A 112444-nucleotide genomic window follows, 5' to 3' on the forward strand; every position below is an offset into this window, starting at 1 on the left:
GTTCTCAGTTGCCGGTCTTGCGGTCGCTACTCATGGAACGGTTGGCTGGGGAGTGGTGGGCACGGTGGCCGGAATGGAGATCACCGGCACCAACCTCTTTTTCTGCGGATTGGTCGGCCTCGTCGTGACGGCGCTGATTGTCGTCATCACCGAATATTATACCGGCACCAACAAGCGCCCGGTCAATTCCATCGCGCAGGCATCGGTCACCGGTCACGGTACCAACGTCATTCAGGGCCTTGCGGTCTCGCTGGAATCGACGGCGCTGCCGGCTCTCGTCATCGTTGGCGGCATCATCGGAACCTATCAGTTGGCCGGCCTGTTCGGCACGGGCATCGCGGTCACCGCCATGCTTGGTCTCGCGGGCATGATCGTGGCGCTCGACGCCTTCGGCCCGGTGACTGATAATGCCGGTGGTATCGCTGAAATGGCCGGTCTCGATCCTGACGTGCGCAAGGCGACGGATGCGCTGGATGCCGTCGGCAACACCACCAAGGCCGTCACCAAGGGTTACGCCATCGGTTCGGCCGGTCTCGGCGCGCTGGTGCTGTTTGCGGCCTATTCCAACGACCTGTCCTATTTCGCCGCCAATGGCGATACTTATCCCTACTTCAAGGATATAGGCGAGATTTCCTTCAGCCTCGCCAACCCTTATGTGGTTGCCGGCCTGCTGTTCGGCGGCCTCATCCCCTATCTCTTCGGCGGCATCGCCATGACGGCGGTGGGCAAGGCGGCAAGCTCGATTGTCGAGGAAGTGCGCCGCCAGTTCCGCGAAAAACCGGGCATCATGGCTGGGACGGAAAAGCCTGATTATGGCAGGGCCGTGGACCTGCTGACACGCGCGGCGATCAAGGAAATGGTCATCCCGTCGCTCCTGCCGGTTCTGGCGCCGCTCGTCGTTTATTTCGGCGTGCTGCTGATTTCGGGCTCCAAGGCGTCGGCCTTCGCGGCACTTGGCGCATCGCTGCTCGGCGTCATCATCAACGGCCTCTTCGTGGCGATTTCCATGACCTCAGGTGGCGGTGCATGGGACAACGCCAAAAAGAGCTTCGAAGACGGCTTCATCGACAAGGACGGCGTGCGCCACGTCAAGGGTTCGGACGCCCACAAGGCGTCGGTGACGGGTGATACGGTCGGCGATCCCTACAAGGATACCGCCGGTCCCGCCGTCAACCCGGCGATCAAGATCACCAATATCGTGGCGCTATTGCTGCTTGCTGTTCTTGCCCACTGAGGGCTGAGGTTCCGACGAATGAAAAAGGCCCGGGGAGTGATCCCCGGGCCTTTGATTTTTCCGTTCCTGCTGAGGTCAGGGGGTGTTGTTGCCCTGACCGAGAATGCTCTTGGCGATGTTGGCGCCGGAGGTGCCGCCGGAGAGCAGCTGCTGCAGGAAGGTGAGGTCCTTGCCGCCGGTCGGCGTGGTGCGCGAAATCGTGTCGAAGACCTTGCCGTCCTGCAGCGTGTAGTTGGCCTTGCGCTCGATGACGCCGTCCTTGTTGAAATAGATCGCAAGAATGTTCTGTTCGACCAGCGCCGGCTTCATGAAGGCCGCGCGGCGCACGCGCTTCTGCGAGATGTAATAGAAAACCTCGTTGCCGAAGGTCGCCGTCGTGGAGGGCGTGCCCATGGTCAGCAGAACCTGCTCACGGCTGGAACCCTCAGGGATCAGCTGGAGCGACTGCTCGTCCATGACATAGCCGTTATGGAACACATCGGTTGTGCTGCTGCAGGCGGAAAGCAGGCCGGATGCGAGCACGATTGCGATGGCGGTCTTGCTCAGAATTTTGCCGTGACTTGCGGATTTCTGCTTGCTCAACTGCTTTTCCCCGACTGCGATCATGAATGGCACCTTCCGGCATTGCGTGGTGCACAGTGTCTGTGCACATGATTGTGTCAATCCGGGGACGGAAAATCCCGATCACCCCCCAAATTCAATGCTTTCCCGGCCTTTTGGAACTCCTCCGGTTCTCTTCGACTGTTTCAGCCCAAAGACGAACGTGACCGTGACAGCATTGCAATTCGTGGATGCTTCGGTAAACCAGCTTTGACAATCATGCAACAAGTGCGATGGGCGGTAAGCGAATTCACCCGTCCGGTTCGGAAAAAAAAGATGATATTCGGGCTGTTCAAGAAGAAAAACAACAATCGCGCCATAGTTGACCGGCAATATGCGACCTTGACGGCTGCCGCCCGCACGCCCGGATTTTATCTTGACCTCGGTGTGCCCGACACGGTCATGGGCCGTTTCGAGATGCTCTCGGCGATCATGATTCTCTATTTCCGCCGCACCAAATCATCAGGTGTCAGCGGGCAGGAAATCGCCCAGGAGATCGTCGACGCCTTTTTTCAAGATATCGATCATTCCATCCGTGAGCTGGGAATCGGTGACCAGGGCGTGCCGAAACGCATGAAGAAATTCGCCGGTATGTTTTATGGGCGGCTCGAATCCTACGCGGCGGCGCTGGATGCTTCCGACCGCCCCGCTCTTGCCGCAGCGCTCCGGCGCAATATATATCCGCAGGTAGACGACAAGGCCCCTGATATGGAGGGGTTGGCGGGCTGGATGATGGAAGCATCCGCAGCCCTTGCCGCCCAGTCCGAAGAGACAATAGCAACCGGAAGCCTGACGCTGCCCTTGCCTTTACGATGAGGTTCACGATGAACGCGCGACACGCAGCAAATGACGACCTGCCTTTTTCCTATCCCGTAAAGGTAGGCCATATTTCCGCCAATCCCGTCAGGATTGGTCTCGAAGCCAGTGCCGAGGAACTGAAGGCGCTGGCGAAATTCTGGGATGTGGTTTCCGTCGAATATCTGAAGGCGGAGCTGCAGGTTTCCCGCTGGAAGAAGGATGGCGTGAAGATCAAGGGTGAGGTGCATGCGGCTGTGACCCAATCCTGCATCGTCACGCTGGAGCCGGTCTCGAGCAAGATCGACGAGACGGTGGAGCAGATTTTCGTCCCGGAAGGATCGAAACTGGCGCGGATGGTGACCAATGAGGAAGGCGAGATCGTGCTTGATCCTGATGGCCCCGATATTCCCGATCAGTTCACCGGCGACAGCATCGATGTCGGCGCCGTGGTTGCCGAATTTGCCGCGCTTGCGATTGATCCTTATCCGCGCAAAGCGGATGCGGAATTTGCCGAAGCGGCTGAAAAAGAGCCCGAAGAAGAAAAGCGCCCATCGCCCTTTGCCGTGCTGAAAGATTGGAAAAAAGACTGAATGGCCCAGCCGGGCTGAAATAATTTTATTGTAACAAGAGCCGGAAAAGGTATTTTCGCGCAAAATCCGCTTGATTGGCGGCAAGTAAGGATAAGGGACGAGTGATCAGAATTGCAATTGACGTCATGGGTGGCGATTTCGGCCCAGATGTTGCCATACCCGGTGCCGCCAAGGCGCTTGAACGGCACAACGATGTAACTTTTCTGCTCTACGGGCAGAAGAGCAAATGCGACCCCATTCTGGCACAATATCCCGCACTTCGGGAAAAGTCGGTCTTTCACGATTGTGAAGTCTCGGTCAGCATGGACGAGAAACCGAGCCAGGCGCTGCGCCGTGGCCGCTATGTTTCCAGCATGTGGCGCGCCATCGAGGCGGTAAAGCTCGGCGAGGCGGATGTCGCCGTTTCCGCCGGCAATACCGGCGCGCTGATGGCCATGGCCAAATTCTGTTTGCGCACCATGGCGCGGGTGGAACGACCGGCGATTGCCGGCATCTGGCCGACGCTGAAGGGCGAAAGCATCGTGCTCGACATCGGTGCGACGATCGGAGCCGATTCCCAGCAGCTTCTGGATTTTGCCCTGATGGGCGGCGCCATGGCGCGCGCGCTTTTCGATATCGACCGCCCTACCGTCGGCCTGCTCAATGTCGGTGTCGAGGAAGTCAAGGGCCAGGAAGAGGTACGTGAGGCCGGACGGCTTATCCGTGAGGCCGATCTCGGCACCATCGACTATCGCGGTTTCGTCGAAGGCGATGATATCGGCAAGGGTACGGTGGATGTGGTGGTGACGGAAGGTTTCACTGGCAACATTGCGCTCAAAGCCGCAGAAGGCACGGCGCGCCAGATCACCACGCTTCTGCGTGAGGCGATCTCGCGCAGCTTCTTCGCCAAGATCGGTTATGTCCTGGCGAAAAGCGCCTTTGATGTGCTTCGGGAAAAAATGGACCCGCGCAAGGTCAATGGCGGCGTGTTTCTGGGCCTGAACGGCATTGTCATCAAGAGCCACGGGGGTACGGACGCCGTTGGTTTTGCGTCGGCTGTCGATGTCGGTTACGACATGGTTCACAACGGCCTGACGGCCAAGATTGAAAATGATCTGAAGATTTACCACGCAAGACGGCTTCCGCCCCCGGCGCCCGAAGCTCTCGTGGCTGACGAGGAATAAGGGAATGATCCGCTCTATAGTTCGTGGTTTCGGGGCAGCGCTTCCGAAGCGTGTCATGACCAACAGCGAAATCGAAGGTGTCGTCGAGACATCAGACGAATGGATCGTGCAGCGCACGGGCATCAAGCAGCGCTATATCGCCGGCGAAGGTGAAACCACCGCGTCCCTCGGCGAAGCTGCTGCGCGTGCCGCGCTCGACAATGCCGGCCTGACACCTGATGATATCGACCTCATCATTCTGGCCACCTCGACCCCTGATAACACTTTTCCGGCAACGGCGGTGAACATCCAGAACCGTCTTGGCATGACCCACGGCTTCGCCTTCGACATGCAGGCCGTCTGTTCCGGCTTCGTTTATGCCGTATCGACCGCCGACCTCTATATTCGCGGCGGCATGGCCAAGCGCGTCCTGGTGATCGGTTCCGAAACCTTCTCGCGCATTCTCGACTGGAAGGACCGCACCACCTGCGTTCTCTTCGGCGATGGCGCCGGCGCGCTGATTCTTGAAGCCGGCGAAGGCGAGGGTACCTCCGCCGATCGCGGCGTTCTGACCGCGCAGCTGCGTTCCGACGGTTCGCACAAGGAAAAGCTCTATGTCGATGGCGGACCTTCCACGACAGGTACCGTTGGTCATCTGCGCATGGAAGGCCGGGAAGTGTTCAAGCACGCCGTCGGCATGATCACCGACGTGATCGAACAGGCCTTTGAGGCGACGGGCACGACGTCTGATGACCTCGACTGGCTGGTTCCGCACCAGGCCAACAAGCGCATCATCGACGGATCGGCGAAGAAGCTTAACATCGACCCGGAAAAGGTCGTCATCACCGTCGATCAGCACGGTAATACCTCGGCCGCCTCCATTCCGCTGGCGCTTGCCGTTGCGGCCGGCGACGGACGCATCAAGAAGGGCGATCTTGTCATGCTGGAGGCCATGGGCGGCGGCTTCACCTGGGGTGCGGTGCTGCTGCGCTGGTAAGGGCGTGATTTGCGCGTTTGCCGGGGCGCCGGGGCGAAATCGGTTGTGATTTTCGCGCTCACGCCCCGGTCAGAAGCGCCCGGGCGACCCGAGCCTGTGTCAAAACCGTATCAGTCAGTCTAAGCCCTTGCACTGATTGCCGAAAGCCTCAAATGAATCTGGAACAATCCCTTGACCGGTCGCCACAAGGGAAATAATCTCGGCGGCTCCTAGAGAAAAATTCAGACACGGTTTGTGGGGAAAAATGGCCGGGAAGACAGTGACACGCGCAGATCTTGCAGAATCTGTGTTTCGTAAAGTCGGGCTGTCCCGCACCGAATCCGCCGAACTGGTCGAAACGATCATCGACGAGATTTGCAACGCGATCACCCGCGGCGAGGTCGTCAAGCTTTCGTCCTTCGCAACTTTCCAGATCAGGGAAAAGAACGAGCGCATCGGCCGCAACCCGAAAACGGGTGAGGAAGTTCCGATTTCGCCGCGCCGCGTCATGACCTTCAAGGCCTCCAATGTGCTGAAGCAGCGCATTTTGAAGGCCCATACGGCCCGCAAGGCCAAGCAGAAGGGCCAGAAGGCGGGGGCATAATCCCTCACTCAAGGTCGTAGCGACACGCCTTTTTTGCCATATCGCAAGCCCTTTTCCCCATTCTTCTTGTGAACATACTTGAATTTCAACGTGCAAGCCGTTGAAATCCGGTCGACTCACATCATAATCAATTTTAGTGATTTGTATCTCGCCGCAACGGCGTCGGCGCGGGGTCGTAACCGACTTAGCGTGGTGTTTGACCGGCGGGTGAAAAGCGTTCTCGTTCAGTGTCCGGCCGGATGCATGGTGCTCCGGTTCGGATGGGAGTGGAAATTTGGATAAAAGCCCCGACGCGTTTCGGACGATCAGTGAAGTGGCGGATGAGCTGAACCTGCCGCAGCATGTGCTGCGTTTCTGGGAAACGCGTTTTCCGCAGATCAAGCCGATGAAACGGGGCGGGGGCCGCCGTTATTACCGCCCTGACGATATCGATCTCCTGAAGGGCATCCGTCATCTTCTTTATGACCATGGCTACACCATCAAGGGCGTGCAGAAGCTCCTGAAAGCCAATGGTAACCGCTTCGTGGCGGCAATCGCCTCCGGTGATCTCGCGACCATGGAAGCCATCATGGCGGCGAGCGGGGAAAAGGAAGTCGCCGAGCCGCGTGTCATCGATACCGATGGGGACGAGGTTGTCGGCCGTCCGAAGGCCAAGCCGAGCGGCCGGTTTTTCGGCTTCGGCGGCGGCAACAGCGATGCCGAAATATCGGTCGGCAAGTCAAGCATCGGCAAGGACGATCAGGCGCTTTTGCAGGAAGCCCTGTTCGATCTCCTCGAGTGCAAACGCCTGCTCGATCAGGTTCGCTGACGATTTATCCACAGGTCTTTTAAGCGTTTCCCATCCGGGAATTCGAGAAAACAAAGAGTTAGAGCGTTTTCCCGTTTCTCTGAAAAACGAAAACGATCGCGAATGCCAACTTTTCGGAAACTCCTTTCGCCGATAATGCGGCTCCGTTGAAAGGAGTCCGATCGTGAGCAACCGAAAACCGACAGCACGACGCCGCACGGCGAAGAAATCGAGCGGCGGCAGCGTTTGGCCATGGGTGTTGATGCTGGGCGTCGTTGCCGGCGGCATTCAGGCTTACGAACATCGAGACAGCCTTCTGCCGCAGCGCCATGTTGCGAAGGCGACATCCTCAGCCGCGAATTCCCCGAAAGTCGCGACAACCGCCAAGCGCGATGCGGTCACGACCGAGAAAGTCGCATCCATCCGCCCCGCATCGCCGGCTCTGCCCGGCAATGGACCGGTGCCGCCGCGCCCGATCGCCATGCCATCCGTCTCGCAGCCGAGCCAGGTTGCAGCTATCCTGCCGGAAACGCGTCCTTCGGTCGAAAAAATCTCGCTCGGTGAAAAAAGCGGCGCCTTTGCCTTCTGCGGCCGTTCGGGCCTCAATAATTGCGTGGCCGATGGCAACACCTTCTGGATGAAGGGCGTGAAGACGCAGCTCGCCGGCATCGAGGTTCCGCAGATCGACCGGGCGCGCTGCATGGAAGAGCGCCAGCGCGGTTTCGTTGCAAAGGTCAGGCTTCGCGACATGCTGAATGCCGGCGCCTTCGATGTGACCTCTTCCGGGACTGCGGGCGGGCAAGCCACGGAACGCAAACGGCTTTCGCGTTCGGGCGTCTCCTTCGCCGATCAACTCGTGCGAGAAGGGCTCGCCCATCCGGTATCGGCAAAAAATCAGTCCTGGTGTGGCTAAGGCCCAATTGACCGAAACGGTCCGGCCTGTGTAGATGAGGCTCAGTCGCGTTTGGGATCGAGGCCTCGTGCCGGACACCCGAAGGATGACGACTTTTTGCAGCGACTTGACCGCAATGGTGCAAGGCGCGGCAATGCGGACGTGGCGAAATCGGTAGACGCAGCAGACTTAAAAGCTTGCGAGGTCACTATCGTTAAGTGATCCGTCACAGCGGAAAGTGAGCAATCCCAATGGGTTGGTCTGCGCTAAAAGATCGCTTCAAGGTACTATGTGACGAACTTTTCGGAATTGACCGGAGCGTCTCGTCACAGCTCCAATCCCACCAAACAATAGAGCAACAGCTTGCCCAGCTCCCAGTCCTGAGGCGGTCCCTGAAGTGGACTCCTGAGGGGCTTCCGTGCGTCACTGAGATACGCCATGACCCAGAGAGCGGGCTCTTCCTGAAGACAACAAGGATCATTGAGGATGGCTGAGTTAGCCCGACTACGCATCTCCAAGGTGGCCCTCAAAGACGGCTACTATATACCCGGAGCCACGGCTCGGAGCCACGTACAGGAGGGTGCTGGCACAGACGTTGCCTACTTTAAGCGAACCGGAGAAACCGAATGGGCCCGGATAACGATCCTTGAGTTCGTCCGTCTCATCCGCTGACTATACCACATTACACACAATAAGGTGATCTCATGAACATGCTCATCACGTCCGGCCCGCATCTCTACGACCGCTGGGAAGATCAGGTGGCTCTCGAAGAGGAGATGTTATCTCTTGGCAAGGACCGCATGAAGTCCAAGATCGAGAAGGCCAGAATGGCCCACGACATGACCTCGCTTCGACCGTACCGGAGCCTGATCCACGAGTGGGTCTTGCCGGTCTCGAAGTTCCTCTCCGAATGGTGCGAGGCCCAGACAAAGAAGAGGGGAGTGAGACCTATCGCTTTGCCCCTGCTTCAGGACATGGACCACGATGCGGTTGCCGTATGCGCCCTCAAGACGATCCTCCGAATGATGGGCGTCAAGCGAAGAGGCGTTATGGCCGTGGCCTATGAGATCGGTACATGGGTAGAACACGAGGCCCGTGCAGCCGCATGGATTGAGGCCGACGAGGGAAACTTCCGGGGCCTTGAGCATAACCAGAAGGCAGGGGGCTCCAACTCCACCCACATCCGCCGAGCCCGCATCTCGATCTTCAACAAGCACGTCTCTGAGAAAATCGAGTGGGAAAACTGGACGGACGAAGAGCGCCGCCGAGTCGGCCTCCAGATGGTGGACATTGTGATCCAAGCCACCCGCCGCTTCTCAATCATGCCCGACCCCGAGTGGACACCTCCGCCGAACGCTAAGGTGAAGCCCAAGAGTCGCCCCCTGATCCTTGAGGGTGACACTGAACTGATGAACTGGCTTGCCTCCGCCACGGATGACGAGTTGCTTCACTCCCCGGTGTTCATGCCTACCGTGATCCCGCCAAAGCCTTGGACTGGGCCACGCGACGGAGGATACTGGACGCCTTTCGTCAAGACACCATTCCTCATCCGCTTTAAGGCCAACCACGAGAGCCAGCGCCAGCGGGCCATCGACGACTACGAAGCTTTGGACATGCCCGATGTCTATAGCGCCTTGAACCGCGTTCAGGGTACGCCGTGGAAGATCAACAAGCGTGTCTTCGAGGTCGCCATGAAGATGTGGGAGATGGACATCGCACTGGCCGGTCTGCCCAGAAAGGAGCAACTCACTGTCCCGGAAAGGCCTATCGACGCGGACACCGATGATGAGGTCAGAAAGAAATGGGCCTCCGATGCATCCGCCGTTCGGAAGATCAACGCTACCCGTATCAGCCACTACATCTCCTATGATCGATGCCTGAAGCTGGCCGCAAGGTTTGCCGACGAGCCCTGCTTCTACTTTCCCCACATGCTCGACTTCCGGGGACGCATGTATCCGATCCCTAATGAATTGAGCCCACAGGGAGAGGACCTCCACAGGGGCCTGTTGACCTTCGCGAGAGGCAAGGAGGTACGTCCTGAGGATGCCGGATGGCTGGCCGTGCAGGTCGCTAACTGCTTCGGTGTGGACAAGGTGTCTATCGATGATCGCATCGCTTGGGTGGAAGCCCGAGAGTCCGAATGGAGGGACATGGCCGATGACCCGATGACCCATAGAGAATGGGCCGCAGTGGACATCCGGTCAGGAGAGCCGAAGTATGATAGCTGGCAAGCATTGGCCGCTGTCTTCGAATGGGTGGACTACCTCAAGGCGCGGTCTGCCGGTCTCCCATTCTTCTCCTCCCTGCCAATCCGCGTGGACGGAACCTGCAATGGTATCCAGCACCTGTCCGCAATGGTCCGGGACGAGGAGGGTGGTCGCGCCGTCAACATCATCCCATCCGACACTCCGAAAGACATCTATCAGGACGTGGCGGACCTCTTAACGGAGATACTCCGGGAGCACGAAGAGGACCCGAAGGATGATGCTTTGCGGGCCCGCTGGGAGGAAATCTTAGGAGGCAAGGCGAACCGATCCCTCACCAAGCGTCCCGTCATGATCCTGCCCTACGGCGGGACCCAACATGCCTACTTCAAGTACACCCTCGAATGGGTGGACGAAAACGTAACCAAGGAGAGCTTCGGAGACGACAAGGATAAGTACGCCATGGTGGGCTACATGGTCCGCAAACTCTGGAAGGCCGTTAAAGAAAGGATCAAGAAGCCAAGAGAGGTAATGGAGTGGCTTCAGCAATGTGCAGACAAGGCCTCAACTACAGGACTGCCGCTGTACTGGAAGACCCCCGCAGGTTTTGTCGTGCGCCAGTTTTATGGGGAACGGGATCGAATCAGAGTTAAAACCAACATCGACGGTCAAGATCATTGGATAGTCGCATGGGAAGTGACGCCAACGATGGACAGAAAGGCACAGGCGACCGGCATTGCTCCCAACTTTGTGCACTCCATGGACGCCTCGGCCCTCATGGATTGCGTCAACCTGGCATTCGACAACGGCATCGATAGCATCACCACGATCCACGACAGCTACGGCTCCGTGGCATCCGATATGTGGACCCTCTACGGCTGTGTCCGAGAGGCTTTCATCCTGACGCACAACGAGCCCGTGCTGGAAAACTTCAGGGCGGCTTGTCAGGAAGTCGTCCCGGAGATTACCGAATGGCCGAAACTCCCGAAGTTTGGAACGCTCGATATCGAAGCGGCCCGTCATAGCGATTACTTCTTCGCATAACTCTACCACATTACACATTAATAGGTGCCCTATTGATTAAACATGAGGTTCGATCTTGAAGCCGTTCACTTCAGAGCTTTCCACTCGGCTCGACCGAGACAAACTGATGATGATGTCCAGAGACCGCGCTGCGGAGCTGGGCCACATTATCCTTGAGCCACTCACCAACAGCCCCGCCGCCGAGAACCTTGCCGCTGTGGCAATCGCCTTTGCGGTGCTCTCCAATCGATACAGCATGGGACCCGAGGAGCTTTATCACTACGGGATGAAGATACTGACGGAACCCACCCCCCACCATCGCAAGGGGAATGCTCTCCTCGACAGTCTGCAAGACTGGGCCGGGATGAGGGTCCGCAACGAGGCAATCATTTAACCTCTCCAAAATCTACCACATTACACGATATCCCTGAAAGGATACCCAATGGCACGATACTTTGTGAGCCCATTTGGTGCTCTCGTTCACCCGTGGCTCACCAAGGCCGACACCAAGTTCAATTCGGATGGTCTGTTCCATTCTGAGCTACACGCTGAAGGGGAGGCAGCCGAGGCCCTCAAGCAGCGCATCACTGAGGCCGCTCAGGCAGCATTCGATGAAGAGACGGCGAAGATGAAGCCCGCCGAGGCCAAGAAGTGGAGCCTCTACGTTCCCTTCGAAGACCTCGAAGATGAGGACACGGGTGAGCCCACGGGAACCACCAAGTTCGACTTCAAGCAGAACGCCAAGATCAAGGACCGTGAGACCGGCGAACTCAAGCCCGTGAGCATCGAGATCAGGGACTCCAAGGACAAGCCGGTGACTGGCGTGGTCATCTACTCCGGCTCCATCGGTCGCATCATGTACTCGATCCGCAAGATCGTGATGACATCAAGCAAGCAGATCGGTGTTCGTCTGGATTTCTCTAAGGTCCAGATCAAGGAGCTGAAGACCGGCGGCGGTGGCTTCGGGGCTATCGATGATGGCTATGTCAGCGAGGGCGCATCTGGTCCTAACGAGCCGGAAGAGGACGATGGGGGCGAATACTGATGGATGATCTTATCACCACCATTCTCGGCGCATCTCTCGCGATTATCGCCGGGTGCTTCGCGATCTTGGCAGTAACCGCCACAGCAGCCTTCATGGGGTCGCTTCTATGATCCGTGCCTTGATTGATCGTCTTCTCCTCGCAATCGGCGCGATCTTCCTGCTCCTCAACCTCCTGTGCGGTCTCTTTGCGGCGGGACTCTTGGCTGACAACCTGACGGCGGCCCCGGATGATCCCGGCATGGGCTTCCTCCTGTGGTTCATCGTGGGTGTCTCCACGATCTATGCCTTCGTGGTGAGGGAGTACGACTGATGAAGATCGGTGCCTACTTCGTGCTGGGGGTCTTCCTCATCATCGGCCTCACAGGTCCTGCAATCCTCCTCTACGAGGGGGTCTTCTAAGATGGGCGTCTCCCGCAACAATGGGCGGGGGATGAAACGGAGGGCCTACCCGGATCGCTCCAAGTTAAACCTCGACGCTGGGCTTCGGCTCGGCTTCAGGTCAGGCCTTGAGGAAATCAACGCGAAACACCTCAAGGCCCTTGGCTATCCGGTGGACTTCGAGAGCATCAAGATACCCTACACGGTTCCGCTCACGAGGCACCACTACACGCCAGACTTCCCGCTCCCAAACGGTATCCTCGTGGAGACCAAAGGGAAGCTAGAGCCCCGAGATCGGGCCAAGCATGTCTACGTGAAGAACCAACATCCCGAGTTGGACATCCGGTTCGTCTTCCAGCGTCCCTACGACAAAATCTACAAGGGCTCCCCCACCACCTACGCAGCATGGGCCGACAAGAACGGCTTCAAGTGGGCCACTCGGCTCATCCCTGAGGCGTGGCTTAAAGAGGCGGGGCCTCAACGGAAACCCAAAGAGGTCCTGAATGAGCGACAGCTCCCTCATCAAGTACAAGCCGAGGGCTGAGACCAAGCGGATCATCATCCACGACTCTCATACCGAGCCCCAGATCGAGCACGTTGAAGACATCTCACGGTGGCACATCGATGCCCGTGAAGGGGCCCTCCGTATGGGCCTCCTCTCCATCGGCTACCACTACATTATCGAGAGAGGCGGGGAGACCGTAGCTGGTCGTCCTGAAGAACTCATCGGGAGCCACACCCCCGGACACAACATGGACTCCATCGGGGTCTGCCTCGTCGGTGGCCGGGAGCATGGTGTCGATGGTGGAGTGGACAACTTCACTCGGGAACAGCGCAAGGCACTCCTGAGGCTCATCCAGCAGCTCTACACCAAGTACGGGCCGCTGAAGATCAAGGGCCACTCCGAAGTCCAGCGATACCGAAACCGAAACCTCCCGCCGTGCCCAGCGCTCGATATGGACCTCCTCCGGGAGGACGTGGCGCTCTATGAACAGGGGATCATCCTATGAGAAGCGTCTACATCGCTGATAGCGTCCAGATCGATACCGGCGCGAAGGTCTTCAAGTTGTCCGCAGCGGCAACCACCAACGCCACCACGATCAACAAGGGCAAGACGAAGCTCAAGGGCGGCTCCATCAAGAACACGTCAGCCGGGATCAAATACGTCAAGCTTTACGACAAGGGCGCTTCAGTCCCGGCGGCATCTGATGTTCCAATCGTCAAGCTCGCCCTCTCCGCCGGAGAAACCGTTAACGTTAAGGACATCTTCGGGAACGAAGGGATCACCTTCCAAAACGGCCTCGGGATCATGCTCACGGGTGCCCCAGCGGACAACGATGTGACGGCGGTGGCAGCTAATGACCTCCACCTGAACCTGACGTACCTCGCTTAGCGCTCCAACCTAGGTGCCACCATGACCAACCAGAATGCCAAGGCCTCGGGGCTGAACCCTCAGGCAACCATCGTGCTCGACTATCTGAAGTCTGGCCGGGACCTCACTGGTCTCATCGCAATGGTCACCCTCGGGGTGGTCTCCCTCACGTCCCGCATCTCCGAACTTCGCAAGGCCGGTTTCGACATCCAGTCGGCCATCAGCAAGGACCACAACGGGAAACGCTATCGCAAATACTGGATGCCGAAGGAGCAGCCCAATGAATGACCTCGAAGATGCCGTAAACATGCTGATCGGGCTGAAGGCCCCAGAACTCGGTGACACGCTGCTGGAAATCGCCAGCCAGAACAACGTGAAGATCGCCCTCACGTTCGAAGTGGTTCCGGGCGGAGAGGTCACCGACATCACCTTTACAGCCAAGAGGCTGGACGCCGAGGAGGTCTCCGAGTGAGCCAACAGTACCGCATCAGGGCTGAGGATGATCCCTTGGAACGATACTTCGCCAACGGAGCGGACTTCGTGGTGGAACGCAAGACTGGCTGGTTCTCGTGGGAAACCGTTCACCACGTCAAGGACCCCGCCGAGTTCCGGGAGGTTATCGAAAAGGACATGAAGAGGCTGCGCAAAGAGGGCGAAGAGCAAGCCATGCGGGACAACTTCAAGCCCGTACATGCTGCCGCCTATTGGCTCCGTGATCGCTTCGGCGCGGTCGAGCTTCGCATCCAGATCGACACCAAGGGGTGACATCATGACACAACTCCCAGAACTTCGAGACCTTGCTGGCGTTGCCTTCGAGGTGAATACCCGCGTGGCATGGTACATCGGCGGTCGTTATGGCAGCGGTATGGTGCTCGGCTATGTGTCCCGGATGGAGATCGTGGACGGCGAGACCTCCCGTTATGACTACAATGAGCGCAAGTACGTCATGGAACCCGTGAAGTACCTTGAAGTGGACCTCAAGCCTCTCGTGAAGGGCCGCAAACTGAGGACCATGAAGCTCATCATCAAGGATGGCGTTGTGGCCGAGGAGTATGGTGGTCGTGATGTCATCGTGATCGCCAATCAGGATTTTCAGGAGCAGGCATGACGAACCGCTACGCCTATCGCTTGAAGGGTGCCGGAAACGTCACTCTCGACTATGCCGCCAAGGCACCCGCCACGAGCGCCCTCTACACCCACATCCGCTATGGGCGAGGACAGCGGGAGAACCTCTCCGACAAGGACGTGAAGCGGGTCGCCAAGGAGGAGTATGAGCTTGTCACCTATGTCCTCGTGGAGGAGAGCCACCTACAGTCCCTCCAGCGTGACAGCAACTGGCTGAGCATTCTGGAAGAGGCTGGGATCGATAACTCCGAGGCCTATTCCTATGCCTACGATGTCAAGCGTGAAGCCATCGCTGAAGGTCGTTTCACGGAGGAGGACTTTGACTAGCAAGGAGAACCCTACCCATTACGACAAGCTGGGTAGGATCATCAACGTGGGGGCCACTGTGCTTGCTGCGGTGGACTTTGACACCCTCTCACGGCTCAAGGTCATCTCCCTGCACCCTGTGATGATCCGTGTAGGAAAGGGCGGGAAGCTCGTTCACCCAGATAGCGTGGTTGTCCTGACGAATGATCTTTAGGGCCCTCGGCTACCTCGCCACCTTCCTGTCCTTCTCCTTCATCATCTTTGTGGTACTCACATAGGAGCGTCCAATGTCTCTCGATGCAATCGTGGTACTTAGCGTCTACCTGACTATCCTCCACCTGCTTGCCATTAAGGGCTTCGTCCACTGGCTCCGAAGCGATCATCTGTAAGTCATGTCTGATGGTTCCGATGAAGTCCTGAGCCGTGGTCCATGCCCGGACTGCCATTCCTCCAATAACCTAGTGACCTACCGGGATGGACATCAGCACTGCTACAGCCCCGGATGTGGTCCAAAGAGAAGAAGCACAATGCAAGCAGACGAGGTAACCCCTGAGGCGAAACCTCGGGGAAACCAAGTGCCCTTCACCACGGCACACATGCCGCAAGGCTTGAAGCTCCGCCGCCTGAAGTTGGACACCCTGTCAAAGCACGGGTACTTCGTCCACAAGGACAACGGCAAGTCCCTTCACATCGCCAACTATTACGACCAACAGGGCCGATTGGCTTACCAGAAGTACCGTGACGCGGAGAAAAACTTCTGGTTCGTCCCCATGCAGGACAATCCTCCTCGCATCTGGGAGTGTCAGCTTTTCGGCCAGCAAGTCTGGGGCGACAAGTACGACAAGAAGGTGGTCGTGATTGAGGGCGAGATCGATGAGATGACCGTCGCTCAGGCTACCGGCATGAAGATGGCCGTGGTGTCCATCCCCGCAGGTGTCGGCTCGGCAATCAAGTCCGTGAAGGCGAACTATCGCTGGCTGGACCGCTTCGAAGAAGTCATCTTCTGGATGGACAACGACGAGCCCGGACAGTCGGTCATCGATGAGCTTTGCTCACTGTTCCCCGGCAAGGCCAAGACCATCAAGGTTGAGGGCTTCAAGGATGCCTCCGAGATGGCTCAGGCTGATCGGGAAGGGGACATCTACGGGGCCGTATGGTCAGCCACGCTGTACTCCCCAGAGGGCATCGTCAATGCCGCTCTCTGTGCCGACGACATGGACGAACCTGAAGGCGAGATGATCGCTGAGTACCCTTGGCCCGTAGTTCAGGAGAACACCAAGGGCATCCGAGAGGGTGAGGTTTGCTACCATGTGGCCGGTACAGGTATCGGCAAGACCTCACAGATTGTTGAGGTGCAGGACCTCCTCCTTCGCAACGGCGTGAAGTTCGGCGTCATGCGCTTTGAGGACACGAGACGCAAGGCCCAGTTGGACCTCATGTCACTTCGAGCTGGCCGAAGGCTCCATCTTGATCCTCTCCCTAAGGACGAGATGCGGACCCTTCACACGGCGGTCTTCGGGAGTGGCCAAGTTGAGCTGTTCGACCCCGAGAAGGCCAAGTGGGACTTCGAGTCCATCCAAGGCTACCTCCGCTACATGGTGATGGCTCTTGGGTGCAAGGTTGTCTTCATCGACCCCCTCTCATTCATCGTCGCGGGAACAAACGAAAGGGACGAGCGTAAGGCCCTCGATAAGGTGGCCTATGAGTTCGCCCAGTTCGTCAAACACACCAAAGCGAACCTTCAAATTGCCCACCACCTGACACGTCCTGAAGGCAAGGCCCACGAGGAAGGCGCAGAGATCAGCGTCAACCAGATACGTGGCTCGGGCGGCATTGCGAACTTCTCCATGCTCATCTTTGGGTATGAGAGAAACCAGCAAGGCGAACGTCCAGACCTAACCCGGATCAGGGTCCTCAAGTGCCGCTGGACGGGCTGGACCGGGATTGCCGACACCCTCAGGTGGGACCCACAGCTTGGCCGACAGATCGTCACCGATGAGACCTACCCGGACAGCAAGGGGGAGGCATCAGGGGGCGGCTTCGGAATGATCGAAAAGGAATACTAAATGGACAAGTTTGAGCGGCTCTCTGGTGAGGTCGCTAAGCTTCGCAAGGAGCTGAATACTCAGGGTGTCCGCCTCACGCTGGCTCAGATGTGGATCGACCTCTACACCTTCGGCTATGATGCTCTGTTGCACTATGGGGTGAACTTCCGGGACCTTCCTGAATACAAGGAGTCGATCCCGGATGATGCTATGCATCTGCCTGTCTCTGAGGCCCGGAACACTATCGCTGGCTGGATGGGACGCCTCAAGAGCGCCATCAATGCAGCCGTCAGGCGAAAGGGTTTCAGACTGGTCTAGCTGGTGGTGGGGGCGGAGCAGCTGCCCTCTCAAGGGCAGTCCTGACCTCTGAAAAGCCCTCAATGACCGTGTAGCCAAATAACCCGCCACCTGAGTTCTGTGCAGAAAGAAGAATGGTTGTTCCCTCGTCGTCAGGACCGGGAATGAAGCTGAGTACTTGGAGTGGGTTGATGCAGACAAGCTTACTTGGCGTACCCGCCTGACTGAAAAGTGCGTACCTCATTATCGATCCTTGGTTGCGTTTAGTCTTCCTTACATCTCAGCACGTCAGGAAAGAACTTCAAGGTCTCCATGAAGAAAATCGTCATTGAGCGGCACCTCATCCTCAAGGAAATCTGGACGGTCCCAGATGTCTACGAAATGGGAGAGGACCCCTCGCTAATCCACGGGCACAGGAACTCAACTCGCCAACTCGATTTGTCTCCTGTGACGTACCGCCCCATGATCCCCGGCGAAGGCCCTGAGCCTGCCCAAGGAGGCAAGGCGCAAGAGGACGCTGAGCGTGGCTACTGGTCCCGCCTCATGCACGCTTGGAAGCAATCCCTCAAAGGATAACAAATGGATTTCAACTGGCACTGGCCCGATGGGTCGGTCGTCCAGAGAGGTCCCCGATTAGCATACGACATTGAGACGAACGGGCTCCTGCCTGATGTCTCCACCATTCACAGCCTCGTGGTCATTGACGTTGACTCCGGGACCATGATGTCGTGCGCCAAGGGGCCGTCTGGCACACCTGAAGGCTACCATTCGATTGAGGATGGTCTCGCCTATCTGAAGACCGCCTCCATGGCCGTGGGACATAACGTCTATTCCTACGATAGTCCGGTCATCAAGCATCTGATCCCAAGCTGGGAGCCACCCTTCCAGCGGGACACCCTCATCCTCGCCAAGATGATTTGGCCGGTGGACCGTCTCAAGGAACTGGACTTCCCGAGATGGCGTAAAGGCAAGCTCCCCGGAAACCTGATCGGTGCCCATAAGCTCGAAGCTTGGGGTTACCGTCTGGGCCAGATGAAGGGTGAATACTCCGCGACGGTCAAAGAGCTGTCCAAGGAGTACACCCAGCACGGCGACCTCTCCAAGGTCCCTGAGGAGTACCGCGTGCTTGCCTCGGTGGATGCCAAGGGAAGGCCGATCCTCGATCCGTGGCTTGCGTGGAACAAACCCATGCAGGTCTACTGTGAGCAGGACGTGCGGGTGACCGTGGAGCTGTTCAAGCTCATCGAGTCCCACCTCAACGGAACCGCAAAGCCCGCCCATGGGATCGCTTGGTCCCCTCGGTGCGTAGAGCTGGAACATCGCGTCTGGCTCCACTGTGACAAGCAGGCCGAGAGGGGCTTTGGGTACGACCTTGAGCAGGCCATCAAGCTTACCTCCAAGCTACGCAATCGGCAGAGGGAACTTGAAGAGGAACTCAAGGCGGCTTTCGGATCGTGGTGGCAACCATCAGCCACGGTCACTCCGAAGATCGCAAGGAATGTCCAACGCAAGGACCTCCCGAACATCACGGCCCGCCGAGTGTCCCCGAAGACAGGGAAGGTGCTGGCCCCCTATGTGGGTCCACCTCTGGAACGCTACTCCCCGGATGCACCCTACACGCCGGTTGAGCGTACCGAGTTCAATCCGAAATCCCGCAAGCATCTCGGAGATCGACTTCAGGCCGTCTTCGGGTGGCAACCCGTAGAGTTCGGCGGCAAGGATGACAGCCAAGCGAAGGTAGACGAAACGACAATCAAGCAGATTGAGGACTCGATCCTCCCTCCCTCTGTCCGTGAGATGATCTTGGAGTACCTCGTTATTTCCAAGACCCTCGGACAGTTGGCCGATGGACGGAAGAGCTGGAACGACCTGTGCGGAGACGATGGAGCCATTCATGGCCGAGTCGATCCGCTGGGGACAGTCTCGCATCGTGGAGCCCACAAAGACCCCAACCTCGGACAGGTTCCCTCCGTGTCCGTGAAGGAGACCAAGGACGATACCGGAAAGGTAGTCGCCTCCGAGGTCATCTGGGGTTGGAAAGGTGGCTTTGGTGCAGAATGCCGTTCGCTCTTCCGTCCCAAGACGATGCCCTGTCAGACCGGCACTGATGCCTCTGGCTTGGAGCTTCGTCTGCTAGGCCACTACCTGCATCCCTATGATGACGGCGCATTTGCTACCCGAGTGTCCACCCCCGGCCTCGATATCCACGCAGAGAACGCCAAGATCACGGGGCTGACCCGCGCCGACACCAAGACGACCACATATGCCTTCCTCTACGGGGCGGGCAACCTGAAGATTGGCATTGGTGTGGGTGTCCCTGAAGAAGAGGTGAGGCAGCTTGCCTCCGCATCTGAAGCCCAGTCCTACATCCGATGGATGCGGAAGGTCCAAGGGAAAGACTTCGTGATGCCTGATGATCGGACCTTGGCGTTTGTCGTCAGGGGAGGGCAGGTCTCACGGGCATTCCTCGAAGGGATTACCGGCCTGAAGGACCTCAAGAAGCAGGTCACCGAGGAGGGCAAGCAGTACGGCTTCATTCTCGCACTGGATGGCCGAAAGTTGGTCATTCGCAAACCCCACGCATCCCTCAATCAGCTCCTTCAGGGTGGCGGTGCCATCGTCTGTAAGGAGTGGATGATGGAGACCGATCGGATCCTTCGAGAGGAGCACAAACTGATCCCCGACAAGGACTATGGCCAGATGGCATGGGTCCACGACGAGCTTCAGATAGAGCATCAAGAAGGACTCAATGACATCATCGCGGAAAGCTCGGACAGAGCCATCAAGAACGTCGCCCGGATGCTCGACTTCCGGGGAGAACTCGCGACCGATTCCAAGCACGGAAGCAACTGGAAGGCCTGCCATTAGCGGTCGCTCAAGGACCGTCTCTGGGTCTGGCTTCGTCGGGGACATCCCGGACATCCTTTGGGAGGTAGTGGAGCGGGCTTGGTATCAGCCCTTCTACATCTCCTCCAACTTCGCCCGTCAGAACGCCGTGCCGGTAGCCTTCGCGGCCTCCCTCGGCTGGATCACCAACATAACTCTGGACGGCAAAGAGCTGTCCCCAATGTGGCACGTCACCTTCGAGGGGACCGCCGCGCTACGCTCCAAGGAGACCCTATCGAAATGTCCATCGTCACAGTCCTGACGTTCCTCGTTCTGGCATCGCTCATCACGTTCCTCATCCCGCAGTTCTTCGGCGTGGACACCCTCGCGGAAGTCGAGACGACCGTGCTTCGGCGCTTCGCTGTCACCATCGCCGTACCGGGAGCCGCCGTGTTCCTGATCGTCGCAACCATCTTTGACCTCATCATCGTCGCTCTCTCTACGCGGGACATTGCCGCCATCAAGTCGGAGGCCCTTGTCGAGACCCCGCTGGTCTTCCGGTCCTTCTTCGAGGATGTGGCTTACTCGTGGAAGGGTGCCTGATTGTCCAAGCTCACAGCCCTGATTGACGGGGATACCTTGGCATTCCGCATCGCCTCCGCCTGTCAGCATACTATCGAGTGGCCCACGGGCTACATCGAACCGTTTGCCCGAAGGTCAGAGGGTGAGGTGGCACTGGATGCCTACATTGCCCGCCTGAAGAGACGCCTGCAGTTTGATGATATGATCATCTTCCTGTCCTGCCCAACGGAGGACAATTGGCGCCTCAAGGTGGACCCCGAGTACAAGTCCAACCGGAAGAACTCGGTACGTCCTCTGCTCCTGACACCCCTCAAGGAATACCTGAGGGTCAAGTACGGAGCCAACCACCTGGCATTCCTTGAGGCTGACGATGCTATCGGCATCTATGCCACCTCGGAGACCCTTGTGGAGGGCGAGAAGCTTATCGTCGGCAGGGACAAGGACTTCTACACGATCCCCGGAAAGCACTACCAGCTCAACAATGACAATGCGGCTGGTGACCCCGTGATCGTGGAAGTCTCTCCGCTGGAGGCCATCAAGAACCACTACGTCCAGACCCTCGCCGGCGATGCCGTTGATGGCTACGCAGGGTGCCCCGGCATGGGGATGAAGAGGGCCCGAGAGGTTATCGAGAACCCCGACAGGCTCTACCCCAAGGAAGGCGTCATCACTCGCGGGAAGAACAAGGGCGAGAAGGTCATCAAGTGGCACTCCGCTGGGCCGTCCTCCATCTGGGAGGCCGTTGTATCGCGATATGAAAAGGAAGGTCTCGGTGAAGCCGAGGCACTCTTGACTGGGCGTCTCGCCAAAATCCTCCACGCATCTGACTACGACATGGAGACCAAGGAGATCACTCTTTGGGTCCCCGGAAAGGAATAACCTTGCATTACATTCTCTGGCTCCTCGCGGCTGTCCTAGCGGTCCTCAAAATCGTCGGCACCATCACCCTCTCGTGGTGGATCATCACTGGTATCGCCCTTGTGCCGGTCGTCATTGGTATCGTCGTGTTCCTCATCGCGTTCGGTGCCACGCTGTACCTCCGGTGATCGCTCATGGCGCTGGTAAAATCAGACGGTCACCCCTTGGTGGCATCCACCTCAAAGACATCCATCCTGCATGACATCGAGAACCTCATCGAGCGTGTCAGCAAGATTGCTCGGGGAGAGACCAAGTTCCTCGACGCCAACACCAAGCAGACATCGGCGGCACTCAAGAGGCTTCAGGAAGCCAAGGGCTTTCTAGACCTCGGACTGATCCCCACCAATGCGGAGTGACGATGAACCCCTCAGACGAATTTCTGGAGTCCCCCAAGGCGGGGCTCCTCAGAACCCTTGGCTTTCAGGACCGCAGCACAGGCATTGTGGTCGATGGCCGGAAAATTCCCCTCTCGTTGTTCCTCCACGTCAACAAGCTGACCGACTTCCAGCATACCATCATCAAACGGGTGCTGGACATTGAGGCCACTCAGGAGGACTACTCGGCGGCGATCCAACAGATACAGCATCAGGCGGATCAACTGACGAGGGCGAACTGGAAGCCGAACAAGGTGGATGGGGATGCCGTCAATCGTCCCGACCACTACGAACGGTTCGCCATCGAGCCCACGTTCTTTGCCCGTGAGAATGGCATTACGTGGAACTTGGGGAACTTCCTCAAGTACATGTGCCGGTTCCCCTTCAAGAACGGCGTGGAGGACCTTCGCAAGGCGGCCCGCTATCTGGCCATGGAGGTCCGCTTCCTTGATGGTCTTCAGGATTGGTCTCGATGACTGGGAGGCGGCAGGACGGCTTCCGACCAAAAGCCCCCGCAAAGTACACAACCCTGTCGGCCCTGCTTGACCACCTGAAGGGCGACTACAAGCCTAAGTGCATCCAGCCCGGAGAAGATCGGGACAAGGCCATGCACTATTCAGGCCAGTACGACCTCGCCCAGAAGATCATCCGCCTCTGCTCCCCGGAGGATTAGCTATGTGCCCCCGATCTAGTACCCCTCAGGCCGAGGTCAACCGGCCAAATCACTCAGTCGCCCAGATGGGCCAGAACTACCAATTCACCACCAGCGCTGTGGCTCCCGAAGACTCCGAAGATGAGGAGGCCAAGGCGGCAAAAGTCAAAGCCGTCCGGGCCCAGATGTAGGGTGAACTAGGAGACAAGCATGTGCCCCAAACCAAAAATCTCCAACACCACCCAGAAGGTGGAGATCGCCCCGACGCCTGCCGCTCCTCTCGGTGTGGCCGACGAGCCCGACCCGTTGGAAAACCGTAGGCGCGAAAGCATCAGGAACTACGGTTCGGATACCCCCAAATACCGCCGCAAGGATGATGAGGAGGCGACTACGCCTGCTATCCCGACAGTGACCATGTAGGAGCCCTATGAGAGAAACCTCGTTTGGGGAACCAGCCGAAGGCCTTTACAAGAGGCTCACGGCGAAACGTACAGGCGTGGTCTCCATAGGCCGACGATTGGCCGCACTGACAATCCCCTCAGTGTTCCCGCCTGAGAACTACGACACAAGCCACGATAGCTTGGAGATCGCCAACCAGTCGATCAACGCATATCTGGTCAACTCCCTATCCAACACCCTTATGTTAACGGCCCTGCCGCCGAACCTTCCGATGTGCAAGTACAGCCTCAATGAGGTGGCGCTTCAGGGGGACATTGAGCAGGACGGGGAGCTGTACTCGGAGACGAACTATGCCCTGAGCCGCCGGGAGGAGGTCCACAGGACACGCATCGAGAACACCTCGGCTCGGGATGTATATTCCTCGTGGATGCGCCTCTCCATTGTCACGGGGAATGGCCTTTGTATCTGGACCGATATCAACGCACCTGTGGTCTATAACCTCCACAACTGGGTTACGGTTCGGGACGCCAAAGGTACTCCTCTGGTTACGATCCTTGAGGACACCATCTCGTTGGCTGCCGCTGATGAGGATGTGGCTGACGCCGTTATCCAGCACAGGACTGACACCAACAGGTCCGTTGATGCCGAGAAGACGGAGTGGGAGGACACCGCCACCATCTACCATTGCCAGAAGATCGTTAAGAACGACAAAGGGGAGAACGAGTTTCTCTACTGGCAAGAGACAGAGGGAGGCTACGCCATTCCGGGGACCGAGTTCTACTCGCCCTTCGATGTTCCCCCGATGTATCCCTACGGTATGATCCTTGAAACGGGATCGGATTATGGGTTGGGCTATTGCTCAGACTATGAGGGCGACCTCAAGGCCGTTGAGGAACTCAGTGCGTCCTTCCAAGATGGTGCCGCCGCGCTTGCATGGTTCCTCTACTTCGTGGACCCCACGGGCCAGACCAACATCCGGGACGTGGAGAACGCTGACAATCTCGATGTCCTCCCCGGACGTGCTGACGATGTGAGCACACTCGGGTCCGAGAAGAGTTCCGAACTCAGCGTCGTGGACTCAGCCATTGAGAAGGTGGCCCGAAGACTGGGCATGGCGTTCGCCTCTGAGGCGTCCATCCAGCGTAACGGTGAGCGTGTCACTGCCGAAGAGTGGAAGCGCATGGCAATGGCTTTGGATAAGGCCATGGGCGGTCTTTACTCGAAGATGGCGCAAGGACCCCAGCGCTGGTTCATCCTACGGTTTATCCACCTCCACCACCAAGAGGAAAAGCGCCTCAAGAAACTCCCGGCGGACCTCGTTAAGGTCAACGTGGTGACAGGTCTCGAAGGCATCGGACAGTCCTCGGACTACGCCGCCCTCATTGATGTGGCAAAGGATGTCTCGGAGCTTCTCGGCCCAGAGGGTCTCCGTGCGGAGATCAACGGTTCTGACCTCATCAGGCGTCTCCTGACGTACCGATCCATCAAGGCCGATGGCTTGGTGAAGTCCGACGACCAGAAGGCCCAAGAGGCCAGCGACAACCAATCTCAACAGCAGCAGCAAGCCGTCCTCGAAAAGGCATCCGCTCCGGTCGCTTCGGGTGGGATGGAGATGCTCATGCAGATGATGCAGCAACAAGGAAATCAAGATGTCCCAAATTGAGTACGCCATTGCGGGCAACACCCAAACGAAAGTCTCCATGGGTGATGGCGAAACGGTTGTCGAAACGACCGACACCAACGGCTATGAACAGGAGGTCGAGAGTGGAGTTTCCCAGCGTCGTGAGTCCGCATCTGAGGATGCAGATCGAGGCGATATTGACACCCCTGATGCCGACGAAGATGTGGATGGAACTGGAACATCTGAGGATGACGGCGAGGGCAGTGATGACACGTCCGAACCACCCTCTGTCCCTGAGACCTTCGACGCCGAAGACCCGGAGAATGTAGCCGCCTTTGAGGCCGCCTATCTGACATCGGATGGCGAGCTGAACGAGGACATCATCTCGGAAGAGTTCTGGCGTAACAAGGATGCCGGAACGGAAGGTCTCAATGAGGCCACCTATGAGTTCCTCAAGACCAAGGGCATCAGCAAGGCCTTCGCCAAGAAGGTCGAAGCAGCTTTCGTCAACCAGCACGACGCCGAGCAGAAGTCCCTCGCAGCCCACGACTTGAAGGTGATGGATGCGGCAGACGGCCCGGACAACCTCAAGGCAATGCTCGAATGGGGCAAAGCCTCGGGTTATTCGGAAGCCCAGCGTGAGCGTTTCAACAAGATCATGCAGGGCACGGACCTCGACGCCAAGCTCGAAGCCATTGAACTCCTCAAGAGCCGCTTCGAGAAATCTGATGCAGCCAAGCCGACCACCCCGAAGCGTGACGCCACGAAGGGTAACGGTAAGCCGCGTCCCGGTGCTCAGCCCTTCAAGACCCGTGCAGAGTGGCGAGAAGCTCGTCGCAGGGCCGAAGGTGACATCGCGGCTCTCCGCCAGATCGATGCCCGAGCAAAGGCCAGCGGCTTCTAAGCATGGGGAGTCTCCTAACCATCCTCGGAACCATAGCGACACCCCTCAAGTACATCGTCGGGGAGGTGTCGAAATGGTCAGAACGTCGGGACCTCATCAAGGAAGCCGAACTGAAAGCCAAGTTGGCAAAGATCACGGCGGACTCCGAGTTAGCCGCCTACAAGGCCAAGGCTGACGTTGAGTGGGACCTCGCGTGGGCCGGTCAGGCTCAGTCCTCGTGGAAGGACGAGTACATCCTGATCCTCTGGACGCTTCCCATGCTGGCGTTCCTTCCGGCTCTCTTCTTCCCGGACATGCGGGAGGGCGTAGAGGCCACATTGCAATTCGTGCAGACCCTCGGAGGGCCTGACGTAATCTACTGGTACATGGGTGGTTGGGGAGTGATCTTCTCCGCCACGTTCGGCATGAAGAATGCCCTTCAGCTCATGGTGCCGGGGAACATCTCCAAGATCACCGAAGCCTTCTCCCAAGTCCCTGACGACATACCTAAAGAAGTCGTTCAAGCCGCAACCGAGAAGATCAGGCAAAAGCTGGCCGATGGGTCACTGAAACAGGGCCTCTTCTAGGCATCCCAACTTCCAGCCTTAACTCACCCCGTGGAGACACCTCTTCGGGGAACCCTCAGACTCAACCTAAGGAAAATACATGAGCGTATATACCGACGCACGTTCGAAGCCCGGCCAGAAACTCCTTTCGGGCACCGACGACCGCGAACTCTTCATGCGGAACTTCTCGGATGACGTGATGGAGGCCTACGAGCAGAGCTTCGACTTCGAAGGCCAGTCCCTCGTCCGCACCATCTCGGCGGGCAAGTCCGATGTGTTCCCGATCATTGGCCGTAAGCGCGATGCTGCCGACCACACCCCCGGCGAAATCATCCTCGGCGGCACAGTGGAGCACAACGAGCGCGAAATCAGCCTCGACAAGATCACGGTGGACTCGGTGTTCATCGCAGAGATCGATGAGCTGATGGCCCACTATTCGCTGTCCGCGCCATACTCGCGCCAGCTCGGCCAGTCCCTCTCGGCGGTTACCAATGCGCGTATCGCCCAGACGATGGTGAAGGCTTCGCGTCAGACCGTTCCGCCGTACACTGGCGGCCCCCTGCCGAGCTACTACTGGAACGCCACGGTTGAGACCGATCCGTCCAAGCTCGAAGATGCGGCCTATGCTGGCGTGGAGCACATTCGCACCAATGACATCGGCGGCGGCAATCCGATCTACTGGCTCCGCTGGAAGCAGTACCTCCTCCTGGCACGTTACAACGGCATCGACACTGAGGCCACTTCGGGCTCTGGCGACCGTTCCAAGGGCGAAGTCGGTCTGGTCGCTGGCATCAAGCCGAAGGGGACCAACTTCATCCCGAACTCCAACATCACGACCGGCCTTGCGAAATATCAGGGCGACTTCCGGGATACGGTGGGCGTGATCGCCAACCAGATGGCCGTTGGCACCCTCAAGCGGCGCGCCAAGAAGGTCGTCATGAAGGAACAGGATGATCGTCTGGGCACCCTTCTGATCGCCTCTCAGCTCGAAGGTCACGGCGAACTTCGCCCCGAGTGCTCCTTTGAGGTCGCCAAGGCGGCACGAGTCTAACGAAAACAAGGGGAGGGGCTTCGTCCCCTCTCTTCCTCCTTCCAAGGTGATCCATGGCTATATCCCTGACGAGGCCCAAGCGCCTTGACCGTCTGTCTTGCGTCAACACCATTCTCCGGGCCGCAGGAGAGGACGAGGTGTCCAATCTTGGAGATGGTGCCACAGAGAGCGCCTTGAAGGCCGCCTCCACATTGGCATCTTACAGTACCGCCGTTCAGTCCGAGGGCTGGACGTTCTGCACCGAGGACTCCCTGAGGCTAACTCCCAACAGCTCAGGTGAGGTGTACCTCCCAGAGAACCTCCTGACGCTGGAACCCACAGACTACAGCACATTCGAGAAGCTTCAGGATCGCGGAGGCCGTCTCTATGACGCTTCAAGTTCCAGCTTCAGGTTTTCCGGGCCGGTCTACATCAAGGCCATCCTCGCTCTCCCGTTCGATGAACTACCACAGCCCGCAGCTTGGTACATCACGATCCTAGCGACGCTTGCATACATCAACGGGGAGACTCCCGGAGATGCCTCTTTGCGTCCCAAGAACATGGAGGCTGAGCAAGCGAAGATCGCCTTGGAGCGCTACGACAGTCGGCTCCGCAAAGGGAGCCTGAAGGACAAGAACCCACATTTCCGAAGGGTCCGCAGGAGTAGATAGTGCCGCAGACTACCACCTACGTTATGCCGAGCCTCATCGGCGGTATCACTGAGCAGTCCCCGCAATCTTCCACGCCATCCGCCGCCAAGGAACTCCTCAACTGCCTCAACTATGTGAAAAGTGGGGTGGACGCTCGGGGAGGGAGTAAGACCCTCAAGTGCCATAGCGTCACCCTTAATGATCCCTTCGAGCACGAGATCAGGCGCAGCGCCACAGAGCACTACAAGGTGTTCATCGAGAACGGGAACATCGAGGTCTTCAATCTCATTGATGGCACCCGCTGCACCAAGACTAACATTTCTTCGATTTCCCCGTACCTGCAACACACTGGTCCCGCACGAGCTGCCTTTGATGCCGTGACCGTGGAAGATACCACCTTCATCATCAACAAGCAGAAGACGGTCAGGATGCTCTCGGCAAGGAGCCCCCGTAGGCCGAACCAAGCGATCTTCTACTTCAAGGCCGGTGGTTACAGTATGACATACCGCGCCACGGTGAATTACAACGGGCAGGCCTACACGGTCTCCTACACGACCCCCGATAACTCGGCGTCATCCAACGGTCAGTACATCGCGACAACCGCTTTGGCTCAGTCCCTCGGGAACGCCATTCAATTGAATATTATCCCGAGCCTCCCCGGTGGCTCATACGTCCATGTGACTGGCAGCATGTTGGTCATCGGGTGCCCGGATGGCGTAAGCTTCACGGTGGACTCGGAGGACGGCGCTGGGGATACCCATCTGATATCGTTCAAGGAGTGGGCGAAGAAGTTCTCGGACCTCCCGGTTCGCTGCATCAACGGCTACGTGGTGGGCATCCGGGGATCAGCCGAAACCGACAAAGACGACTACTGGATGAAGTACGTTGGGAGTGGCGGAACCGGCGTCTGGGAGGAGGTGGTCAAGCCCGACACCCTCATCTCGCTCGATCCCTCTACGATGCCCCACCTTCTCATCAACAACGCCTTCAATGCTTTCGACTGTAAGCAGGCAGTCTGGGGTAACCGCATCAGCGGCGACGGCGACAAGACATCCAAAGCTCCCAACTTCGTGGACAGCAAGATCGTCTCAGCGCAGTTCATCTCAGGACGCCTCGGGCTGTTTACCGGCAGCTCCTACATGCTGTCTCGATCCCGCAACGCTTACGTGTTCTTTCCGGACACGGCGACCACTCGCCTCGACACTGACCCAGTGGGTTACGATGTCGCGACCGGCACGGTGACCAACGTTGTGGACAGCCTCGCGATTTCCGACAAGCTGTTCCTCTGGGGGGATTGCTCTCAGATCAAGATCGACTCTGGTGAGGACCCGATCCGAGAGGATACGGTGGATACCAAATCCAGCTCCAACTATGAGTATGACGGCAGGGTCTCTCCGCAGACGATGGGACTGAGTTCTGCCGTCTTCGGAACGGAACTTGGGGATAGCAACAGGCTCATGGAGGTAATCTACCAGCGGGGAAGCCCAGCAGGTCAGATACCTTTGACGGACCATTGCCCCGATCTTTTGGATGGTGACCTCCTCGGAATCTACACTGGGGGAACCGCATCCACCTTAGTCGTTCGCACCTCCACCTCTGGATCACTGATCTATATCTACCAGTGGGCAAACGAAGGGGATCAGCGTGTCGTCAGTTCGTGGAGCCGGTGGACCTTCCCGGCGGCAACTCGGGTAATCTCGGCGGCCATGCGGGGCTCCGACCTATACCTAATCCTAGAGATCGGCAGCAAGGTCAGCATCGAGCGGCTCCGCATGAGGCAGTCCTTTAAGGAGGGCATCCCGCTTCGTCTGGATCACATGGTGACTGAAGATGCTCCTAAGGTGTTCAATGCCGCAGAGGGCCGTTTGACTGTCACGCTTCCATACTCAGTCCCCGTGGATCGGCGTCACCTCTTCACCTGCCTTGAAACTGAAGAGAGCCTTGAGAAGACCTACCGAGGCCGACCGATACCGCACGAGTGGGTGGATGGTTCAACAGTCAGGCTGACCACGAACGATCCCAACCTGAAGTTCGTCATTGGAGCCAAGATCGAAAGCCGGAGGAGGTTCCAGCAGCTTTACATCCAGACGAGGGAGGGTCCGATCCTCCCTTCTCGACTGCTTTTGGGGTCCATGACTGTCTCCCATACCTCCACCTCCGAGTATCGCATTGAGGTCAGGGACCGGGACGAAACCCTCCTGAAGACCTACGAGTTCTCCGCTCGAAGGGTCTCCCGAAAAGATGTCATCAATAACAAGGTCCCCGTGTCCACTGGGGAGTTCAACGCGGCTATCGGCAGAGTCTCCCAAGAGGTCTGGGTGGACTTGGTGAATGACAGCCCGTTCCCATCCACATGGGCGGCGGCGAGTATTGACTATTCGATAGGCCGATAGATGCAGATCGTGGATTTGACACCCGAGCTGGTGCTCCTCGCTGCGGATGACATCAGGCCCGAAGACAGAAGGGAATGGCAAGCTGGGTGTGGTCAGGATGTCGAGGACAGACTCCTTGAGGACACCAACTGGCAGTTCGCTAGGGCTGCTCTGGATGACGATGGACGGGTCTTGATGTTCTGGGGTGGGGATGGCGGCTGGGTATGGCTCGTCGCTACCACCCATGGACAGGCTCAATGGCGATCCTTGGTGAGACTACAGGATGGCCTTCTCGGGGAGCTGCGGGATCAATTCCCCGGTCAGGACCTCAAGTGTTGGGCAGACGACAGGAACCTCCTGCACCACGTCTGGCTCCGAAGGCTGGGCTTCGAACCATCTGAGAGTAAGCACATAGGACCCTACCAGCTTCCTTTCACCCTCTACACCCTGAAAGGATAACGAATGTGCGTTCAAGCAGCACTAGCGGCTGTGGCAATCGCCCAGTCCGCCGTGAGCTTTATGGCCGCTAACGATGAATACGCTGCCCGAGCCGAACAGTGGCAACAAAACCGTAGAAACTCTCTTGCGGCAGGCCGGGATGAACAGAAGCAGCTTACCATCCGCATGGTGCAGGAACAGGATGCATTCGCCCAGAAGCGCCACCTGAACACCATTGAGCAGGCCGAGGCGTCAGCTTCAGCGGAGGCGTCTGGCGCAGCGGCTGGCGTATCGGGACTGTCCCTTGACAACATCCTCGCCGGGATTGGCAGGGAGGCAGGCCAGAAACAGGTAGCCGACAAGACAAACTACGAGAACACGGCCCTACAGCTCTCCGAAGAACTCCGCTCGACAAACACGAAGATCGAGAACCGCATCAACTCCGTGCAGAAGCCCACGAAGCCATCCGCGATGGGTTATGTGCTTCAGGGAATTGGTGGCGGTCTCAAAGCATTTCAGGATTGACGATGGCAAGAGAACCAGTGCGGCGCATACAGGGCGTCAGTCTCATCCAGCCAGTCGCGCAGCCTACAGATACCTATGTTCGCCCAGCCGAACCTTCCCCGTCACCTCTTAGGGACATTGCAGAAGGTCTCTCCTCGCTGGATAGCGGAATGGGTGCCTTTCTGGCGAAGCGGAAGCAGAAGCAGGATGATGCAGATAAGGTCCGGGCCGAAGCAGCGTTCAACTCGAACAACGCTCTAGGATGGGCAGAGGCCGTCAAGCAGGGCAAGGTCCCCGCCAATGCCTCTCCGGTCTTCATGAAGGCCTACAAGGCGGCTCAGGGCAATCTCGCAGGCATCCAGCTCCGAGAGAAATTCAACGGGGCGTACCTGAACTGGGATGGCCGTAACAGCAATGATCCTCAGGCCTTCCAGACCTTTCTCGGGGACTTCATCAAGTCCAACGTCCAGACGGACGACCCCGACATGTTGGCCCCGCTCAATGAGCACGTTCGGCAGCTCTGGGCAGATGGACACCAGATGTTCACCTCCGAGTCTGCCAAGTCGGTCTACAATGGGAACCTCAATACCCGTGCGGCAATCTCCGGGCGATCCATTGACGCTGCCAACGATGAGGGCTTGGGGAGCGGTAAAGGGACTGACTACGAGCGTCTTTGGGGTGACCTTATAACTCAGCGCGAGGAGGCCCTTAGTGCAGGTACTCGACGGGAGGACTATGACAAGACCCTCGTGAGCACCATCGCCGCCAAGGCTCTGGAACATGGTGATCCCGCCATGCTCGACCTTCTGGACAAGATGCTTCCGGGCGATACGGTCAAGATGTCCGACTACCCGGACTACAGGGATGTCAAACACGACACCATCTCCAAGATCGACACCCTGAACCGCCAAAGGATGGTGGATGAGGACGCTCGGCAGAAGAAGGTGGACACCCAGAGGGAGAGGGCCATTCAGGATGGCATCGCCAGACTCCTCGCTGACAATCCCAATGCCGAAATCCCGGACGACATCATGAAGGAATGGGCCCGCTATGACGGTGAGGCCCGGACCAAGCTTATCAAGATGAAGAAGACCCTGAGCGAGGGGAGGACCTTTGAAGACCCCGAGCAGGTGGCCAAGCTTCTCATGGAAATCCGAGAGGGTGCCGACAAGAATGTCATCTACAAGGCATTCCAAGACGGGATCATAAAGGACCCCTCGACCCTGAAGGATATGCTTGATCGATCCGATAGGTTCATTAAGGCGCGTCAGGAGGGGACCGGCATCCTCACAGGTCAGACGTCCAAGCGATACCTTGGGATGATCAAGGAGCGCACCTCTGAGAAGGGCACGACGATACTCCCAGACTTTCTCGGAGGCTCCGGCGCTGGCCTGACGAACGAGGGACTCGAAGCAACACAGGACTTCGAGAACATGGCGATGGAGTGGGACGAGAAAAACCCAACGGCCACCCTCATGGAACGCGAAAAGGCTCTCAACGAAATCGGGGAGACCATTCTTTCCCGGATCAACGACAAGGCCGCCACGGATGACTCCCAGAAATACGTTGGATCGAAGGACATCCAGCGACAAGAGGCCGAACAAATCATGCGGCCAGATGGGGCATCTACTCCCGTACCTGTGGACCCAAATCGACCAACCGGTGGGACCGTGACGGAGCAGCTCTACAAGGGGGAGCAGCCACCGATGCTCGATAGGCTTCCCTCCGATTATCAGAAATATATCGAAGACAACACACCTGAGGGTATGACCCCCGAGGAGTTCAATATGGAAATTTGGAAGAAGGCTAAGGAGATCGTCAATGGGGCGACGGGGGGTGAGCCAGCTCCCGGAGTTGATCCCATGAAGACGGACTCCATCACCTTCGACAACGAGACCGCCAAGCAGACCGCAGACGCCATCGGCCAGATGATCGACAATGTGGTGGCCAACGGCGGATACTCCACGAACCTTTCCGACAGTCCCACTCTCCCCATCCTCAATCTCATCGGCTACACCGAGGGCACGGCTGAGCGGCGCGGTTACAACGAGACGCTGGGCTATGGAGCCTACACGGGCGGCGACAAGGAACTCACCAAGATGACCTTGGGCGAGATCAAGAAGCTGCAATCCCAGATGCTTGCCCATCCGAAGAACAAGTGGAACTCCTCTGCTCTGGGCCAGTACCAGCTCGTCGGGAAGACTCTTCGGAGTGTTCAGTCTGAGATGGGCCTCAGTGACGATGTTCTCTTCGATGAGAAGACACAGGACGCCATGGCTATGCATCTCCTCAAAAGGCGTGGCTACGATGACTGGATGGCGGGCAAGATCAGCGATGCCAAATTCATGAATAACCTTGCGAAGGAATGGGCCTCCCTCCCGACGACCGCAGGTAAGGGCTATTATGACGGACAGAATGCCCGCGTTGGTCCTGAAAGGGTCCTTGCGGCATTCGCCGCCATGAAGACACCCAAGGAGTCGCCGTTCGACGCGATCCTTACGCCACAGGCCACGAAGCCGAACCCTGCCGTCTACGCCAAAATCCCCGAGAAGGAAGTCGCGCAGTTCCTCGAATGGAACCCCGATCCCGTGGCTAACCATGAGCGCAACCTGAAGACCCTCAGGCCAAAGCTGGGCGATGTCGTCAAGAGAGCGCAGGAACTCTCTGGGGTCAAGTTTGTGATCGGCGCAGGTGCCCGTACCGAGGAGCTTCAGAAGAAGGCCGTCAAGTGGGGCTGGTCGAAGACGATGGACTCTGACCACCTCGATAAAGACGGCTCTGGTTCTCGTGCGGTAGACCTCTGGCCGGTTGATGACGATGGCGCTGTGGACTTTGACGACGCCAAGCAGATGGCAATTGTCTCCGCCATGAAGCAGGCCGCCAAGGAACTCGGTGTCACCCTCGACATCGGGGCTGAATGGAAGAAGTTCAAGGACAAGCCGCACTTCGCCATCAAGGCCTAAACCATACCACATTGCACACAGTAAGGAGTCCCTATGGACGAAGCTTTCATCAAGGCCGCGCAAGCGGTCTTGGCCGAGCGACAGAAGGCCAGCCAGCCCCAAGAGTTCCCGGAAGTGGACCCAAGTGCTCCCCTTGCTGAGCAACTGGGCTTCCAACTGGACCCCTCTACGGGCGAGTACGATACGCCGAACCGCGTGACCCCTGAGGCCATCGCGAAGAATGCGGCAGACAGTGCCCGACTGGATACCCCGGAGAACCAAGCCATTGCAGGCTCAGTCTTCACGGGGGCCGCCAAGTCGGTATTCGAGCTGAATGACTTCGTGCATGAGCTTCAAGGTGATCCTGTAAAGCCCGAGGACTGGTCTGGTTTTCGAAAGGACATTGAGGGTATCGATAAAGCCGCCCGAGAGACAACTCCTGTGGCTGGCGTTGTATCGGGTGCCTCCCAGTTCATCACGGGGATGATCGGGGCAGGGAGGCTCCTCGCACCCATCAAGGCCGTCCAGAAGCTGCGACAATCTGGCAAACTTGGTGCCACGGCCTACGAGATAGGACGCGGTGCTCTTACGGGAGGCATTGTCCTCGATCCGCACGAGGAACGCCTTTCGAACCTCATCCAAGAGTATCCAGCCCTCTCCAATCCCGTGAATGAGTACCTCGCGGCCGATCCAAACGATGGTTACATGGAGGGACGCCTAAAGAATGCTCTTGAGGGTGTCGGGATGGACCTGGCACTCACTGGTCTCTTCGCGGGTGTTCTCAAGGCCTATCGTTATGCCAAGCAGGGGGATCAGGAGGCAGCCCGTGCTGCCCTCGAAGAGGTAAACACCCCAGAGACCGTCTCCCTGATTACCGAGGCTGAAACCCCGAAGCCCCGCGTAAGGGTTAAGGCAGGCAGCGAACGGGTGGATGTGGACGGTAACCCCTTGGCCGCGCCTCCGCCAGAGGCACTTCCGGCATCTGAAGGCAAGCCGAGGGTCCGCATACAGGCCGGTTCCGAGAGGGTTGATCTACCTCCTCAGGCTGCCGACGAGATGCCAATCGCTCTTGGTGAGAAGCCACAGGCTTTGGCCGATGAGTCGGTAACGGTCCCGGTGAAGTCCGAGGCCTCCGACCTTCCCAAGGCCGACGCCGTGAAGCCAATTGAGACCCCCGAGGTTTCAGAAGTGGACATGGCGCAAGTCCTTCGCGGTACAGACTTCGACCTCTCCGCCATCGAGCAAGCGGGATCATACAATGAGGCTCTCCTTCAGGGACATAAGTTCTCTGACGGTGGGAGCATCCCGTGGCAGAAGCTCAGCACCCCGGAAGACGTGAAGGTTCTCATCGATAATGCCGTGACGGTCTTCAAGCCGGAGCTGGATGCGATGAAGGGCGGCGATGTCCTGAAGGATGCCTCCGTGGATCGATCCATCCGGGCGGTCGCCAAGTTCTACAATGAGGACCCAGCGGCAATCTTTGGTGACCTTGCCAAGGCGGGTGAGTCCGCCAAGGGCCTCGTGCGCTCCATGGAGACTGGCTATCTGGTCACCAATAAGATGTTCCTCGATGCATTCGATGTCGTCAGGAAGATCAGGGCGGGTAACCTTGTGGACTTCGACGGTGACAAGGTGCTGGCCGTGGCCGAGGCGAAGAAACGCCTTGAACTCGCCATGCAGGCTTTTGGCCATACCCAGAGTATCCGCGCCAATGTCGGCAGGACCATGCGGAGAATGCGTAGCGAGTTCCAGATTAGCCCAGACCTTTTGGGAAAACTCAAGGGTATGGATGACGAGAAGTTCGTTGACCTCCTTTACAGGACGGAAGGTGACCCAGCGAAAATCCGTGACATGGCAAAGCCGGGTTTCTGGAAGATCGTCACTGATGAGCTGCTGTCCCAGACCCGCAATGGTCTCCTCTGGCTCTACCCCACGCACCTCGTCAACCTGACCACCAACGTCTACATGCTGGGTGCACGCCCCCTTGAAAAGCAGATCGGCAGTTTCCTTGTGAAGGGTGGCTCCGCGATCCGAAAGCAGGCGTCGAAGGAGTATTACTATACCCTGTCCTCCCTGACCGATGGTCTCAAGGCAGCGGTGGATGCATTCGATAAGGGGGATAGCCTCTTAGCTCCCCATGCGACGGAGTGGCTCGAAGCAACCGACCATACCGTCCATCGCCCCCTCAATATGCGGGACGCGAAGGACTTCTCGGATGTCTTCCATAACATCTGGGAAGCGAACCTCTGGCGTCTGGGCACGGGCCTGCCAACACGAACCCTCGGAGCACAGGATGAGTTCTTCAAGACCATCCGCTATCGCTCAATGGTTCAAGCAAGGGCCATGGTGCAAGCCGATGAGCTGGGCCTGAAGGGCAGGGACCTGAAGGACTTCCTAGAGCAACGCCTGAAGGCGGCATACGATGCTGAGGGCAAGGCCATTGACCCTGTGGCGCTTCGCGAGGCCCAGACGGTGACGTTCTCTCAGGAGCTTCTTCCGGGGACCTATGGAGCAACCCTCAGAAATGCCCGAAACAACCATCCGACGCTGGGCTTCATCCTGCCGTTCGTAAAGACACCCATCAACGTTCTCCGCTACGCCACCAAGTACACTCCGGGGCTCAATATCGCCCAGAAGGAATACCGGCAGATGGTGAGCGGGGCACTGGGGCCGGAAGCACAGGCACAGGCCTACGGGCAGATGGCCCTCGGCTCGATGTTCTTGGGGACAGCGACCCTTCTTGCAATGAACGGCAGGATCACAGGAGGCGGCCCATCCGAGCCCAAGCTCAAGCAGGAACTCATTGCGCAGGGCTGGAAGCCATACTCCTTCAAGAAGCAGAACGAGGACGGCAGTACGACCTACATCCCGTTCGGCAAGTTTGACCCCACGGGTTTCGTTATGGGCATTGCTGCCGACTTGGCAGAAATCTATCAGGTTGAGCAGGACGAACGGAACTACGCCGAGGCCATCAACGCCTCCGCTATCGCCATTGCCAAGAACCTCTCCGAGAAGTCCTTCCTTCTGAACCTCAATCAGGCAATCGACGCTCTGTCCGATCCTGATGAGGACCGGATGGGCAAATTCCTCGGAGGGATGGCGGCCAATGCCGTTCCTGCATCTTCAGCTCTGCGTGGATACGTCAATCAGGACCCATACCTCCGAGAGGCTCGGGGCTTTGTGGACAACATCAAGAAGAACCTTCCGGGCTTCTCCGAGACGCTTCCCCCCAAGCGGGATGTCTTCGGGGAGCCGGTGTGGCGAACCCTCGGGCTGACCTCGACCGGGGGCGCGGACATCGTGACCGACGAGCATAACAGGATCATCCTTGAGACTGGCTTTGGGCTTCAACGTCCCGCGTCCAACAAGATGGGTGTGGACCTTCGAGACGTGACGCTCGGCAACGGGCGGAATGCTTACGATGTCTATCAGGAGTACTCCGCTGAGCCGCCTTCGGGCCCCAAGCTCAAGGAGGCGCTGAAGACCCTCATCGAGCACCCCGACTATGCGCTCCTCGCGGACGGCGATGCTGCTACAGATGGGACCAAGCTCTCGGCGATATCAGATGTGGTCAGCAAGTACCGAACGGCGGCCTACAAGCGGATGCTTCAGGAGTTCCCTGAGCTTCGCAAGCAGGTGCTCCAGCGCAAGGTAGAGGCCGCAGGTGCCTACCTCGACAACAAGGCCGAACGGGAAGGCTCCGGGATGACTGGACAGGAACTCCTAGAGCGCCTCGGCTTCTAACTTCAGGTGAAAGATGAACTATAGCTTTGTGGAAACCGGGAGCATGTCTTCCGGTGACACCCAGCCTGTGTCCTTCGCGTTCCGCAAGAGGGATGAGGTCTTCGTGATGGTGGATGGCGTTGACGTGCCGTCCAATCTCTACGAGTGGGTGAATGACGGTCTCATCCGGGCCCTTAGTGGGTTTCCGGCGGGGGCCGTTACGAGGATAGAGAGGCGGACCCCGGTGGGTGGATACGAGTCCTCTCAGTCTGGCTCGTCGGTCTATGACTGGCAGGGGGCTAATGCGAACTTCCGTCAGTCCCTCTTCGTGATCCAAGAGTATGCCGACAAGGAAGCTCGGCGTAATGAGCAGATCGAGGAAGTCACCCAGTATGTGGAGGACATGGAGGAGGCTGTGCAGGCCGCTGCCCAATCCGCAGCAAATGCCAATCTAGCCGCATCAAGTGCCGCAGCGAATGCCGCAGAGGCCGTTTCTGATGTCCTTCATCAGGCCCAAGCAGCGGCAGAAGCAGCAGAGGAGGCGGCGGCGCGGGCGGACCAGTTCGATCCCCTAAATTTCTACACGAAGGCTCAGGCAGATGGCACGTTCCTTACCTCTTTGAGTGCCCAGTCTGACTTTTACACCAAGTCCCAGATCATAAGCGGCTACTACACTAAGACCGCTATCGATACTGCTCTTAGCCAGAGAGATACGGCCATTGGTGGCAGGGTCTCCAAGTCTGGCGACACCCTCACAGGTGAACTCACCATCAACAAGACATATCCAGCCCTCCGAATGCTTTACCCCGGCATTCGAGACGTGAGCTTACAGGTCCGCGAAGACGGCGGGTTTCACGTATGGGACAATTCAGCATCTAACAGACGCTTTACAGTCGGAAACGACGGCGCTGTCTGGACATCTCAGTTTGGTGACCTGAACAGTCGAATTGAAGCCCGAGCCGCAGCCCACGCGGACTCCCGTGCTTGGGCGGTTGCCAATGACCGCGTGGCGAACCTCAATTCCCGGTGGGTGTCCCGTGGTGAATTCACCATGCGTTACAATTTGTGGCAGGAAGCCCCGGCAGGGAGCGCGGTGACCGGCTTTTGGGTCGAGAGCAACAACTGGATGAAGCACTTCTGCTACCGCTACTTCCAACTATTTGACCCAGTGCGCGGCTGGATCACGGCGCATAACGCCTGAGGTAAATTTATGGAAATCGTTAACTTCGGACACTTCAAGCTCACCAGTACTACCGGCATCCAGTTCTTTACAAACGAGGATGGTCAAGACTGGTACGACCTGCGGCGCGGCCTCACGACATGGGATGAGCAGGGGAACTTTCTGACGGCCATTTACGGCGCGTGGGCAATGGTCGATCCGGTATCCCTCAGAGTTACCAACGTCGAGCAGGACCCTTCGCGCATGGTGCCAAATGACAAGATCGTCTTGGGCATCGACGCGGACCACGAGGCTATCTCGGAAGGGATGATCTACCAGAACGGTGCGCTTCAGGCCGCACCAGTCGAACCAATCCCAGAGCCCGTTACAGTTGTTTACTCTGTGGACCTTTGGGAACGCATGACTGACGAGCAAGCAGAGCAGGTACGCGATGCAATGGCTTTGCAGCCGTTCCGCACTCAGAAAATCTTTGAGGCCGCTGGCTCCTACAGAAGCGACCACAGCCTTTGGCCTCTCCTGAAGCAGATTGCCACTGAGCTGTTTGGTGCCGAAACCGCCAGCGCAATCCTCGCCCCATCCACATAGTAGGAATACCCATTTGGAAAACGAAGACGACTACTACAACAGCGGCAATCTTGAGGACTCCCCGGAGTACCGACCGGGGGTGGGTGACAACTCGGGGGACGATGATCTTGAAGGCCTCGGCCTGAAGGACCTTCTCTCGGAGATGCAGTTGGAACTCTTCAAGGACCTCCTGAGGAACATCCGTGCGGGCACAGCAACACCTCAGGAGAAGGCCACCGCGGCGAAGATCCTCAAGGACAACGGACTGATCTTCTTCGATAGTCCTGGCAATGATCCCTCCAGTGGTGGACCGAAGCCAGCCTCGCAGCCGGCACCTCTGCCAACCTTCGAGAAGCCTGAATATGAACGATGAGATCAGGCGCTCCCTGAGGTCCATTCAGCGGCGGCACCAAATCTCCATCAAGCGTCTTGATGACATCGAAAGACGACTGGAAGAGGCCAAGACGGAAGCATCCGTGGAAGTCTCCGAGGACCACGGGATTGTCTCGTGGTTCCGCATCCACGTCCTCCGCATAGCAAAGCGGGGAGGGTCCGATGACGCCGCCGCCTGATGACGATGCAGGCCTCAAGATGCAGCTTTATGCCGGTCTTGAGGTCGTCAAATCGCAGCAATCCGAAATCAACCGACGCCTCGGGAAGATCGAAAAGGTCATCGAGGAGAAGCTTGTCGATCCCGCCCGCGTAACCGAGCTGGAAACTTGGCGAGACGATGCCAGCAGTGCCCGCAGAGGGTGGGTCCAATGGGGCCTACAGATCGTAGGCTCAGCGCTTCTCATCACCCTTATGAGCTTCGTCGGTTCAACTCTTGGAGTAGACCTGAAATGGTAGAGGACGAGGAGACCGAGGTGGTCTTTACGGCTGTACTCTCAGCCACGACCATCCCGCTGTACAATGTGACCACGCTTGAGGATGCCTTGCTGCATTCCCGAGCGCTTTTCGGGAAGACCCTTATCCGAGTTGAGCAAAAGACTACAACGATCAGAAAAGCAAAGAACCCGACCCGATGAATACTGGCCTCCTCTTCAGATGGGGGAGCTTCTGGGTAGGTGCCCACTGGTCCCCCTTCAATAAGCGCCTCTGTGTGAACTTCCTACCGTGCGTGACATGGTGGATCACCCTTCCGGGAGGCAACACGCCATAGCCGACAGCATTGACCTTGTAGCCCGCAAGGTGGTCATGCTGTCTCTACTCTACTACTCCCTTGATGCGTCCCTCGTGCCCGACACTGAGTTCGATCTCATGTGTAAGCGGCTCTACGATGAGTGGGACGACCTTTCCCCAATCCGTCAATGGCAGCTCGAACCGAGAGAGGACATCCGCGCCTCTGGGTTTCACGTCAAGGTGACAACGGCAGCCTCCTATGGGGCACTCGCTTGGGCCGATAAGGTCCTGAAGAACAACCTCCACATGGTCACGAAGAAAGAATGGCAGCGGCACCCTGAGCATGGCCGGTGGTTGCCTTGTGATGCCTTCTCGCCTGTGGAACCTCCCAAACGAAAGAGGAAGAATGTCCGACCTAAAGCTGGTCGATCCTCTGGTGACTCCCAAGGAGGAACCACTAGAGGCTAGTACCTCGCTGTCCACCCCTAAGGTCCACTGGCGCTTTCAGACCTTCGATGATCCCGTAAAGGATGACTTCCGCGTCTTCCTGACGTTGCTCTGGCGGAAGCTGGGGCTACCTGATCCGACACCCCTTCAGCTCGACATCGCATATGACCTTCAGCACCACGGCTGGTCTGATGTCATCGACCGGCGGATCGTTATGGCGTTCCGTGGGGCTGCTAAGAGCTGGATCACTGCCGCCTACGTCCTCTGGAACATCCTCCGCAATCCCCAGATGAAGATCGGCGTTGTGTCGGGCTCGGGAAAGCGCTCCGTGGCCTTCGTGCAGTTCTGCTTGACGCTGATCTTCGAGTGGGACCTCCTGAAGCACCTCGCTCCGGGACCCAAACAGCGACAGAGCACCACTGCCTTTGATGTAGGGCCGTCTCTCCCTGACCAAACTCCCTCAATCTGGTCCGCTGGTATCACCTCCCAGATCGTCGGCTACCGTGCTGACATCATCGTTGGGGATGACGTGGAGACCAACACCAACTCCATGACGCCAGACATGCGGGAAACCCTGTCCGAGAGGGTGAAGGAGTTTGACTCGATCATTAAGCCCGGAGGCCAGATCATCTTTCTGGGTACTCCGCAGACCGAGGCGTCCATCTACAATGTGCTTCAGCGCCGTGGATATACCATCCGCATCTGGCCCGTGAGGTTCCCGACTGGCAAGCAGATGAGGAACTATGGCGACAAGTTGGCCCCATGGGTACGCTGGAAGATCGACAAGCAGCCGTCTCTCATCGGGTCCTCTGTGGAGCCCTCGCGCTTCTCTGACGAAGACCTGTTGGGCCGCGAATTGTCGCACGGCAAGGCAACCTTTGCGCTTCAGTTCATGCTCGATACCAGCCTTTCGGATGTCGATAAGTATCCGCTGCGCCTCCGAGATTTCATCACCATGAGTCTGGATCGCCGGATCGGCCCTGATACGGTCGCATGGGGCAACGGAGAGCATCTCGCGCTGAAATCGGTCCACAGCATCGCTCTGGATGGAGATCGCGCCTACGGGCCTTCCAGCGTCTCGGAGGCGTTCTCAAAGTGGCAGGCCGTGTACGCCTATATCGACCCATCGGGTAAGGGCGCTGACGAAACTACGCTGACGATTGGCTCCGCGCTGCACTCCACCGCGTTTGTCCTCAAGCAGGCTGGCTGGCAGGATGGCTTCGGGGAAGAGACCCTCAAGGGTATTGCAAAGCTCCTCGTCGCGTATCGCGTCCAGAAGTGTCTTATCGAAGAGGACTTTGGGCAGGGCATGTTCGCCCAGCTCCTCAGACCCATCGTGAAGGCTGAATGGGAGGCGATAAACAAGAAGCTCTCAAGGGAGGAGCAGGGGGCCACGGAGATCACATCCGAGAGGTCCTCGAAGGTGCAGAAAGAACTCCGCATCTTGGAGGTCTTGGAGCCGGTATTTCAGGCCCACCGCATCGTTATGGCTCAGGAGGTTCTCGAAGAGGACTATATGCAGGTCCAGAAGCGAGACGGCACCGACCTCCGCGACCGCTACTCCCTCATGTACCAGATCACGAGACTGACCCGAGAGAAGGGCTGCTTGACGCACGATGACCGCGTTGAGGGGCTCTCTGGGCTGATTGGGATGATGAAGGACATGCTGGGTCTTCACCCAGAGGAGCAGGCGGAGAAGGCAGAGGAGAACCGCATGGAGGAACTCCTGAAGAAGCTGGCCGAGGAAGAGGACGATATCCGGGGTGAGAAGCGCCTAAAGCACGTCATGAGGGGCAAGCTCCGCTCAGGACGGCAGAGGGCAAGGACCTAAGAAAGCGTCACAAATCTAGCTCTTCGCGTAAAAATCTTGCGTGGAGGGCTGGATTGACGACATAAACAATAGGTGCCCTATATGAACGAAGTTCTCTTCAGGGGTTCCTTTAGGTATATATCTCTAAGGATATCTCCTTGATTGGGAGACATCGCTCCCCTCTTCATCTTCTTAGAGTTTTCCCTTTGCATTAATGCTTAAAGTGACTGCCTACAGTACACCTAAGGGTAGGGGATGAAGAGGTGATAACCTCCCCCTTACTTAGGACCTTCCTCCAGTGCTCAACCTCTTCGACATCCTCTACTTGCAAGTCCTCTACGACCACCTCTCCACGCTGTACCGGATGATATTCCAAGGGTAGCTCACGCGAGGGGTTGAACCACGAGCCAAAGGGCAGGCTTTCCCCCCTGTACCCCACCACCCGATTGTGACGCCATGATGTGACCCCGGACGGCGTTGCATGATGCCTATCACATTGATTTTCCTAGCCTTATCACTAGATTAGGAAACAAGTGGATGGACACAATGCCCTCTTTAGGCCCTCATCCGATACTCATAGCGTAATTTCTTTATGCCCTCGCTCGTGGGATCGCATCAGTTGTTTTTTCCAGTCACTTTGAGCACAGCTATATGTGTCTCGCCGCAAGGCTGCCGCCGCGTCCATCGCTAGACCACTCTCCATGTCCATCACCATGCCGCCTCATCATGTCACCATGCGGGGAGAGACAGGCGCGGGGAGATACATCAGGGGTCTTTAGGTTTTCTCACAGGAAACCGGACAGGCGGACTCATGGGGAGATGCTTTAAGGGACTGTGAGAGAGGTGGCAAGAGGGACTATTTAGATAACAATATGAGATACTCATGGATAACTTTCCTCATTTCCTGACGTGAATATCCGCCTAATATCCAGACACAAAGTTAGAAATATCTGTTGTTTTTCAATATGATGTCATTTTGTTGATGATTTTTGTGACGACCCACTAGACAATTATTCCAAACACTACCATATTGTCACTCATCGAAGCGGCACACAGCCACTCGATACGGGACTTCCAAACCTCCCCAAGCATAAGAGGTTAAGGGCGGCAGGGTGCAGAGCCTTGGAGAAACCCACGCGGGCGGTCAAACAGTGGCCTTGAGATACAGCGGATGGGGTGCGCAAGACGATTAGTCGGGGCTTGAAGCTGGCCCCCTGATGATGACCTAAAGCAGGGTCGAAACTAATCACTCAAAGGACATGAGCGATGAGCAAGTATTTCAATCTGTCTACCCGCAAAGTCGGTGGCTTACGGTTCATTAAACTGGGCCGCCTGACCATCTCCCTGTCTGTTAGCCGCCGCGATTATCGCCCGCTTGCCTGACCCGTGGAGTGAGCTACAATGGAAGACATGAAGCCAAGCGAAGCGGACCAGATCACCAAGTCAATCGACAAGCTTACCGCACGTATCGACGTGATGGATGAGCGCTTCAAGGCCATGCCGGATAAGGCGGGTGTCTTTACGGCGACGTTCGCAGTCCATGCCCTTGTGTGGGCCTCAGTTATTGCGACGGTAGGCCTCACCATCAACATCCTGAACATTGTGGGTGCCTTCAAGTAAGGGGCAGGTGTGTCCATATGGATGTACCACAACTATACCACATTACACACAATTGACGTTGGAAAGGAGGACCGAAGGGTGCACTTTATGCAGCTCTTATTATTACCGTGGGGACGGGATTTAGGCATTTAGCAGGGCTTATCGTGGGGACCAAGGGGCGGCCCCCATTAGTAAACTCTGGGATAGAGCAAGAGGATTTACATCATGGCTGACCACAACGCGGTTGCCCACAACTGGGCCCATCAAACCGGACGTGCCCGCAAGGGTTTCAACATGTTCTATGAAGGGGACACCATCTATTCCTATGGCTATCACTTCCCGATTGCCCGGATGATGACGGCTCCTAATGGTGAGCGGGTGGTCTTGTTCACTCAGTCCAACTATTCGGTGTCCACCTCCAAGCATAAGACCATTGTGCAACGGGCACTGGGATATGGCCGCGAGGACATTCTCTATGTCCCCAAGCTGGACTCCTATAGCTTCGATGCGGCTGGCAACTGGGATCGTGTCTCTGCGTCTCTTGAAGAGCTGGCCCTGAAATGGAAACGGGCAAGAGGACTTCGAGCCTTCCATGCTGATGCAATGGCCGGGGCTATCGGGACGGCAAACCGCATTGCTACCCTGTGGCAACTCGACAAGCCGCGCTTGGAGATGCCCGAAGACATCGGCGCATGGGTTGCTGAGGCCGACGAGCGGCGCAAGGAAGAGCAGCGCCAGAAGGACCTCAAGGATCGCGAGACAATCCAGAAGTGGCTCAAGGGAGAACCAGTCCGCCCGCCACACACCCGCATTCCTTATGTCCGGGTCTTGGAAGACAAATTGCAGACCTCATGGGGCGTCACGATATCGCTCAAGAAGGCGTTGCGTCTTTACCGGCTGGCCGTGGCCTGTGCTCGATGCCGCCATGAGTTTGTCCCGGCGAAGGACCATAGGATAGACGGGTGGGCGATCAATAGGGTCTCGGCGGATGGGACCGTCCATGTCGGGTGCCATGTGATCCCGCTGAAGGTTCAACATGAAGCCGCCAGACTTGCGGGCATTCTCCGGGCATAACTGTACCACATTACACACAAAGGATATCCAAATGATCCCTCAGGAAATATTCGACAAGGTTTCGGTGCATCTCTTAACGCAAGGCAAGAGGGCGCTTGGGGACGACGGACAACGCTGTAAATATAGGGCTCCCGATGGCTCTAAGTGTACCGTTGGAATACTGATCCCAGATGACGCGTATGATCCGGTGATGGAGGGCCACCCGTCCTCGGCTCTGTGCATGGTTGCCGCCCTTCCACCGTTCTTCACCACCGAGGGAGACCTACTAAGCGACCTCCAGGTACTACACGATTGCGTCAAACCGGACATGTGGCCGGAATACCTGCACCGAATGGCGCGACACAAGGGACTATCCACCACAGCCATGGACGAGTACCTCAAGACCACCAAAAGTCCAGCCCCAGAGGTGGCCGCATGAGCGCCCTTCCGAATGACATCAAGTATGCCCCATCATTCCCTGTGACGATCCACATTGCCGGGGACTACGAGACTGCCCGCGAGGAGTGCCAAAGGTTCTGTGACATCCATGGTCTCTGTGTCACGGTTACGCCAACCGAGTACATATATACCGGCGGGTCTGAGGCAGGTGTCCGGGTGGGCCTCATCAACTACCCACGGTTCCCCAAAATGGGCACGGAGATTGCCTTGCAGGCCATAGAGTTGGCCTATGCCTTGAGGGCGGCGCTGGGGCAGCAGAGTTTCTCCGTCGAGACGCCAGAGAATACCACATGGTTCTCATGGCGGGAGAGGGACGTAGTGTGACCTTCATTGAAAGGCTGCCATAACGACAGTCCCAATGACATCCACGGGCACTCTCACGACTTGGCCTTCGCCAAAAACAAGATCGAGGACAGCGAGAAAAGTAAGAAAGCCAAATGGTCCAATCTTCAACTTAAACCCGCCGCCCGGCTGGAAGAAAATCTCCATAGGGCAACTCCAAGACACTATTGTGCCAACAGTTCTAAGCTGAAGTTATTAGACCTACCTCGGACCAAGTGCAGTACTGTGCCAAATGTCCTTCCTTGCTCGTTACTCAAGGAAGAGGGATCGAATACTTCTTCGTATGTGGTTGGACTACCGGCGTATGCTATCTAAGAAGCGGGATCAGTACATCCGCGTAACGCCGAGGCCCAGCCTTCCGGGGTAATTACCCCGTGGCCTACCACACCGAATAGTTACCAAAACCCTACAATCACGTCAACCCCGCCAAGGCCCCATCAGGTCACCCCTCCTAACCAACGGGAGGGGGCATCTGACGAGACCCAAGACAGCGGCTTGTCGAAACGCCATCATCACCAAAGGAGAGACCTCAATGGCACGGAAAGACGATCAGAACCAGAATACCGAATTGAACCTCGAAGAGACCACCACGGAGGACACCACAAGCGGGGCCGTCGATGATGGCTTCGAGTGGGAGCCGGAGCTGCCGAAGGGCGGCGGCGGCGGCCAGAAGAGCAAGTACGACTGGGGTGCTTTCCCGGAGCCGAAGGACGGCAAGTTCCCGACGAAGACCTACATGGGTCTCAAGGCACCCAAGCCGGTCTACAACAGCATCAAGAAGTACCAGACGAAGCTTGCCGAAGAGGGCAAGGAGTACCCGGAGTTTACCGTCCGTGCTATCAAGGAAGGCACAGGCAAGGAAGCCAAGACGGTGGGCGTAAAGGTCCAGCGTATCAAGTGACGAGGGGGCCATCCACCATGCGCAACATGCAACTTCTGGGGACCATGGGCCTCATCAGCTTTGCGCTGGGTCTCGTCTACATCACTGGGGTCGAACTATGGGGTTGGCTCTTCGGCTGACCCTATCCCCAGCATCCTCCGCAAATATCTACAATTGATTCCATTGGCTTAACTCATCATAGGACATAATTCCTAATCAACTGTTGATAGGACTAAATTCTTGTGAGATAAGAATGGAACAAAATGAGAACAAACACAAGATGGAAGAGCGTAATCAATCCCTTACTGTGGATACCAGTTACTATGTCTTACACCCGGAGAACCCAGAGTTGGCCATCGGGAAGATCACCAAGATCAACGCTCACAGGTGGCGTGCACGGACGTTCCGCAAGCCATGGGCGTGGAACCCGAAGACAAAGCGGAAGGGGCAAGGGCTCGGCCCTCCTTTCTCTGGGGTGGACGCTTCAAGACCCTCGAAAAGGAGCGCCGAGTTCTTCATCCGCAACTATTTCGCGCATAACCATCAGGCCGAGCCGAAGGCCGCTTGATGTGCTCATACGGTGTCGCCCAGTGGGGTGACCCTAAGGGGCGGGAGGGGGATTTCGTCCTTTGCCTCCTCCTGCCTTCACTCTTCAAGGGACAACTTCATGACCATCGAAAAGGAATACCAAATGACCAAGCACAATGACCGCATTCTGATCCACACCGAAGGACAGGAAGGCGGTTTCTTCATCAGCGCCATTACCGGCGAGATCATCCGCGACGACCACAGCGAGGAACTCCCGGAGTGGGCCGAAGAGGCTCTCGTCAATGCCAACCTTCAGGAGCGCCGCACATGGTACACCCAGCGTATCGGTGAGACTGCCTTCCTGAAACTCGGCACCCCGGATGCCATCGAATACAAGGACCTCGGATGGGTCGCTGTGGATCAGGAAGGTGACCTCGTGGAGATCGACGCCGACAACCAGTGGCGTTCCGAGAACCTCGCCAACCTCCTCAACATCGATACCGACGCCGATGCTTTCGACAAGGCCATCGAAGGGGCCACCCACGAAGCCCTCATCGCCGACGAGTACCGCAAGAACCCCACGGACGAGGAGACCCTTGCCGAGGTCGAAGGCAAGTCCTTTGAGGATGTCGAGCGGCAGGCCGTCAACGGCTAGTCATGTACTCTGGGGGATGGCTCTTGGCTGTCCCCCGGTTTCTCTTGGTACATCAGAGGATTAGATGAGACTATTAGGCTGGGACATTGCAATTGAACGCTGGGACAGGGAACGACCCTTATGGGAAGTCTCCTCTTGGCTCTTCGAAATCGAGCGGCACAGCGGATTGCGCTTCGATAACATTCTGGTATGGTGTGGAGCGTGGCATATTGCGATGTCGAAATCAAATGAATGAAATCAGCCGGTTAAAGGGACTCATCACCACATGGCGACAATAGGTGAGAATAAGAGGGTACGGGCACTTTTCGAAGTGAACCGGCTCCTGATGGATCAGCGTCCGGAGATGCCAATATCCATCGTGAATACCCTCTTGGGGTGCTTCCTGTGGAGACACAGCGAGGAGCAGCCCGGAACACCCATCACGATACTTGAGCTGTCCGAGAAGATAGGACTGCCCTACACCACTGTATCAAGACACCTCAGGTATCTGGGTGAAGAAGAGCGCACAGGAGTCCCCGGCCTCGGCCTCGTGGAGACCGAAGTGTACATCCTCAACAGACGACAGAAAACCGTGAAGCTGACCCACAAAGGCAGGGCCTTGATGGATCGCCTCAGATATATTCTCGGAGATCAGGATGACAATCAAACCGAGGGGGACGTCATGGCAAGTTGACGTAACCGACACCTCTGCTTTGGAGGGCTTCAGGCGTATCCGCAAGTCCTTTTCAACAGAGACCGAAGCGAGGGCGGCCCACGATCAAATCGTAGAGGCCCTCGAAGTATACGGAAAGTGGCCGGTTGGTCCTCATGACCGGCCCCGCATCAAGAAGAAGACATCCTCCTCCAAGACCGGCACCCTTAGGGAGCTCGCCCAGATCGGCCTAGACCAGCACTGGACTGGGATGGCCTACAAGCCGGTAGTCGAGAACATCATATGGAACATCGTGGGGTGGTTCGAAGACAAGGGTTGTCCGAACATTGACGACATCACCTCCGTAGAGCTGGACGAGTTCATTACGTTCTGCCGCAATGAGGGCTTCGGGGGCAGGGGCAATGAGCCTAGCACCATCAACGGACACCTCTCGATCCTTGGCGTTCTCAACTCGATAGGCATGAAGCGCATCCCTAAGCTCAGCTTTCGGAAGCTCCCTATCGAACGGTCCCAGATACGCAAGAAAGAGCAGTGGTGGCTCCGCCCGGATGACATGGAGAAGGTCATCAAGCATCTCCGGGCAACTGGCGATGACCTCTTTGCGGATATCGTGGAGATGATCTGCTATCAGGGCTTCCGTGTCATGGAGTGCCTCTCGCTTAGGGAGCGCCATTTCATCGGCCTCGCCACCTCCACACCTAAGGTCCAAGTCCCCGGAACCAAGACCAATAAGTCTGGCTACACGATCCCGGTGTTCGACCTCTCAATCGATCTTGTTCAGAAGTGCATCAAGCGCTCCAAGGAGAACGGCTGGGAGCGGCTATTCCCGATTAGCTGGAGACAGGCGAGGGACCGTTGGGCCTACGTCCGGGAGTACCTCGGGGTACAGGATGTACCCTCGGCCACAATGAAGTCCCTCAGGCGCACCTTTGCAGCCATTGCGGATAGCCGGGGGATGGGCACAAAGACACTCCAAGAAATCCTTCGGCACGAGAACATCTCCACGACCGAACTCTACCTGAACGTCATCGGAGCAGAAAGGACTGAACACGCACGAAAGTTCATGACTAGGCCTGAGGCCACGATCCCTCCACCACCTCAGACCCCGGCAGGGGACATGGACCAAGAACGTATCCAAAGAGCAATCCAGATATTCAAATCAACTGGGCCAACCCCTGAAGAGGTCGCCCGCTTCACCATGGAGCTACTGAAATGAGCAAGAACATCATGATCATGTCCGGTCCCACCAGTGCCGCCATTGCAGCCCTTCTCTTAGGCCGCGACAGGGTGGTCGATTTGATGCGTCCCGAGGACACCGAGGAGCTTCAAGTGGGTAATATGGTGGCCCGAGCCGGGATCGAACCGGCACTCCATAGGGAACCGGATTTTAAGTCCGGTGCGTCTACCAGTTTCGCCATCGGGCCAGAGGAGCGAAATGCAACCGGCGTGTATCATGGCCTCGCTCACCCGCGCAACTCCAAACATCCAGAAGAAGACGCCTTCGAGCTGCCGATGGATGAGATGGACCGAGCCGCCTTGCAGGCCATCGAGGAAATCTTCGCGCCTTCTCAGATCGAGACTATACCACATTACACACAATACGACATTTCAAGCCAGCTTTCCCAAGGGGAACTCGTGAGGGCCGCCACCATGATGAACATGGAACAGCGCCGCTTCAGCGACCGGCTGGTGTCCATTAAGGACAACCTCTGCCTTCCCGGCAGCTTGGATGTGGACTTCAAGTTCGACAGCCGGGGATACTTCTATGCCCAGATCGTGGACCTCAACGGGGTATGCAACGTGACCGGCGCAGCGATGCCGTGGGGTGGCCGCAAGTGGCTCCTCTCCATGCACAAGTCGGACAGCGAAATCGTCCAAACTGTGTTCAAGGCCCTGATGACGGCCATGGAGCACGAGGCCCGTGAGCAATACCTCTACAAGGGTGTGCCGGTTCTCGATCCGCACCTCGACATTGAGAAGCTCGTGGAACTCCGCAAGCAGGACGACGCGACCGCCCATCGGGGCTGACATCTAGACCGAGACTCCGTGGTCTGCTTTACTGGCGTCACAACCGGGAGCAGACCATGGGCGACACCACTACCAATCTTCTCGGGGGCGGCTATGTGCCCCTGATGCTTCTCAATACAGGCTGGATCGTATTCCTTGCGGTCGCCTTTATCCTTGGGGCCTACTGGATGGGCCGTCGAAATCGCCGCCTGTGACTAAGGTTGTGCCGATAGATAACAATGTGACATAGTTAAGCCACTGTAACGGCTACTCTATTTATCCAAAACGTCAGACTTAAAATCTGCCGACCATTGGTCTTGCGGGTTCAAGTCCCGCCGTCCGCACCACCTTCACCCACAGACAAAGTGCGCCCCTGCAGCGCAGATGCGGCAAGGATAGATTGCCAATTCGCGTTGATATTCAGGCGTTGGTTGCTTTTGTTCCTAGTGGTGCGCCCAAAAAATAATCCTGCTCAAGCAAGCGGCATATTTCTTCGAAAATCACCCAAAAGAACCTATTGACCTTGCCACGATGGGAAGCCCTATCTTTTTTTTAACACAAGAAAAGAGGGGTCGTACGCATGTCACAAATGGAGATCCGGGCGAGTCACCAGATTGCGATCGATGGCATGACATGCGCCTCCTGTGTCGGCCGCGTGGAAAAGGCGATTGCCAAGGTGCCGGGCGTTCTGAAGGCCTCGGTCAATCTCGCGACGGAACGCGCTGATATCTCCTTTTCCGGATCGCCCGACGTGCCGGCCGTGATCGCGGCGGTCCGGAATGCTGGGTATGGCGTCGAAGAAAAAACCATCGAACTCGATATCGAGGGTATGACCTGCGCCTCCTGCGTCGGTCGTGTTGAAAAGGCGCTGAAGGCTGTTTCCGGTGTTTCCGATGCGACCGTCAATCTGGCGACCGAGCGTGCCACCATTCGCGTTGCCGGCAATGCCGCCTCTGCAGCCATCTTGGCGGAGGCGATCAAGCGGGCGGGCTATACGGCGAAGGAAAACATCGCCGATAAGGCCGGTGATGTCGAGCAGGATAGACGCGCTACGGAACTGCGCGGCCTGAAAATCAGCCTTGCCGTGGCCGCTGCATTGACGTTGCCGGTCTTCGTGCTGGAGATGGGTTCGCATCTGGTGCCCGCCATCCATGAATTCGTGATGGAAACGGTTGGCATGCAGGAAAGCTGGTATCTGCAATTTGTGTTGACGACACTGGTCCTGTTCGGGCCCGGCCTGCGCTTCTTTAAAAAGGGCATACCCGCACTGCTAAGGCTGGCGCCGGACATGAATTCGCTCGTCGTACTGGGCACCGCCGCCGCCTGGGGATTTTCGGTGGTGGCAACCTTCCTGCCCGAAATCCTGCCGCGTGGCACGGCCAATGTCTATTATGAGGCGGCGGCGGTTATCGTCACGCTCATCCTTCTCGGCCGATTCCTCGAAGCGCGCGCCAAAGGCCGCACCAGCGAGGCGATAAAGCGGCTTGTCGGCCTGCAGGCGAAGTCCGCCCGCGTGCTGCGCGATGGCGAAACCGTTGATGTGCCGTTGCAGGATGTGCGCACCGGCGATGTGATCGTCGTTCGCCCCGGCGAGAAAGTGCCGGTCGATGGGCTGGTTCTCAGCGGTTCTTCTTATGTCGATGAATCGATGATCACTGGCGAGCCGGTCCCGGTCACCAAGGCGGCGGGTTCCGAGGTTGTCGGCGGCACGGTGAACCGCAATGGCTCCTTCACCTTCCGTGCAACCAAGGTGGGTGCCGATACGCTGATCGCCCAGATCATCCGCATGGTGGAGGAGGCGCAGGCCGACAAGCTGCCCATTCAGGCGCTGGTCGACAAGGTCACCAACTGGTTCGTGCCGGCTGTCATGCTGGCCGCACTCGCCACTTTCACCGTCTGGTTCATCTTTGGGCCTGATCCGGCCTTGACCTTCGCGCTCGTCAACGCGGTTGCGGTTCTCATCATCGCCTGTCCCTGCGCCATGGGCCTTGCCACGCCGACCTCGATCATGGTCGGCACCGGCCGCGCCGCCGAGATGGGCGTGCTGTTCCGCCGCGGCGATGCGCTTCAGACGCTGCGCGATGCCGACGTGATTGCCGTTGACAAGACCGGCACCCTGACGCTCGGCAAGCCGAAGCTGGTGCATTTCACCACGACGCAGGGCTTCGATGCGGATGAGGTGCTTCGCCTCGTCGCCTCGCTGGAGAACCATTCCGAACATCCGATTGCGGAGGCGATCGTCGAGGCGGCGAAACATGGCGGCCTGACGCTTGCCAATGCGGAAGGCTTCGAGGCGACCCCCGGTTTTGGTGTTGCAGCCATGGTTGACGGCCGCAGGGTCGAAGCGGGCGCAGACCGGTTCATGATCAAGCTCGGTTATGACGTCGCGATGTTTGCCGATGATGCCGAAAGGCTGGGCAGGGAAGGGCAGTCGCCGCTTTATGCCGCCGTCGATGGCAGGCTGGCCGCGATCATCGCCGTTGCCGATCCGATCAAGCAGACGACCCCGGAGGCGATTGCGGCGCTGCATGCGCTGGGCCTCAAGGTCACGATGATCACCGGTGACAATCGCCGCACTGCCGAAGCTATAGCCCGCCGTCTCGGTATTGATGAGGTGGTGGCGGAAGTGCTGCCCGACGGCAAGGTCGAGGCCGTCAAAAGGCTTGCTGCCGGCGGGCGACGTGTCGCCTTTGTCGGGGATGGGATCAATGATGCACCGGCGCTTGCTGCGGCCGATGTCGGGCTTGCCATCGGCACGGGTACGGATGTCGCGATTGAAAGTGCCGATGTGGTCTTGATGTCTGGCGATCTGCGCGGCGTTGCCAACGCCATCGCGCTCTCCAAGGCGACCATCCGCAATATCGGCCAGAATCTGTTCTGGGCCTTCGCTTACAACGCTGCACTCGTTCCGGTGGCGGCTGGAATATTGTATCCTGTCAACGGCGTTCTGCTGTCGCCTGTCCTTGCTGCCGGAGCCATGGCGCTTTCCAGCGTCTTCGTATTGACGAACGCGCTGCGCCTGAAAAGCTTCCGTGCACCGCTGGTGGACAGACCGGCGGGCATGCAGCTCGCAGCGGCCGAATAGGAGGCGGATGTGATGACGCCTGGCAACACAATCTATCTGCCGCAGATCGGGCGCAGCATCTTGGCGGCGCAGGGGGAGACCGTGCTTCAGGCCGCGCTGGCCGCTGGCGTCACCTATCCGCATGGCTGTCGCATGGGCCGCTGCGGGGCCTGCAAATCGCATCTCATTTCCGGCGAGATCGATCTTCTCAAGCACACGCCCTTCTCCTTGACCGAAGAGGAAAAGGCGGACGGTCTGACGCTCGCCTGCCGGGCCATGCCGTTAAGCGACATGACGATCAGCTGGCTCGATGGGGCGGATGAGATCGCCGATATTCCGACCGGCCGCTTTGAGGGCGTGGTGGCGGAAGTGGTGGATGCGACACATGATATCAAGCTCATCCGTATCCGGCTCAACGAGCGCGGGCAGTTTGCCTTCAAGCCCGGACAATATGTGCGCCTGCTTTATGCGGACTGTTCGCCGCGTGACTATTCCATCGCCAGTCGGGTGGATGAGGAATTGATCGAATTTCACATCCGGCACGTTCCCGGCGGCATGACGAGCGGCCGCATCTTTTCGCTCGCCAGGGCTGGTGACCCCGTGACGATCGTGGGGCCTTTCGGTTCTTCGTTCCTGCGGGAAAAACATTGTGGGCCCATCCTCGGCATTGCCGGCGGGTCGGGGCTTGCCCCCGTCAAGGCGGTTGTCGAGGCAGCACTTGCAACGGGCCGTGAACGCCCGGTTCATGTCTATTTCGGCGCGCGCGCTCAGCGTGATCTCTATATGCTCGACCGCTTCGGAGATCTTGCCGCGCGGCATGGCAATCTGAGCTTCGTTCCGGTTCTCTCGCATGAAGACCATGCCGATATCAGGTGCGGTTATGTCGGTGCGGCGGTGGCGGATGATTTCGACGATCTCGATGGCTGGAAAGCCTATATTGCCGGACCGCCGGCCATGATCGAGGCGACGGTGCCGCAGCTTCTGGCGCGCGGCATGCGCACCGCCGACATTCATGCAGACGTATTTTTCACCCCGGAAAGATAGGAGCAGGATCGATGAACATTGGCACAGCCGCCACCGCCTCCGGTGTTTCTGCAAAGATGATCAGGCATTACGAGATGATGGGCCTGATCAAATCGGCAAACCGCACGGATTCCGGATACCGGGTCTATACGGCCAATGATCTGGAAACGCTGCGCTTCATCCGCCGCGGACGCGATCTCGGTTTTTCCATCGAAAAGATCAGGCAGCTCATGACCCTGTGGCGCGATCCGGGTGGCGCCTCCTGCGATGTCAAACGCATCGTCATGGAACATGTCGTCGATCTGGAAGCGAAGATGCACACGCTTCGGGAGATGGCAGACACGCTTCGAAACCTTGCAACCTATTGCCCCGACAATGGTGAGCCGGAGTGCCCGATCATTCAGGATCTGGCCCATTCCGAAAATGTCGATTTTGCACCGGTGGCTGTCGTGCCCAAACGGTCCGGCATGCTGAAGGGTACGTCCGGGCCGGTGATGGATTTACATCGCCTGGCGAAATAAGCGGCTTTTCCCTTTGGGGGCGAGCGTCGATTGCAGTGGAAATGCCAATTGCTGTGAAGGAGACAGGGCCATGTGGATACAGATAATACAGCGCTTCCTTATTCTGTGCCTGATGCTGGCGATCGTTTCCGTCATCGCGTTTCTTCTGCCCTATATGGCGGGCGGTGATCCGGCCCGCACCATCCTGTTTTCACGCATGCGCGATACGGCGCTTGATCCACATGCAGTGGAGGCGCTCCGGGCCAGTCTCGGGCTCGACCGGCCGCTTTATGTGCAATATTTCGCATGGCTGTCGAATGCCTTGCGTGGCGACCTTGGGTTTTCCTTCACCAGCAGCCAGCCTGTCGCTGCCGAGCTTATGCGGTCGCTCTGGGTGTCGGTGACGCTGGCGCTGACGGCGCTGGCGTTCGCGATCGCCGTCGCCCTGCCGCTCGGCACATTGGCGGCGATGCGTCCGGGCGGGCGGCTGGACAATTTCGCGACGCTGATGATCCAGACATTCGTCGCAACGCCCGAATACTGGTTCGCGCCCATGTCGGCGCTGGTCTTTGCGCTCTATCTCGGCTGGTTGCCCTCGGCCGGATGGGATAGCTGGCGCTCGCTGGTGCTTCCTGCGCTGACCCTGACGCTGCGGCCGCTCGCCTATTTCACGCAGGTGACGCGCGCCGCCATGGCCGAGGTTTTGCGCGCGCCCTATATCACGGCGGCGCGCAGCCGCGGCCTTGGCATGCATGGCACGGTCATGCGCCACGGCATCCGCAACGGTTCGCTGCCGGTGGTCACCTTCTTTGCCCTCTGGCTTGCAGGGCTGCTTGGCGGATCGGTGGTCGTGGAAGTGATCTTCGCCATTCCCGGCATGGGCCGGCTTCTCTACGACGCCGTGGTCAATCGCGACATCCCGATGCTGCAGGGTGGTTTCATCTGCATCGTGGCCCTGTCCATCCTGGTCAATACCCTGGCCGACAGCTTCTATGTCCTGATCAATCCAGCAATGCGAGGTCACCATGACCACTAGCCTCTTTCCGAGCGCGCCAGCCGCTGCCATGCCGATGACCATGCCCAAGCGCCCCTCGAGCCTGTCCCGCTTCACGGATTTCATCCGCTGCCGGCACTGGACCTTCTATGCGGGAGCGGCGATTTTTCTCGTCATCATCCTGCTGCTGGTGATCGCGCCGTGGATTTCACCCTATGATCCGGCAAAGCAGAATCTGCGTCTGCGGTTGAATGCGCCAAGCGCCATCTACTGGCTGGGAACGGACCACCTGGGCCGCGATGTGCTCAGCCGGCTGCTGATCGGCGGCCGCTTCACGGTCACCATTGCCGCCATCACCGTCATTCTTTCTGTCGTGATCGGGACCTTCATCGGCATCATCAGCGGCCGCAGCCGCGGCATCCTCGACGAGGTGCTGATGCGCATCGTGGACCTGCTCATCGCCATACCTGACGTCGTGATCGCGATTTTCCTCGTGGCCATCTTCGGCCCGGGATACGGAACGCTGATCGCGTCGCTGACCATCGTCGGCTGGACACCTTTTGCGCGGCTGGCGCGGGGGCTGACGCTCTCGATCAATTCGCGTGAATATATCCGTGCCGCCGAGGTGCTCGGCTGCACACGGCGCTTCATCATCTTCCGGCATATCATTCCGAACACGATCTGGCCGATTGCGGCCGTGGCGTTCCTGCGCTTTGGCCACAAGCTGATCACGGTGGGCGGATTGTCATTTCTGGGCCTTGGCGTACAGCCGCCGGCCGCCGACTGGGCGCTGATGCTGGCCGACGCGCAGGCCTATGCGGAGCGGATGCCCGTCCTCGTCATCGCACCGGGTCTGGCGATCTTCCTTGCAGCGCTCAGCGTGACGTGGATCGGCCATGGCCTCAATCTGGAAACAAAGAAAACCAACGGTCATTGACGCCTGCGGGCGGGCAATGACGGATTTGACGATTGTCAAACATACGTGACGCAACGGAACAGGAAGGAGAGTAATATCGTCTGAAGCCGCATGAAAATTCGTGAATGCCTCCGATTCAATAAAAATAAGGGGAACTCTTATGAATATCGAAGGACAAACGCTTGCCAAGACGGCCATGTCTCCCGAATGCGCACCGCTTCTGGAGATCGAGGATCTGCACGTTTCTGTGCCGGCGCAAAACGGCCGCAAGTTTGTTATTTCGGGCCTGACGCTTTCCGTCAATGCCGGGGAAGTCGTCGCTCTCGTCGGCGAATCCGGGTCAGGCAAGAGCATGACGGCGCTGTCGCTGATGCGACTTTTGCCGCAGGGCGCGGAAATCAATTCCGGCCGCATTTCCTTTGCCGGGCGCGATATTCTCGCTCTTTCATCCTCCGAACTCGACGCGCTGCGCGGTGCCGATATCGGCATGCTGTTCCAGCAACCGCAGGCCATGCTCGACCCGACCAGCCGGGTGAGGACGCAGGTTGCCGAGCCACTCTGGATCCACCGTAAAATGAGCCGGCACGCGGCGCTTGACCGGGTCGTCGGTCTCCTGTCCGATGTCGGCATTCCCGATCCCTCAGCACGGGCGCAATGCTTCGCGCACGAGCTTTCCGGCGGTATGGCGCAACGTGTCATGATTGCCGCCGCACTGTCAGGCAATCCGCAGCTTCTGATCGCCGACGAACCGACGACGGCGCTCGATGTCACCGTTCAGGCACAGATACTCCGCCTGCTTGATGACGAACGCCGCAAGCGCCGGCTTGCCACGTTGCTCATCACCCATGACCTCTCGGTCGTCGCCGCTTTCGCGGACCGGATTGCGGTCATGTATGCCGGCCGTATCGTCGAAGAGGGGCCGACCCAGGCGATCCTCAAGGCGCCGCAGCACCCCTATACCAAGGCGCTCATCAGCTGTTCACTCCTGACCACCGACAGCGAGGGGCAATTGCTGACGATTCCCGGTTCGAGCGCGCAGGCCCATGACATGTCCTGCGGCTGCCGGTTTCATCCGCGCTGCACGCTTGCCAACTCGGCAGGCATGGGCGGCCGCTGCATGGCGTCGGAACCGGATCTGAATGCCTTGCCCGAAGGGCGCAAGGCACGATGCTGGGCGGTCGGTCACGATCATGTCGCTCATGATCATGCCAGCCACACGGTCTGCTGAGGGAGGGCGACAATGTTATCGACAGCGACGACACAGACCCCGTCACCGGCGGAAAACAGGAGCCGGCCCTTTGTGGTCGCGAAGAACCTCTGCAAATATTATCCCATATCGGGCTTTGGTCACCGTGTGGTGAAATCCGTCGACGATGTTTCCCTGACGATCGGCGAGGGGGAAGTGCTGGGCCTCGTTGGTGAATCCGGATGCGGCAAAAGCACGGTTGCCGGGCTGATCACGCGGCTGACCCACGCAACCAAAGGCGAGGTCAGCATCGGGCAGAACGATATGCTGCACATGCAGGGCGAGGCGCTGCGGCGCATGCGCCGGGTGGTGCAGCTGGTGTTTCAGGACCCTTATTCGGCACTCGATCCGCGCATGCGTATCGGCCAGAGCATGGAAGCGCCGCTTGCCCAGCATGGCATCGGCACCCGCGAGGAACGTACGGCGCGGGTTTTCCGGATGCTGGAAGAGGTCGGTCTCGACGGCTCTTTTTATGATCGCTATCCGAGCCAGTGTTCCGGCGGCCAGTTGCAGCGCGTCGTCATCGGCCGTGCGCTGCTTCTCAATCCGAGCTTCCTCGTCTGCGACGAGCCGACATCGGCGCTCGATGCCTCGATGCGGACGCAGATACTGAACCTTCTGATGGACATGAAGCGCCGTCACGGTTTGACGGTTCTGATGATTTCCCACGATCTGCGCGTGGTGCGTTATCTCTGCGATCGCATCGCGGTGATGTATCTCGGGCGCGTTGTTGAAATCGCTGACCGGGAGGAGCTTTTCCGGGCGCCGAAGCATCCCTACACCAAGGCTCTCATAGCATCGTCGATGCTGGACGAGACGGGGTTATATGCACCGGAAATGCTTCTTGACGGCGATTTGCCGAGCCCTCTCAATCCTCCTGACGGATGCAAATTCCACACCCGCTGCAAATATGCGACCGAGATATGCGGCGAGGTGGAACCCGTTCTGGAAGGCGTTTCCGGCGAGCATTTTGCCCGCTGCCATCGCTGGCGGGAATTGGGCTGAAGGACAACGCAGTTACAGTTTTCTGTTGCTGTAAAAACAGATGAATCGTGTGTTTGCGAATTAATATCGGAATAAAATTCCGAGTATAAAACGTAAAATAGATAATATTCGAATGGATAATCGATAGATATCCATAGAGTATTCTTGTTGTCTTCGTAATTATTGAGTGAAATTTCGAGAAAATGTACGAATTGTGAGCGTTGTCATCAAAAATAAAAGGGGAATCTTCTATGATGAAGCACGCACTTTTGGCGACGTGCGCCGTTGTGGTCTCGTTTGGGACGCAGGCGGCGACAGCCGGAACGATCACCTATGACGATTATACCGGCGTCAAGACCGGCTGGCAGATGGCCTCCGACGATGCCTATCTCGGTTCGCGCGCGGGGTGTTTCGAAAGCCTGGTCCGCGTCGGCTATGACACCGCACTGGAGCCGGGGCTGGCCGAATCCTGGACACAGACCTCGCCGAAGGTCTGGGAATTCAAGCTGCGCAAGGGCGTGAAGTTCCAGAACGGCGAGCCGCTTAACGCTGCGGCCGCAGTCAATGCACTCACCAATCTTCTCAAGGCGCCCGTTCCGGCTCGGGCCTTTTCGCCCAAGCTGATCGCTGCCGTCGATGCTGGTGGCGACGATATCGTGAAGATCACGACCATCGAGCCATCGGTGCTGCTGCCGGCGCAAATGGCAAGCCCGGCGACTTCGATCCTCGCGCCATCCGCCTATAAGGATGGCAAGGTCGATCCGATCGGAACCTGCACCGGGCCATTCAAGATCACCAAGGTCGATGCCAACCAATATATGGAGCTGACCGCGAACCATGACTATTGGAACGGCATGCCGAAGCTCTCGGGCGGCCGCGTAAACTTTATTCCGGATGCCGATACGCGCGCCACCCAGATAAGAAGCGGTGAAGTGCAGATTTCGCGCGTGATTCCACCCTGGGCGGTAAAGACCATTGAAGCCACGAAGGGTGTGAAGGTTGCGCCGATTACCGTGCCCCGGATTACGGAAATGCTGCTCAATAATTCGAAGCCGCCGTTCAAGGATATCAAGGTTCGGCAGGCGATCCGGGCTGCCATCGACACCGCCGGTATTGCCGACAGCATCTATGAAGGCGTGGTAAAGCCCGCAACGATGCCCTTCGCACCCGGAGAGCCGTGGGCGCCGCAAGACGTCACGCCCGCTTATGACGTAGAGAAGGCAAAGGCTCTGCTGAAAGAGGCGGGAATTGCTCCCGGCAGCCTGAAGCTGACGCTTCTGGCCTACACTGAAAGAACCGAACTCAAGGATGTTGCCGCCGTTATCCAGGCCCAGTTGCAGGAAATCGGCATCAAGGTTGATGTGCGTGTTGCCGATTACACTGCGATCGAGCCCGATCTCCTGGCCGGCAATTTCGACATGGTTCTTCTGTCACGCGGTTATGCCACTGATGTTGCAGAACCGATCGGTTTCCTCAACGCCGACTACACCTGCGGAGGCGGCTACAACATCTCGCATTATTGCAGTGAGGAGACGGACAAGCTGATCAAATCAGCCTATGTGGCGGCTGAGCCGGCCAAGCGTTACGCCATCTATGCCGAGGCGGCGAAGAGGGTTTACGACGAAGCCGTCACCGTCTACCTCATCCACGAGACCGCTTTCGATGCCTATTCGGACAAGGTCGAAAACTTCAAGCCGCATCCGATCAACTACTTCATCATGACCAAGGATCTGGCGGTGAAATAAGCCGACATGACATTGCTGACGAGGTATGGCCCGGCTCGCAAGAGCCGGGCCATATTGCCGATATGGTGCCGCCACGCCGGGGCTGGATGCCGGATCAGGCCCACTGCCGTCCGGGCCAAATTTCTGGACAATGTGCGTGACATTGATTTGGAATGACGAGCTACGCCAAACACTCCGGCGTCATCCTCGGGCTTGTCCCGAGGATGACGCGAGAGGTGTGAAGCCTTCGCCGCCGGCTTCGGTAGAGATATCTGTTCGGGAGGTGTGGAAGGACGAAGCTTGATCTCGTCCGACGGCTGTCACGCAGGTTCAGCGCGAAGCGGGGCAGGCGGGGCGACCCGGCGGCGGCAGGATGGAAGCGCCGCCGGTATCTCTTCGGATCAGGCGCGTGCTTCCGGCGTATAGCCAGCGGCGGTGATGATTTCGGCAATACGCGCTGCATCGGAGACGCCGCCAACCACGACCGTGCGGCTTGCCGGATCGGCATGCACGGCAGCGCCGGGAACGGTCTTTTCGATCGCGCCCTTGATCACACCGGCGCAGTGACCGCAGGTCATGTCTTCAACGTGGAAAGAAAGGTCGGCATCGACGGGTGCGGCAGTGGTTTCGGGGTGATGCTGATGGGCGGTGCACATAGGCGGTTCTCCATGGTTTGGAATTCTAACGGGAGGAGCCTGGACTATTCCAACGTGGGAAGGTCAAGCGCTTTATTCGCGCATGCGCAACATGTGTATCGCCGGATCAGCTGCGCCAGAAGATCGGCATCAGCAGCACCAGAACCGTCAGGATTTCCAGACGCCCGAGCAGCATCAGGACCGACAGGAGATAGAGCGCCGGGTCGCTGATTGTGGAGAAATTGCCGACAGGCCCGATGATCGGGCCGATGCCGGGTCCGACATTGGCAAGCGCCGTCGCAACACCCGATGTGGCGGTGAGGAAATCATAACCCATCAGGCTCATGGCAAGGCTGCCGGCGATCCACAGCGCGATGAAACAGCTGATGAACAGAAAGATGGTGCGGATGGTTTCCGGATCGACCACCTGCTGGCCGTAGCGCACCGAATAGACGGCATTCGGATAGATCAGCTTCTTGAGGCCCGCGCGCGCCACATTGAAGATGATGAGGAAACGATAGGCCTTGATACCGCCCGCAGTCGAGCCGGAACAGCCGCCCATGAAGGTCGCGAAAAAGGCGACGACGACGACGAACGGACCCCAGAGCGTATAGTCGTCGCTGGCAAAACCTCCGGTCGACAGGATAGAGGTCATGTTGAAGAAGGAATGGCTGAGCGCGTCGTCCAGCGGTACACCGTTTCTAAGGTGATGATAGACGCCCACCGCAATGGAGATCGCGCAGAGATAACCGAGGAAGACGGCGATCTGCGGGTCGCGCAGCGTCTCCAGCCGGCGGCGGACGGCAAGCAGGATCATCACCGAAAAGGGCAGGCTGCCGAAGATCAGGAAGATCGTGGCGATCCACAGCAGCGCGGTATTGTCAAAATAGGCGAATGAGGCGTCATGGGTGGAAAAGCCGCCGGTCGCGACGGTCGACATGGCGTGGTTCAGCGCATCGAAATGCGACATGCCGGCAAAATCGAAGGCCACCGTGCAGGCGATTGTCATGATGATGTAGATCGCCACGAAAGCCCGTGTGAAGCTCGCCAGACGCGCGAAGGGCCGGTCGTTGCCGGTATCGGAAGATTCCATGCGAAAGAAGGTCATGCCGCCGACGCGAAGCAGCGGCAGGATGAAGAGACCGAGGGCGACGATACCGATACCGCCGAGCCAGCAGAGCAGGGATCGCCACAGAAGAATGCCCTGCGGCGCGTTGTCGAGGCCGGATATGGCCGTCGATCCTGTCGTGGTGATGGCCGAAACGGATTCGAAGATCGCCTGACCGGGCGTCAGGTCGAGTTCCGACAGATAGAGCGGAACCGCGCCGATGATGGAAAACACCAGCCAGAGCAGGTTGACGAGCAGAAAGCCGAAACGTTTGTTGAAGGAGGTGATCGGTCCGCGGGTCGCGAGCGCGCATGCAAGTGCAAAGCCGCCGCACATGAAACCCGAAAGCGCAAACACCATCCAGTCATCATTGCCGTAATAAAGATCGGTCAGTGCCGGCAGAAACATGGCCGTCGCAAGGTAGAGCCCGAAGATGGACGCCACATATATGACCGAGCGCAGAAGGTTGCTGTTCAAGAAATGAAACCCGGAGTTCGTTGCCGCGCTGAAATGAGTCTTTGTCTCGGACGCCTTCCTATGGCATAGCGGGTGCCATTATGAATTTCAATGGATTGACTATCGTGGACAAGCAGCTTGTGGAAGCAGCGCGGCGGGAAGTGCGGGAGATATTTCCGGAAACGCCGTTGCAGTTGAATGAACATCTCAGCCGTCGGTATGGCGCGTCGATTTGGCTGAAGCGTGAGGATCTGTCCCCGGTTCGTTCCTACAAGATTAGAGGCGCATTCAACTTTCTGCGCAAGGCGGTGGCCAAGGCCGGCAAGGACAAGATTTTCGTCTGCGCTTCGGCCGGCAATCATGCGCAGGGCTTTGCTTTCGCCTGCCGCCATTTCGGCGTTCACGGCGTTGTTTTCATGCCGGTGACGACACCGCAGCAGAAGATCGAGAAGACCCGCATCTTCGGCGGTGAATTCATCAGCATCCGTCTCGTGGGCGATATATTCGACCAGTGTTACGCCGCTGCCCGCCAGCACGTACAGGATAATGACGGCTACATGGTGCCGCCCTTCGATCATGAAGACATCATCGAGGGTCAGGCTACGGTTGCTGCCGAGATCATGGACCAGCTTCCGGAAGGCACGAAGCCTGACATCGTCGTCATGCCTGTTGGTGGCGGCGGTCTTTCGGCTGGCCTCACCGGCTTTCTGGCCGGCACCGTCCGCAAGGAGAACTTCGTATTCTGCGAGCCCGAGGGTGCGCCGAGCCTGAAGAAGAGCCTAGAGCGCGGTGAACCGGTGACACTGAACAAGGTCGACAATTTCGTCGATGGCGCCGCCGTCGCCCGCATCGGCGACCTGAACTTCAAGGCGCTGAAGGATTTCCCTGCCGAGCAGGTCATGCTCATTCCGGAAAACGCCATCTGCGTGACGATCATCGAGATGCTGAACCTCGAAGGCGTGGTGCTGGAGCCTGCGGGTGCGCTCTCCATCGCCGCGCTGGAGAAGCTCGGTCGTGAGAGGCTGGAAGGCAAGACGGTTATCGCCGTGGTCTCCGGCGGCAATTTCGATTTCGAGCGCCTGCCGGATGTGAAGGAACGCGCAATGCGTTACACCGGCGTGAAAAAATATTTCATCCTGCGCCTGCCGCAGCGCCCTGGCGCGCTGCGCGATTTCCTCAACCTGCTCGGTCCGGACGACGATATCGCCCGTTTCGAATATCTGAAGAAATCGGCCCGCAATTTCGGTTCGATCCTGATCGGCATCGAAACCAACGCGCCGGAAAATTTCGCCGGCCTGCTGGAGCGCTTCGAGGCCGCCGGTCTCGGTTATGAAGACATCACCGAAAACGACATCCTGTCGAACCTGATTATCTGATCGGGGAGTTAAAGACAGGGAAGGGCGGATCACCTCCGCGCTTCAAACGTGACATAGATTGAGGGAGTGAAAGCCATGGCATCGTTTTTTTCCAAAATCCTCTCGGCCTTCGGCTCCGGCCAGCCGTCCTCGGACGCGCCGCAGAAGGTGTCGCAGGCCGAGCCGCATGCGCATGGCGACTATCTGATCTATGCGACGCCGATCAAGGAAGGCGGTCAGTTCCGCCTGGCCGGCCGCATTGAGAAAAAGGCCGGCGACGAAGTGCTGGTGCATGAATTCGTGCGCGCCGATGTCTTCAGCAGCCTGGACGATGCGGTGGAGTTCACGATCCGCAAAGCCAAGCTCATCATCGATCAGAACGGCACATCGCTTTTCCCAGGAAAATGATGACGTTTTCTTGCCCCGCACATTAAGATTCCGTTGTTTGCTTCGGCCTATCGTCTCTGAAGGGCATGGAGTCGCACCAATCAACCCGCGCGACGTGAATCGATAAGGCATGTGCCGATGCAGTGGGCAAATCTGGCCCTCTTTTTGACGGAGGCCATCGTCTATTTTTCGGTAATGACGGCCTTCCTTCATTACCGGCATATTCTCGGCATCGGTGTTTTTCTCACCGCGCTGGGCGTCATGCATTTTCTGGAAACCTATCTGGCGGCCGTCTTTTACGTGCAGCTGCCTTTCGGCGTGGCGTCGCCCGGTTCCTCGATTCTTTTTGCCGGCAAGCTGATGATGATCCTCATGCTCTATATGCGCGAGGATGCTGCGGTGGTGCGCCAGCCGATCTATGGCCTTTTTCTCGGCAACATATTGACCGTCATCATGGCCCAGATCATCCGCTTTCATCAGACGGTGGCGATCGTGCCCGGGCAGTCTGTCAGTACCGGCTTTCTGGACGAGATGGGTGTGCTGATGGTCTGGGGCACCAGTCTGCTTTACATCGACGCCATCGCCATCATCCTGTTTTATGAAAAACTGGGGCGGTATCTGCAGCGCCATATCGTCCTGCGTTTCGGCATCTGCGGTGTCGTCATCCTCAGCCTCGATCAGGCGGGTTTTTACGGTGCGCTGCGACTTCTGTTCAACGCGCCGGTCGATGTGTTTTATGATGGCTGGAAGGCGAAGATGGCGGCCGTCGCGGTCTATTCGCTGCTCTTCGCCATCTATCTGTGGCTGACATCGGCCAAGGGCCGTTTCCTGATACGCCGCAACATTGCGGATGTCTTCAACGATCTGACCTTCCGTGAGCGCTACGAAGAGCTGTTATCTCGCTCCGGACGCGACATGCTGACGGGTGTTTCGGACCGCGCCCGCATGGAGCTCGACGCGCCCTCCATCGTGCTTGACTGCGCCGAGAAGAGGCGGGCGATCAGCGTGCTTATCGTCGATATCGACCATTTCAAGACTGTCAACGATACGTTCGGCCATCTGCGGGGCGATGAAATTCTTCGGGAATTCGCAGCAGTCATGAAGCGGTCGGTTCAACCACATGGCCATCTCTACCGTTTCGGCGGCGAGGAATTTGTGGCCCTGCTTCCGGCGATGACACACGAGGCCGCACTTGCCTTTTCCGAAGGTCTGCGTGCCGCCGTGCTGACGGGTCTGCGCCGGCCCGACGGAACGCCCCTGACTGTCAGTATCGGTGTCGCGACCGGTCTGGAGGATGGGCGAGTATTCCTCGAACTTCTTTCCGAAGCCGACTCGCGGCTCTATGCGGCAAAAAATAACGGCCGGGATCAGGTCCACGGCCGTTACGGAATGTGGGTCGGCTGATACCTTGCCGGTATCAGCCTCCATTCAATTGTCTCAGGCGGCCTGCGCCAGCTCTTCAACCTTGGCTTCGGCGGCGGCCACAGCCTTTTCGACGGCTTCCGGGCCAAATGCCAGGCCTTCGACATAGATGACTTCCACATCCGTCATGCCCATGAAGCCGAGAACGGTCTTCAGATAAGGAACGGCGTGGTTCATCGAAACGGCCGGGCCTTCGGAGTAAACGCCGGCAGCGGCCAGCACGATGTAGACCTTCTTGCCGGTGGCAAGGCCGACCGGGCCGGTTTCGGTATATTTGAAGGTCTGGCCGGCGCGGGCGACGTTGTCGATCCACGACTTCAGGCCGGAATAGATGTTGAAGTTGATGAGGCCGGTGCCGATGACGACCGTGTCTGCTGCAAGAAGCTCTGTAACCAGCTTGTCGGAATAATCGGCGGCAACCGCTTCTTCGGCGGTGCGCTGGTCGGCCGGCTTGCGGATCGCTGCGGTCTTGACGGTGTCGAGGTGCGGGATCGGGTCAGCGGCGAGATCGCGGTGGACAAGGGTGTTGGAAGCCGACTTGGCCTTCAGCTTGTTTGCGAGCTCACCCGAAAACTTGTTGGAAACCGATTCGTCGCCACGCGGGCTGGAGGTGATGAGCAGAATGTTGGACATGGTCTTTCCTTGCATAAGCGATGAATTGACGGGCGCCTTGGGAGGGCGGGAGAGCACGATGCCCTTCCTTTGCGCTCTATATGAAAAATTACTGCCATCAAGAAAACTGTGATAATATGGAAGCAATCTATCGATGAAATGGATGGAACATGGACGCGAACCCGACGCTTGACCAATTGCAGGTGTTTTTGACGGTTGCCGAGACCGGCAGCTTTTCCGCTGCGTCACGGGCGCTCAATCGCGCGCAGTCGGTGGTCAGCTACACGATTGCCAATCTCGAGGCGCAGCTTGAAGTCACGCTGTTTGAGCGCAGCGGCGTGCGCCAGCCGAAACTGACGGATGAGGGCCGCGCCATGCTTGAGGATGCAAGGCGCATCGTCGCCGGCCTGCAGGAGATGCGCGCCCGCGCCAAAGGGTTGAAGCAGGGGCTTGAGGCGGAACTCTCGGTCGCCATCAGCACCATGGTGCCGGCGGAGGCCATGGTGGCCGTGCTGAGGGATTTTCGCCAGCAGTTCCCGACCGTCACCCTCAGCCTCAATGTCGGCGAGCTGGGCATGGTCATGGATATGGTGCTCTCCCGCAAGGCAGGCATCGGCATTGGCGGGGCGATGCTGCGCCAGGATGATGAGCTCGTTGTCGAAAAGGTCGGCCATTCCTTCATGTTGCCGGTCGTCGCGTCGGATCACCCTCTGGCGCAGATCGAGCGGCCGCTGGTTCTCGCCGACGTGCGCGAGGAGGTTCAGCTTGTCGTGACGGATGCATCCGGCCTGACCAAGGGCCGCGATTTCAATGTTCTCTCTTACAAGACATGGCGGGTCAGCGACATCGCCACGAAATACCAGCTCATCAAGGGTGGCCTCGGCTGGGGCGGTCTGCCCGCATCGATTGTGCGCAATGATCTGACCAATGGCAGCCTGAAAGCGCTTGAACTTGAGGCCTATGAGCAGGGCGAATATCCGCTCTTTGCGCTGCGGCGGGTGGATTCACCGGCAGGCCCCGCAGGCCAGTGGCTTGCCGAAGCATTTCAGCAGCGCCTGTCTGCCTGCCCGAACCACAAGGATTTCAACGGGATGCTTGCGGCCAGCAAGCAGAGGACCATTGCTGTCGCCGCTGAGTGACAGTCTCGCCCTCCCGGCCGGTTTCAGCCGGGAGGGCGAAGCTTTTAGAGAACCAGACGGAACTTCGCGAAACCTTCCGCGCCGTCACCGGCATCCTCGATTTTCGCGCCCTTGATATCTGCCGCATAGTGGCGGCCCTTGGGGCCGGTCTCGAAGATCGCCGTGGTATTGGCGACAGGCGCGAAGGACCAGTTGGCATCCGCAGACGGGTTGATGGTGCCCTGATCGATGATATAGCGCACGATCACGTCGCGGTTGGTATCGGGCGCCACGAAGATCACCTTGTCGCCGGCGATATCGGGGAATTTGCCGCCGCCGCTTGCCCGGTAATTATTGGTGGCGACCACGAATTTCTGCTCGGGATCGATCGGCTTGCCTTCAAATTGCAGGTTGACGATGCGGTTGCTGTCCGGATTGACGGCCTTGCCGTCCTTGTCGAATTTCGCCGGTTTGGAAATGTCGATCTGATAGGTCACACCGTCGATGACATCGAAATTATAGGACGGAAAATCCGCGTTCAGCAGCGGCGCATCCTTTGCGCCCGCTTCGACGGTGTTGAACATGCCGGCCGACATTTCCAGCCAGTTCTTCACCTGCGCGCCGTTGATCAGCACCGCCTGCACCGTGTTGGGGTAGAGATAGAGATCGGCGACGTTCTTGATGGCGATGTCACCGGCGGGGACATCGGTGTAATAATCCGCGCCGCCGCGGCCGCCCGACTTGAAGGGTGCTGCTGCCGAAAGCACGGGCAGATCCTTGTATTGTCCTTCCTTCAGCATGTCCTTGATGTACCAGGTCTGGGCATTGGAAACGATCTGCACGGATGGATCGTCCGCTACCAGTGCGAAATAGGAATAGAGCGGCGCGGAGGTTTTACCGACCGGACGGCGCACATAGGCAAGTGCCGCCTCATGATCGGCTTTGGCGGCGGCGAGGACTTCCGCCTTGTCCGTGAAATCGGCGACGACCTTGCGGTTTTCGTCACGGTGATAGATCGGCCGGGCTTCGGAGGTGAAGTCGACGATCTTCCAGCTTTTGCCGTCCTTTTCAAGCAGCAGGTCGATGAGGCCCATATGCGAGCCCCAGAAACCGGCCATCACCGCCGGCTTGCCCATCAGCGTGCCCTTGACCGCATCCGCACCCTCAATGCCGTCCCAGGTCTTCGGACCGGGGAAAACGAGATGCTGGTGGCCGGTGAAGATGGCGTCGATGCCTTCGACGGCAGCGAGATAAAGCGAGGCGTTTTCCATGCGCTCGGTCTGGCCCTTGCCATCGATACCGGAATGGGAAAGGGCGATGACGATATCAGCGCCTTCTTCCTTCATGACCGGAACCCAGGCTTTCGCCGCCTCGACGATGTCACGCGTCTGGGCCTTGCCCTCGAGGTTCTTGGAATCCCACATCATGATCTGCGGCGGCACGAAGCCGATGATGCCGACCTTGACCGGGCTCGTCACGCCGCCGCCATCGCGGATCTGCTTTTCCAGAATGACATAGGGCTTGAAGAACAGCTCGTCGTTTTTCGGATCGGAAGCAAGCTGGCCCTTGGTGAGGTTGGCGCAGACGTAAGGGAAACCCGCGCCGGCCAGCGTGTTCGACATATAGTCGAGGCCGTAATTGAATTCGTGGTTGCCGAGCGTGCCGCAATCATAACCCAGCACATTCATGGCATTGATCACGGGGTGCTTGTCGCCGGCCTTCATGCCGCGCTCATAGGCGATATAGTCGCCGAGCGGATTGCCCTGCAGGAAGTCGCCATTGTCCACCAGCATCGAGTTACCAGCTTCGGCGCGGATGGTGTCGATGATCGAGGCGGTGCGGGCGAGCCCCATCGTGTCGTTCGGCTTGTCGGCGTAATAATCATAGGGAAAGACATGAACATGGATGTCAGTCGTTTCCATGATGCGCAGATGCGCCTGGTTGGTCGCTGCGCGCGCAGCAAAAGGGTGCAGCAGCACCAGCGCCGAGGAGGCCGCGATGCCGCCCAGAAGCGAACGCCGGGTGATGGGGTGGAGAGCGAGAAGCGACGACATGGGAACTCCTTCGAATGAAGCTTGCTCTGTCATGAAAAACGACAGGGTAGAAGCAATCGCAGAGGAGTCCATCACCAAAATGACAGGCCCGTGACGGATGGGCCTGTTTTCAACCGTTTGATAAATTTTTTGTCGCGGCAGCGCGGCGCGGGTGTCGCCGTACCGGAGAATGCGCATCGTCCGCCCTGCGCATTCCTCTTCGCTGGACCAGCGGATCAGCGGGCGAGGGTCGGTTTCACGTCTTCATGGAAGAAGCGGAAATAGGAGGAGAGCTGCGCCAGCGTGTTGGTGGAAAGCTTGAGCTGCAGGCCGAGGCGGTTCATGTGCTGCCACTGCACGACGCCTTCGATGAAGCCCAGATCCTCACTCTGCACCTTGACCCGGCTGCCCTTGGCGGCGGCGAAAGGCCCGTCCAGTTCGAGCGCCATCCCCGTCGCCGAAAGATCGACCACGCGTCCCCTGGTCGACTGGCTGAAATAATGCACGGTCGCAAAAATTCTGGTTTTGCTGCGGGGCGCAGTCCGGGTCGCCATATTGAGGTTATTTGTCATGTTGCTGCTCAAATCAATTGTTTCCGATACCATGCATCATGGCGCAAAAAGCTTGAGAGCCGTTTAGTTCTTCTCTTAAAATTGCAGGTAATTGCCGATTATGCTGTGTCGATACGGCACTGATAGCAATTATTACGGGCGGATCGCACATGCACATAAGCGACATCAGAGCGCTCCAGAAGGCGCAGTGCTCGCGACACGATCTCGCCCGTCGCCGTCACCGCGCCGGTGCCGTAGACGATGCGGTCATCGGCTCCATAACCCCGCACGATGTAATCCGGGCTGTCCAGCATCGGCGGGACATCCTGCGTCTGCGGATAGCGCTCACAGGCCTCGGCATGCAGAAAAACCGGTCCCGTTTCCGCATAAGGCTGTAGCGAGGGGAAAGGCCGGTAGGCGAGGATCAGCATCCCGTCGCCTTCGCCGATCTGGCGAAGGCAGTGGCGGCAGGGCATGCCGCCTGGAGAAACGGCTTTTTCCGGCGGATTGCCATAGGCGTCGGCGGCTCCCGCCCGGAAGGCCTCGGCTTCCTTAGCCGGCATTGCGGTAAAAACGAGATCGGTCATGTCGGGGCCTTCTGGGTTGGGATCGGCGTTGCTTCTTTGCAGCTATCGTCCCGAAATGGATCACTATCCACCCGATTCTTGACAGGCGATGCAACCAGCCCATTGCGTGACTCGTTAGCTTCGGGAATCAGTGACGCTCCTCGTTCCCGGAAGGTCTGATTTTATGTTCCGTCGTTTTCTGGCCGCCGTTCCGCTGGCTTTCGTATCGTTGACGGCTCCGATGCAGGCCGAGGCGCAGGTCGCCTCCGGTCTCGACGGCCTGTCCGACGATCAGCTTCAGCAGGCGGTCAATTTCGTTATCGGCAACGCGATCTTCTCGCTTTATCACGAAGGCGCACGCATGCTGATCTCGGATTTCGGGACTGCGGACACGGCAAGTGTTCAGGCCCCGGCCGATCAGCTGGCCGGCACGCTCATCCTTCAGGCCAATGAGGAATGGCTCGACACCGCGCTCGTCAACGCCACCGACAGCTGGTATCTCGCCCGTGAGGCGGAGACCCTGCCGGAGCACGAGGCTCCCGTCTTTTCCGCGCTGGTGCCCGACAGGAGCCGCGACCGCAACATGGCCTGCCTGATGGTCGGTCGCGACAAGGATGGTTATGGCGATCTGGCCGCCATGATGGGGCTCAACAATGCCGAGTTCGACAAATGCGCCGCCGCCTACCCCGGCGTTGCGTCGGCCTGGGAGAATTTTCTGAGCACCCACCGCAGCCAGACGCCATCCAGATTTGCCGTCAGCTATGTGCCGCCGCGTGATCCGGAACTTGAGCCCTATGCCATCATGGTCAAGGAATCGAAGATTCTCGATCTCATCAGCCGCAGCTTTGGCGGCTATGGCCTGAAGGGAGACGTCAAGCTGACGGCCAGGTCCTGCGGCCGCCCCGATGTCTACTGGTCAGCCGAAAAGCGCGAAATCACCTATTGCTACGAGCTCGGTAAATTCCAGGCGGAGCTGATTGCCGATCATCTGTTGAACACGGTCACGGAAGACAAGGGGGCTGCCGGCGGCCATATTCCGACGGCGGTCAATCTTGAACGGGAAATCTGAGGCGGATTGCCGGACGCTGGTGATCTGGCCTCCTGAACGGGGAGGAGGCCAGCCACCCCTCAATTGCGCATCGAGATTTCCAGAAGTTCCGTATCGGCGAGCGGCTCCACCCAGGCTTCATAGGTGCCGACGGGCGAAAAGCCCATCATCTGGTAAAGCTGCAACGCACGCGGATGGTCGAGCGTATTGGTGGTCACCGTCACCCGCTGCGGATTGTCCTGCCAGGCGGCATAAAGCGCCTGCAGGAGAAACCATTTGCCGACGCCGGCACCGATCGCCTCTTCGAGCAGGCCGAAATAGGACAGCTCTGTCACCTCGTCGCTCGCCTTGTTCAGTTCGAAGAAACCGGCGGGCGCACCGTTCATATAAAGGACCGTGACGCTGTTTTTTGGATCGCGCAGGATGGCGGAAAGCTCCGCATCGCTCATGCGCATGCGCTTTTGCCAGTGCCAGCGTTTCCCCACCCGCCAGTAGAGATAACGGTAGAAATGCAGGGGAATGTTGTTGACCCGCATCAGCGCCGTCTGGATGTTGACGGGGATCGGCAGGCTGACCTTCGGCGGCGCGGTCATTTCGAGCTGCGTCACATGCGCCTTCAGCGGCCCATGCGATACCACGGGAACAGGCTCGGCGGGGCCGGTAACAATAGGCGTATCTTCCAGTCCGCCCCATTCCGACCACGAGCCATCATAGAGCGAATTGTCCTGATGGCCGAGTGATTCAAGCGCCAGCGTGATGACGGCTGCGGTAACGCCCGAGCCGCAGCTGGTGACAACGGGCTTGCCGAGATCGATGCCGGCGTCGGTCACCATCTTGCGGATGGCGGTGAGGTCCTTGAAATGACCGTTCTCGGAAAAGGCGGTCGCGGGCAGGCTGCGCGCGCCGGGCATATGGCCGGAACGCATGCCGGCACGCGGCTCGGCCTCGTCGCCGGTGAAGCGGCCTGCGCCGCGAGCATCGGCGATCTGCTTTTCACCGCTGTCGACGATGCCGCGCATCGTTGACAGCGACGTCACGCGCTTTTCGTTGAAATCGGGTGTGAAGGTTGCGGGTTCGATTTCCGGCGTGCCGGTTTCGAGCGGCCGGCCCTCGCGCTTCCAGCCGTCCAGTCCGCCATCCAGCACATAGGCCTTGCGCACGCCCATCACCCGCAGCATCCACCAGACGCGCGGTGCGGAAAAGAAACCGGGGCCGTCATAGACCACGATCGTGTCGGTATCGCTGAGCCCGAGCTCGCCAGCCTGTTCGGCAAAGAACTCCGGCGAGGGCAGGGAATGCGGCAGGCCGGTCGTATGATCGGCGATCTTGTCCTGATCGAAGAACACGGCGCCGGGCAGGTGACCGGCCGCATATTCTTCCGCGCCGTTGCGTTTATGCGCCGGCAGATACCACGAGGCATCAACGAGACGAAACCCGGCCGTGCCGAGTTGTTTTTCCACCCAGTCCGCCGAAACGACGAAACGGCTCTTATCCGTGCTCACGATGTCTCTCCTGATTTCAGGCAGCAGCTTCAGGCGCGCCGAAACGAATGCGGAACCGCCTGTTCTCCTTGCCCTTCTTTTCTATCTTGGCAATGTGAATATCGCCCACTTCCTGCGTTTCGGAAACATGGGTGCCGCCGCAGGGCTGGCTGTCGATGGCAGAATTTTCGCCGATGCAGACGAGGCTGACCCGGCCGAGGCCCATTGGCGGGCGAACATTCTTGGATTTGACGATGCCCGGATTGGCCTGCAGCTCCTCGTCGGTAATCCATTGCAGGAAAACGGGATGGTTGGCTTTCACCAGGTCCATCAGCTTTGCCGTGACCTCATCCTTGTCGATGGTCTCCGACATATCGAAATCGACACGCGATTCGTCCTCGCCGACGGCGGCTCCGGTGATCGGCCATTGGCAGACAACGGACAGAAGGTGGCAGGCGGTATGCATGCGCATCAGCTTGTAACGGCGCGGCCAGTCTACATGCAGGGTCAGCTTTTCGCCGATCTCCGGAGAAGGCTGGCCTTCGAGCGGCACATGGACGATCACGCTCTTGTCGGCACCGTTTTTGGTGATGCCGAGTTCGATGCGCGAACCATCGGCCCGCTCGAGAAAACCGCTATCGCCCGGCTGGCCGCCGGAGGTGGCGTAAAAGCAGGTCTGATCCAGCTCTATGCCGCCATCCTCATGCACCACCGTGACGATCGCTTCTGCGGTGGAAAGATAAAAATCGTCACGGAACAGGGCATTCACAGGCATTTCGGCATGTCCTCAAACGGTTTCGTACGGAACCGCAATCTCGCTTTTCGTCGCCAGCCACTGTGGAATCGGAAGTCCCTTGGAACGCAGGAAATCCGGATTGAAGAGCTTCGACTGATAACGATTACCGTAGTCGCAAAGTATCGTCACGATGGTATGCCCCGGACCAAGCTCGCGGGCAAGGCGGATTGCGCCGGCGATGTTGATGCCGGAGGAGCCGCCGAGGCACAGACCCTCTTTGGTGACCAGATCGAACAGCACCGGCAGGGCTTCCGCATCCGAAATGCGATAGGAGAAATCCGGCGTGAAACCTTCCAGATTGGCGGTGATGCGCCCCTGTCCGATGCCCTCGGTGATGGAGGAACCTTCCGACTTCAGCACGCCGTGCTTGTAAAATTCGTAAAGGGCGGCGCCTTCGGGATCGGCAAGACCGATCTTGATGTCGGGATTGAAATCACGCAGGCCATCGGCAACGCCCGCAAGCGTTCCACCGGAACCGACCGAGCATATGAAGCCGTCGACCTTGCCGTCCGTCTGATCCCAGATCTCAGGCGCCGTCGTTTCGATATGGGCCTGACGGTTGGCGATATTGTCGAACTGGTTGGCCCAGACGGCGCCGTTTTCATCCGTCGCGGCAAGCTGCTTTGCCAGCCGGCCGGAGACCTTCACGTAATTGTTCGGATTGGAATAGGGGGCTGCCGGAACTTCGACCAGCTTGGCGCCGAGAAGTTTCAGCGCGTCCTTCTTTTCCTGGCTCTGCGTCTCGGGAATGACGATGACCGTCTTGTAGCCCAGCGCATTGGCGACCAGCGACAGGCCGATGCCGGTATTACCCGCCGTTCCTTCCACGATGGTGCCGCCCGGCCGCAATTGCCCGCGCCGTTCGGCGTCGCGGATGATGTAGAGCGCGGCGCGATCCTTCACCGACTGGCCGGGGTTGAGGAACTCCGCCTTGCCGAGGATTTCACACCCCGTCGCTTCAGAGGCGGCTTTCAGACGGATGAGCGGCGTATTGCCGATGGCACTGAGCGCAGAGGAATGAATGGTCATGATTGAGCCTTCTTGTCTGAGCGGAAATTAGGTGCCGTTATGTCCCGTTACAACCGCTTCAACGCAAGAAATTATCTTCCCGGCTTTGGCTTAGCCACGCAAAATTTTGCCGATACCCAATTTTATGCGTTTTTCTTGACTTCGGCATAGGCGGCAAGCGCTCTTTCCCGCGCCTTTCCATGGTCGACGATCGGCAGCGGATAGGTCTTGCCAAGCTCGATGCCCGCCTTCTTCAAGACCTCTTTGGGCGCCTCGAACGGCTTGTGGATGTATTTCCGGTCGAGCTTTTCAAGCTCCGGCACGAAGCGGCGCACATAGTTGCCATCGGCGTCGAATTTCTCGCCCTGCAGGATGGGGTTGAAAATGCGGAAAAACGGCGAGGCGTCCGCGCCTGAACCCGCCACCCATTGCCAGTTGGCGGCATTTGAGGCCGGGTCGGCATCAACAAGCGTATCGCGGAACCATTTCTCGCCCTTCCGCCAATCGATCAGCAGATGTTTGATGAGGAAGGAGGCAACGATCATGCGCACCCGGTTATGCATGGTGCCGTGTTTCCACAATTGCCGCATGCCGGCATCCACGATCGGATAACCGGTCATGCCGCGCGTCCAGGCCTTGAAGGATTTCTCGTCGTCCCGCCAGCCGAAGGCGTCGAAACTCTCGTTCCAGTTCTTCTCGTCCAACCCAGGGAAATGAAACAGCAGGTGATAGCAGAACTCCCGCCAGACGATTTCCTTGCGGAAACGGCTGATATCGTTTGAGGCGATATGCCGGGAAAGTCCCTTCGTCGCATGCCAGACGGTGGCGGGTGATATTTCACCCAGGGCCAGATGCGGCGAGAGCATGGAGGTTGCGTCCTTTGCCGGAAAATCGCGACCTTCTTCATAGCCTTTCAGGGCGCCATCGATGAAATCATCGAGTTTCTCCTGCGCGCCGCCCTCGCCGGGAGCCCAGATGTCGCTGAAGTGTTTCGCCCAGTCTGGTTTAGTGGGCAAGAGCTTCCAATCGGAGAGCTTCTCAGATTCCGGCCATGCCTTCGGCGCTTTCAGGCTCTTCGGCGCGTCCGCCGGCGCATGCGGCTCCTCGCCGCCCTCCAGCGCCCGCCAGAAGGGCGTATAGACCCGGTAGGGACCGCCGGATTTCGTCTGCAGCCGGGATGGTTCATGCAGCAGGTGCCCGGAAAAGCTGCGAACGGTCAGGTCATCGTCGCGCAGCTTCTGCTTCAGCGCCTTGTCCGTCGCCACGCCTGTTAGATCGTAACGGCGGTTCCAGAACACTGCGTCAGCGCCGGTTTCGGATATCAGCTGGCGCAGCGTCTCGCCGGCGTCGCCGCTTGCAAGAACAAGGCGACTGCCGGTTTTTTCCAGCGCGGCGGAAAGGCAGGCGAGGGAGTGGTGAAGCCACCATTCCTGCGCGCCGCCGAGCGGGCCGCAGGACTTTTCCCTGACATAGACGGGGATGACGGGGCCGCCATGCTCCACGGCGGCAAGCAGGGCAAGATTGTCCGAAAGGCGCAGGTCCTTGCGGAACCAGACGATGACGGGGGAGGCTGTTGTCGGCATGAAAGGACCCGGTTCACTTCCGCTTGAACGAGTGTTGAGACGCTTTGTTCCGCAAATCGGCTAGAATGGAAAGATGGAGGTACATGGTTTCTCGAGGGTTATTTTTTCGCCCTTGAAACCGCTGATGAAGGGAACCAACTGGAGGGGCCGGCGTTTGTCGCGGGTTAATAGAGCATGGAAGTGCAATCAATGTTGCTGAACGACGTTAAGTGGGAAAAGCCCGTTACCATCTCCCTTGAAAACGGTGCTCCCCGGATTTTCAATGGCGTTTACGAAGCCTTCGATTTTCTTCAGCACGAATGGCCCGAACGTGGCGACAAGGCGCATGAACAGGCGCTGCGTCTGTGCCGCGCCTCGCTGATGGGCGATGTGGCGGGAGAAATCGCCCGCACGGCTTTCGTTGCCGCCAGCCGGCAGGCGCAATGCCTTGTCGAAGAGCAGGGCAAAATCGCATCCTGAGCGGATTTTCAGGACTGACGTGTAAAAGGCCACCCGCCAAAAACGGGTGGCCTTGTTTGTTGAGAGGCAGGAAACGGGTTGTTTCGAATGCGGGATATGGCATCGTGCATGCGAAAAGGCGAATGAGTGACGGCAATGAGCAATAACTACGGCTATATTGTTTTTCCGACGGCCCTCGGCCATTGCGGCCTTGCCTGGGCGGGGGGCGGTATCGCGCGTCTGCAATTGCCCAGCCCTGACGCTGGTGAGACCGAAAAACTTCTCCAGAAGCGCCTGCCATCCGCCTCCATTGCCGTTCCGGAAACACGCACGCGTGAGGTGATTGCAATGATCACCCGTTATTTCGGCGGCGAGCAGATCGATTTTACGACCGTAGAACTCGACCTCGCCGGACAGGAGCGATTTTTCCTCGATGTTTACGCCGTTGCGCGGCAGATCGGCTGGGGCCATACCACGACCTATGGCGGCATCGTAAAGACGCTAGGTCTCGGCATGGAAAAGGCCCGCGATGTCGGTCAGGCCATGGCGAAAAATCCGGTGCCGCTGATCATTCCCTGCCACCGGGTTCTCGCTGCCGGCGGCAGGCTTGGAGGCTTCTCCGCACCGGGCGGAACCACCACCAAATTGCGCATGCTAGATCTCGAAAATGCCGGCCGCAGCCGCGCCGATGAGGCGCAGGGCAGCCTGTTCTGAAGCAATGACAGATCAGCGCACATGAATAGGTGTCTGATTTCTGCCCATTTCTCGTCAAATTGTCGCTAAATTGTCACAATACACGGGCGCCCTCTAACATAAGGGCGAGACGTTTGAGAGTATCCGCGTTAATTCTATCCGTTGCCTTGTCTTTTACAGTCGTTGCATCGGCCTCGGCCGGCATGCTGAACCAGGCGGAAAAATACACCGGGCTGCACGAGTCCAAGAACAACAAGAGCCTCAAGAATATTCTTGGCGCAAATCCCCGCAGCACCCCATGGTGCGGCCTTTTCCTGCATGCTGTCGCCAGCAAGGCCGGCCGGCAGTCTCCCAAATCCTATGGATTTGCAAAGTCCTGGACATCCTTCGGTTATGCAGTTCCGGTGGGCCAGGCCAAGCCGGGCGATGTCGTTGTCATTCGCAACGGCCGCGGTTATCACGCCGGCATTTTGAAAAGCATGAGCGGCAAGACCGCCCAGATCCTCGGCGGCAATCAGTCCGGCCGGGTGCAGGTGTCGAACTTCAATCGCAAGGCCATCGTGTCGGTCCGTCGATAAAATCTCCAGACATTCCTTTGATAAAGGCGGGCTTTGACCCGCCTTTTCCATTTTCGGCCTATGTCTGCTCTCTGGTACCCGGCGCCGCCTCGCGCTGGTCATCGTCCTCAAGATCCGTGGCGACGATGAAGGCGTCCTCATGCTGCCTTGCCGCCTGCCGGCGTGCACGTAGGCTCATGCTCTCGTCCGGGTAAATCTCGCCGTCCTTTGCTTTCAGCTCGCTGTCGGTTTCGAAACGCGCGACATCCTCGTCGCGAATATCAAGCGGTTCGGTTTTCGGCTTTTGCGGGGTGTTCATGAAATGGTCTCCTGCGGGTTTCTGCAGGGCAAACGATCCGCGGTCGACAACGGTTCCCTTTCACGCGGAAATGCTCACCCGCGACGAAACCGCGCGGAACAAACTCTGGCTTTTTTTGTTTTTTCAGTGGCACAATCAAAACCGGTGCAACACGAAGAGGGAGGTCCGTTATGAGCCATGACCGCGAAGCCGTAATCCGTGAAAAAGCGCGCGCAATATGGGAGAGGGAAGGAAGACCCGACGGGCATCATGAAAGACACTGGATCGAGGCAGAACGGGAACTTTCCGCAGATGCGGAAGCGGCAAAGTCCAAAAGCGAGAATGGCGTGAAGAAGCCAGCTGCCGCGAAGGCGTCAGCGGAGAAGGCGCCTGCGAAGAAAACGCCAGCGAAAAAGGCAGCCTCGGCAAAGGCCAAATCCCCGGCAGTAAAATCGCTTGAGAAGGAGCAGAAATCTGCGGTCAAGAACAAGGACGACGATTTGACCGAGAGCCTTGAGGAGAGTTTTCCGGCAAGTGATCCGCCGGCACTGACCAACGCCACAAGGGCGACGAAACGGGTGGTCAAGAAGACCTGACCGTTTGACGGCTGAATAACCGGGAATGCAGGAAAATCCCCGATCCAAATCGAGCGAATTGCAGCGGCACTTCGCTCTTCAAAACATGTTTTTGAGAGAGATGGCTCCCCGGGCCGGATTCGAACCGGCGACCTGTCGATTAACAGTCGAATGCTCTACCGCTGAGCTACCAGGGAACGTGCACCGCTTGGCGCGGTGTGAGCGGGGTAATACAAATGCTTTTCCGATTTGCCAAGCGGTTTTTTCAAAAAAAACGCATTCCTCTTGTTTTATCCCTCCAGAGTCCCGATTTTCCGGGCTTGTCGACGGTGAAAAAATTATCCACAGGCCAGATGAAAAAGGGCAGGATGGAATGAAATTCGGTATCGACCACAGAACGCATCGTCTCCATGTCGGAAAATGGAGCCTTGCCATGCCGCGTTCGCGCGTCGGCAGGATCGCGACGGGCTCGGCTCTGGTGGTGGGCGGAACGCTGGGTTTCCTGCCCGTCCTTGGTTTCTGGATGATTCCGCTTGGTCTCATCGTGCTTTCCCACGATCTGCCCGTGGTTCGCCGCCAGCGGCGACGGCTGGCGGTCTGGTGGGCGTCGCGGCAGAACGGCCGCGCCAGCCGTAATGGCGGCCGGCGATAGGTCTTAAGCGCCGATGGAGCTGCTGATGCCCTGGCCGGCCCAGAAAGCCGCATAGGCGAGCGCTGCGAAATAAATCGTCGTCAGACCCAGGAAGAGATAGCCGCCGAGCACGGTGACGCCATCCCGCTGAATCATCCCGGCCGAAAAAAGCAGGATCGCGACACCCGGAAGGGTGTTGGAGAAGGGAATGAAGCCGAGCGGCATCATCAGCAATACGCCCGCCGTCATCAGCGCAAGCCCGTTTATCCTGTTGGCGATGATGCCCGTCGTCAGCGCGGGAATGCGCGGACGGATGAAACCATCGAGCTTGGAGACAATGGCGACGCCTTTTTGAAGGGCGGGAACAAGCTTTGCCGTTTCCATCTGCCGGTCAAGAATTTTTGCCGGCAACCATGGCAGGCGATTGAGGGTGATTGCCAGGCTGACAAGGATGATCGCTGCGCCAAAGACCGTGCTGACGCCGGGAATGGAAACCGGAATGAGAAAGGGTAGGGATGCGATCGCGCAGATGAGCAACAGGCCCTGTTCGCCGATTGCTTCCATCAACTCGCGCAACGTGATCGTCTGACCCTGCAGCTTTCCTATTAGCTTCTCAAGCGTCGTGCTGAGCTTTTCAGACGTATCAGTGAATGCGAATTCGTTCGTCATACGGCTTCCCGGGAGTTGTTTTAACTCCGGGCTTGATAACATTCATCCGGCCCAATGCCTATCGTTGATAGAAACGGAGCCTTTCACATTTGGTCGAGTGGTTCCGTCCTGCTCAGTGCGAAACCCAGCTGCTGTAAGCCCCTGCAAGAAGAACCACCAGCAGAATGACAAGTATGACCGGATTGATCGATGTAACGAAGCTTACATATTCCATGATAACTTCCTCCTCTTCCGTCCACCTTCATTCTACAGCAAAAAGGCGAGCTCATCTACCACAGGGTGAAATTTCGCATCGCAGCAACCGGCTCTCGGTATGGGCGGAAAATGCTCGTCATTATGATTTTTTGCGATGCAAAAATAAATCTTCCAACATTTGCCATTCTCTTGCGTTGTCTCTAATTCTCATTCGGGTTCGGTCTCTCCGGCCCGCCGGCCGCCGTCGGCAAACCACATGAATCACCGCCGGCCTGCCCTGGCTCCTGCCTGTCTTCACTCCGCAACACTCTTCCCCGGGGACATGAAATGCTGAAAAACATCTATGCCTGGACGATGGCGCTCGCTGCGCGCAAAACCGCTGTATGGTGGCTGGCGATCGTGGCTTTCGTGGAAAGCTCCGTCTTCGTCGTGCCTGCGGATGTGCTTTTCCTGCCCATGGTGCTGGCCAAGCCGAAAAAGGCGATGTTTTATGCACTCGTTGCAACCGTCGCCTCGGTTCTCGGCGGCATCGCCGGCTGGTTCCTCGGTCATTATGCTTTTGAGAGCCTTGCCCGGCCCATTCTCGAATTTTACGGCAAGCTCGACAGCTTCGAGCATCTGAAGAACTCGGTGGATTACGAGACAATCGTTCTCCTGCTGGTGACATCGGGGCTCGCGCATCTGCCGCCGATCAAGGTCGTCACGATCCTCTCCGGCGCGGCCAATATCAGCCTTGGCCTCTTCATTCTTTCTGCTGTCGTCACGCGCGGCGCGCGTTTTTTCATCCTTGCCGGGTTGCTGCAGAAATACGGTGAATCGGTACGCCATTTCATCGAAAAACGTCTCGGCGCCATCACCGCTGCGGCCGCCGCCGCACTCATCGCGGTCTATGCCGTCTACGTTTTTGTGCGTTGATCAAGCGCAAATTTTCTACTCTTACAATACTGTCGCAGAACTTTCAGCTTACTGTCAGAATCCACCTGTATCGGTTCTCTCGTCGAATGAGGGAACCGTTTTATTATGCGAAGATTCTGGAAGTGCTCCTTTTGGGGCATGGGTATTGCTGTGCTTGCCACAGGCGGTTATCTCTACGCCATTCAGCTCCTCGGCAATTTTCACGAGGTGGTCGCGGGGCAGCTTTATCGCTCCAACCAGCCGAGCAATGAGCAGCTCGTCCGCTATACCAAGGACCATGGTATCAGGACGGTCATCAATCTGCGCGGTGCGAATGAAGCCAAGGCCTGGTACAGGGATGAGGTCGAGACCTCCCGCGAGCTCGGATTGAATCACATCGATTTCGGCATGTCGGCCAGCCAGGAGCTTGACATGAACAGGGTCAACGAGCTGGTCGCGATCATGCGCGATGCGCCGAAACCCATTCTCATTCATTGCAAGGCCGGTGCGGACAGGACAGGTCTTGCCACCGCTCTCTATCTCAGTCGCGTCGCACGGCTTGATGAGGAACAGGCGGAAAGCCAGCTTTCCTTCCGCTTCGGCCATATCGGCATTCCCTATCTGTCGCAAACCTACGCCATGGACCGGACGTGGGAAAACGCGGAAAAGATGCCTGTCATCGACGATTTCGCGATCGCGTCCAACGAATATTGAACATGGCCTGGGGCAGGCGGTGTAGGCAACAGATGCCGGCACCGCCCTTCGTCGCGAGACACCCTGCTGGCTACCGCCCACCCAGCGGGCTACCACGCAGCCTTAAACTCATCCCTCCGCCCCGGCAGCCGACATGGCGAGGGATTTTTGTCTAAGGCTCAATCGACTATCTGGCTTGCCGGCATGCGTCATCGCACCCAAAGACGGTGGCGGAGACGATTCTAATCCCGCCTCGCGTCGGGCTTCCACCCGCGCGTATATCCATTTCCCATGATGGCGACCGCAAGGGAAAGCTGTTCCTGCAAATGCTCGATTTCGCCGAGAAGCGCTTCGACAGCCGCCTTCGCATCGCCGTCATGACACTGGATGACATATCCCGCTATGTCGTCGGGCCGTGCAGGGGTGATTTTTTCAGCGTCGGGCATAGTGGATGACCTCTCTTTTGTTCACTAAATGTTCTAATTTTAACGGAGAGTCAACAAGGCAATGCGCGCTGTCCTTCTACGGCTAGCGGCTTTACACCTGAGCTTATATTGTCGGGAATTTAACCGGAGAACGCTCTCGATCAAAAATGGGGATCGAGAAGACAACGGTCGGAGCACGGGATTCTGGCCCAAACCCCTACGGCTTGGTGCCGCAGAATCAAACGTTAATGAACTGACGGATCGTCGCCATCAAGGAAGCTGCGAATCCCATCTTTCTCACAAGTGGCCAGGAATTCTTCCCAGGCGTCTTTATCGGTGGCGAAAGGTTCGTCCCAGGTGGTGACATCGTCGTGCTCGCTGATAACCTCGAGCGTCCAATCCTGCTGGGTACCAGCGGGCCGGTAGATATCAACAAGGACGGTGATGCCCTCGTCTTCAAACTCGCCCGAGAATTCTGAGTGTTCTATTTTCGGTTTTTTTGCCATCTCAGCACACTTCGTTCTCAAGGCTTGGATAAATGCACACCCGAACAGGGTCTTTTAAACTCGCGCATAGCGCTCATTACTAGAGAGCTAAAACAAATATAGCCAGCTCTGGGGGAACTGGCTATCTATCTGATTTTAATGGTCGGAGCGGCGGGATTCGAACCCACGACCCCTTGACCCCCAGTCAAGTGCGCTACCGGGCTGCGCTACGCTCCGAACCTGAAAGCCGTTTATATATAAGCCTGTTAGGGTGCAAGCGGAAAATGGTCTTTTCATAAAAAAAGGAACAAAGGGTGTGGACGGCAGGAAAGGGCCGGGGCAGGGTGATGCTTCCCGGCATGGGCGACCGTCAAACGCGTGACACATCCTCTTTCCATCATTGCCGGAACAAGCTGCGTTCTTCGGCGTTCAATCGCAGCGGAATTGAAACTCAGGGAGACGAACTATGTCCGAACTCGTCGTTGTTGGTTTTGACGGAACGGAAGTGGCCGACAGGGTGCTTCTGAAGCTTGCAGGCCTGAAAAAGGAATATCTGGTTGATCTGGAAGATGCCGTGGTCGTCGTTCGCGATGAAGACGGCAAGGTGCATCTGAAGCAGAGCGTCAATCTGACGGCAATCGGCGCAAGCTCCGGTTTCCTGTCTGGCGGTCTGTGGGGCGGCCTTGTCGGCCTGCTGTTCCTTAATCCGCTGGCGGGATTTGCCATCGGCGGCGCGATTGGCGCCGGCACGGGCGCCCTTGCGGGTTCGCTGACGGATTTCGGTATCGACGATGATTTCATCAAATCACTCGGCGAGACCATTCCCAATGGTTCTTCGGCGCTATTCGTGCTGATCCGCAAGGTGCAGCCGGAAAAGGTGCTGGCAGAATTCGAAGGCCTGCGCGGGCGGGTCATCAAGACCTCGCTGTCGCCGGCGCAGGAAGCGCAGCTGCAAAAGGCGCTCTCTGGTGGAACCGAACCGGCCACCGCGCCTGCCGTCTGAGCAGACGAAAAAGCGACGCTGCGGCATGTTCCATGTCGCAGCGATCCGTTCAGTCCTCGGGAAATCTGGCTTTATACGGTCAGGGCGCCGTTTTTCGCCTGTGGCCAGGTGAGATAATAATAACGGCTGCCGACGCTGCCGAAAAACGCGCTGTCGCCGGAAACAGTGTCGACATAGGCGCCGGTCTCGCTTCTGGCATAAGCCGAGCCGTCGCGTTTGAGATGGTCTTTCAGAAAGTCGCTCCATCCCGTCGTGGTGATCTCCGTCGTCGGCTTGGAGGTGGTTTTTGTATCGGAGGCCACGTCCCACGCCTTGATTTGGGCGCCCTCGGCGGGATCGGAGACCGTCAGCGTGCCTGTTGTCAAAGCCTCCAGCATGGCCTTGGCCTGCGAAGCCTTGTCCGGGTCCCTGGTCAGTTCTTCCAGCATCTCCTTCAGCTCCTTCATGAAATCGGCCTTGCTAATATCGCCGGAAGAAAGCTGCGTATCGATATCGTCGGTCTGCGTGTCTTCGCTCGAGGTCTGGGAATATTGCGCCAGAAGCTGGGTGAGGCGCGTATTGGTGGAAGAAGATGAGGTGTCGAGCCCGTAGGAATCGAGGAGAGCCGCCCGCGTCGAGGAGGATGTGGCAGGGGAATTGTCTTCCTGCTCCTTGATGGCCTTGAGGGCGAGCCTGGTGGCGGTTAGGCGGGTGGAAAGGTCGATGGAGGAGACCATTGCGCTAGCTGTTTCCTTGATCGGGCGATACGGATCATTCGTACCGAACCGGCGCAGCGGGCATCGATCCCGCCTTTCGTCCTCTCTCATAAGAAGACCGGGTACATCCCGGCCGTGTTCGGCCTAGGATGCACCCGGTCTTAATGGCCGGACTTTGCGCGACGCTTGCGGATCAATTCTCCTGAACGGAAACGCCGTTCGGGCCGATATTCATCTCGATCCCCTTCGGCTTGCTTTCCTCGTGCCAGACATAAGCCCCAAGGCCAACAAGGACCACCAGGAGTGCGCCGATGATGAGATAGAGATTATTGGTCTGCGTCATAAGATGTCTCCCCGTTTGACAATCAGAATCGGGGGCTAAACGCATGAAATGGCGTAAGGTTCCGTAAGGGTAAGCATTTTAGGCGGCCCGCGCGCGGCGGCGCAGGCTTTCGCGCTTTTCAAGCGCCATGCATCCCCACAATATGCCCAGCAGCAGGAAGAAATGCCGCCAGTGGTCGGTATCAATGACGGCGCCGATCATTACGTGTCCGACGAAGGTCACCCAGGAAATGATCAGGAACGGCTGCCACGGGCGTGGCCGCAGCAGATGCCTGAAACCTGCGGCAATGGTCCAGCAGATCAGGACCAGATAGATGACGAAACCGAACCAGCCATGCGTGGTCAGGCTCTTCAGCCAGATATTATGTTCGGCGGCGGGGAAGATATTGTCGAACACCATGGGGCCGATGCCGAGCGGGTGTTCCATGGCGAGCAGGAAGCCGAGATAGTGGCGTGCAAAACGCCCGAGATGGCCACCATCATAAGATTGCACCGCCGAAGCGCGGCTGGAGAACAGATCCGCCACCTGCTTAAACTGCAGCGCGATGATGACCGCCGCAACCATCAGCCCGGCGGCGACGAGAAACAGCACGAGGATTTTCAGACGAAACGCAGCCGTCCGTTCCTTCAGCAACATGACGAAGACGAGGAGAATGGTGGCGAACAGAAACAGGCCCCAGGCCGCGCGCGAGAACGACAGGAACACGCCAAGCGACAGGATGAGCAGCCCGACGATCCGCCAGGGCGCATGCATCGCCTTGCCGGTGAGAAGGCCGTAGATCAGGTAAAGCGACGGTGTCACCAGAAAGGGACCGAAGACGTTCGGGTCCTGAAAGGCGCCTTTTGCGCGGTCGTAAAGAGTGAAGACCTCAAAACCCGGAATGGCGTGGAAATATCCGATGATGCCGAGCAGCGCTGTGATCAGCGCTGCCGTAAGCCAGGCCCGGAAAATCAAAAGCAGCCGCTGGTACTTGTCCTCCACGATCGCCGCATAAAAAACCGAGGTCAGCGCCAGGAAGGTCGAGACGGCGAGATAGAGCGGTCCCTCATCCAGATCGGCCATGGTGGTGAGCGAAAGATAACCGCCGACATTAAAGGCAAGCAGCAGGCACAGAAGCAGGACGACGGTGCGCGAAAGGCGAAGGCCAAGCAGGAACCACACGGCCACCTGTCCCACCATCATCAATTCATAAGGGGCCGGTTCGGAGATGACGAAGCCGGAAAGGAACACGCCGAAGGCGATGAAGAACGATCCGATGAGCCGCATGGTGGCCAACGGTGCGTCGAAATTCGCCGCGTGCTGGTAACCGGTGTGGGTCAATAGGCGTTTTCCGATTTGAGCAGCCGTATCGGCGTGAGGAACAGGATCTTCAGATCGAGGAACAGTGACCAGTTCTCGATGTAATAGAGATCATATTCGGTGCGGAACTTGATCTTGTCGCCGTGGTCGATCTCGCCGCGCCAGCCGTTGATCTGCGCCCAGCCGGTAACGCCGGGCTTCACCTTGTGGCGCGCGAAATAATGCTCCACCACCTCGGTATATTTCAGATCGCCCGTCTGGGCATGAACGGCGTGCGGGCGCGGCCCAACGAGCGAAAGATCGCCATAGAGAACGTTGAAGAGCTGCGGCAGCTCGTCCATCGAGGATTTGCGCAGGAAGCGGCCGACCGGTGTGACGCGGGGGTCGTTCTTCGTCACGGCTTTTTTGGCGGTCGGATCGCTGAGTTCCGTATACATGGAACGGAACTTCCAGACATTGATCGTTTCATTGTTGAAGCCGTGGCGCTTCTGCTTGAAGAGAACAGGGCCTTTCGAGGTCGTTTTCACCGCAATTCCCGCCCCCAGCATAACCGGCCACAAAATGGCGATACCGATGAGGCTGAAAGTAATGTCGAACACCCGTTTCGCCACCGAATCCCAGTCACGGATCGGCTTGTCGAACACATCGAGCATCGGCACCTTGCCCACATGGGAATAGGCGCGGGGACGGAAACGCAATTTATTGGCATGCGCCGCGATGCGGATATCGACTGGCAGTATCCAGAGCTTGTGCAGGAGCTGGAGAATACGCGCCTCGGCACTGAGCGGCAGGGCGATGATCAGCATGTCAAGCTTCGTCAGACGGGCAAACTCCACCAGTTCAGCAAAGGTGCCAAGTTTGGGATAACCGGCGACAACTTCGGGAGAGCGGGCGCTTTTCCGGTCGTCAAAGATACCGCAGATGCGGATATCGTTATCGGATTGCTGCTCCAGCGAGCGGATAAGGTCCTTAGCGGTATCGCCACCGCCGACGATGACGGCGCGGCGCTCCATGACGCCGTTGCGGCCCCAGTGGCGAATGGCAAAACCGAGGATCAGTCGACCGGCGAAGATCGCGATCGCACCCGTTGCGTACCAGATGCCGAAGGCTTGCCAGGAGTGCAGCGCATCGGGAAAGAAGAGGAGAAGGAAACAGCCAATTCCCACGAAGGAGAGACAGACGGCGCCCTGGATGCGGGCGAACATCTTCAGCGGCGTGCGCAGTGTCGGAAGCTGATAACAATCACCCGCCTGCAGAAGAAAGACGCAGAGCGCCGCCCCCAGCACGCCACCGCCGAACACCGCCAGAAATGTTTCGAGACCGCGATCGGCTGCGATGCCGTTGACGATGGCGGCGATGACCACGAGCATCGTGAATTCGAGAAGCCGCAATTGCCCGATCACCATATTGGGCGAATGATTGCCGGCGCGAAGCTGGTTGGCGATCTGCCGAGCAAGCGGATTGAGAACGACGGGTTCGGATGCGGAGGATTCTCCGGTTTGACGCTCGGAGATTTTCTTGCGCAATGACGCCAGATCGAATTGCAGTCTGTCCTTGTCAGTCTTGGTCATTGCTTTGGTCCGCACCCTCCAGCGCATCGACCTGAAAACCGCACAGATTTTCAACCGGAACGATACGCAACCTCAAAGTGGTAGAGCGCCCTTTGTGCATCCGGGTGGATGGCCGCGCTCTACGAGCAGAAAACTAGCCGAAACATGCTAAGAAACGTTTATGATCAGTTTCTACAGGACGGCTGGAATATACAATTAAAAATCGTGTTTTTAAAATAACTTTAGCTCGTCAGCAGGTCGCGATAGAGCTTCATCATCTCATCGGCCATAACAGGGGTTGAAAATTTCGCCTTGAAGCTGTCGGGGTGCGGCATGACCCGCTGCGCCCAGTCGGCATCCTCGGCATCCTTGACCATGATCCGCGCCAGCGCATCGGCATCGCCCGCCGGGACGAGCGCCTCGCTGTCTTCTCCGAGGATTTCGGGAATGCCGCCGACATGCGAGGCAATGACCGTCTTTCCCGCCGCAAGCGCTTCCAGCACGATATAGGGCATGGCTTCGGCGCGCGAAGGCACCACCACCGTCGTCGCCAGTTCGAAAGCCTGTCTGGCGGGCATGGCCGCATGCATGGAAATCCGCCGGGAAAGCCCGGCCTTGTCGATCATCGCGGCATATTTGTCCCTGTCCGGTCCATCGCCGACGATCACGCCGGACATGGGCTGGCCGAGGCTGCGTTCCATTTTCGCGAATGCCCTTATGAAGACATCCGGTCCTTTGAGATCACGGAGCATGCCGATGTAGAGGAAACGGGCCGTATCATCGCGGGCGGGGACGGTTTCGAACTCGCTTTCCTGCACGCCGTTATAAATCATCGCGGTGTGGGTGCGCGGCTTGCCGACCTTGGCTTCGTAAGTCGTCTGCTCGAAATTGCAGACGAAACAGAGCGCATCGGTGAAATGCTCCTGAAACCGCTCCAGCCGCAGGAAGAGCTGCCCCTTCAGGCTGTTTCTGGCATAATGCAGGCTGCCGCCATGCGGGGAATAGAGGCGGGCTACGCGATACCTGTTCGCCCGCAGGAGTGAGCCGATCAGCCGGGCAAGAGCGCCACCCTTGGCGCTGTGCCCGTGCAGAATGTCCGGCCGCAAACTTTTGATGTGCTTGTAGGATTTCCACAGCGCCATGAGGTCGCCGGGGCTGATGGACCGCCGGATGGGCAGGCGGGTGAGGCCAAGCTCCAGCATCGGCGTGATCTGTGCGAAAAGCCGTTCCTCATGCGCACCGCCGGTGGAACTGTCGCAGACGATGCCGACCTTGTGGCCCTGTTTGACATGTTCCTCGATAAGGTCGCGCACATGGCGGAAAACGCCGCCCACCGGGGAGCGGAAGCAGTGAATGATGCGCAGGGGAGGGCCGTCATCCGACACGTTCGCCGCTCCGTTTTCAGAAGAAGCGTTCGCGTACATAGACGGTGTCACCCGCCAGAATGGGGGCGGTAATCCCGATCCGGCCGGTCATCACCTCGGCATTGATCTTGCGGGTGATGTCGACATCGGCCTGGTTGGCGCGCGGGGTGAAGCCGCCGGCAATGGCGATGGCGTTCTGTACCGTCATACCAGGCACATAGGAATATTGGCCGGGACGGCCAACTTCGCCCATGATGAAGACCGGACGATAACGGTCGATCTCGATCGTCACGTCGGGATCGCGCAGATAACCCTGGCGCAGCTTGGCGGCGATGGCCGCTTCGAGCTGCGGCAGCGTCTTGCCGCGCGCCGGAACCTGGCCGACCAGCGGGAAGGCGACGTAACCGGCCTGATCGACCGTATAGGTATTGGTCAGCCCGGCCTGCTCGAACACGTTGATGCGCAGCCTGTCGCCGCTATCGACATGATAGGGTTGCAGGGCAGCCTCATTGAAGGACCTCGGCGCGGGTTGATATGCCGCGCAGCCGGAAAGGGCCGTCAGAACGGCAAGCGTCAGTGCGGTGACATGTCGTGATCCGGCGAGCGGCATCTGATCTGGCTCCGAGTCGATCTTTGATCATTCTTATCGTTCTGTTAGGGTTAATGTGCGGTAAACAACCCGGGCGAGCGATGGTAATATCAGCTTTATTTCGTCGGATTCTCCGGGATTAACTGTTGTGTTACCGGCAAGACTTAAACTTCGCGAAAATTGGCCATCTATATTTGAGCGCCCGAGGTTTGTCTCGGTTACGGAGCCTGCATGAACGGCGATCGCATTGACGACAGGGATGTGGATATCGATCTTGCGCAGCTTGTCGCAGCCATATGGCAGCGCAAGGGACGGATCGCGGCGATCACGCTTCTGGCCGGAGGCTCCGCCTTCGTGATATCAAGCATGATGTCGCCTGCCTACAAGGGCGAGGCGCGCGTGCTCATCGAATCCCGCACCGCCTCCTTCGGCGCTTCGCAGCAGTCCAATGCGCCCGCCGAGCCCGTGCTCGATGAATTGACCGTTTCCAGCCAGGTGCAGATACTGCAGTCGGTCGATCTCATCAAGCAGGTCGCCAAAGACATGAAGCTCTATGAGCTGGATGAGTTCGATCCCGAAGCCCATCCTTCGCTCATTTCGCAGCTGCTGGTCGCCGTCGGCGTCAAGAAGGACCCGCTTCAGGTGCTGCCCGAAGAACGGGTGCTAAAGGCCTTCCGGGAGAAGCTGCAGGTCTATCAGGTCGAAAGCTCGCGCGTCATCACCGTCGAGTTCTCTTCGCAGGACCCCAAGCTTGCCGCCGCCATCCCCAATGAGATGATGAAGGCCTATATCGCCCTGCAGAGCGGCGCGAAACTGGATACAAGCACGGAAGCGGCGCGCTGGCTGGAACCGGAAATCGCCAATCTGCGCGAAAAGGTGCGCGACGCCGACAGGAAGGTCGCAGATTACCGCGCTTCGTCCGATCTTCTCTCGGCGGGGCAGGGCGAAACCCTCGCCACCCGCCAGCTCAGCGATATCTCCACCGAACTTGGCCGTATCCGCGGAGAGCGCGCCAATGCGGAGGCGCGGGCGGAAGGCGTGCGCAACGCGCTTGCTACCGGCCGTCCGCTTGATACTTTCCCCGATGTCGTCGGTTCCCCGACGATCCAGAGGCTGAAGGAAAACGAAACCACGATCCGCAGCCAGATTTCCGATCTCTCGTCTTCAATGCTGGAAGGCCATCCGCGCATCCGGGCGCTGCGCAACCAGCTCGACGGCATACAGCGGCAGATTCAGGAGGAAACCCGCAAGGTGCTGGCAAGTCTCGAAAACGAGGCCAATGTTTCGCGTCTGCGGGAACGGCAGCTGATCCAGCAACTGAACATGCTGAAATCGGAAAGCGTGCGTGCGGGTGAACAGCAGGTCGGCCTCAACGATCTGGAGCGGGAAGCTTCGGCGCAGAGGCAACTTCTGGAAACCTATCTTGCTCGTTATCGGGAAGCGACGTCGCGCGCCGGCTCGGTGGATTCCACGCCGGCCGATGCTCGTGTCATTTCGACGGCGGTGGAGCCGCGCGAACCCTATTTCCCGAAGACCGGCGCCATTACCATCGTCGTTACTCTGGCGGCCTTTCTGCTGTCCTGCATCGTGGTCATGCTGGTGGAGCTTTTCACCGGCCGGGCCTTGAAGCCGATGGGCCGGAAGCAGGTTCCGCCGCTCTCCGATCCGCCTTCCCCTTCGCGTGCTCCAGCCGATCCGGACAAGGCAACGGATATGCCGGAACAGCCTGTTGCCGTGCATCATGAGAGCATACCGTCTGCTGCGCGGGCCATGCCGGTTGCGGCATACCAGCCCGCTGCCGAAAAGGAGCAACGGCACCTGCCGGCTGTAGCCGCTACCGCCACGCTGGCCCCGCCGGTGGAAGCTGTCGCGGCTGCGAAGGAAGAGGCAGTGGAAGAGGACGTTGACACTTCTGACGATTTCTCGATCGATGCTATCGCAGGTTTCCTGGCCAGCCGTCTTGCCAAACCGGTTGCCGCCATTGTGTCTCCAGCCGGTGATAGCGGTTCGACAACGACCGTCATGCTGGCGCGCGCTTTGTCCGAGATGGGCCGTTCGGTCGTTCTCGTTGACATGACGGCGTCTGCCTGTCCGACGCGGCTGATGGCGCCGGAAGCCGGGCTTCCCGGTGTCATGGACCTTCTGGCGGGTGCGGCCGCCTTCGGTGAAACCATTCACAGTGACCGCCTGTCCGACGCCCATATCGTGCCGCGCGGCAATGCGCAGCCGCGCGAGGCCATGCACGCGATAGATCGCCTGACGATGATCCTCGGCGCGCTCTCCGACGCCTATGATACGGTTCTCGTCGAATGCGGCGCGGTGCAGATTTCGAGCCTTGGGAAAATGCTGCGCAACCTGCCGGCGGAAATCATCGTCTCGGTGCCCGGCAAGGATAGCGAATTGCTGGAAAAGACGCTCGGTGAACTGGTTGCCCAAGGCTATGAACAGGCATTGCCGATGACCGGTATGCGCAAGCCGGACCGGCTGAGCGCGGCGTGATCTGCGCTCAGTCGGCAGCGGTGTCCGTCTTCGGCCGTCCGGCACGAAAACGCTGAATCAACGCATAAAGCGCCGGATTGGATTTGATCAGGCTCTTCGTCCGGGCAATGGCGACATAGACCGAGGCCGCTGCGCGACCCTTCAATGTCACCGGTAGGAATATATCGTGCTGCACGGTAAAAAGCGGGCACCAGCTGCGCTTATAGAGCTGGTCGCCGACGCCGAAATCGAAGATCGCCGCCTTCTCGCGACACGCCCTTTCGATCATCAGCCAGAACAGCAATTCGCCGGGGCTGAGTTCCGAAACGGACTCGTCAATCGAGCCGAACTGGCAGATGATGTGATCCTGCTTGCGCGAAAGGCCGGCTATCGCGGCAATGACGCCCTCGTTTTCCCCATGCAGGCGAATGGCATGCAGTTCCAGCAGGCTGCCTGTGCCCGTCTCGGGAAAATTGGCGAGATCGTAGAAGAAATCCTTCACAGATTGATTGCGAAAGACATCCGGAATGCCCTGCGAGGCGAAACGGGCGGCCTTCTGGCGGAAAAACGCCTGCAATAATTCGCATCTTTCCTGTGGCGAACGCGCGATCACATGGCTGTAACCGCCCATTTCCTCGGCCCTTCGGCTCTGGATGCGGAATTTCTTCCGTCGCCTCTTGGCATTGACCTGCCGAAGCGTGGCCTCGAAGCTCTCGAGCAGGGGAAGCTGGAAGGCCGGATTCTGGTTTTCGACGGAAGCAAGATGCGAGAGGGGATTGGTCCTGCCGCGCCACGTCAGCGGTATGTTCTGCAAAGCCAGAATATCAGCCCGACCATGCAGCAGCTTCCGCGCCTCGCGGGCAATTGCCGCCGCGATTTCCTGTCCGGCCTGTTCGGCAAAGGCGGGGTCGAAAAGCCCCGTATTGATATTGTTGAAACGGCCGCCGGGAAAACGCGCCTTGCGGATGCCGCCTTCCAGCACGATTTCGAGCGGCAGCAGGAAGATCGTCTTGCCGCCCTGCCGGCCGCGAAGTATCAGGAGCGCGCTGTCCTGCGTTTGCGCCCAGATGGAGCACCAGCCAAAACCCTGATGCAGCGAATTGAGTGGGTCGCCTTCCAGCTGCTCCCAGTCGGAGCGGATGGTTGCGGCGTCATCGACGAGATCGATCAACAGACGATCAGCACTCCGCCGCTCGTTTTGCACGGCGGTCGGCGCTTGCTTGTCGCTGATAAAGACCGGCTCCTCAGCCGCCATCCACTCTCTCCGGTTGTTTCGGTCGGACTATATCGTTCAGCGGCAAACAATCGGTTTATAATATTGCGACCTGTGGATGTTATACAACGGCTGGCGCTCAGCCCTGTTTTTTAGGTCCGGCCATCCATTTGATGATCAGCATCGCCGGCAAAATCCACAAAATTCCGGTGAACACGAAATAAGCGAGATGCACCCACCAGGGCGATTGCGCCAGAGTCGCCGATGCAATGGCCGTTGCCACCACGGCGTAAACGACGACGAGGCAGATGATGACGACGGTGCCGATGAGCGATCTGAGGCGAGGATGCATGAAATCTTCCGTGATTGAACAGCTGGTGCGACTATACCGCCGCGACCGCATGCCGCAAACCCTGAGGCCTTGTTTTGTGGTGCCGGTTGGGGCTAATCAACATGACTGTATGAGGGAGACCTGAAAGATGCGTTCGAGCGGCATGACGATGGCAAATGGTTCTGCGGAAATGGTGGTGGAGGCTGCCCTGCAGAAACAGGAGAAGGATCGCCGCCTGCTGCGCATCTGGCTGCGCGTCGTGCTTTTCACGCTCGTCTGTCTGGTCCTCGTCGGCGGCGCCACGCGGCTTACCGAATCCGGCCTGTCGATTACCGAATGGAAGCCGATCCATGGCGCCATCCCGCCGCTTTCCGTTGCTGAATGGGAAGAAGAGTTCCAGCTCTACAAGCGCATTCCCCAATATCAGGAAATCAACAAGGGCATGTCGCTTGACGAGTTCAAGACGATTTTCTGGTGGGAATGGGCGCATCGCCTGCTTGCCCGCACCATCGGCATCATCTTCGCACTGCCGCTCGCCTTCTTCTGGCTGACCGGCCGCATCGAAAAGCGTCTGCGCCTGCCGCTGGTCGGCCTTCTGGCGCTTGGCGGCTTTCAGGGCTTCATCGGCTGGTGGATGGTATCGTCAGGCCTCGTCAACCGCACGGATGTCTCGCAATATCGCCTTGCCACGCATCTGACCATCGCCTGCCTCATCTTCGCGGGCTGCATGTGGATATTGCGCGGCCTGTCGCATCATTCGCCCGACGCCGCCGACGAAAAGACGGGCAGGGGCTTTGCTGCGTTGCTGACGGTGCTCTGTCTGTTCCAGATCTATCTCGGCGCATTGGTTGCGGGGCTGAATGCCGGCCTTTCCTATAATACCTGGCCGCTGATGGACGGCTCGCTGGTGCCGGGCGATCTCTTCCTGCAACAGCCCTGGTGGATCAACCTCTTCGAAAACCCCAAGACGGTGCAGTTCATCCACCGCCTCGGCGCCTATACGCTGTTTGCCGCCACGCTGTGGCATATGGTGTCGATGGCGCGCGCGCTGCCGAATACGCCACACGCCCGCCGCGCCGTACTGTTCTTCGTACTGGTTTCCATTCAGGCGGCGCTCGGCATCACCACGCTTTTGATGCATGTGGATATTCATGTCGCGCTTGCTCATCAGGGCATGGCGCTGATCGTGCTTGGTTTTTCCGTCGCCCACTGGCGCGGGTTCATCGGCGAATATCCTGCGCCGGTTTCGGTCGAAATCAGGGACTAGAGTATGCAGGTTCATTCTGAACCTGCATACTCTAGATTCTTTTGTTTTCGTTTGTCTTTTCGGGAAAACCGGGTTCCACTTTTCCCTGACAAACTCTGAGCCTGCTCAGAACTGTTTCAGGACGGCCTTGATGGTTGCCGCGACGGCGAGTTCGTTGTCGCGCTCTTCCGCATTCTCGTCCTCCTCGTGCCACGTGGCCGAAAGGCAGCCATAGGTAAAGGCATATTGCAGCAACAGCCGTTCATCCCGTTGCAGCGTCTTCGCGAAAATCGCCGCCATGGAGGCGATGCGCGCCTCGCTACGAGTGAGGTCGAAACGGTCCAGCGGATTGGAGAACATGTTGGCGACGTCGAATGCCGCATCGCCGATCAGGCCTGACGGGTCGATGATGATCCAGCCGCGTTCGCTGCGCATGATGTTCTCATGGTGCAGATCGCCGTGCAGCGGCTTGATATTCCGCTGCTTGCCGATCAGTTCCTGCGCAAGCGTGGCCGCCTCGATATAGGGGCTTTCCACGCCGTCAGTGCGGCCCTGTTCGGCCTTGCGGAACAGGCTTTCGAAATAGAGCGGCAGCGTCAGCAGGCTTGAGGGCGGCGTCTGCTGCGATGGCTGATGATATTCCAGCAGAACGTTAGCGGCGATTTCCGTGGTGGCATCGTCGTCACCGTCGCGGAACAGCACGTCGCGCAGCGTCTCGGTTCCGGCATGCTCCATCAGCAGAATGTCGTCCGAGCGGTCGAGCAGCTCCACGCAGCCGACACCTGCGCGCCATGCGATGAAATCCGCACCGCGAAGGCTGTCTTTCAGCACTTTCTTTTTCAGGACCTTGGCGACGGCAAGGGAACCGTCCTTGCGCGTCAGTTCGTAAACGATGCCGGCTGGTGTATCGGCGATGCGTTTTGCGGCCTCGATATTCCACGAGGCCGGAAAAGATGGCGTGGTGCTGTTCATGCAAGTCTCATGCGGAAAGCATCAGTTCCATGTTCTGGACGGCCGCGCCAGACGCACCCTTTCCGAGATTGTCGAGCAGCGCGACGAGATTGATATGCTCGCCGCCCGGCGTGCCGAAAACGAAGAGCTTCATCGTGTCCTTGCCCGCCAGTTCTTCGGCGTCAATGCGCGCGAGGCCCTTGCTTTCGGCCAGCGGCACGACGCTGACGATGTCCTGTCCCGCGTAGTGGGCGCTCAGCGCCGCATGGATCGTTTCGATGGTCGCGCCTTCCTTCAGGTCAGCGGCAAACAGCGGCACCTGCACGATCATGCCCTGCGGGAAACGACCGACGGAGGGCGAAAACAGCGGTGCACGGTCGAGCTGACCGTGAATGGTCATCTCCGGCACATGCTTGTGCTTGAGCGTCAGGCCATAAAGGAAATTATTGGCGCTGATTGAGTCATCGCGGCTCTGGTCTTCCATCTGTGCGATCATCTGCTTGCCGCCGCCGGTGTAGCCGGAAACCGCATTGACGCTGACCGGATAACCGTCCGGCAGGAGGCCTGCGGCGCGCAGCGGGCGCAGAAGGGCGATCGCGCCGGTCGGGTAGCAGCCCGGATTGGCGACGAGGCGGGCGGAACGAACCTTTTCGCCCTGTTCCTTATCCATTTCAGCAAAGCCATAAGCCCAGTCCTGATGGACGCGATAGGCGGTCGAGGTATCGATGATACGGACATTATTGTTGCCGGCCACCATGGAGACGGCTTCTTTCGAGGCATCGTCGGGCAGGCAGAGGATCGAAATGTCGGCGTTGTTGAGCATGTCCTCGCGCATCGCCGCATTGCGGCGCTCGGCTTCGGGTATGGACAGCAGCTCGATATCGCGGCGACCGGCAAGGCGCGTGCGGATCTGCAGACCCGTGGTGCCGTGTTCGCCATCGATGAAGATCTTCGCTGTCATGTCCTTGTCCTGACTTTTCAAAGGGTTGCGAGGGTATTCGGAATCAGTTCGGTAAGCGCCGTTTTCTTTGTCAGCCGGCCTTCGCCAGCCGTTCGGCACGCAGGCCAAGCATATACATTGCAACGGTGGCTCCGGCAATGGCGGTAATATCAGCATGGTCGTAAGCGGGGGCGACTTCCACGACATCGGAACCGCGAATATCCAGCTGGCCAAGCCCGCGCAGAACGGAGAGAATTTTCGCACTGGTCGGCCCGCCGGCGACAGGCGTGCCGGTTCCCGGCGCAAAGGCTGGATCGAGGCAATCGATATCGAAGGTCAGATAGGTGGGCATGCCGGCCGTGTGCTTGACGATCAGCGAGGCGATATCGCTCGCCCGCATTTCCTCCACCTCGTAACCATGGAGAATGCGAATGCCAAAATCGTCAGGCGCATGGGTGCGGATGCCGATCTGGATCGAACGGTCGGGATCGATCAGGCCATCGCGCACGGCGCGCGCCACGAAGGAGCCGTGGTCGATGCGCTTGCCGTCATCGAACCAGGTGTCCTGGTGCGCATCGAACTGCACCAGCGCCAGCGGCCCATGCTTGGCGACATGCGCCTTCAGAAGCGGCCAGGTAATGAAATGATCGCCGCCGAGCGTCAGCAGATAATCCGTCTTGGAGATGATCCGGCGCGCTTCCTTTTCGATCGTATCAGGCGTTTTCCAGTGGTTGCCATAGTCGAGCAGACAGTCGCCGTAATCGATGGTGGGCATATGGGCGAAGAGATCGCGCGCGAAGGGATATTGCGGGTCGTTGTCGAAAATCGCCGAAGCCCGGCGGATCGCCTGCGGCCCGAAGCGCGCGCCCGGCCGGTTGGAGGTTGCTGCATCGAAGGGAATGCCCCAGATGGCAGTCGATACGCCCTTGAGGTTCTTTGTATATTTGCGCCGCATGAAGGAGAGCGCACCCGCGTGGGTCGGGTCGGTGGCGGCAGATGTCAGCGTCGTGGCGGAAAAGGCATGGTCGATTGTTTTGGCCGGCATATGTCACCCCATCGCGTTTTGCGCTGAAGGTGCTGTCTTCGCGCCGAAAAAACAAGGGAGCAGACATGAAAAAAGGCGGAGCCGAAGCCCCGCCTTTCGAAGTTCTGAGCGAACCGTTCCGAGAAGCGATTAGCGCTTGGAGAACTGGAACGAACGGCGGGCCTTGGCCTTACCGTACTTCTTACGCTCGACAACGCGGCTGTCGCGGGTCAGGAAGCCACCCTTCTTCAGAACGGAGCGCAGGCCCGGTTCGAAGTAGGTGAGCGCCTTGGAAACACCGTGACGTACGGCGCCGGCCTGGCCGGAAAGACCGCCGCCTGCAACCGTTGCAATGATGTCGAACTGACCGGAGCGGGCAGCTGCGACCAGCGGCTGCTGGAGGATCATCTGCAGAACCGGACGTGCGAAATACGTGGTGAAATCGCGGCCGTTGATGATGATCTTGCCAGAACCGGCCTTCACCCATACGCGGGCTACGGCGTTCTTGCGCTTGCCGGTCGCGTAGGAGCGGCCGAGGGTATCAACCTTGCGGACGTGCACGGGAGCCGAAGCTTCCGATGCCGGGGCGAGGTCTTTCAGAGAGGAAAGATCGGCCATTATCAGGCGCTCCTTACGTTCTTCTTGTTAAGCGCGGCCACGTCGAGAACGGTGGGCTGCTGTGCTTCGTGCGGATGGTTCGAGCCGGCGTAAACGCGCAGGTTCTTCATCTGGCGACGGCCGAGCGGGCCGCGCGGGATCATGCGCTCGATGGCCTTTTCAACGACGCGCTCCGGGAAGCGGCCTTCGATGATCTGGCGAGCCGTACGCTCCTTGATGCCACCCGGGTGACCGGTGTGCCAGTAGTACTTCTTGTCGGAGTACTTGTTGCCGGTGAAGGCAACCTTTTCAGCGTTGATAACGATGACGTTGTCGCCATCATCAACGTGGGGGGTGTAGGTAGCCTTGTGCTTGCCGCGCAGGCGGGTTGCAACGATGGTGGCGAGGCGACCAACAACGAGGCCTTCGGCGTCGATGATGACCCACTTCTTCTCCACCTCAGCGGGCTTCTGAACGAAAGTAGACATAGATTTCACTTTCTAACGTGGACCCGTCATCCTCTTCATGAAAGAGCATACGGGCGTTTCTTGTTGCTTGGTTTGGTTGCCATCAAGGACAACCGCAAATGACCCTATTCCGGCTGGAATCCGATCTGGCGCGCTTATACGGTGCGCGAGCGAAAGCGTCAATATGACGGATTTTGGAGGTCGTAAAAATAATATAGTAAAAACAATGACTTGATAATGGGGTATTATTTTACCTCACCAAACAAACCCGTTTTACCCCAGTCGCATCACCAGAACGCCCGCTGCAATGATGCCTCCGGCAAGATAACGCCAGATGCTGGCGCGTTCTTTGAGGATCACCACGGAGATTACCAACGCGAAGAGAATGGAGGTTTCCCGCAGCGCCGCGACGACGGCGACGGGCGCCTTGGTCATGGCGTAAAGCGCAAGTCCGTAGGACAGAATGGAGCCGCCGCCGCCGATCAGGCCGCGCCACCAGTTGCGTCGGACATGCTGGACGACAGGGCCGACGCCGCGCTGGAAAAAGGCAAAACCGAAAAGCAGCACCGGCGGCAAAAGCGACATCCAGAGCGTATAGGAGATGGCGTTGCCGGAAAGTCTTGCGCCGACGCCGTCGACGAAGGTGTAGGACGCGATCACGGAGGCGTTGAGCAGCGCGACTAGAATAGCCTTTCCGCCGCCACGCCTTGCCTCGAATACGAGTGTCAGGATGCCGCCGGAGATGATCGCGATCCCGGCAAGGGCCAGCGGGCTCAAAACCTCGCTCAGGAACAGGCTGCTCGTCGCCGCGACGATCAAGGGAGCCACACCGCGCATGACGGGATAAACAAGGCCGATATCGCCGATCGTATAGGCGGCGGCGACAAGGCGGAAATAGGCGAATTGTAGAACGGCCGAAGCGATCAGGAAGGGAATGGCGACCGGTGCGGGGAAGGGCAGGAAAGGCAGAAACGGCAGTGAACAGGCCGCAGCTCCCGCCGCAATCAGTGAGGCGTCCAGTGATTTGTCGGATCCGGATTTGACCAGCGCATTCCATCCGGCATGCAGCATCGCGCCCAGGAGCACCAGAAGAAGAATGTCAAATGTCACAATAGAGACTCGCTCGCGGGCTACTTTGGGCAACCTACAGCATCGGCCTGAAAACCGGAATCGATTTTCGGTGAGGGCGACACGCCCCTGCGAATTGTTCGAGTGAGCGTTTTGCGCCGGTGGAACCACCCACAAACGACATGTGACTGCGGCTGATATTGCAACACGCGTAAAACTCTTGCTTTGTGCATGTCAGGCGCGCGCGGAATGATTTTGCTCCGGCGCGATATGGTATTCTGCTCAGGATTTCATCCGTCAGATGGTGGCATGAGCGCTGGGCGCACAGCTTGTGGTTTCGATTCGGAGCGTGTTTTGGCCCATAATACTACCTGTTTTGTCAAATAGCTCCGCTGGGCGCTTCGGTCGGAAGGTATATCAATTGGATGGGATGTACATGAAAAGAAATTTCATATCTGCTATGAACGGCTTGCTGTAACGTTGCAGGTTTGTTTGTAGATTGATTTACAGAATAACTTTCTGAAAATTAGATAGCTCTAATTCACCTGCGAACGGAATGAAAACAAACAGGAGACGAAGGGCGCATAACTTGCACGCTAATGTTGTTTGAGCCGCTTTTGTGCCGGTTTGCGCCATTTTGAAAACTGGACAAAATTAGTCAATAGAACCGGGATTCTGGTATTTTGGTGAAATCATTTTGCGTGGACGAAAACGTGCCACTGCGCGACGATAGGTCTGTCGTGATAGCGATTTTCGGCCGGGCAAGGGTTCAAGACAGCAGGGAAGCTTCCTAGATGGGAAGGGCAGGCGCATTCGGCAGTGTCAGGAATGCGTCGGTGGAATTATGCAGACGAGGCTATGCTCGCGCAGCTTTCAAATGGCGTATCTGCATTGGTATTCTTCAAACCATGTGACGTTCCAAGAGGGATAAGTTGACATGCAGCATGATAGTTACGAGCCCGATTACCTCAGGAGAATTCTGACTGACGTCAAAACCATCGCGCTGCTCGGCGCTTCGCCCAACCCGGACAGGCCGAGCCACGGCGTCATGCGCTTCCTGCTGTCCAAGGGTTACCGCGTGTTTCCGGTCAATCCCGGCCAGGCAGGCAAGGAGATATTGGGACAGAAGGTCTACGCCAGGCTCGCCGATGTTCCCGAGCCGGTGGACATGATCGATGTTTTCCGCGCGCCGGAATATTTATCGGCAATCGTCGAAGAGGCGATATTGCTGCCCGAGCGACCATCGGTGATCTGGGGCCAGCTTTCCGTTCGCGATGACAATGCCGCCGCCAAGGCGGAAGCCTATGGCATAGAGGTTGTGATGGACCGTTGCCCTGCAATTGAGTATCCGCGTCTCAATATTGTGCGATAGTTGGTACGGATCGGACTTATCATTTGGCGGCAAGGCATTATGATCCCTTCAAAATTCCATTGGAGGAAACATCATGCCGAGCAGCAATCCCGGGTTTTCAACGCTGGCCGTCCACGCGGGCGCACAACCTGATCCGACCACCGGCGCGCGTGCGACACCCATTTATCAGACGACGGCCTTTGCTTTCCGCGACGCCGATCACGCCGCCGCCCTGTTCGGATTGAAAGAGTTCGGCAATATCTACACGCGAATCATGAACCCCACCCAGGCTGTTCTGGAAGAGCGCGTGGCGGCGCTGGAAGGCGGCACGGCGGCGCTTGCCGTGGCATCCGGCCATGCCGCGCAATTGTTGGTCTTCCATACGCTCCTGCAGCCCGGCGACAATTTCGTCGCCGCTCGTCAGCTTTATGGCGGCTCGATCAACCAGTTCGGTCACGCCTTCAAGGGCTTCGACTGGCAGGTGCGCTGGGCTGACGCCACCGATCCGGCCAGCTTCGAGGCGCAGATCGACGACCGCACACGCGCCGTCTTCATCGAAAGCCTTGCCAATCCCGGCGGTACTTTCGTGGATATAGCCGCGATTGCCGATGTCGCCCACCGGCACGGCCTGCCGCTGATCGTTGACAACACCATGGCGAGCCCCTATCTGCTGCGGCCGCTGGAACACGGCGCTGACATCGTGCTGCATTCGCTGACGAAATTCCTTGGCGGGCACGGCAATTCCATGGGCGGCATCATCGTTGACGGCGGGACCTTCGACTGGTCGGCGACGGACAGATATCCGGCGCTGTCGCAGCCCCGGCCGGAATATTCCGGCGTCGTGCTGCACCAGACCTTCGGCAATTTCGCCTTCGCCATCGCTTGCCGCGTTCTGGGATTGCGTGACCTCGGACCGGCCATTTCGCCCTTCAACGCCTTCCTCATCCTTACGGGCATCGAGACACTGCCGCTGCGCGTTCAGCGCCATTCCGACAATGCGCTGGCCGTCGCGAAATGGCTGAAGGCGCATCCGAAAGTCAGCTGGGTGCATTATGCCGGGCTGGAGGACAGCGACAACTACGCCCTCCAGCAGCGATATTCGCCAAAGGGCGCAGGCTCCGTCTTCACTTTCGGCGTCAAGGGTGGTTATGCGGCCGGCAAGGCGCTGGTGGAAGGGCTGCAGCTCTTCTCCCATCTCGCCAATATCGGCGACACGCGCTCCCTCGTCATCCACCCGGCCTCCACCACGCATGCGCAATTGACACCGGAACAGCAGACGGCCGCCGGTGCAGGGCCGGATGTGGTTCGCCTGTCGATCGGCATCGAGGACGTCAAGGACATCATCGCCGATCTCGAACAATCGCTTGCCAAGCTGTGACGTGGTTGGTCACGCGAGTTTGGTACTCGCGTGACTCCCCCTTCGAATTTCCTGCGGTGATATTCCCGTTCATTGCGCGGGTGAAATCAGCGGGAAACTGAGGTTGTCACTTCGGTTTGTGGATAAAACTTTGGTGTCAGTGCCGGAAGGCAGTTGGTGAGCCAGGCGGACGATGGGCGCGCCGCTTCCGTTCATCGGTTACCATCTTACTCAAAGCATCGAATCTGCCTAGAACAGGCCCTTGCACTCCCATTGCGAAAGATAGGCCATATGAAAAACCGAACCGGAATGCTCCGCATCGTCACCCTTCTCCTTGCGATCGGGGTCGCAGGTATGGCTGATATACCTGTCGTCGCTTCGGTTTCGCCGGCAAAGGCGGAGGCGGAATATTTCCCGACTCAGAAGGATTTTGTCGGAAAGTGGAAACTCAGCGGTGCGACCAGCCGCCCGCCGCGCGATATGAAGACCGCGCCCACCTCGCAGCAGGAAGCGGATGCGACACTGTTCCAGGAGACGGTAACGACATTTTACTCGGCGTTCGACTATCTGGAGATCACGGCGGACGGTCGTTATAATTTCCATCAGGCCGGTGATCCCTCGGGTTCATGCGTCTGGTGCGGAACATGGTCTTTCAACAAGAGTTCGCTTTGGCTGAAGCTGGATACGGCGCCCAGGCTCGATATTTATGCGAAGGACGGCGATATACAGATGACCTACACCGCCGAACCCGACAAGAAGTCGAAATATACCTGGCTGGTTTTTGGCTGGACGAGGATGGAGTGAACCGCATCTTCTCCCGCTGCAAGGCCGCGACGGGGAACGGGGCAACGAGCAAGCGTTCGCCGTCCATGAAGTCAATTTTAAGTTGCATTTGAAGTTGAAGACGTTTGACGAAGCGCTCACAAATGAGCAAAGCTATTTTACCAACCACATTTGATGGATCCGGATGTCATGGCGAATTTTCTGTCCTTTGATGATGTTACCGAGGTGGAGCATGGCGCGCCTGCGCCGGAAAGGCTGATCTCCGGCGATCCGAGATTCACCACATGGAATATCGAGGAGGCTCCCGGCGGCATCTATGCCGGCATCTGGCAGTCCACCCCCGGCAAATGGCGGATTGTTTATGACGAGTGGGAATATTTCAACATTCTCGAAGGTCATTCCATCCTGACCGAAGATGGCGGTGCGCCGCGCGATCTGAAACCCGGTGACCGCGTTATCCTGCGTCCGGGCTTTGCCGGCACGTGGGAAGTGGTGGAAACGACGCGCAAGGACTACGTCATCCGGCTCTGAGGCCGGATGCGGTTTGGTGCTTACTGCTCATCGAATTTGAGAATCGATGGAAGGAGTCCGGGAAAGCGGGCTTCCATATCCTCAATGCGCACAACGCTGATATTTTCGACGCCCTGTTTATGGGTGCGGATCAATCCTGCCTCACGCAGGATTCGCATATGGCTGGACAGGGTGGAGCGCGGCATATCCTGACAGGGGGCTGCCGCACCGCAATTTTGCCCGGTCTCCGACACCCATAATTTGCGGATGATGCCCATGCGCGCGGGCTCGCCAAGGGCGGACAGCACGGCGGTAAGCGATATGTCCTCGCGAGCGGGATGAAAAAACTGAACCATGGACCGCCTGTAGCATATGGATTGACAAGCTTCAATATTTCAATAAAACCGAAATACCGAATTACGGTAATTCGGAAATTACGATATTCATGGAGTTTGCAATGTCTGGACTATTCAGCGGACAGGTGGTCGTCGTCACGGGCGGATCGACAGGCATCGGCTTTTCAGTCGCCAGGTTGTTTCTGGAGGGCGACGCCTCTGCGGTTTATGTGACAGGCCGCAATTCAGCCAATCTCGACGCCGCCGTCGCCAAGCTCGGGGAAGGGGCAATCGGCTTCGTTTCCGATGTTGCCAAGCTTTCGGATCTGGAACAGCTCAAGGCTCGCATTGAAGCCGACGGGCGAAAGGTGGATGTGCTGGTCGCCAATGCCGGCATCGCCGAGAACAACGATCTTGGTGCGACCCATGAGGCGCTCTACGACCGGATTTTCGACATCAACGTGAAGGGCGTGTTCTACACGGTGCAGACGTTGTTGCCGGTACTGAAGGACGGCGGTTCGATCGTACTGACGGGGTCGATCGTCGGCAACAAGGGCATGGAAAAGCTGAGCGCTTACAATGCTTCGAAAGCGGCGGTTCGCTCATTCGCCCGCAGTTTTGCCAATGATCTGAAAGCGCGGGAAATCCGCGTCAATACGGTGAGCCCGGGCGTTACCCGCACGCCGATCATGGAAAATGGCCTGAAGATGGACGATGAGAAGATCGCCGGTTTCAAGGCCTATCTGAAGGATGCGGCACCGATCGGCCGTATGGCCGACCCCGACGAAATCGCCGAGGCGGTGTTGTTTCTGGCATCTTCCAAGGCCAGCTATATCACCGGCGTCGAGCTCTCGGTTGATGGCGGTCTGGCCCAGATTTAAGGCCGAATCCTCCCTCTGCCTTACCAGCTGAGATCGAGCCGCTCCAGGCCATGGAAATGATAGACATCCTTGACCTTGGGCGGCTCGGCAATCTTCAGGCCCGGCAGGCGTTTGAAAAGCAGGGGCAGGGCGAGATTAAGCTCCAGCCGTGCAAGCGGTGCGCCGATGCAGAAATGGATGCCGGCGCCGAAAGAGACGTTGGCGCCTTCATTCCGGTCCGGCTGGAAAGTCAGCGGATCGGAAAATTTCGCCGGGTCGAGATTGGCTGCTGCCAGGATAAGGCTGACCTTGTCGCCGCGCTTGAATGCGACGCCGTCGATTTCGACCGGTTCCAGAACCCAGCGCTGGAAAATATGAACCGGGGCGCAGATGCGCAGGGTTTCTTCCACCGTGCGTTCCGTGGCGGCCTCGTCATGGAACAGGGTCTCCGGAGAAATGCCGCTTTCCAGAATGATGCGCACGGAATTGCCGATCTGGTGCACGGTCGCCTCGTGCCCGGCATTCAGCAGCACGATGGTGGTGGAGATGAGCTCGTCGTCGGTCAGGTATTGGCCCTTGTGCTCCGTATGGATCATGTGGCTCAGCAGGTCATCCTTCGGCTCCGCCCGCCGCTCGGCGATCACGCTGCGCACATAGTCTGAAAATTCATGCGCGGCCCTGTCGGCCAGAAGCTCGTCCTCGGGCGTGCGCTTGAACATGTACATGCCGACATAGGCATGCGACCATTTCAGAAGCTGCGGCCCCATCTCTTCGGGAATGCCGATCATGCGGGCGATCATCGTCACCGGGATGATATCGGCATAAGAGGAGAGCAGCTCGGTTTCGCCCTTGCTCTCGAAGGCATCGATCAGGCGGTTGGCGAGTTCCTCGATTTCCGGTTTCATCTTGTCGACATGCCGGGAAACGAAGGCGCGGTTGATGAGCGTGCGCAGCCGCGTGTGTTCCGGCGGCTCCAACTCCAGAAGCGAATGCTGCTCGGCGGCGTCGAAATGCTTCACATGTTCCAGCGGTTGCGGCAGGCCGATTTCCTCGCGGCTAGCCACATGCAGGATCTGCCTTCCGAAGCGGCGGTCGCGCAGAAGTGCGCTGACATGGTCGTAACCGGTGAAGAACCATTGCCGCTGCTCCTCCCAGTAAAAGGTGGGACATTGCCCATGCAGGGCGGCATAAACCGGGTTCGGATCGTTGTAGAAGGCCGGGTCGCGGGCGTCGAGTGAAACGCGGCGGGTGGCGGGATCGATTTTGAGAAAGGGAAATGTCGCTGTCATGCCCATGGTTTATTCCGCGCGTGGCGCTTTGGGAAGGGAGGGGAACTCCCCTCCGTCTGTCACTGGATGGTTACATCGTCATCGACTGGCGATGGCGGATATCCGGTTCAGCGCCGCAACCTGGCGGTCGGCATTGTTGTCCATCGGGTTTTCGTCGCGGTCCGAGGCGGGCACGACGACATTGGCCGAATTGACGTGGATGACGGTCCGGTTGCGCCCGGCCTTCTTGGCAGCATAGAGCGCACGGTCGGCTTCCGTCATCATGGTGTTGAGGTCGGCATCCCTGATCATGGCTTCGGCGATGCCGACGCTGGTGGTCACCTCGATGCTTTCACCACGCGAACTGATCTTTGACTGGCGCAGATTGCTGCGGATGGCTTCCGCAAGCGTCGCTGTGCTGGAAGGGCTTTCGACTTCGGCGACCAGCGCGAATTCCTCGCCTCCCATTCTGACGAAAAGGCCGCGATCGCCGATCACACGCTGGGCGATATTGCAGAAATGCACGAGGACCGCATCCCCGGACTGATGGCCGTATCTGTCGTTGATCTTCTTGAAATGGTCGATGTCGAACAGCACCAGCGCCACGTAACGGCTGGAGGCCGGCGACCTTTTCTTGATGCGCTCGAACTCCTCCAGCAGACCGCGCCGGTTGAGAACGCCGGTCAGATGATCGGTCATGGCGAGCCGGTGAAGACGAATCTCCGTGTCTTCCATGATGATCTTGGCGCTGATCATGATGATGGCCGTGAAACCGAGCATGCCGGAAATGGAGAGCGCCGATGTCATGGGAATGGCATTGGGGATTGCGGCATTGGCCGGGATGACGATGGATGCGACGATCGCTCCGGCAAAAGCCTGCAGGATCAGGATCGTGGCCAGGACCTTCCGGCTGCGTGATGCGCACGCCCTGCTGGCAAGAAGAACGCCGGCGAGCATGAAATAGCCTGTGGCCGCGCTGGCATGATAAAGCAGGATGCGGGCGACCATGTCTTCGCGCACGGGCGGCACGAACATTCCGGCGATCCACAGCAGAGCCGGAATAGCAATCCAGCCGCCGCATTTGCGCTGCTCGAAGCGCAAGAGGCCCGCCAGCCAGAAACCGAAGGCGGAAAGCGCTAGCGTGTTGCCGACCTGAATGGACAGAAAACTGGAAATATCTCCGCGAAACGCCACCAAGACAGTGCCGATGCCTGTGGCGAGGAAACCGGCGGCGAAATAGAGATTATGCCGGCGGGAAGGGCGGTGCAGCCACAGCGTTCCCAAAAGCACGGCAAGGGTGAACGTTTCCGCCGCCCACAGTAGCGTGCTCGTCTTTGCATCCAGCATTGCAAAATCCTATCTGCGCCATCATGCGGTAAAAGCGGGCCATCTCGCACAAGGTGCGTTATGCCCGCTGGAATTGTTGAGCTGCCATTTCGCCCGGATGGGCCCATTCCCCAACGGGAACCGGAAATTCGCTGGCCAGTATCAGCAGCAAATACTAACGAGTTCTTGCCGGTGAGAAGTTATATCTGTGTATGGCGGACGATTTTTGCCCCCGCCGCGCGCCATAGTAAAAAAATGGTGGCGGTGAGGGAAAGAGGCCCGGCCGGCCCCGCCCGGTTCGAAACCCTTGCCAAGCCGGGCCCCGGCGGCCTGCAAACGCTGTTGAGCCGTTAAGGATATGCGGCTTCGTGTCTTGAAGTACGGGGCAGGGACACTCTATGTAGGGAGTATGAAGGTTAGAAGTGATTCCGGAGCGGTTTTCCGCGAAGGGCAGAGTTTGACAAAGGACGGACATGAAAAATCCAGTTGATACCGCCATGGCTCTGGTGCCGATGGTCGTAGAGCAGACCAATCGCGGCGAACGCTCCTACGACATATTTTCCCGTCTTCTCAAGGAACGCATCATTTTCCTTACCGGTCCGGTGGAAGACCAGATGGCGTCGCTCGTCTGCGCGCAGCTTCTTTTCCTCGAGGCTGAAAACCCGAAGAAGGAAATCGCGCTCTACATCAATTCGCCGGGTGGCGTCGTGACCGCCGGCATGGCGATCTACGATACGATGCAGTTCATCCGCCCTGCGGTTTCCACGCTCTGCGTCGGTCAGGCCGCGTCCATGGGCTCGCTGCTTCTGGCTGCCGGTGAAAAGGGAATGCGTTTCGCCACCCCGAACGCCCGCATCATGGTTCACCAGCCGTCGGGCGGTTTCCAGGGGCAGGCATCGGATATCGAGCGCCATGCCCGTGACATCATCAAGATGAAGCGTCGCCTGAATGAAGTCTACGTGAAGCATACCGGCCGCACGCTCGAAGAGGTTGAAAAAACCCTTGATCGCGACCATTTCATGGATGCAGACGAGGCGAAGGACTGGGGCGTGATCGACAAGATCCTGACCTCGCGCCAGGAAATCGAAGGCGCCGCCGCGAATTGAGGCGCGCCGCTTTTTGACGTTTGTTTGAACCCGCAAAAGTAATTTCGGGGCTTTCAACCGCAACAGAAAGCGATATTAGTATATATAAAGGCTATGTTGAATTTTTATGACGTGGCCTTTGGTTTGATGGGGAATTCGTTGCAGCCGGTTGTCAGCTCATGTATCTGATACCGGTTAGTACCCCGGGAAACGAGGCGGATACGGCGATGCACCCCAAGGGCTGCCGTATCGGCGGGCGGTAAGTTGACCGCGATCCGTTTGGCGGACCTGCGGCGTGCTGGAAGGAAAGAGATATGAGCAAAGTCAGCGGCAGCAACGGCGGCGACTCTAAGAATACACTCTATTGTTCATTCTGCGGCAAGAGCCAGCACGAAGTCCGGAAACTCATTGCCGGACCGACGGTATTCATCTGCGATGAATGCGTCGAATTGTGCATGGACATCATCCGTGAAGAGAACAAGACATCGATGGTGAAGTCGCGCGAGGGTGTTCCCACCCCGCAGGACATCATCAAGATCCTCGACGAATATGTCATCGGCCAGAAGCAGGCGAAGAAAATCCTGTCGGTGGCCGTTCACAACCACTACAAGCGCCTCGCGCACGCCTCCAAGAACGGCGATGTCGAGCTTGCGAAGTCGAACATCATGCTCGTCGGTCCGACGGGTTGCGGCAAGACCTATCTTGCCCAGACGCTCGCCCGCATCATCGACGTTCCCTTCACCATGGCGGACGCAACGACGCTGACCGAAGCCGGTTATGTCGGCGAGGACGTGGAAAACATCATCCTGAAGCTGTTGCAGTCTGCGGATTACAATGTCGAACGCGCCCAGCGCGGCATCGTCTATATCGACGAAGTCGACAAGATTTCCCGCAAGTCGGACAACCCGTCCATCACGCGCGACGTGTCGGGCGAGGGCGTTCAGCAGGCGCTTCTGAAGATCATGGAAGGCACGGTCGCTTCCGTTCCGCCGCAGGGCGGCCGCAAGCATCCGCAGCAGGAATTCCTGCAGGTGGATACGACCAACATCCTGTTCATCTGCGGCGGCGCGTTTGCCGGCCTCGACAAGATCATCTCGGCCCGTGGTGAAAAGACCTCGATCGGCTTTGGTGCGACCGTCAAGGCGGAAGACGATCGCCGCGTTGGCGAGGTTCTGCGCGAACTGGAGCCCGAAGACCTGGTGAAGTTCGGTCTCATCCCGGAATTCATCGGCCGTCTGCCGGTTCTGGCGACGCTGGAGGACCTCGACGAGGATGCGCTGATCCAGATCCTGTCCGAGCCGAAGAACGCGCTGGTCAAGCAGTATCAGCGCCTGTTCGAGATGGAAGATGTGGAACTGACCTTCCACGAGGACGCTCTGCGCGAAATCGCCCGCAAGGCGATCACCCGCAAGACCGGCGCCCGCGGCCTGCGCTCGATCATGGAGAAGATCCTGCTGGATACCATGTTCGAACTGCCGACGCTGGAAGGCGTACGCGAAGTGGTCATTTCCAACGACGTCGTCAGCGGCGTCGCCCGTCCGCTCTACATCTATGCGGATCGTCAGGAAGAAAAGACCAACGTTTCGGCCTGATCGACCGATCCGGTACTTTGATGAAATCAAAAGGCCCGCATCCCGTGCGGGCCTTTTCTGTTGTGGCCGGGTGTGAAACTTGCGCCTAACTTGGCGAAGCCCGATTTTGCGTTTGGAGCGGATTGCGCTTTGCTGATAAAGTCTTACAACTGATTTGCAGCGCGATATGACGGAAATGTGAATTCCCGTCGGCGACCCGGTTCCTGACCTTCAAGGATAACCGGAAATGTCGGGAGTACTAGCCGGCGCTGGGTTTTGTTGAATTTCACGGTCTTGCCGCTCAGCGGGATCGTCTGTTCCGGCGACTTGAAATCGGTGTTTCGAAACTCCATTTTCAGTCTCGAGAAATGAATGTGCCGGATGCCCCAAGCTGTCCGGCAAAGTGTCCCGAAAGGGACCATGAAAGGAAATGATATGACGAACATCACGTCTGCGGCATCTGGTGGTACCTATCCGGTAC

The 112444-nt window shown here is 58.3% G+C and carries 119 protein-coding genes and 3 tRNA genes (2 of these 122 only partly in view); 86 read left to right on the forward strand and 36 right to left on the reverse strand.

Translation table 11 applies throughout. The features are described from left to right. On the forward strand, positions 1-1234 hold the 3' portion of the coding sequence (locus tag QRN60_RS05305; RefSeq protein ID WP_087743764.1) for a sodium-translocating pyrophosphatase. The gene continues 905 nt to the left of window position 1, outside the view; the window shows 1234 of its 2139 coding nt (coding positions 906-2139); the start codon falls outside the window, past its left edge; it ends in the stop codon at positions 1232-1234. 75 nt (positions 1235-1309) lie between these two features. Here QRN60_RS05305 and QRN60_RS05310 read toward each other — a convergent pair whose 3' ends face one another. Continuing rightward, entirely contained in the window at positions 1310-1840 is a 531-nt protein-coding gene (locus QRN60_RS05310) for an outer membrane protein assembly factor BamE (protein ID WP_003502231.1), read from the reverse strand. 270 nt (positions 1841-2110) lie between these two features. Between QRN60_RS05310 and QRN60_RS05315 the strand changes: the two genes are divergently transcribed. The 47 genes from QRN60_RS05315 to QRN60_RS05545 all read left to right on the forward strand — a co-directional run bounded on the left by QRN60_RS05315 (position 2111) and on the right by QRN60_RS05545 (position 46456). Then, a complete protein-coding gene (locus tag QRN60_RS05315; protein WP_060724066.1) occupies positions 2111-2650 on the forward strand; it encodes a ubiquinol-cytochrome C chaperone family protein in 540 nt (179 codons plus the stop codon). An 8-nt stretch (positions 2651-2658) separates the two neighbouring features. Further along, the gene (locus QRN60_RS05320; protein WP_003502233.1) at positions 2659-3222 is read left to right on the forward strand and encodes a YceD family protein; all 564 of its coding nucleotides are present in this window, start codon (positions 2659-2661) and stop codon (positions 3220-3222) included. Between the two features lie 101 nt (positions 3223-3323). Next, positions 3324-4385 carry a phosphate acyltransferase PlsX gene (gene plsX, locus QRN60_RS05325; RefSeq protein ID WP_026363445.1) on the forward strand — a complete coding sequence of 354 codons (1062 nt, stop codon included), beginning with the start codon at positions 3324-3326 and terminating at the stop codon, positions 4383-4385. A 4-nt stretch (positions 4386-4389) separates the two neighbouring features. Next, positions 4390-5361: a beta-ketoacyl-ACP synthase III gene (locus QRN60_RS05330; RefSeq protein WP_003502235.1), complete on the forward strand. Its 972-nt coding sequence runs from the start codon at positions 4390-4392 to the stop codon at positions 5359-5361. Between the two features lie 244 nt (positions 5362-5605). Continuing rightward, the gene (locus QRN60_RS05335) at positions 5606-5944 is read left to right on the forward strand and encodes an integration host factor subunit alpha (protein WP_003502236.1); all 339 of its coding nucleotides are present in this window, start codon (positions 5606-5608) and stop codon (positions 5942-5944) included. A 274-nt stretch (positions 5945-6218) separates the two neighbouring features. Then, positions 6219-6752, forward strand: coding sequence for a MerR family transcriptional regulator (locus QRN60_RS05340; RefSeq protein WP_003502237.1), 534 nt, complete (start codon positions 6219-6221; stop codon positions 6750-6752). Positions 6753-6915: 163 nt separating this feature from the next. Beyond that, positions 6916-7644 carry a thermonuclease family protein gene (locus QRN60_RS05345; RefSeq protein WP_020810782.1) on the forward strand — a complete coding sequence of 243 codons (729 nt, stop codon included), beginning with the start codon at positions 6916-6918 and terminating at the stop codon, positions 7642-7644. A 683-nt stretch (positions 7645-8327) separates the two neighbouring features. Beyond that, complete coding sequence (locus tag QRN60_RS05350) at positions 8328-10871, forward strand: DNA-directed RNA polymerase (protein WP_111818774.1); 2544 nt, start codon at positions 8328-8330, stop codon at positions 10869-10871. 55 nt (positions 10872-10926) lie between these two features. Further along, a complete protein-coding gene (locus QRN60_RS05355) occupies positions 10927-11244 on the forward strand; it encodes a hypothetical protein (RefSeq protein ID WP_111818773.1) in 318 nt (105 codons plus the stop codon). A 48-nt stretch (positions 11245-11292) separates the two neighbouring features. After that, positions 11293-11895 (forward strand): hypothetical protein, encoded by a 603-nt coding sequence (locus QRN60_RS05360; protein WP_111818772.1) that lies wholly within the window; start codon positions 11293-11295, stop codon positions 11893-11895. Between the two features lie 106 nt (positions 11896-12001). Beyond that, positions 12002-12205: a hypothetical protein gene (locus QRN60_RS05365; protein WP_111818771.1), complete on the forward strand. Its 204-nt coding sequence runs from the start codon at positions 12002-12004 to the stop codon at positions 12203-12205. 90 nt (positions 12206-12295) lie between these two features. Continuing rightward, on the forward strand, positions 12296-12817 hold the full coding sequence (locus tag QRN60_RS05370) for a hypothetical protein (protein WP_284765058.1): 522 nt from the start codon (positions 12296-12298) through the stop codon (positions 12815-12817). Next, positions 12777-13283 (forward strand): N-acetylmuramoyl-L-alanine amidase, encoded by a 507-nt coding sequence (locus QRN60_RS05375; RefSeq protein WP_111818770.1) that lies wholly within the window; start codon positions 12777-12779, stop codon positions 13281-13283. The genes QRN60_RS05370 and QRN60_RS05375 overlap by 41 nt, the downstream gene beginning before the upstream one ends. Continuing rightward, on the forward strand, positions 13280-13666 hold the full coding sequence (locus tag QRN60_RS05380; RefSeq protein ID WP_111818769.1) for a hypothetical protein: 387 nt from the start codon (positions 13280-13282) through the stop codon (positions 13664-13666). The genes QRN60_RS05375 and QRN60_RS05380 overlap by 4 nt, the downstream gene beginning before the upstream one ends. Before the next feature lie 21 nt (positions 13667-13687). Beyond that, positions 13688-13933: a helix-turn-helix domain-containing protein gene (locus tag QRN60_RS05385; RefSeq protein WP_111818768.1), complete on the forward strand. Its 246-nt coding sequence runs from the start codon at positions 13688-13690 to the stop codon at positions 13931-13933. Next, complete coding sequence (locus QRN60_RS05390; protein ID WP_111818767.1) at positions 13926-14117, forward strand: hypothetical protein; 192 nt, start codon at positions 13926-13928, stop codon at positions 14115-14117. The genes QRN60_RS05385 and QRN60_RS05390 overlap by 8 nt, the downstream gene beginning before the upstream one ends. Then, positions 14114-14410 carry a hypothetical protein gene (locus tag QRN60_RS05395; RefSeq protein WP_111818766.1) on the forward strand — a complete coding sequence of 99 codons (297 nt, stop codon included), beginning with the start codon at positions 14114-14116 and terminating at the stop codon, positions 14408-14410. The genes QRN60_RS05390 and QRN60_RS05395 overlap by 4 nt, the downstream gene beginning before the upstream one ends. Before the next feature lie 4 nt (positions 14411-14414). Further along, the gene (locus QRN60_RS05400; protein ID WP_162695447.1) at positions 14415-14753 is read left to right on the forward strand and encodes a hypothetical protein; all 339 of its coding nucleotides are present in this window, start codon (positions 14415-14417) and stop codon (positions 14751-14753) included. Beyond that, entirely contained in the window at positions 14750-15097 is a 348-nt protein-coding gene (locus QRN60_RS05405) for a hypothetical protein (RefSeq protein ID WP_284765060.1), read from the forward strand. The genes QRN60_RS05400 and QRN60_RS05405 overlap by 4 nt, the downstream gene beginning before the upstream one ends. A gap of 506 nt (positions 15098-15603) precedes the next feature. Further along, on the forward strand, positions 15604-17142 hold the full coding sequence (locus QRN60_RS05410; RefSeq protein ID WP_162695446.1) for a toprim domain-containing protein: 1539 nt from the start codon (positions 15604-15606) through the stop codon (positions 17140-17142). After that, entirely contained in the window at positions 17143-17439 is a 297-nt protein-coding gene (locus QRN60_RS05415) for a hypothetical protein (protein WP_111817257.1), read from the forward strand. A 558-nt stretch (positions 17440-17997) separates the two neighbouring features. Continuing rightward, entirely contained in the window at positions 17998-20286 is a 2289-nt protein-coding gene (locus QRN60_RS05420; RefSeq protein WP_112212730.1) for a DNA polymerase, read from the forward strand. A gap of 258 nt (positions 20287-20544) precedes the next feature. Further along, positions 20545-20847 (forward strand): hypothetical protein, encoded by a 303-nt coding sequence (locus QRN60_RS05425; protein WP_112212729.1) that lies wholly within the window; start codon positions 20545-20547, stop codon positions 20845-20847. Next, positions 20848-21705 (forward strand): hypothetical protein, encoded by an 858-nt coding sequence (locus QRN60_RS05430; protein ID WP_284765062.1) that lies wholly within the window; start codon positions 20848-20850, stop codon positions 21703-21705. A gap of 2 nt (positions 21706-21707) precedes the next feature. Beyond that, the gene (locus QRN60_RS05435) at positions 21708-21872 is read left to right on the forward strand and encodes a hypothetical protein (protein WP_284765063.1); all 165 of its coding nucleotides are present in this window, start codon (positions 21708-21710) and stop codon (positions 21870-21872) included. 6 nt (positions 21873-21878) lie between these two features. Next, entirely contained in the window at positions 21879-22100 is a 222-nt protein-coding gene (locus QRN60_RS05440; protein ID WP_112974584.1) for a hypothetical protein, read from the forward strand. A gap of 2 nt (positions 22101-22102) precedes the next feature. Next, positions 22103-22594, forward strand: coding sequence for a DUF3310 domain-containing protein (locus QRN60_RS05445; protein WP_284765066.1), 492 nt, complete (start codon positions 22103-22105; stop codon positions 22592-22594). Then, the gene (locus QRN60_RS05450) at positions 22591-22791 is read left to right on the forward strand and encodes a hypothetical protein (protein ID WP_112212725.1); all 201 of its coding nucleotides are present in this window, start codon (positions 22591-22593) and stop codon (positions 22789-22791) included. The genes QRN60_RS05445 and QRN60_RS05450 overlap by 4 nt, the downstream gene beginning before the upstream one ends. A 189-nt stretch (positions 22792-22980) precedes the next feature. After that, positions 22981-23190, forward strand: coding sequence for a hypothetical protein (locus QRN60_RS05455; protein ID WP_112212724.1), 210 nt, complete (start codon positions 22981-22983; stop codon positions 23188-23190). A gap of 7 nt (positions 23191-23197) precedes the next feature. After that, on the forward strand, positions 23198-24832 hold the full coding sequence (locus tag QRN60_RS05460; RefSeq protein WP_284765067.1) for a portal protein: 1635 nt from the start codon (positions 23198-23200) through the stop codon (positions 24830-24832). Beyond that, a complete protein-coding gene (locus QRN60_RS05465; RefSeq protein ID WP_112212722.1) occupies positions 24819-25694 on the forward strand; it encodes a hypothetical protein in 876 nt (291 codons plus the stop codon). Before QRN60_RS05460 ends, QRN60_RS05465 begins: the two co-directional genes overlap by 14 nt. 2 nt (positions 25695-25696) lie before the next feature. Further along, positions 25697-26260 (forward strand): hypothetical protein, encoded by a 564-nt coding sequence (locus tag QRN60_RS05470; RefSeq protein ID WP_112212721.1) that lies wholly within the window; start codon positions 25697-25699, stop codon positions 26258-26260. A 79-nt stretch (positions 26261-26339) separates the two neighbouring features. After that, positions 26340-27290 carry a major capsid protein gene (locus tag QRN60_RS05475; protein WP_112212720.1) on the forward strand — a complete coding sequence of 317 codons (951 nt, stop codon included), beginning with the start codon at positions 26340-26342 and terminating at the stop codon, positions 27288-27290. Between the two features lie 53 nt (positions 27291-27343). Further along, positions 27344-27940: a phage tail tubular protein A gene (locus tag QRN60_RS05480; RefSeq protein WP_112212719.1), complete on the forward strand. Its 597-nt coding sequence runs from the start codon at positions 27344-27346 to the stop codon at positions 27938-27940. Continuing rightward, a complete protein-coding gene (locus QRN60_RS05485) occupies positions 27940-30312 on the forward strand; it encodes a phage nozzle protein (RefSeq protein ID WP_284765071.1) in 2373 nt (790 codons plus the stop codon). Before QRN60_RS05480 ends, QRN60_RS05485 begins: the two co-directional genes overlap by 1 nt. Positions 30313-30753: 441 nt before the next feature. Further along, positions 30754-31254 (forward strand): virion core protein, T7 gp14 family, encoded by a 501-nt coding sequence (locus QRN60_RS05490; RefSeq protein ID WP_112212717.1) that lies wholly within the window; start codon positions 30754-30756, stop codon positions 31252-31254. 149 nt (positions 31255-31403) lie between these two features. Next, positions 31404-34196, forward strand: a complete 2793-nt coding sequence (locus QRN60_RS05495; protein ID WP_284765074.1) for a hypothetical protein — start codon at positions 31404-31406, stop codon at positions 34194-34196. Between the two features lie 33 nt (positions 34197-34229). Next, positions 34230-37919 (forward strand): hypothetical protein, encoded by a 3690-nt coding sequence (locus QRN60_RS05500; protein WP_284765075.1) that lies wholly within the window; start codon positions 34230-34232, stop codon positions 37917-37919. Between the two features lie 43 nt (positions 37920-37962). After that, a complete protein-coding gene (locus QRN60_RS05505) occupies positions 37963-39099 on the forward strand; it encodes a hypothetical protein (RefSeq protein ID WP_284765076.1) in 1137 nt (378 codons plus the stop codon). A gap of 9 nt (positions 39100-39108) precedes the next feature. Then, positions 39109-39663 carry a hypothetical protein gene (locus QRN60_RS05510; protein ID WP_284765077.1) on the forward strand — a complete coding sequence of 185 codons (555 nt, stop codon included), beginning with the start codon at positions 39109-39111 and terminating at the stop codon, positions 39661-39663. A gap of 13 nt (positions 39664-39676) precedes the next feature. Further along, positions 39677-40015 carry a hypothetical protein gene (locus tag QRN60_RS05515; RefSeq protein ID WP_111817236.1) on the forward strand — a complete coding sequence of 113 codons (339 nt, stop codon included), beginning with the start codon at positions 39677-39679 and terminating at the stop codon, positions 40013-40015. 182 nt (positions 40016-40197) lie between these two features. Beyond that, positions 40198-40491: a hypothetical protein gene (locus tag QRN60_RS05520; RefSeq protein ID WP_284765078.1), complete on the forward strand. Its 294-nt coding sequence runs from the start codon at positions 40198-40200 to the stop codon at positions 40489-40491. A 679-nt stretch (positions 40492-41170) separates the two neighbouring features. After that, entirely contained in the window at positions 41171-43042 is a 1872-nt protein-coding gene (gene terL, locus QRN60_RS05525; RefSeq protein ID WP_284765079.1) for a phage terminase large subunit, read from the forward strand. A 1380-nt stretch (positions 43043-44422) separates the two neighbouring features. Continuing rightward, a complete protein-coding gene (locus QRN60_RS05530; protein WP_111818733.1) occupies positions 44423-44641 on the forward strand; it encodes a hypothetical protein in 219 nt (72 codons plus the stop codon). 204 nt (positions 44642-44845) lie between these two features. Beyond that, positions 44846-45694: a hypothetical protein gene (locus tag QRN60_RS05535; protein ID WP_111818732.1), complete on the forward strand. Its 849-nt coding sequence runs from the start codon at positions 44846-44848 to the stop codon at positions 45692-45694. A gap of 31 nt (positions 45695-45725) precedes the next feature. After that, positions 45726-46112 carry a hypothetical protein gene (locus QRN60_RS05540; RefSeq protein WP_284765080.1) on the forward strand — a complete coding sequence of 129 codons (387 nt, stop codon included), beginning with the start codon at positions 45726-45728 and terminating at the stop codon, positions 46110-46112. Further along, the gene (locus tag QRN60_RS05545; RefSeq protein WP_111818730.1) at positions 46109-46456 is read left to right on the forward strand and encodes a hypothetical protein; all 348 of its coding nucleotides are present in this window, start codon (positions 46109-46111) and stop codon (positions 46454-46456) included. Before QRN60_RS05540 ends, QRN60_RS05545 begins: the two co-directional genes overlap by 4 nt. 3 nt (positions 46457-46459) lie before the next feature. Here the strand turns inward: QRN60_RS05545 and QRN60_RS05550 are convergent, their stop codons facing one another. Continuing rightward, positions 46460-46621, reverse strand: a complete 162-nt coding sequence (locus tag QRN60_RS05550; RefSeq protein ID WP_162695441.1) for a hypothetical protein — start codon at positions 46619-46621, stop codon at positions 46460-46462. Between the two features lie 385 nt (positions 46622-47006). Here QRN60_RS05550 and QRN60_RS05555 point away from each other — a divergent pair, with 385 nt between their 5' ends. The 5 genes from QRN60_RS05555 (at position 47007) to QRN60_RS05575 (ending at position 50405) form a co-directional block, all read left to right on the forward strand. Continuing rightward, positions 47007-47375, forward strand: a complete 369-nt coding sequence (locus tag QRN60_RS05555; protein ID WP_111818729.1) for a hypothetical protein — start codon at positions 47007-47009, stop codon at positions 47373-47375. A 232-nt stretch (positions 47376-47607) separates the two neighbouring features. Continuing rightward, positions 47608-47922: a hypothetical protein gene (locus QRN60_RS05560; RefSeq protein ID WP_111818728.1), complete on the forward strand. Its 315-nt coding sequence runs from the start codon at positions 47608-47610 to the stop codon at positions 47920-47922. A 123-nt stretch (positions 47923-48045) separates the two neighbouring features. Next, entirely contained in the window at positions 48046-48537 is a 492-nt protein-coding gene (locus QRN60_RS05565; protein ID WP_284765081.1) for a hypothetical protein, read from the forward strand. Positions 48538-48802: 265 nt separating this feature from the next. After that, entirely contained in the window at positions 48803-49210 is a 408-nt protein-coding gene (locus QRN60_RS05570) for a winged helix DNA-binding protein (protein ID WP_111817225.1), read from the forward strand. After that, entirely contained in the window at positions 49173-50405 is a 1233-nt protein-coding gene (locus QRN60_RS05575; protein WP_111818726.1) for a tyrosine-type recombinase/integrase, read from the forward strand. Before QRN60_RS05570 ends, QRN60_RS05575 begins: the two co-directional genes overlap by 38 nt. A gap of 123 nt (positions 50406-50528) precedes the next feature. On the opposite strand, the gene QRN60_RS05580 is transcribed toward QRN60_RS05575, so the two are convergent. Further along, positions 50529-50613: transfer RNA gene (locus tag QRN60_RS05580), tRNA-Leu, on the reverse strand. Positions 50614-50701: 88 nt separating this feature from the next. Here QRN60_RS05580 and QRN60_RS05585 point away from each other — a divergent pair. From QRN60_RS05585 to QRN60_RS05630, 10 genes are all read left to right on the forward strand, one after another. Beyond that, positions 50702-51217 carry a hypothetical protein gene (locus QRN60_RS05585; protein ID WP_284765082.1) on the forward strand — a complete coding sequence of 172 codons (516 nt, stop codon included), beginning with the start codon at positions 50702-50704 and terminating at the stop codon, positions 51215-51217. A gap of 56 nt (positions 51218-51273) precedes the next feature. Next, entirely contained in the window at positions 51274-51411 is a 138-nt protein-coding gene (locus tag QRN60_RS05590; protein ID WP_162691449.1) for a hypothetical protein, read from the forward strand. Between the two features lie 365 nt (positions 51412-51776). Then, on the forward strand, positions 51777-54281 hold the full coding sequence (locus tag QRN60_RS05595; protein ID WP_087743771.1) for a heavy metal translocating P-type ATPase: 2505 nt from the start codon (positions 51777-51779) through the stop codon (positions 54279-54281). Between the two features lie 12 nt (positions 54282-54293). After that, positions 54294-55304 (forward strand): 2Fe-2S iron-sulfur cluster-binding protein, encoded by a 1011-nt coding sequence (locus tag QRN60_RS05600; RefSeq protein ID WP_112977657.1) that lies wholly within the window; start codon positions 54294-54296, stop codon positions 55302-55304. An 11-nt stretch (positions 55305-55315) separates the two neighbouring features. Next, a complete protein-coding gene (gene cueR / locus QRN60_RS05605) occupies positions 55316-55804 on the forward strand; it encodes a Cu(I)-responsive transcriptional regulator (protein ID WP_284765083.1) in 489 nt (162 codons plus the stop codon). Positions 55805-55874: 70 nt separating this feature from the next. Continuing rightward, positions 55875-56819, forward strand: a complete 945-nt coding sequence (locus tag QRN60_RS05610) for an ABC transporter permease (RefSeq protein WP_026363441.1) — start codon at positions 55875-55877, stop codon at positions 56817-56819. Beyond that, complete coding sequence (locus QRN60_RS05615) at positions 56809-57714, forward strand: ABC transporter permease (protein ID WP_111780882.1); 906 nt, start codon at positions 56809-56811, stop codon at positions 57712-57714. Before QRN60_RS05610 ends, QRN60_RS05615 begins: the two co-directional genes overlap by 11 nt. Positions 57715-57853: 139 nt before the next feature. Then, positions 57854-58921, forward strand: coding sequence for an ABC transporter ATP-binding protein (locus QRN60_RS05620; RefSeq protein ID WP_129565037.1), 1068 nt, complete (start codon positions 57854-57856; stop codon positions 58919-58921). Positions 58922-58933: 12 nt separating this feature from the next. After that, positions 58934-59944 carry an ABC transporter ATP-binding protein gene (locus QRN60_RS05625; RefSeq protein WP_035212373.1) on the forward strand — a complete coding sequence of 337 codons (1011 nt, stop codon included), beginning with the start codon at positions 58934-58936 and terminating at the stop codon, positions 59942-59944. A gap of 230 nt (positions 59945-60174) precedes the next feature. Then, positions 60175-61668 carry an ABC transporter substrate-binding protein gene (locus QRN60_RS05630; RefSeq protein ID WP_080866072.1) on the forward strand — a complete coding sequence of 498 codons (1494 nt, stop codon included), beginning with the start codon at positions 60175-60177 and terminating at the stop codon, positions 61666-61668. Positions 61669-62048: 380 nt separating this feature from the next. Here the strand turns inward: QRN60_RS05630 and QRN60_RS05635 are convergent, their stop codons facing one another. Both QRN60_RS05635 and QRN60_RS05640 read right to left on the reverse strand, forming a co-directional pair. Then, a complete protein-coding gene (locus tag QRN60_RS05635; RefSeq protein ID WP_003502257.1) occupies positions 62049-62303 on the reverse strand; it encodes a heavy-metal-associated domain-containing protein in 255 nt (84 codons plus the stop codon). 106 nt (positions 62304-62409) lie between these two features. Next, complete coding sequence (locus QRN60_RS05640) at positions 62410-63867, reverse strand: TrkH family potassium uptake protein (protein ID WP_003502258.1); 1458 nt, start codon at positions 63865-63867, stop codon at positions 62410-62412. Positions 63868-63947: 80 nt separating this feature from the next. Here QRN60_RS05640 and ilvA point away from each other — a divergent pair, with 80 nt between their 5' ends. From ilvA to QRN60_RS05655, 3 genes are all read left to right on the forward strand, one after another. Further along, a complete protein-coding gene (gene ilvA / locus QRN60_RS05645) occupies positions 63948-65222 on the forward strand; it encodes a threonine ammonia-lyase (protein ID WP_020810789.1) in 1275 nt (424 codons plus the stop codon). A 75-nt stretch (positions 65223-65297) separates the two neighbouring features. Next, positions 65298-65609, forward strand: a complete 312-nt coding sequence (locus tag QRN60_RS05650; protein WP_003502261.1) for an HlyU family transcriptional regulator — start codon at positions 65298-65300, stop codon at positions 65607-65609. A gap of 117 nt (positions 65610-65726) precedes the next feature. Next, on the forward strand, positions 65727-66992 hold the full coding sequence (locus tag QRN60_RS05655; RefSeq protein ID WP_080866074.1) for a GGDEF domain-containing protein: 1266 nt from the start codon (positions 65727-65729) through the stop codon (positions 66990-66992). A gap of 33 nt (positions 66993-67025) precedes the next feature. Here the strand turns inward: QRN60_RS05655 and QRN60_RS05660 are convergent, their stop codons facing one another. Then, entirely contained in the window at positions 67026-67643 is a 618-nt protein-coding gene (locus QRN60_RS05660) for an FMN-dependent NADH-azoreductase (RefSeq protein ID WP_026363437.1), read from the reverse strand. A gap of 149 nt (positions 67644-67792) precedes the next feature. Between QRN60_RS05660 and QRN60_RS05665 the strand changes: the two genes are divergently transcribed. Then, positions 67793-68761 (forward strand): LysR family transcriptional regulator, encoded by a 969-nt coding sequence (locus QRN60_RS05665; RefSeq protein ID WP_020810793.1) that lies wholly within the window; start codon positions 67793-67795, stop codon positions 68759-68761. A 44-nt stretch (positions 68762-68805) separates the two neighbouring features. Here QRN60_RS05665 and QRN60_RS05670 read toward each other — a convergent pair whose 3' ends face one another. The 3 genes from QRN60_RS05670 to QRN60_RS05680 form a co-directional block, all read right to left on the reverse strand. Further along, positions 68806-70794 (reverse strand): bifunctional 2',3'-cyclic-nucleotide 2'-phosphodiesterase/3'-nucleotidase, encoded by a 1989-nt coding sequence (locus QRN60_RS05670; protein ID WP_129565038.1) that lies wholly within the window; start codon positions 70792-70794, stop codon positions 68806-68808. A gap of 215 nt (positions 70795-71009) precedes the next feature. Next, positions 71010-71345 carry a PilZ domain-containing protein gene (locus tag QRN60_RS05675; RefSeq protein ID WP_004441225.1) on the reverse strand — a complete coding sequence of 112 codons (336 nt, stop codon included), beginning with the start codon at positions 71343-71345 and terminating at the stop codon, positions 71010-71012. Positions 71346-71443: 98 nt separating this feature from the next. Continuing rightward, positions 71444-71911, reverse strand: coding sequence for a DUF1203 domain-containing protein (locus QRN60_RS05680; protein ID WP_020810796.1), 468 nt, complete (start codon positions 71909-71911; stop codon positions 71444-71446). A 163-nt stretch (positions 71912-72074) separates the two neighbouring features. On the opposite strand from QRN60_RS05680, the gene QRN60_RS05685 reads away from it, so the two are divergent. After that, a complete protein-coding gene (locus tag QRN60_RS05685; RefSeq protein ID WP_099085486.1) occupies positions 72075-72959 on the forward strand; it encodes a DUF4344 domain-containing metallopeptidase in 885 nt (294 codons plus the stop codon). A gap of 59 nt (positions 72960-73018) precedes the next feature. Here the strand turns inward: QRN60_RS05685 and sseA are convergent, their stop codons facing one another. From sseA to QRN60_RS05705, 4 genes are all read right to left on the reverse strand, one after another. After that, positions 73019-74440, reverse strand: coding sequence for a 3-mercaptopyruvate sulfurtransferase (sseA, locus tag QRN60_RS05690; RefSeq protein ID WP_111792643.1), 1422 nt, complete (start codon positions 74438-74440; stop codon positions 73019-73021). A gap of 16 nt (positions 74441-74456) precedes the next feature. Beyond that, positions 74457-75194 carry an alanyl-tRNA editing protein gene (locus QRN60_RS05695; RefSeq protein ID WP_129565039.1) on the reverse strand — a complete coding sequence of 246 codons (738 nt, stop codon included), beginning with the start codon at positions 75192-75194 and terminating at the stop codon, positions 74457-74459. A 12-nt stretch (positions 75195-75206) separates the two neighbouring features. Continuing rightward, positions 75207-76244 (reverse strand): cysteine synthase A, encoded by a 1038-nt coding sequence (locus QRN60_RS05700; RefSeq protein ID WP_129565040.1) that lies wholly within the window; start codon positions 76242-76244, stop codon positions 75207-75209. A 122-nt stretch (positions 76245-76366) separates the two neighbouring features. Further along, entirely contained in the window at positions 76367-77806 is a 1440-nt protein-coding gene (locus QRN60_RS05705; RefSeq protein ID WP_129565041.1) for a cryptochrome/photolyase family protein, read from the reverse strand. Between the two features lie 189 nt (positions 77807-77995). Here QRN60_RS05705 and QRN60_RS05710 point away from each other — a divergent pair, with 189 nt between their 5' ends. From QRN60_RS05710 to QRN60_RS05720, 3 genes are all read left to right on the forward strand, one after another. Further along, positions 77996-78265, forward strand: coding sequence for a DUF982 domain-containing protein (locus tag QRN60_RS05710; RefSeq protein WP_003502285.1), 270 nt, complete (start codon positions 77996-77998; stop codon positions 78263-78265). A 135-nt stretch (positions 78266-78400) separates the two neighbouring features. After that, the gene (locus tag QRN60_RS05715) at positions 78401-78958 is read left to right on the forward strand and encodes a methylated-DNA--[protein]-cysteine S-methyltransferase (RefSeq protein ID WP_129565042.1); all 558 of its coding nucleotides are present in this window, start codon (positions 78401-78403) and stop codon (positions 78956-78958) included. Between the two features lie 113 nt (positions 78959-79071). Beyond that, positions 79072-79515 (forward strand): TIGR02594 family protein, encoded by a 444-nt coding sequence (locus tag QRN60_RS05720; RefSeq protein WP_020810805.1) that lies wholly within the window; start codon positions 79072-79074, stop codon positions 79513-79515. A gap of 58 nt (positions 79516-79573) precedes the next feature. On the opposite strand, the gene QRN60_RS05725 is transcribed toward QRN60_RS05720, so the two are convergent. Further along, positions 79574-79813 carry a hypothetical protein gene (locus tag QRN60_RS05725; RefSeq protein WP_129565043.1) on the reverse strand — a complete coding sequence of 80 codons (240 nt, stop codon included), beginning with the start codon at positions 79811-79813 and terminating at the stop codon, positions 79574-79576. A 170-nt stretch (positions 79814-79983) separates the two neighbouring features. Here QRN60_RS05725 and QRN60_RS05730 point away from each other — a divergent pair, with 170 nt between their 5' ends. Then, complete coding sequence (locus QRN60_RS05730; protein WP_129565044.1) at positions 79984-80388, forward strand: DUF2934 domain-containing protein; 405 nt, start codon at positions 79984-79986, stop codon at positions 80386-80388. Between the two features lie 101 nt (positions 80389-80489). On the opposite strand, the gene QRN60_RS05735 is transcribed toward QRN60_RS05730, so the two are convergent. After that, positions 80490-80564: transfer RNA gene (locus tag QRN60_RS05735), tRNA-Asn, on the reverse strand. Between the two features lie 176 nt (positions 80565-80740). Here QRN60_RS05735 and QRN60_RS05740 point away from each other — a divergent pair. After that, a complete protein-coding gene (locus QRN60_RS05740) occupies positions 80741-81019 on the forward strand; it encodes a hypothetical protein (protein ID WP_129565045.1) in 279 nt (92 codons plus the stop codon). Positions 81020-81022: 3 nt separating this feature from the next. On the opposite strand, the gene QRN60_RS05745 is transcribed toward QRN60_RS05740, so the two are convergent. Then, complete coding sequence (locus QRN60_RS05745) at positions 81023-81667, reverse strand: exopolysaccharide biosynthesis protein (RefSeq protein ID WP_020012290.1); 645 nt, start codon at positions 81665-81667, stop codon at positions 81023-81025. 522 nt (positions 81668-82189) lie between these two features. Here QRN60_RS05745 and QRN60_RS05750 point away from each other — a divergent pair. Both QRN60_RS05750 and QRN60_RS05755 read left to right on the forward strand, forming a co-directional pair. After that, positions 82190-82777 (forward strand): YqaA family protein, encoded by a 588-nt coding sequence (locus tag QRN60_RS05750; protein ID WP_020810809.1) that lies wholly within the window; start codon positions 82190-82192, stop codon positions 82775-82777. A 138-nt stretch (positions 82778-82915) separates the two neighbouring features. Next, on the forward strand, positions 82916-83470 hold the full coding sequence (locus QRN60_RS05755; protein WP_003502298.1) for a dual specificity protein phosphatase family protein: 555 nt from the start codon (positions 82916-82918) through the stop codon (positions 83468-83470). A gap of 221 nt (positions 83471-83691) precedes the next feature. Here the strand turns inward: QRN60_RS05755 and QRN60_RS05760 are convergent, their stop codons facing one another. The 3 genes from QRN60_RS05760 to QRN60_RS05770 all read right to left on the reverse strand — a co-directional run bounded on the left by QRN60_RS05760 (position 83692) and on the right by QRN60_RS05770 (position 84596). Next, positions 83692-83895: a hypothetical protein gene (locus QRN60_RS05760; protein ID WP_080866081.1), complete on the reverse strand. Its 204-nt coding sequence runs from the start codon at positions 83893-83895 to the stop codon at positions 83692-83694. Positions 83896-84119: 224 nt separating this feature from the next. Further along, positions 84120-84380, reverse strand: coding sequence for a hypothetical protein (locus tag QRN60_RS05765; RefSeq protein ID WP_003502300.1), 261 nt, complete (start codon positions 84378-84380; stop codon positions 84120-84122). A gap of 139 nt (positions 84381-84519) precedes the next feature. Then, positions 84520-84596 (reverse strand) — tRNA-Pro (locus tag QRN60_RS05770). 229 nt (positions 84597-84825) lie between these two features. On the opposite strand from QRN60_RS05770, the gene QRN60_RS05775 reads away from it, so the two are divergent. Continuing rightward, entirely contained in the window at positions 84826-85362 is a 537-nt protein-coding gene (locus tag QRN60_RS05775; RefSeq protein ID WP_003502301.1) for a DUF1269 domain-containing protein, read from the forward strand. 71 nt (positions 85363-85433) lie between these two features. On the opposite strand, the gene QRN60_RS05780 is transcribed toward QRN60_RS05775, so the two are convergent. From QRN60_RS05780 to uppC, 6 genes are all read right to left on the reverse strand, one after another. After that, the gene (locus QRN60_RS05780; RefSeq protein ID WP_129565046.1) at positions 85434-86078 is read right to left on the reverse strand and encodes a hypothetical protein; all 645 of its coding nucleotides are present in this window, start codon (positions 86076-86078) and stop codon (positions 85434-85436) included. Positions 86079-86250: 172 nt separating this feature from the next. Next, a complete protein-coding gene (locus QRN60_RS26595; protein WP_003496532.1) occupies positions 86251-86400 on the reverse strand; it encodes a hypothetical protein in 150 nt (49 codons plus the stop codon). Positions 86401-86478: 78 nt separating this feature from the next. Further along, positions 86479-87720, reverse strand: coding sequence for a polysaccharide biosynthesis O-antigen ligase family protein UppF (gene uppF, locus QRN60_RS05790; protein WP_003502303.1), 1242 nt, complete (start codon positions 87718-87720; stop codon positions 86479-86481). Next, on the reverse strand, positions 87717-89270 hold the full coding sequence (gene uppE, locus QRN60_RS05795) for a polysaccharide biosynthesis glycosyltransferase UppE (protein WP_031233998.1): 1554 nt from the start codon (positions 89268-89270) through the stop codon (positions 87717-87719). The genes uppF and uppE overlap by 4 nt, the downstream gene beginning before the upstream one ends. Positions 89271-89491: 221 nt before the next feature. Then, positions 89492-90634 carry a polysaccharide biosynthesis type 4 glycosyltransferase UppD gene (uppD, locus tag QRN60_RS05800; protein WP_065694935.1) on the reverse strand — a complete coding sequence of 381 codons (1143 nt, stop codon included), beginning with the start codon at positions 90632-90634 and terminating at the stop codon, positions 89492-89494. Positions 90635-90650: 16 nt separating this feature from the next. Continuing rightward, positions 90651-91223: a polysaccharide export protein UppC gene (gene uppC / locus QRN60_RS05805; protein ID WP_003502309.1), complete on the reverse strand. Its 573-nt coding sequence runs from the start codon at positions 91221-91223 to the stop codon at positions 90651-90653. A 210-nt stretch (positions 91224-91433) separates the two neighbouring features. Here uppC and uppB point away from each other — a divergent pair, with 210 nt between their 5' ends. Continuing rightward, on the forward strand, positions 91434-93701 hold the full coding sequence (gene uppB, locus QRN60_RS05810) for a polysaccharide biosynthesis protein UppB (RefSeq protein ID WP_129565047.1): 2268 nt from the start codon (positions 91434-91436) through the stop codon (positions 93699-93701). A gap of 7 nt (positions 93702-93708) precedes the next feature. Here the strand turns inward: uppB and uppA are convergent, their stop codons facing one another. After that, on the reverse strand, positions 93709-94935 hold the full coding sequence (gene uppA, locus QRN60_RS05815; protein ID WP_129565048.1) for a polysaccharide biosynthesis GNAT family N-acetyltransferase UppA: 1227 nt from the start codon (positions 94933-94935) through the stop codon (positions 93709-93711). A gap of 97 nt (positions 94936-95032) precedes the next feature. Beyond that, positions 95033-95245, reverse strand: a complete 213-nt coding sequence (locus tag QRN60_RS05820; RefSeq protein WP_003502315.1) for a DUF2842 domain-containing protein — start codon at positions 95243-95245, stop codon at positions 95033-95035. 142 nt (positions 95246-95387) lie between these two features. Between QRN60_RS05820 and QRN60_RS05825 the strand changes: the two genes are divergently transcribed. Beyond that, positions 95388-96491: a COX15/CtaA family protein gene (locus QRN60_RS05825; protein ID WP_035212501.1), complete on the forward strand. Its 1104-nt coding sequence runs from the start codon at positions 95388-95390 to the stop codon at positions 96489-96491. 105 nt (positions 96492-96596) lie between these two features. Here QRN60_RS05825 and QRN60_RS05830 read toward each other — a convergent pair whose 3' ends face one another. From QRN60_RS05830 to QRN60_RS05855, 6 genes are all read right to left on the reverse strand, one after another. Next, complete coding sequence (locus QRN60_RS05830; protein WP_129565049.1) at positions 96597-97442, reverse strand: aminoglycoside phosphotransferase family protein; 846 nt, start codon at positions 97440-97442, stop codon at positions 96597-96599. A gap of 7 nt (positions 97443-97449) precedes the next feature. Then, positions 97450-98382 (reverse strand): N-acetyl-gamma-glutamyl-phosphate reductase, encoded by a 933-nt coding sequence (argC, locus tag QRN60_RS05835; RefSeq protein WP_003502330.1) that lies wholly within the window; start codon positions 98380-98382, stop codon positions 97450-97452. A gap of 70 nt (positions 98383-98452) precedes the next feature. Further along, positions 98453-99406, reverse strand: coding sequence for an agmatinase (gene speB / locus QRN60_RS05840; protein WP_003502332.1), 954 nt, complete (start codon positions 99404-99406; stop codon positions 98453-98455). A gap of 129 nt (positions 99407-99535) precedes the next feature. After that, on the reverse strand, positions 99536-100003 hold the full coding sequence (gene rpsI, locus QRN60_RS05845) for a 30S ribosomal protein S9 (RefSeq protein ID WP_003496509.1): 468 nt from the start codon (positions 100001-100003) through the stop codon (positions 99536-99538). 2 nt (positions 100004-100005) lie between these two features. Beyond that, positions 100006-100470, reverse strand: coding sequence for a 50S ribosomal protein L13 (gene rplM / locus QRN60_RS05850; RefSeq protein WP_003502335.1), 465 nt, complete (start codon positions 100468-100470; stop codon positions 100006-100008). A 252-nt stretch (positions 100471-100722) separates the two neighbouring features. After that, positions 100723-101559, reverse strand: a complete 837-nt coding sequence (locus tag QRN60_RS05855; protein ID WP_284765097.1) for an EamA family transporter — start codon at positions 101557-101559, stop codon at positions 100723-100725. Between the two features lie 895 nt (positions 101560-102454). Here QRN60_RS05855 and QRN60_RS05860 point away from each other — a divergent pair. The 4 genes from QRN60_RS05860 to QRN60_RS05875 all read left to right on the forward strand — a co-directional run bounded on the left by QRN60_RS05860 (position 102455) and on the right by QRN60_RS05875 (position 105539). Further along, entirely contained in the window at positions 102455-102889 is a 435-nt protein-coding gene (locus QRN60_RS05860; protein ID WP_003502339.1) for a CoA-binding protein, read from the forward strand. Between the two features lie 73 nt (positions 102890-102962). After that, positions 102963-104246 carry an O-acetylhomoserine aminocarboxypropyltransferase gene (locus QRN60_RS05865; protein ID WP_003502341.1) on the forward strand — a complete coding sequence of 428 codons (1284 nt, stop codon included), beginning with the start codon at positions 102963-102965 and terminating at the stop codon, positions 104244-104246. A gap of 270 nt (positions 104247-104516) precedes the next feature. Then, complete coding sequence (locus tag QRN60_RS05870; protein WP_060724091.1) at positions 104517-105029, forward strand: hypothetical protein; 513 nt, start codon at positions 104517-104519, stop codon at positions 105027-105029. Between the two features lie 168 nt (positions 105030-105197). After that, positions 105198-105539 (forward strand): cupin domain-containing protein, encoded by a 342-nt coding sequence (locus QRN60_RS05875; RefSeq protein ID WP_060724199.1) that lies wholly within the window; start codon positions 105198-105200, stop codon positions 105537-105539. Between the two features lie 20 nt (positions 105540-105559). Here QRN60_RS05875 and QRN60_RS05880 read toward each other — a convergent pair whose 3' ends face one another. After that, entirely contained in the window at positions 105560-105874 is a 315-nt protein-coding gene (locus tag QRN60_RS05880) for an ArsR/SmtB family transcription factor (protein ID WP_060724092.1), read from the reverse strand. An 89-nt stretch (positions 105875-105963) separates the two neighbouring features. Between QRN60_RS05880 and QRN60_RS05885 the strand changes: the two genes are divergently transcribed. Continuing rightward, positions 105964-106734, forward strand: coding sequence for an SDR family NAD(P)-dependent oxidoreductase (locus QRN60_RS05885; RefSeq protein ID WP_162692735.1), 771 nt, complete (start codon positions 105964-105966; stop codon positions 106732-106734). A gap of 20 nt (positions 106735-106754) precedes the next feature. Here the strand turns inward: QRN60_RS05885 and QRN60_RS05890 are convergent, their stop codons facing one another. Beyond that, the gene (locus QRN60_RS05890; protein ID WP_162690417.1) at positions 106755-108008 is read right to left on the reverse strand and encodes a cytochrome P450; all 1254 of its coding nucleotides are present in this window, start codon (positions 108006-108008) and stop codon (positions 106755-106757) included. A gap of 72 nt (positions 108009-108080) precedes the next feature. Continuing rightward, positions 108081-109328, reverse strand: coding sequence for a GGDEF domain-containing protein (locus QRN60_RS05895; protein ID WP_107675437.1), 1248 nt, complete (start codon positions 109326-109328; stop codon positions 108081-108083). Between the two features lie 452 nt (positions 109329-109780). On the opposite strand from QRN60_RS05895, the gene clpP reads away from it, so the two are divergent. The 3 genes from clpP to lon form a co-directional block, all read left to right on the forward strand. Continuing rightward, on the forward strand, positions 109781-110413 hold the full coding sequence (gene clpP / locus QRN60_RS05900; protein ID WP_003521529.1) for an ATP-dependent Clp endopeptidase proteolytic subunit ClpP: 633 nt from the start codon (positions 109781-109783) through the stop codon (positions 110411-110413). A gap of 293 nt (positions 110414-110706) precedes the next feature. Further along, positions 110707-111984 (forward strand): ATP-dependent Clp protease ATP-binding subunit ClpX, encoded by a 1278-nt coding sequence (gene clpX, locus QRN60_RS05905; protein ID WP_003496489.1) that lies wholly within the window; start codon positions 110707-110709, stop codon positions 111982-111984. 414 nt (positions 111985-112398) lie between these two features. After that, a protein-coding gene (gene lon / locus QRN60_RS05910; RefSeq protein WP_003502358.1) for an endopeptidase La crosses the window boundary here: on the forward strand, positions 112399-112444 show its 5' end (the start). Its footprint extends 2372 nt past the window's final position; only the first 46 of its 2418 coding nucleotides appear in the window; its start codon is at positions 112399-112401; its stop codon lies beyond the right edge, outside the window.

It is taken from the genome of Agrobacterium sp. CFBP2214 (assembly GCF_030209895.1).
Taxonomy (GTDB): domain Bacteria; phylum Pseudomonadota; class Alphaproteobacteria; order Rhizobiales; family Rhizobiaceae; genus Agrobacterium; species Agrobacterium radiobacter.

What these genes read in the sequence shown, in the direction of transcription:
- QRN60_RS05890 (WP_162690417.1), bottom strand. Translation starts at nt 108,008, where the DNA reads ATGGGCATGACAGCGACATTTCCCTTTCTCAAAATCGATCCCGCCACC.
- QRN60_RS05700 (WP_129565040.1), bottom strand. Translation starts at nt 76,244, where the DNA reads ATGACCATTCATTCCTCTGCGCTCAGTGCCATCGGCAATACGCCGCTC.
- QRN60_RS05705 (WP_129565041.1), bottom strand. Translation starts at nt 77,806, where the DNA reads ATGCCGACAACAGCCTCCCCCGTCATCGTCTGGTTCCGCAAGGACCTG.
- QRN60_RS05615 (WP_111780882.1), top strand. Translation starts at nt 56,809, where the DNA reads ATGACCACTAGCCTCTTTCCGAGCGCGCCAGCCGCTGCCATGCCGATG.
- clpX (WP_003496489.1), top strand. Translation starts at nt 110,707, where the DNA reads ATGAGCAAAGTCAGCGGCAGCAACGGCGGCGACTCTAAGAATACACTC.
- QRN60_RS05560 (WP_111818728.1), top strand. Translation starts at nt 47,608, where the DNA reads ATGGAACAAAATGAGAACAAACACAAGATGGAAGAGCGTAATCAATCC.
- QRN60_RS05460 (WP_284765067.1), top strand. Translation starts at nt 23,198, where the DNA reads ATGAGAGAAACCTCGTTTGGGGAACCAGCCGAAGGCCTTTACAAGAGG.
- QRN60_RS05875 (WP_060724199.1), top strand. Translation starts at nt 105,198, where the DNA reads ATGGCGAATTTTCTGTCCTTTGATGATGTTACCGAGGTGGAGCATGGC.
- QRN60_RS05695 (WP_129565039.1), bottom strand. Translation starts at nt 75,194, where the DNA reads ATGCCTGTGAATGCCCTGTTCCGTGACGATTTTTATCTTTCCACCGCA.
- QRN60_RS05635 (WP_003502257.1), bottom strand. Translation starts at nt 62,303, where the DNA reads ATGTGCACCGCCCATCAGCATCACCCCGAAACCACTGCCGCACCCGTC.
- QRN60_RS05655 (WP_080866074.1), top strand. Translation starts at nt 65,727, where the DNA reads ATGCAGTGGGCAAATCTGGCCCTCTTTTTGACGGAGGCCATCGTCTAT.
- QRN60_RS05570 (WP_111817225.1), top strand. Translation starts at nt 48,803, where the DNA reads ATGGCGACAATAGGTGAGAATAAGAGGGTACGGGCACTTTTCGAAGTG.
- QRN60_RS05505 (WP_284765076.1), top strand. Translation starts at nt 37,963, where the DNA reads ATGTCTTCCGGTGACACCCAGCCTGTGTCCTTCGCGTTCCGCAAGAGG.
- QRN60_RS05745 (WP_020012290.1), bottom strand. Translation starts at nt 81,667, where the DNA reads ATGACGAACGAATTCGCATTCACTGATACGTCTGAAAAGCTCAGCACG.
- QRN60_RS05510 (WP_284765077.1), top strand. Translation starts at nt 39,109, where the DNA reads ATGGAAATCGTTAACTTCGGACACTTCAAGCTCACCAGTACTACCGGC.
- QRN60_RS05585 (WP_284765082.1), top strand. Translation starts at nt 50,702, where the DNA reads ATGGATGAGATGGACCGAGCCGCCTTGCAGGCCATCGAGGAAATCTTC.
- QRN60_RS05530 (WP_111818733.1), top strand. Translation starts at nt 44,423, where the DNA reads ATGGAAGACATGAAGCCAAGCGAAGCGGACCAGATCACCAAGTCAATC.
- QRN60_RS05400 (WP_162695447.1), top strand. Translation starts at nt 14,415, where the DNA reads ATGACACAACTCCCAGAACTTCGAGACCTTGCTGGCGTTGCCTTCGAG.
- QRN60_RS05465 (WP_112212722.1), top strand. Translation starts at nt 24,819, where the DNA reads ATGTCCCAAATTGAGTACGCCATTGCGGGCAACACCCAAACGAAAGTC.
- QRN60_RS05885 (WP_162692735.1), top strand. Translation starts at nt 105,964, where the DNA reads ATGGAGTTTGCAATGTCTGGACTATTCAGCGGACAGGTGGTCGTCGTC.
- QRN60_RS05445 (WP_284765066.1), top strand. Translation starts at nt 22,103, where the DNA reads ATGAACCCCTCAGACGAATTTCTGGAGTCCCCCAAGGCGGGGCTCCTC.
- QRN60_RS05830 (WP_129565049.1), bottom strand. Translation starts at nt 97,442, where the DNA reads ATGAACAGCACCACGCCATCTTTTCCGGCCTCGTGGAATATCGAGGCC.
- uppE (WP_031233998.1), bottom strand. Translation starts at nt 89,270, where the DNA reads ATGACCAAGACTGACAAGGACAGACTGCAATTCGATCTGGCGTCATTG.
- QRN60_RS05545 (WP_111818730.1), top strand. Translation starts at nt 46,109, where the DNA reads ATGAGCGCCCTTCCGAATGACATCAAGTATGCCCCATCATTCCCTGTG.
- QRN60_RS05555 (WP_111818729.1), top strand. Translation starts at nt 47,007, where the DNA reads ATGGCACGGAAAGACGATCAGAACCAGAATACCGAATTGAACCTCGAA.
- QRN60_RS05330 (WP_003502235.1), top strand. Translation starts at nt 4,390, where the DNA reads ATGATCCGCTCTATAGTTCGTGGTTTCGGGGCAGCGCTTCCGAAGCGT.
- QRN60_RS05410 (WP_162695446.1), top strand. Translation starts at nt 15,604, where the DNA reads ATGCAAGCAGACGAGGTAACCCCTGAGGCGAAACCTCGGGGAAACCAA.
- QRN60_RS05350 (WP_111818774.1), top strand. Translation starts at nt 8,328, where the DNA reads ATGAACATGCTCATCACGTCCGGCCCGCATCTCTACGACCGCTGGGAA.
- QRN60_RS05595 (WP_087743771.1), top strand. Translation starts at nt 51,777, where the DNA reads ATGTCACAAATGGAGATCCGGGCGAGTCACCAGATTGCGATCGATGGC.
- QRN60_RS05370 (WP_284765058.1), top strand. Translation starts at nt 12,296, where the DNA reads ATGGGCGTCTCCCGCAACAATGGGCGGGGGATGAAACGGAGGGCCTAC.
- QRN60_RS05860 (WP_003502339.1), top strand. Translation starts at nt 102,455, where the DNA reads ATGCAGCATGATAGTTACGAGCCCGATTACCTCAGGAGAATTCTGACT.
- clpP (WP_003521529.1), top strand. Translation starts at nt 109,781, where the DNA reads ATGAAAAATCCAGTTGATACCGCCATGGCTCTGGTGCCGATGGTCGTA.
- QRN60_RS05360 (WP_111818772.1), top strand. Translation starts at nt 11,293, where the DNA reads ATGGCACGATACTTTGTGAGCCCATTTGGTGCTCTCGTTCACCCGTGG.
- QRN60_RS05315 (WP_060724066.1), top strand. Translation starts at nt 2,111, where the DNA reads ATGATATTCGGGCTGTTCAAGAAGAAAAACAACAATCGCGCCATAGTT.
- terL (WP_284765079.1), top strand. Translation starts at nt 41,171, where the DNA reads ATGTCCGACCTAAAGCTGGTCGATCCTCTGGTGACTCCCAAGGAGGAA.
- QRN60_RS05600 (WP_112977657.1), top strand. Translation starts at nt 54,294, where the DNA reads ATGACGCCTGGCAACACAATCTATCTGCCGCAGATCGGGCGCAGCATC.
- QRN60_RS05565 (WP_284765081.1), top strand. Translation starts at nt 48,046, where the DNA reads ATGACCAAGCACAATGACCGCATTCTGATCCACACCGAAGGACAGGAA.
- QRN60_RS05710 (WP_003502285.1), top strand. Translation starts at nt 77,996, where the DNA reads ATGTTGCTGAACGACGTTAAGTGGGAAAAGCCCGTTACCATCTCCCTT.
- QRN60_RS05825 (WP_035212501.1), top strand. Translation starts at nt 95,388, where the DNA reads ATGACGATGGCAAATGGTTCTGCGGAAATGGTGGTGGAGGCTGCCCTG.
- QRN60_RS05520 (WP_284765078.1), top strand. Translation starts at nt 40,198, where the DNA reads ATGACGCCGCCGCCTGATGACGATGCAGGCCTCAAGATGCAGCTTTAT.
- ilvA (WP_020810789.1), top strand. Translation starts at nt 63,948, where the DNA reads ATGAATTTCAATGGATTGACTATCGTGGACAAGCAGCTTGTGGAAGCA.
- QRN60_RS05540 (WP_284765080.1), top strand. Translation starts at nt 45,726, where the DNA reads ATGATCCCTCAGGAAATATTCGACAAGGTTTCGGTGCATCTCTTAACG.
- QRN60_RS05725 (WP_129565043.1), bottom strand. Translation starts at nt 79,813, where the DNA reads ATGAACACCCCGCAAAAGCCGAAAACCGAACCGCTTGATATTCGCGAC.
- QRN60_RS05535 (WP_111818732.1), top strand. Translation starts at nt 44,846, where the DNA reads ATGGCTGACCACAACGCGGTTGCCCACAACTGGGCCCATCAAACCGGA.
- QRN60_RS05820 (WP_003502315.1), bottom strand. Translation starts at nt 95,245, where the DNA reads ATGCATCCTCGCCTCAGATCGCTCATCGGCACCGTCGTCATCATCTGC.
- QRN60_RS05425 (WP_112212729.1), top strand. Translation starts at nt 20,545, where the DNA reads ATGTCCATCGTCACAGTCCTGACGTTCCTCGTTCTGGCATCGCTCATC.
- QRN60_RS05660 (WP_026363437.1), bottom strand. Translation starts at nt 67,643, where the DNA reads ATGTCCAACATTCTGCTCATCACCTCCAGCCCGCGTGGCGACGAATCG.
- QRN60_RS05495 (WP_284765074.1), top strand. Translation starts at nt 31,404, where the DNA reads ATGGGTGCCTTTCTGGCGAAGCGGAAGCAGAAGCAGGATGATGCAGAT.
- QRN60_RS05750 (WP_020810809.1), top strand. Translation starts at nt 82,190, where the DNA reads ATGCTGAAAAACATCTATGCCTGGACGATGGCGCTCGCTGCGCGCAAA.
- QRN60_RS05685 (WP_099085486.1), top strand. Translation starts at nt 72,075, where the DNA reads ATGTTCCGTCGTTTTCTGGCCGCCGTTCCGCTGGCTTTCGTATCGTTG.
- QRN60_RS05670 (WP_129565038.1), bottom strand. Translation starts at nt 70,794, where the DNA reads ATGTCGTCGCTTCTCGCTCTCCACCCCATCACCCGGCGTTCGCTTCTG.
- QRN60_RS05780 (WP_129565046.1), bottom strand. Translation starts at nt 86,078, where the DNA reads ATGGTCTCCTCCATCGACCTTTCCACCCGCCTAACCGCCACCAGGCTC.
- QRN60_RS05650 (WP_003502261.1), top strand. Translation starts at nt 65,298, where the DNA reads ATGGCATCGTTTTTTTCCAAAATCCTCTCGGCCTTCGGCTCCGGCCAG.
- QRN60_RS05310 (WP_003502231.1), bottom strand. Translation starts at nt 1,840, where the DNA reads ATGATCGCAGTCGGGGAAAAGCAGTTGAGCAAGCAGAAATCCGCAAGT.
- QRN60_RS05765 (WP_003502300.1), bottom strand. Translation starts at nt 84,380, where the DNA reads ATGGCAAAAAAACCGAAAATAGAACACTCAGAATTCTCGGGCGAGTTT.
- QRN60_RS05405 (WP_284765060.1), top strand. Translation starts at nt 14,750, where the DNA reads ATGACGAACCGCTACGCCTATCGCTTGAAGGGTGCCGGAAACGTCACT.
- QRN60_RS05450 (WP_112212725.1), top strand. Translation starts at nt 22,591, where the DNA reads ATGACTGGGAGGCGGCAGGACGGCTTCCGACCAAAAGCCCCCGCAAAG.
- QRN60_RS05610 (WP_026363441.1), top strand. Translation starts at nt 55,875, where the DNA reads ATGTGGATACAGATAATACAGCGCTTCCTTATTCTGTGCCTGATGCTG.
- uppB (WP_129565047.1), top strand. Translation starts at nt 91,434, where the DNA reads ATGAACGGCGATCGCATTGACGACAGGGATGTGGATATCGATCTTGCG.
- speB (WP_003502332.1), bottom strand. Translation starts at nt 99,406, where the DNA reads ATGCCGGCCAAAACAATCGACCATGCCTTTTCCGCCACGACGCTGACA.
- QRN60_RS05870 (WP_060724091.1), top strand. Translation starts at nt 104,517, where the DNA reads ATGAAAAACCGAACCGGAATGCTCCGCATCGTCACCCTTCTCCTTGCG.
- QRN60_RS05620 (WP_129565037.1), top strand. Translation starts at nt 57,854, where the DNA reads ATGAATATCGAAGGACAAACGCTTGCCAAGACGGCCATGTCTCCCGAA.
- QRN60_RS05475 (WP_112212720.1), top strand. Translation starts at nt 26,340, where the DNA reads ATGAGCGTATATACCGACGCACGTTCGAAGCCCGGCCAGAAACTCCTT.
- QRN60_RS05335 (WP_003502236.1), top strand. Translation starts at nt 5,606, where the DNA reads ATGGCCGGGAAGACAGTGACACGCGCAGATCTTGCAGAATCTGTGTTT.
- QRN60_RS05385 (WP_111818768.1), top strand. Translation starts at nt 13,688, where the DNA reads ATGACCAACCAGAATGCCAAGGCCTCGGGGCTGAACCCTCAGGCAACC.
- QRN60_RS05575 (WP_111818726.1), top strand. Translation starts at nt 49,173, where the DNA reads ATGACAATCAAACCGAGGGGGACGTCATGGCAAGTTGACGTAACCGAC.
- QRN60_RS05440 (WP_112974584.1), top strand. Translation starts at nt 21,879, where the DNA reads ATGGCGCTGGTAAAATCAGACGGTCACCCCTTGGTGGCATCCACCTCA.
- QRN60_RS05380 (WP_111818769.1), top strand. Translation starts at nt 13,280, where the DNA reads ATGAGAAGCGTCTACATCGCTGATAGCGTCCAGATCGATACCGGCGCG.
- QRN60_RS05375 (WP_111818770.1), top strand. Translation starts at nt 12,777, where the DNA reads ATGAGCGACAGCTCCCTCATCAAGTACAAGCCGAGGGCTGAGACCAAG.
- QRN60_RS05680 (WP_020810796.1), bottom strand. Translation starts at nt 71,911, where the DNA reads ATGACCGATCTCGTTTTTACCGCAATGCCGGCTAAGGAAGCCGAGGCC.
- QRN60_RS05590 (WP_162691449.1), top strand. Translation starts at nt 51,274, where the DNA reads ATGGGCGACACCACTACCAATCTTCTCGGGGGCGGCTATGTGCCCCTG.
- uppA (WP_129565048.1), bottom strand. Translation starts at nt 94,935, where the DNA reads ATGGCGGCTGAGGAGCCGGTCTTTATCAGCGACAAGCAAGCGCCGACC.
- QRN60_RS05365 (WP_111818771.1), top strand. Translation starts at nt 12,002, where the DNA reads ATGATCCGTGCCTTGATTGATCGTCTTCTCCTCGCAATCGGCGCGATC.
- argC (WP_003502330.1), bottom strand. Translation starts at nt 98,382, where the DNA reads ATGACAGCGAAGATCTTCATCGATGGCGAACACGGCACCACGGGTCTG.
- QRN60_RS05390 (WP_111818767.1), top strand. Translation starts at nt 13,926, where the DNA reads ATGAATGACCTCGAAGATGCCGTAAACATGCTGATCGGGCTGAAGGCC.
- QRN60_RS05715 (WP_129565042.1), top strand. Translation starts at nt 78,401, where the DNA reads ATGAGCAATAACTACGGCTATATTGTTTTTCCGACGGCCCTCGGCCAT.
- QRN60_RS05880 (WP_060724092.1), bottom strand. Translation starts at nt 105,874, where the DNA reads ATGGTTCAGTTTTTTCATCCCGCTCGCGAGGACATATCGCTTACCGCC.
- QRN60_RS05895 (WP_107675437.1), bottom strand. Translation starts at nt 109,328, where the DNA reads ATGCTGGATGCAAAGACGAGCACGCTACTGTGGGCGGCGGAAACGTTC.
- QRN60_RS05420 (WP_112212730.1), top strand. Translation starts at nt 17,998, where the DNA reads ATGGATTTCAACTGGCACTGGCCCGATGGGTCGGTCGTCCAGAGAGGT.
- QRN60_RS05760 (WP_080866081.1), bottom strand. Translation starts at nt 83,895, where the DNA reads ATGCCCGACGCTGAAAAAATCACCCCTGCACGGCCCGACGACATAGCG.
- QRN60_RS05470 (WP_112212721.1), top strand. Translation starts at nt 25,697, where the DNA reads ATGGGGAGTCTCCTAACCATCCTCGGAACCATAGCGACACCCCTCAAG.
- QRN60_RS05630 (WP_080866072.1), top strand. Translation starts at nt 60,175, where the DNA reads ATGATGAAGCACGCACTTTTGGCGACGTGCGCCGTTGTGGTCTCGTTT.
- QRN60_RS05320 (WP_003502233.1), top strand. Translation starts at nt 2,659, where the DNA reads ATGAACGCGCGACACGCAGCAAATGACGACCTGCCTTTTTCCTATCCC.
- QRN60_RS05455 (WP_112212724.1), top strand. Translation starts at nt 22,981, where the DNA reads ATGTGCCCCAAACCAAAAATCTCCAACACCACCCAGAAGGTGGAGATC.
- QRN60_RS05865 (WP_003502341.1), top strand. Translation starts at nt 102,963, where the DNA reads ATGCCGAGCAGCAATCCCGGGTTTTCAACGCTGGCCGTCCACGCGGGC.
- QRN60_RS05490 (WP_112212717.1), top strand. Translation starts at nt 30,754, where the DNA reads ATGTGCGTTCAAGCAGCACTAGCGGCTGTGGCAATCGCCCAGTCCGCC.
- QRN60_RS05625 (WP_035212373.1), top strand. Translation starts at nt 58,934, where the DNA reads ATGTTATCGACAGCGACGACACAGACCCCGTCACCGGCGGAAAACAGG.
- QRN60_RS05740 (WP_129565045.1), top strand. Translation starts at nt 80,741, where the DNA reads ATGAAATTCGGTATCGACCACAGAACGCATCGTCTCCATGTCGGAAAA.
- QRN60_RS05550 (WP_162695441.1), bottom strand. Translation starts at nt 46,621, where the DNA reads ATGGAGATTTTCTTCCAGCCGGGCGGCGGGTTTAAGTTGAAGATTGGA.
- QRN60_RS05775 (WP_003502301.1), top strand. Translation starts at nt 84,826, where the DNA reads ATGTCCGAACTCGTCGTTGTTGGTTTTGACGGAACGGAAGTGGCCGAC.
- QRN60_RS05480 (WP_112212719.1), top strand. Translation starts at nt 27,344, where the DNA reads ATGGCTATATCCCTGACGAGGCCCAAGCGCCTTGACCGTCTGTCTTGC.
- QRN60_RS05500 (WP_284765075.1), top strand. Translation starts at nt 34,230, where the DNA reads ATGGACGAAGCTTTCATCAAGGCCGCGCAAGCGGTCTTGGCCGAGCGA.
- cueR (WP_284765083.1), top strand. Translation starts at nt 55,316, where the DNA reads ATGAACATTGGCACAGCCGCCACCGCCTCCGGTGTTTCTGCAAAGATG.
- QRN60_RS05675 (WP_004441225.1), bottom strand. Translation starts at nt 71,345, where the DNA reads ATGACAAATAACCTCAATATGGCGACCCGGACTGCGCCCCGCAGCAAA.
- QRN60_RS05665 (WP_020810793.1), top strand. Translation starts at nt 67,793, where the DNA reads ATGGACGCGAACCCGACGCTTGACCAATTGCAGGTGTTTTTGACGGTT.
- uppC (WP_003502309.1), bottom strand. Translation starts at nt 91,223, where the DNA reads ATGCCGCTCGCCGGATCACGACATGTCACCGCACTGACGCTTGCCGTT.
- rplM (WP_003502335.1), bottom strand. Translation starts at nt 100,470, where the DNA reads ATGTCTACTTTCGTTCAGAAGCCCGCTGAGGTGGAGAAGAAGTGGGTC.
- QRN60_RS05755 (WP_003502298.1), top strand. Translation starts at nt 82,916, where the DNA reads ATGGGTATTGCTGTGCTTGCCACAGGCGGTTATCTCTACGCCATTCAG.
- rpsI (WP_003496509.1), bottom strand. Translation starts at nt 100,003, where the DNA reads ATGGCCGATCTTTCCTCTCTGAAAGACCTCGCCCCGGCATCGGAAGCT.
- QRN60_RS05730 (WP_129565044.1), top strand. Translation starts at nt 79,984, where the DNA reads ATGAGCCATGACCGCGAAGCCGTAATCCGTGAAAAAGCGCGCGCAATA.
- QRN60_RS26595 (WP_003496532.1), bottom strand. Translation starts at nt 86,400, where the DNA reads ATGACGCAGACCAATAATCTCTATCTCATCATCGGCGCACTCCTGGTG.
- QRN60_RS05415 (WP_111817257.1), top strand. Translation starts at nt 17,143, where the DNA reads ATGGACAAGTTTGAGCGGCTCTCTGGTGAGGTCGCTAAGCTTCGCAAG.